Genomic DNA, 107904 nt, shown 5'->3' on the forward strand with positions numbered 1-107904 from the left:
AGGACTTCGTCGGCGCCGGAGACGGGGTCGGGGGTGCCGGCGACCAGGGGGGCTCCGGCGCGCTGGGCGATGTGGCGGGCGGCGACCTTGTCGCCGAGGTCGCGGATCGCGGCGGGCGGGGGGCCGATCCAGGTCAGGCCGGCGTCGAGGACGGCCTGGGCGAACTCGGCGTTCTCGGAGAGGAAGCCGTAGCCGGGGTGGATGGCGTCCGCGCCGGACTCGGCGGCGGCGGCCAGGACCTTGGCCTGGTCGAGATAGCTGGCGGCGGGGGTGTCACCGCCCAGCGCGTACGCTTCGTCGGCCGCGCGCACATGTACCGCGTCCCGGTCCGGATCGGCGTAGACCGCAACACTCGCGATCCCCGCGTCCCGACAGGCACGGGCAACCCGGACCGCGATTTCGCCACGATTGGCGATGAGCACCTTCTGCATGCTCTCTCATCCCTCTGTCAGAAGAACCGTCCGTCAGGGACGGTCGGTGGCTACCCCAGGGCCCGCTTGAGGAAATCCAGTACGACCTTCGCGTATGCCTCGGGATTGGTCTCCAGCCCGAGCAGATGCTCGGCCTTGGGCAGGACATGCGTCTCGGCCTGGGCATAACGCTCGGCGAGCGCGTCCACCGAGGAGGGCGGCACGATGGCGTCCCGCTCTCCCGACATGAACAGCAGCGGTATCTCGGCGAACTTCCCCGTCGCGGGCGGCGGCCACTGCGCCCGCACCAGGGCGGGGGCCAGCGAGCACAGCACCCCCGTCACCACCGACAGGGACGGCTCCCCGCTCAGCAGCCGCGGCACGGGCAGCATCCCGGCCTCCAGGTACTTGCGCAGCAGCGGCGGTACGTCATGGCCGGGGCCGCTGTCGCACACCAGCGCGTCCACGGAGAAGCCCTCGTGCGTCAGCGCCCACATGGACGAGAAGCAGGAGAAGGAGAAGCCGTAGACGGCTATTCGGGCCCGGCCGTAGCCCTGGCCGCCGCGCAGATGGGAGACGACGGCCGTGACATCGCTGGCGAACCGGTCGCCGAGGCCGAGCAGCGCCCGGTCGACGCTGCTGGCCCCGTGGTTGCGGTGGTCGAACAGACAGACGGTGTAGCCCGCGTCGTGCAGGAACTTGGCGTGCCCGAGGCTGCGCGTCTTGCTCATCCCCATGCTGTGCCCGAGGACCACGACCTTCTGCCCGGACCCGGGGCACAGCCAGGCGTGGACGTACTTCCGGCCGGTGAAGGGGATCTTCAGCTCCGTGACGGGCAGGCCATAGTCGCTCGGATGCCCGTGCTGTGCCCGGCGGCGCGGGTGGAAGGCCCGATAGGCGAGCGAGGCCCCGTACAGCGGGGCCAGCGGCAGCGCCGCGGCCGACACGACGCGGGACTTCAGCGCGGGATTCCGTACCGGCGTCTGCCGTGGCTCGGACATCAGCGTCCTCCGTGCGGGGATGGGGGGTCCGTCGGGAGTCAGAGCGGTCTCGTCTCGGTCGTCTCGGTCGGGTCGGGCGGGTCGAACAGGAGTGGAACAGGTCGGGCTGCGGCTCGGGGTCAGCCGCAGCCCCCGGCATGGCCCTGGTCGCCGGAGCGGGCCGCGGCAGGGGGCACCGCCCAGCGGTGGCCGGCGGAGTCCGCGCCGGGCTCGGGCGGGCGGGCGCGGACGGACTCGACGAAGGCGGGCAGCCGGTCCACCCCCCAGAACTTGTCGTAGCCGTGGAGGAAGAACGGCACGCCGAACGCCCCGTCCCGGCCCAGCGCGAGCAGCGCCGCGAGCCCCGGCCCCTCGCGCAGCTGCCGGTCCTCGGCCGCCCGCGCCAGCCGGTCGGCCGGCAGCCCCAGCTCCTCGGCGATGCCCGCGACCGTCGCCGGGTCGCAGATGTCGCGGCCCTCCTGCCAGCGGGCCCGGTAGACGAGCTCGATGTACCGGGGGCCGAGCCCGGCCTCCAGAGCCGGGAAGTACGCGAGGTGCGGCACCTCCCACACCGGGTCCTCGTCCAGCGGCCAGCTGACGTCGAGGCCGCGGGCGCGGGCGAGCCGCCGTACGTCCTGGAGGATGTAGAGGTGCTTCTCCCGGGACATCGGGGTGTACGGGAACGTCTCGCCGTGCTCGTTCATCAGGCGCTCGCCGTCCGCGTCCGGCTCCCACCAAGGGTGCCACTGCACCGCTTGTGCGACATCCGGATAGCGGTCCATCAGATCACGGTAGGCGATCCAGCTGTACGGACTGCGGAAATTGAAATAGAAGCGCGGCGCCTTGCTCTTGCGGCGTTCGCGGACCATCGCCATCCCCCCTCCCTCTCCTTCCGGACGGCTCAGATGACGATGCCGCCGTCGACCTCGAAGACCGCGCCCGTCACGTACTCCGCCCCGATCAGGTACGCCACCATGTCGGCGACCTCCTCCGGGCGGCCGAAGCGGCCGAGCGGGATGCTCCTGCGCGCCTCCTTCTGCGTACTTTCCGACAGCGAGGAGGTCATATCCGTATCGATGAAGCCCGGCGCCACCACATTGGCCCGGATGCCGTAGCGGCCGACCTCTTTGGCGAGCGACTTGGTGAATCCGATGATCCCCGCCTTGGACGCCGCGTAGTTGCTCTGGGTGGCGTTGCCGTGGACCCCGGCCACCGAGGAGATGTTGACGATGCAGCCGGACTTGCGCTTCATCATCTCGAAGACCACCGAGCGGCACACGTGGTACGTGCCGTCCAGGTTGACGCCGAGCACCGCCCGCCACTCCTCGTCCTTCATCAGCAGCAGCGGATTGTCCTGCGTGATGCCCGCCGAGGTCACCGCCACATCGATGGCGCCGAGCCGCTCCTGGGCGAAGGCCACCAGCTCGCGCACCGAGTCGGCGTCGGAGACGTCCGCCTGTTTGCCGATCACCCGCCCGCCGCCCAGCTCCTCGGCCTCCTTCTCCAGCGTGCGGGCCGCGTCCGGGCTGGACCGGTAGCAGAACGCGACGTCGAAGCCGTCCCGGGCCAGCCTCAGCACGGTGGCGCGGCCGATGCCGCGCGAGCCGCCGGAGACCAGCGCGACACGCTTGGTCATGGGCTCGGTCCCGTTCGTGTGGGGCATCCGGTCACTCACCTCCCTTGGGGGCCGCGTCCGTCAGGTCCGCGGCGGGGCGCATCGTCATCACCAGCCGGCCGACCGTCAGGGCGGTCTCGTCCCCGACCCGGCTCTCGCCCTCGAACATGAAGGTCTCGCCGACCTGGCGGGTCAGCCGTACGCGGTGCTCGACGAGATCGCCGGGGACGGCGGGGCGCAGCGGCGTGGCGTCGGTGATGCCGCCGAGCAGCATGACCTGTCCGCTGAGCACATCCGGATTGGGCCTGTCGTGGGCGACCAGCACCCCGGCGACATGGCACCAGGACTCGATCAGGGCCGTCCACGGGTAGTGGTAGTCCGCCTCGGCGGCGTCGGCGGCCTTGTCGGGGATTCCCTCGTACCAGGGCTCGTTGCAGGTCACCGCCTTCAGGCCGGTGGCGCGCTCGCCGGGCACCAGCTCGGTGACCCGGTCGATCAGCAGCATGGGGTAGCGGTGCGGCAGCACCCGCTTGATCTCACCGGCCGTGATCACCGTACGGTGCGGCGCCGGATCCCCGGCTAAGGAGGCGGCGCCGTCGGCCTGCGGGGCCTCCCGCTGCGCGCAGCGCCCGCCATCGCGGGCGTAGCGCAGCCGGACGAGCGCGACGGGCCCCCGCCCGGTGGCCACGGCCACCCGGCAGCGCCAGGCCCCGGCGTCCCGCGCCCCGGTGTCCCGGGACCCGGTGTCCCGTGCCCAGGTGATGTCGCAGCTCAGCCGGTCGCCGGGGAACACCGGGCTGGTGAACCGGGACGACTCGACGGCCAGCAGGGTCCAGCGCTCGCCCGGCTCAGGCAGCGTGGCCAGCGCGCCGCGGTGGGCGTACTCGACGACGCACACCCCGGGGAAGACGGGGAATCCGGGGAAGTGCCCGGCGAACACCCGCTCCGCCGGGTCGATGAGGACCGTGGTCCGGGCCGGGCGGCCGCCCGGGGCCCCGGGGTCGACGACCTCCACCGTGCCGTCGACCGGTCCGCATGTTCTTGTGGTCGGCACCTCACTTCTCCAGCTTCGAGGCGAGCAGGTCATAGACCTTCCGAAGACAGGTGATCTCCTTCATCTCCTGCTCCTTCAGCTTCACCGAGTACTTCTTCTCCAGGACGACCATGACCTCCAGGGCCATGAGCGAGTCGACGCCCAGCTCCTTCACGAAGTCGGCGTCGTCGGTGACGTCTTCCTCCTCCACATCGAGGACGTCGGCGACGAAGGCGCGCAGCTCCTCCAGGTCCAGGGCGGCGGCGGTGTCGGCCATGCGGGTTCTCCTCGCGCTTCTCAAGGGGGGTTGGGTTCAGCCGGGGTCGGGGGTGTGGGTCAGTTTGGCCAGGGCGGCGGACGAGTCGACCGCGACGGTCGCCGCGCCCTTGGCGATGCGGCGGATCATCCCGGTCAGCTGGCGGCCGGGGCCGAGCTCCACGAACCGGGTGCAGCCGAGCTCGCCGGCCAGGGTCCGTACGCTCTGCTCCCAGCGGACGGGGCTGGTGAGCTGGCGCAGCTCCAGGTCGCGCCATGTGTCGCCGCCGGTGTGCGGGCGGGCGTCCACGTTGGCCACGACGGGCATGTGCTCGGCGGCGAACTCCACGGCGGCCAGCGCCGCCTCGAGCTCGGCCGCCGCGGCCGCCATGCGCGGGCTGTGGAAGGCGCCGCCGACCGCGAGCGGGATCACCTTGCCACCGCTCTCGACGGCCGATTCGCCGAGCCGGGCCACTCCGTCGGCGGTGCCCGAGACGACGATGGCGCCGGGCGCGTTGGTGTTGGCGACCCACAGCTCCTCGCCCGCCTCCCGGACCGCCTCGGCCAGCCCCTCCACGGTCTCCGCGTCGAGCCGGACCACCGCGGCCATGGTGCCGGGCGAGCGTTCGGCGCACCCGCGCATGGCCCGGCCACGGGCGGCGACCAGGCGCGCGGTGTCGGCGAGCGGCAGCGCCCCCGCCGCGTACAGCGCGGTGTACTCGCCCAGGCTGTGCCCCGCGCACGCGACCACCTCGCCCAGTACGCCGGCGGCGGCCGCCTCGCGGTGGGCGAGGACCTCGGTGGTGAACACGGCGATCTGGGCCAGGTCGGTGCGGCGCAGCGTCTCGTCGTCGGCCTTCAGCAGCAGGTCCTCGACGTCGACCCCGGTGTGCTCGGAGATCCCGGCCACCAGCGACCAGGACCCGGTCTCCCGCCATGCCTCGCCCATGCCCTGCTTCTGGGCGCCCTGGCCCGGGAAGACCAGGGCGGTGCGCACCTCTGGCGCGTCGTCCGTCATCTCAACCAGCTCCTCGGGGTGGTCGCGCACGCGGTCACGTGGTCGCCTGCGGCCGGGTCCGCAGCAGGGCCGCGCCGACCACGCCGTCCCGGTCGACCGAGGTGATCAGGGCCAGGCTGCCGGGGGCGGTGTCCGGACGCTCGGCGAGCGCGAGCACGGCGGCGATCTGGAAGGCCGCCGAGGCGGCGTAGGTGTCGCCGATGGAGTCGGCGGCCGAGACGCGCAGCGGCTCATGGCCGCCGAGCACGTCCGCGAGGGCGGCGCGCTCCGCCTCCCCCTCCGCGCCCGGGGCCTGCGAGTCGGCGACGGCCCAGATCCGGCCGGGCTCCGCGCCCGTACGGTCGAGCAGCCGCCGCACCACGTCGGCGAGCACCGTGCGGGCCCGCCCGGTGCCGCCCCCGGGGTCCGCGGCGAAGCCGAACTCCAGCCCCGCGACCTCGACCAGACCGCCCCGGCCGTGCTCGCGCGCGGACCCCTCCGGCTCCAGCAGCCACACCGCCGCGCCCTCGCCGAGCACGGCGGCGGTGTCGCCGTCGGCGCGGGAGTGCCACTCCAGCCAGGCGCGGGCGGAGGAGAACTCCTCGACGGCCCCGCACAGCACGGTGGTGGCCCGCCCGGCGCGCTGGAGCCGCAGCGCGTACTGGAGGGTGAGCAGCCCGGTGGCGCGGCCGCCCGCGATGGTGGTGTTGGGGCCCTTGAGCCCGTGCCAGATGGCGGTCTGGCCGGCCGCGCAGTTCATGACGGTGTTGGGGAACCTGGCCGGGTCCACGAAGAAGGGCCGCTCGCCGACCAGGGAGTCACGGGTGAAGTCCATGATGGACTGGGCGCTTCCGGTGCTGGTGCCCAGCGCCACGCCGGTGTTCTCGCCCACGCCGGGCAGGCGCTCGTCGGTGAGCAGCCGGCCGATGGCGGTCACGGCCATTCCGGTGGTCCGGTCCATGGAGCGGGTGCCCTTGCGGCCCAGGATCTGCTTGATGTGGAAGTCGGGCACGAGGCAGGCCTCGTCGAAGGGCACGGACCACTCCTCGGGGTCCAGCGGCTTCCCGGCCCGGCGGCCGGAGCGCAGCCCGGTGGCGAAGTCCGCGCCGTGCAGGCCCAGCGGAGATACGGCGGCCCAGGCGGAGATGACCGGGCCGCCGGTGGCGGTGGCGAAGACCATGGATCCGTGTACTCCTTCGGTAGAGGCTGGGGAGGTGTGCGGGCGGCCGGCGGGCGCGCTCTCGTACGCGGGCGCTGTCTCCCGCGCGGGCGCGCGTCCGTACGCGGGCCCCGTCTCGTACGCGGGCCCGGTCACAGGAACCACACCTGTTCGTACGACGCCCAGCGGGCCGCGAGCCCGCCTCCCTCGACGACGCGCACGCCGGGCAGCAGCCGGTCGGCGGCGGTGCGGCCGAGCGCGGTGAGGTCGGGCTCCTCGACCAGCACGGCCACCCCGGCGGCCACGATGTCCCGCACGGTGGCGCGCGGGTCGGGGAGGGTGTCGAGGGTGCGGCCGCCGATGCGGACCGCCGGTTCGTAGTCGGTGTCGAGGGCGTAGCTGACGGCGAGGCCGCGCAGCGCCAGGTCGGTGCCGCCGCTCTGCCGGTGCAACTCGGTGATCAGGGACAGTACGTCGGCGAACTGCCGCTCGACCGCGCCCCGGTAGGCCCGTTCGATCATCACCAGCCAGCGCGCCGCTGTCGCCTCGGGCATGGTCAGTGCACCCCCAGGGAGAGACATGTGCCGGCCACGGCCACATGCTCGGCGTACTTGAACATGGGGCGCCTGCGCACCTGCGGGATCTGGTCGGAGGTGCCGCGCTCCTCGGCGCAGAAGGCGCAGACGTACCAGTGCAGCCGGTCCGGGTGGTCGGTCAGCAGCTCGCGCACGACGCGGAGGGCGGAGGGGTACTCCCGCTCCCAGTCGCCGTAGTTGCGCGGCTTGGTGTCGCCGAGGCCCGTCCAGGTGAGCCGGGTGGCGTCGCCGCAGGCCCAGATCTGGACCCGGGCGCCCTTGGCGAGCAGCGCGGTCGTCAGCCGCAGGGCGGAGCTGACCAGTTCGGTCTGGTGGGGCGCGCCGAGGAGCTGGAGCAGGACATCGGTGGGCGGCGGCTTCCAGGCCATCAGTGCCACACCGCCCGCAGGCCGGGTGCCAGCAGCCGGTCCGCCACCTCGTCCATGCCGGCGAGGCGGGATCCGGGCAGCAGGTCCTCGGCGGGGAGGGCGCGCTGGGCGGCCGAGAAGCCGTCCACCCACAGCTCGCCGCCGCCGCGCAGAAAGGCCGCGACGCCGTGCGAGGCGCCGGGCAGCGCGGCGGTCACCCCGTTCTCGACGAGGAACAGCACCACGTGGTGGCCGTCCTGGAGCAGCCGTACGGCGTCGCCGACGAACCGTTCGCAGGGGGCCCCGGACTCGGGCCCGCCGCTCTCGACGAGCAGATGGTCAGTCATGGTCACCCACCTCCGCGGCCTTCTCGGACGCGTCGAACGCCTCGGCCAGGAAGCCGAGGACCCGCTTCTCGTACTCCGCCGCGTCGAACCGCACCCCCCTCATGTGCGGGGCCCCGGCCGCCGTCCAGTACTCGGCGCCGGGGTAGTGGCGGGCGGTCCGCTCGACGGCCTCGGGGCGGACGAAGGTGTCCTCCGCGCTGCCGATGAACATCAGCCGGGTGTCGTACGCCGACAGGTCCGGCGGCCAGTCGGCGAGGCCGAGCATGCGCATCGCGAAGAACTCGAAGGCGCGCCCCTGGACGGCGAGCGTGAGCGGCCCGCGCAGCCAGCGCCGCATGGTCCGCCCGCGCAGCGCCGCGAAGTGGCGCAGCCCGGCCGGGACGTCGTACGCCGGGCCGCTGTCCGCGATGACGGCGGCCACCGGCACCCGGGAGCGGGGCACCACCTGGAGGGCGGGCCAGGTCGAGAAGGAGAAGCCGTACAGGGCGATGGCGCCGCCGCGCAGCCGGGGGTCGGCGGCGGTGGCGTAGAGCACGTCCCGCAGATCGCTGATGTAGCGCTCCGCCATGCGGCCGAGCGCCCGGTCGGCGCCGCTGTCCCCGTGGTTGCGCATGTCGTACGCGACGACGTGGTGGCCCGCCCGGTGGAGCAGTGCGATGTGGCCGAGCGTCATGGACTTGGTGCGGCCCATGCCGTGGCACACGACCACGGTGTGCGGCCCCGCGCCCGGCACCACCCACGCCCGCAGCGGGACGCCGTCGTAGGAGGCCACCACGGTCTTGTGGTGCGTGGGCAGCCCCTTGTCCGCCGGGGTGCGCGCGGGCCCGGCGGGGCGCGGGGGGTGGTAGAGCTGATACGCGTGCTTGGCCGCGGCGGCGAGGCCCAGCAGCGGCGCCACGGCGGCGCGCAGGGCGCCGCCCGGCCGCCGCGGCGGGGCGCCGCCGGTCTTCGCACTGGTCATCGTCGGTCCTCGGGCCACGGGATCACATCAGGCCGGTCAGGTCAGGATCTCGCCGCCGTCGACTCCGATCACATTGCCGGTGATCCAGGAGGAGTCGGTGCGGGAGAGCAGGGAGATGGCTTCGGCGACGTCCTCGGGCCGGGTCAGCCTGCGGTGCGGATTGAGCCCGCGGGCGTACTCGGCGAGCCGGCCGCTGTTCGGGATGCGCTCCATGGACGGGGTCGGCGTCACCCCGGCGCGGAGCGCGTTGACGGCGATGCCGGAGGGGGCGAGCTCCAGGGCGAGCTGGCGGACGTGGGACTCCAGGGCCGACTTGGCCGCGGACACGGCGCCGTAGCTGGGCATGACGCGCGCGCCGCCCGCGCTGGTCATCGCGTACACCTTCGCGCCCTCGCGCAGCAGGCCCGCGGTGAACAGGTCCTGCGTCCAGTAGACGAGGGAGTGGGCCATGACGTCGAGCGTCATGTTCATCTGGCGGGAGGTCACACCGGGCTCGCCCTCGGGTGCGACGAAGGGCAGCAGGGTGCCGAAGGCGAGGGAGTGCACCAGGATCCTGATCCCGGATCCGCCGGTCAGCTCGGCGAATCTGGGCAGCAGTTCTTCCCGGGTTCTGGCGGAGGCGGCGTTGGCGTTGAAGAAGTGCGCCTGGACGCCGTGGGCGCGCAACTCCTCCCCCGCGACGGCGGCCTTCTCCTGCCCCTCCGCGGTGTCGAAATGCACGCCCAGGATGTTGACGCCCTCGCGCGCCAGCTCCTGGGCCGTGGCCAGGCCCATACCGCTGGAGGCGCCCAGGATCAGGCACCAGGAACCCTCGAGTGATGTGATCATCAGCCGCTCACCCTCCGCCTTCTTCCGCTTGTGCTTCGGTACGCGTCGTTTCGGCTTGTGTCTCGGCTCGTGTTCGGGTTTGTGCTCCGGTGCTTGTTCCGGCCTGTGTTCCGGCCTGTGTTCCGGGGTCGCCCGGGGTGACCAGGCACACCGCGGCGTTCCCCTGCGCCGCCGCGGTGACGACCACCCGCGCCGGGCCCGTCCCGTCCGCCAGGGCGGCGGCGACCCGCGCCACCGGCTCCAGACAGCCGGCGCCCGCGGGCACGTACTCGGCCCGCTCCCCCAGCGCCGCCGCGACGGCCTCGCCGACCGGGGAGCCGTCGAGCACGGCCGTGACCGGAAGCGGGCCATCCGGCCCCAGGCCCCGGTGGCCGAGGGCCTGGAGCGCGCCGTCGATCAGCGCCCGGGCGCGCTCGGCGCCGCTCCCGGCGGCGGCCAGGGCCGGCGGCAGGAAGAACGAGCGGACCGCCACCCGGCCGTACGCCCGCCCGCCGCGCGCCGCGACGGCGGCCGCCGGCTCCAGCACCAGGGCGACCGCCCCGGCCTCGGAGGTCTCCGCCCCCGGCTCGCCCCCGGCCAGCACCTGCTCGGTGGCCCCGGCCAGCAGCCAGTGGGCCCGGCCGGCGGCCAGCGCGCGCCGGCCGCTCTCGATGGCTTCCAGACCGGCGACCCGGGGGCTGGCGAAGGTGAGGTTGAAGCCCTTCAGCTCGTGCTCGGTGGCCAGGCGGCTGCCGAAGAGGTTAATGGAGAAGTACGGGGCGGTGACCGGGCTCAGATCCTCGGCGCCGGTCTCCATGACCGTACGGTCCATCGCGTCGTGCAGCGCGGCGGCGGCGCTGTTGGTGCCGACCGCGGCGCCGCGGCGCTCGGCTTCCACACCGTCCAGGGCGTCCGGCCCGATCCCGGCCAGGGCCCGCTTGGCGGCGGCGAGGAAGTACTGGGAAGCGGTGGGCAGGTACTTGTAGCCGCGGGGGCCGAGCGCGGTCTTGAAGTCGAACCCCTCGGGGCGCACCGTGCCGACGCCCGACACCACCAGTTCGGTCATGCGCCCGCCTCCCGGAGCACGAGCGAGACGTTGTTGCCGCCGAAGGCATAGGCGTTGACCAGACCGTAGGGGGCGGTCATGGGGGTCGGCTCGGTGGGCAGCGGCACCTCGCACCCGGGGTCCTGCCTGCCCACGGGCACGTTCGGCGGAAGCGTCCTGTGGTGCAGCACCAGCACGGCGGCCAGCGCCGCGAACGCGCCCGCCGCGCCGCCGGTGTGGCCGAGGAGCGCCTTGACGCTGTAGAGCGGGGTCCGCGGGGCGGCCTCGCCGAGCACCCCGGCCAGCGCCCGGGCCTCCACGACGTCGTTGAGCTCGGTGCCGGTGCCGTGCGGGACGACGAAGCCGAGCCCGCCCGCCCCGGGCGCCGCCTCCAGGGCCGGGTCCGTCTCCCGCAGGGCCTCGCGCATGGCGCGCTCGATCTGTTCGCCGCCGGGCTCGGGGGCGGTCGCGTGGTGGGCGTCGCAGCTCCAGCCGGCGCCCGCCAGGCGCGCGTAGACCGTCTTCGCGCCCCGCTCGCGCGCATGCGCCGCCGACTCCAGGACCAGCACGGCGGCGCCCTCGCCGAAGATCGTGCCGCGCCGGTCGGCGGCGAACGGGCGGCAGCGCTCGGGGTCGATCGCGCCCAGCCGGTTGAAGCAGGCCAGCGCGACCCGGGAGTACGCCTCGGTGCCGCCCGCGACGACCACGTCCGCCTCGCCGGAGCGGATCAGGTCGGCGGCGACGGACAGCGCGTAGCCGCTGGCGGCGCAGGCGTTGGTGAGGCTGGTGTTGGGGCCCTGGGCGCCGAGCCATCCGCCGACGGCCGAGGCCACCGGGAACGCGGGCGCCCAGCCGTCGTGGTTCGCGGGCTCGCCGGCCCGCCGCCGCTCGTGCAGATCGGAGTCGCCCATGCCGCTGCTGATCGAGACGGCCACCCGGCGCGGGTCCACCCCGGCCAGGCCGGTGAGCCCCGCGCTGTCGACGGCCTCGCGGGCCGCCGCGATGGCGAATTGGGATCCGCGCCCCAGCGGCAGCCCGTCCTGCTCCTCGGGCCCCGTCGGCAGATCGGCCTCGGGCACCAGATACATGTGCGGGTGGTCCATGTGCGCCAGCGGGTCGGGCACCTTCGTCGGCGCGCTGCGCGCGGTGTGCATGCCCCGCCACAGGGCCTCGGTGCCCGAGCCCAGACAGCTCAGCGCGCCCAGCCCGGTGACCAGTACGTCGGTCGCGCCGCCGGACATCAGCTGCCGCTTCCGGGTTGGCCGGCGAGCGCGCCGAGCACCCGCTGGTCGAAGGGGACCAGATGCCAGTCGCGGCGGTTCTCGATCACCGCGTAGCCGTGCACGATCCGGCCGGTCGCGGTGAGCGTGAGCCTGCCGTCGCGGACGACGTAACAGTCCATGCGGGAGGTGTAGGTGAAGTCCTTGAAGATCTCCTCCACGGTGTAGACCGTGTAGAGGTCCTCCTCCATCAGCGCCTCGTCGACGATCCGGATGGCGGAGCGCGGCACGACCGGGATCCATTTGCGGTCGTCCAGCAGGGTCTTGATGGAGATGCCACGGTCCAGCACGAAGCGGTCCTTGGCCTCTTCCATGAGCCGCAGATAGCCGGACATCTGGAGCCGCTCGGTGAAGTGGCAGTAGGGGTAGGTGATGTTCCACTTCCAGGCGTAGGCGTTGCGGCCCTCGGTGAGGGCGCCCAGCACCGCCGCCTCGTCGCCGCCCGCCGCGAGCACCGCGTCCGCCGTCACGCAGGCCCCGGCCTCCTCCGCCGCCCCCTCGTGGGTGCCGAGCCGCGCGACGGTGAAGCGGGCCAGCTCGGCGGGGGCCTCGGTGGGCAGGTCCAGATAGCTGTCCGTGCGCAGCGAGACCCGCACCTTGGAGGTGACGGCCTTCAGGGTGGAGCCGTCCCGGTCGACGCGGACGGTCACCCGGAAGCCGAGGGTGCCGTCCTCGGCCGAGGTGTCCGGCACCACCTCGGCCTCGGCCTCGTCGTCCATGTGGAACGCGTGCAGGATGCGGGTGTCCAGGCCGACGACGTCCAGGCCGAGGCCGTACTCCTCGTACAGCTGCCGGGCCGGCACCCCGCTCTGCGCGAAGTGGATCAGCACGGCCTCTTCCACCAGGTAATTGACGTGCTTGAACCCGATCCAGGTGCAGATATTGGAGCCCTCGTAGCGGGGTCGCAGCCGCACGGTGGTGGTGTCGGCGAGCAGGGCCTTGGTCAATGTCGGCTCTACCGCAGCTGTCATCAGGTGTACTCCATCGGGGGAAACATCAAGGGGGAAACCGTCAGCGAAACGGTCAACGAAACGGGGTCCGCCCGGCCGGGGGCGCCGGACGGTGATCGTGCGAAGGAAGCCGTTGACCGCTTCCGAGAACTCGGCCACGCGCTCGACCATCGGGAAGTGGCCGACGCCGGTGACGACGCGCACGTCGGCATGGGGCAGCGACCGGCCGAGCGCCTCGGCCTCGGCGGCCGGGGCGGCCCCGTCCCGCTCCCCGCCGACGATCAGGAACGGGGTGCGCAGGCGCTCCACGGGCAGCCGCGGGGTCTCCAGATACATCCCGAAGAAGCGCATCCAGCCGTACGGGCCGACGTGTTCGCGGACCTTGAGCGCCATCTGGTGCCGTACGTCGGCGGCCAGCCGGTGCCCGGCGCTGACCGTCAGGCCCTCTTCGATGATCCGGTCGAAGCTGTTGACGTAGTGCGACAGCGTGGCCCAGTCGAAGTCGTGCCGGCTCGGCCGGTAGAACGGGGAGACGAGGACGGCTCCGGCGGGGCGGGGCGCGCTGCGCGGTCCGGGCCCGGCGAGCCAGGCGAGCAGCGCGTTGGCCCCGAAGGAGTGACCGGCGATCACATCGGGGCCGCCGGGCACCCCGGCCACGGCGCGGTCCACCCAGTCCGTGACGGGGCGGTCCGGCCACCCGGGGCGCGAGAAGCCGCTCCAGGGCAGATCGGCCGCCCACACCTCCCAGGCCGGGTCGGCCAGTTCGGCGAAGCCTTCCCACACGGAGGCACCGCCGGCCAGCCCGTGCAACAGCAGCAGCCGGGCCGGGGCGGGGTCTTCGGTGGCGGCCGGGCGGATCAGCCGCACCATGCGGCTCGGTTCGGCGCCTTGAACCGGCGCGTCCGCGGTGTTCACGCGGCGGCTCCGCCGGGCTGCCGGGGGTCGGCGGAGGGCCGCCCGGGAGGGCCGAGCAGCAGCGCGGCCACGGCGTCCGCGGCGTCGTCGCCGCTGGTGACCAGCGCTTCGGCCCCCGCCCCAGCCCCAGCCCCGGCCCCGGTCCCGGCCTCGCCCAGCCAGCCGACCGCGGCGGCGCACTGGAGCACGCCGAGCGCGCCGGAAGCGCGGCCGAAGGCGGCGGTGAGGTCATGGCGGGGTACGGTTTCAGGGAGGGGGGTGGGGACGCCCCGGCACCCGGCTTCCGCGTCGCGGGGCGTGCCGTAGCCCTCGGGGGTGAACCAGACGCCCGGGGTACGGTCCCCCGGCACCAACGCCTCTACACACGCGGCGAGTTCGGCCCGGCGTTCGTAGCGGCCCAGGACGGCCGCGGGCGCGGCGCCGCGGTCGCGGGCCCAGGCGGCGCCCTCGACGACGAGCGCGGCCGCGCCGTCCAGCAGCGGCTCCTCGGCGGAGCTGTCCGCCAGGCCGTCCGCCAGGCCGTCGGACGAGCCGTGCAGCAGCCCCTCCACCACGGGGTTGCGCGTCTCGACCCCGATCACCAGCGCGCGGCGCACCCGCCCGGCGGTCACCAGCGTCGCGGCCCAGTGGACGGCGTCCAGCCCGGAGGTGGCGCCGTTGCACAGCATCAGGTTGGGGCCGCGCAGCCCGAAGTGGATCGCCGCCCAGGAGGCGATCACATTGCTGGAGGCGTTCGGCAGGCCCATGGGGCTGAGGCCGGCCACCGACTCCTTGGCGATGGCGGCGGCGGTGAGGCACGCCGTGTCCAGGTTGCCCAGGTTGGAGCTGGCGACCACGCCCACCGTCACGCCCGGCACGGTCAGCTCCCTGCCGTCGCCGCCGTCGCCGCGGATCAGGTCGGCGTCGCGCAGCGCGCCGAGCGCGGCGCACAGCGCCAGTTGGGTCGCGCGGTCCTTGTAGCGGTGGCCTCGGCGGCCGATGCGGGCGCCCGTGTCGTACGGCTCGAGCGGCGCGCGGGGCGTGTCGGCGGGGCGCAGCAGCTCCCGGGGCGTGTCGGCGCCGGGCAGGGCCAGCCCTACACCCGTGACGACGACCTCCTGGGAAGTCCGCTGCGTCCGGGGGGTCATCTGCCCGTCCTCCCGCCCGCGCCGGCCGGAGATGCGGGAGATGGTTCCGCCCGCTCCACGATCGCCACCGCGTTGACGCCCCCGAACCCGAAGGCGTCGATCTGCGCGACGTTCAGCTCGGCGCCCTCCACCCGCTCCCGTACGAAGCGGAAGTCCGCCGCCTCGGCCACGGGGTCGGTCAGCCCCAGGGTCGGCGGCACCTGGCCGGTGGACAGCGACTTGAGCGCGACGATCAGGCTCAGCAGCCCCGAACTCCCGGAGGTATGGCCGGTCATGGACTTGATGGCGGTCATCAGGGGCGCCCCGACGTCATGGCCGAAGACCTCGGCGATGGCCGTCGCCTCGGCCTCGTCGTTGAGCAGGGTGCCGGTGCCGTGCAGCAGGACCAGGTCGATCTCGCCGGGCTTGACCCCGGCCCGCCACTGCGCCTCGGTCACGGCCTCGGCGATCCCCCTGGGGTCGGGGGCGGTGACATGGCGGGCGTCGCAGTTCATGCTGACGGCCCGCAGCACCCCCAGCGGCGCGCCGGCGGCCCCTCCCCGCGGCACACCCTCCCGCTGCGGCTCTCCCCGCTGCGGCTCCTCCCGCCGCAGCACCACCGCCGCCGCGCCGTCGCCCATCAGCACCCCGCGCCGCGCGCGGTCGAAGGGCTGGACGCGCTCGGGCGGTTCGGCGTGCACCCGGTCCAGGAGGCCGAACATGGACTCGGTGAGGGTGTCGACCCCGGCCACCACGACGGTGTCCTCCGCGCCGGTGGCCAGCAGGTCGGCGGCCAGGGCGAGCGCGTACAGGGAGGCCGAGCAGGCGCCCGAGAAGGTGTAGCTGCGCTCCGCGCCGAAGCGCTCGCGCAGCGCGGGGCCGAAGTGCAGCCGGTCGGGGTCGAGGGGGGTGCCCTCGCACCACGCCAGCTCGGCCGAGCGCAGCTCCCGCAGTCCGGTGCCGACCAGGACCGGAACCCCGCTCAGGTCGTCGCCGAGGCCGGCCTGGGCGGCGGCCTCGGCGACGGCGCGCAGCAGCCACGCGGTGGCGCGGCCGGGGATGTCGCCGCCCTCGGCGGGGCGGTCGTCGATCTCGTACGCGTGGCGCGCCCGGTACCGGTCCCGGTCGAAGCCGCGCAGTTCGCCACGTCCGCTGGTGCCCGCGCACAGCGCCCGGAAGACCTCGTCGACGCCCTCGCCCACGCTCGCCACGGCGCCCGCGCCGGTCACCAGCTGAGTCATGACCAGTCCGCGTCGCGCTTGCCGAAGATCACGACCGCGTTGTTGCCGCCGAAGGCCAGGCCGTTGTTCTGCACGATCTTCACGTCGGCGTCGATGGCCCGGTTCGGCACGACATCGAGCCCGCACTCGGGGTCGGTCTCGGTGTGGTTGATGGTCGGCGGGATGAAGCCCTCGGTGAGCGCGAGGGAGCAGGCGATGGCGGCCAGCGCGCTCGCGGCCCCCATGGTGTGGCCGACCATCGACTTGACGGACACGGTGCGGGGTGGATCATCTTCGCCGAAAACCTGACGGATGGCGCGCGCCTCGGTCACGTCGTTGGCCTTGGTGCCGGTGCCGTGCGCGGAGATGAAGTCGACTTCCTCCGGCTTGACTTCGGCATTGTCCAGGGCGATCCGCATACAGCGGGCCACGCTGTCCTGGTGGGGTGCGACGGGGTGGTGCGCATCGCAGTTGAGGCCGTATCCGAGGACTTCCGCGTAGATACGGGCGCCGCGGGCGAGCGCCGATTCCAGGCTCTCCATCAGCAATATGCCCGCGCCCTCGCCGGTGAGGATTCCCTTGCGGTCCTTGTCGAAAGGCTGGCAGCGCTCGGGGGCGATGGTGCCCAGCCGGTAGAAACCGGTGAACGTCTTGCGGCACAGGGCGTCGGCGCCGCCGCACAGGGCGAAGTCCACATCTCCGCCGCGTATGGCGTCGAAGCCGTACCCGATCGCGTAGTTGCCCGCCGCGCAGGCGGTGGGCAGGGTGACGGCCTCCACCCGGGTGAGCCCCAGCTCCTGGGCGACCGCGGCGGAGAGCCGGCCCGCCGGGACGCGCCGGGCGATGACGCCGTCCATCTGCTCGGGCCCCTGGTCGACCTCCACCTCCACCAGGTGGTCGAGGTCCCTGGACTCCCCGTCGGTGGTGCCGACCGAGATCAGCGTGGGGACGTCCCGCAGGTCGTCCTCGGTCAGCCCGGCGTCGGCCACCGCCATCCGCGCCGCCGACACAGAGAACTGGCTGGCCCGGCCGAGGGTCCGGACGTCGAGGTGCCGGATCCACTCGCCGGGGTCGAAGTCGGTGATCTCGCACGCCGTGGCGTGGTCGAACCCCTCGGTGTCGAAAGCGGTGATCGGCTTCGCGGCGCTCTTCCCTGACCGCAGTCCGGCGAGGAACTCGGCGGTGCCGACGCCGATGCCGGACACCGTGCCGAGACCCGTAATCACGACCCTGCGGGCCGGCTCACCCTGCATATCGCCCTGCCTTCGCTTGAGTCCGCCACGGGGTCCGTTACCAGCCGGCCGCTTCGGAGACGACCTCGTAGACGCCGTCGAGGTTCACCATGCGGCTGAGCTGCGCCTGCGGGATGACGACGTTGAACTCCTTTTCGAGGGCCGCCAGAATCTCGATGGCCCGCAGCGAATCCGCGTCGTGCTCTTCCTTGAAGAGGCTGGTCTCCGTGACCTCGTCCGGGTCTATCTCCAGGATATCCGTGACGATTTCCTTGATTGTTTCCTGGCGCTCTTCGACGATGGCGGCCATTACCGCGCACCTCCATTTTTGGGCATGGGCAAAGCAAGCGAGGAACGTGCCCATGACGCTAAGCGCCGGTTCAGACCGCGACAACCCCGGAGTCCACTAGCTGTCATGCGCCCGGTCTCAGGTGACCGATTGGTAACCCCGGCTGTCATATACCTGCCGCGCCCGGCGCGGTCACAGGTGTTGCGCCCGGTTAATCGGCAGCAAGCTGCCAGTCGCCGCCAGTTAAGGAGGCGGTTCTAGGGACACCACTAGAGGCGGCCGCAAACCACCGGACGTCATGAAACCCGCGAGATCGAGCCAGCGACCGAACCGCGGGTCCCCATGTCGGCCGCCAGTCGGGCCGTCAATCGGGGTATGACTCCATGAGCCCCGCGCGCGCGGCCCACACACCGGCCTGGAATCGGGATTCGACCCTCAGGTCCCGCATGATGTCGGCCACATAGCGCCGGTAAGTACGCACCGAAAGCCCCAGTTTCCGGGCCGCCGCGTCGTCCTTGTACCCCTCGGCCATCAGGATCAGGACCTCGCGCAGCACCCGTCCCCGCGCCCCGCCCTCGAAGGACAGTGGCCGCGAGGGGCGCTGCGCCGCGTCCCACATGCCGCACAGCAGCCGGTACAGCATGTCGGCCACGGTCGAGTTCTGGATCATCGAGGCCCGGGACCCGCCCGGCTCCCCCGGTGCGGCGTCGGGGGCGATGACCGCCGCGCCGTCCACCACCACCAGTTCCTGGCGCACCGCGCCGGACAGCCGCACGTCCACCCGGGGCCCCAGCTCCCCGATGGTCCGGTGCCAGCGGGCGCCCCTGATCACCGGCTGCGGGCAGAGCAGCCTGACCCTGACGCCCTTGTCCAGGAGCTGGGCGAGCGTCTGGGCGGTCAGGTTGGCGTGCTCGTCGGAGGCGATCTCGGGCAGCGCCCAGATCACGTCCTGTTCGGCCCGCAGCACCAGCCGGCCCACCCACCCGGCCACGGCCTCGCCGTCCACCGGCAGATCGGCCGTCACGGAGACGAGCGTTGCGCGCCGGTGGTGATGCACGGCGGACTCGAGCAGGCGCAACGCCTGCCCAAGAGTGTCTTCGAGGCTGTCGGCCCCCGTCTGCGGCTCCGCCCGAATCGCCCCCCTCACGCCCACTTCCCCCGCAATTCCTTCAATGGGCGTACCGTCGTCTGGTTGAATTCGAAATTGGCTCAAAGGACACCCCCCGGTTCCTTTTTCGGCACAGTAACGAGGGTCCACACCCCACCGCAAGGCATACCCCTGAGGGTATATAGGGCCAATCTTCGGCAGGAAAATGCCAGCGGTCAGGGTTCACTCAGGCCGAGATATGCCTTCCCGTGTGCTCAAGAGGCTGCGGCCCCGGCCCCCCATTGATAACTTCGCTTGAAGCCAGCACGAGTCCCTTGCCGTACGACGGCGGACCCATCTACCCCCGGGTCCCGAAAGGCGCCGCACACATGGCTGCACAGAACACCGCGACGACCGCCGCCGCGCCGGCCGACCCTTCCCGGTCGCCGACCGGCCGCCAATGGCTCGCTCTGTCGGTGCTCGTCCTGTCCCAACTGGCGGTGTGGCTGGACAACACCGTGCTCAACGTCGCGCTCACGACGTTGGCCGACCCGGACGACGGACTCGGCGCCAGCCCCAAACAGCTTCAGTGGAGCATCAGTTCCTACACGCTGATCTTCGCGGTGCTGCTGTTCACCGGCGGGGTGCTCGCCGACCGGTACGGCCACCGCAGGCTGCTGCTGACCGGCATGCTGATCTTCGGCGCCGCCTCCGTGTGGGCCGCCTACGCCCGCTCGGCCGAGGAACTCATCGTCGCCCGCGGCGTGATGGGCCTGGGCAGCGCGCTGATCATGCCCGCGACCCTGGCACTCATCGCCCAGGTCTTCGACGAGCGGCACCGCGCCATGGCCATCGCCATCTGGTCCGGCTCCAGCGGCATCGCCATCGCCACCGGCCCGATGATCAGCGGCGCGATCCTGGACCACTTCTGGTGGGGCGCGATCTTCCTGGTGAACGTGCCGATCGTGGTGCTGTGCGCGGTGGGCTCGTTCGTCTACCTCCCCGGTGCGGTCGCCAAGGTCCGCAAGAAGTTCGACCCGCTCGGCGTGCTGTTCTCCACCGCCGGCCTGTTCGCCGTCGTCTGGGGCGTGATCGAGGGCGGTCACCGCAACGACTGGACCGGCCCGGCCGTCCTCGGCTCGCTGGCCGGCGGGGCGCTCCTGGTCGTCGTCTTCGTCCTGGTCGAACTCCGCGTGTCGAGCCCCGGATTCGACGTCCGGTTGTTCCGCAACCTCCGGTTCACCGGCGCGAGCGTCGCGGTCATGCTGACCTTCTTCGGGGTGAACGGCTCGATGTACTACACGAGCTTCTATCTCCAGGGCGTCCACGGCCAGACCCCCCTGGAGTGCGGCCTCTCCATCGCCCCGGTCGCCCTCGGTGTGCTGTTCGGCGCCCCGCTGTCGGCCCGGCTGGTCCGCCTCCACGGCGCGCGGTCCGTGGTGACCTGCGCCATGCTGATCGCCACGGTGGGCTTCTTCGGCTATGTCTTCCTCGACGAGCACAGCGGCCTCGGGCTGTTCTGGGTCTTCCTCGTCCTCCAGGGCCTGGGCATGGGCGCCGCCGTCGCCCCCACCACCGAGGCCATCATGGCCGTCCTCCCCGCCGACCGGACCGGCGCGGGTTCCGCCGTCAACAACTCGATGCGGCAGATCGGCGGGGTGCTCGGGGTCGCGGTCCTCGGCTCCGTCCTGGCCGGGGTCTACCGGAACGAGATCACCCCGAAGCTGGACGGCCTGTCCCCGGCCGCGGCCGACGCCGCCGCGGAGTCGCCGGAGGCCACCCGGGTGCTCGCCGACCGGCTCTCCATGCCCAGGCTGTCCGACTTCGCGGACGAGGGCTTCGTCCACGCCATGCATGTCGCGGCCATCGTCGGCGCGGCGGCGGCCGTGGTGGGCGCCGCGATCATCTGGTGGACCTTCCGCCGGCCCGCCTAGCTCCCATACACGGCGCCGAGCGCGGCTGACGGTACGCACTCGGGCCGTCGTCACCGAACGCGTCCGTTCTCTTGACGCCCGTCCGGCGCCGCCTCTACCTTCTGGCCGAAGTCACGTACAGCGTTCGTAATTTCGAACAGGCCGCCGCTGGAAGGGACTTGCCGTGCTCCGCACCCGCACCCGCCGCTGGTTGATCCTCGGGGCCGCGCTCCTGGCCCTGCTCGCGCCCTTGGTCACCGTCCAGTCCGCGCAGGCCGCCGCCGCGGCCGACGGCAGGCCGTACACCAACCCGGTCAAGGCGCAGAAGGGCGCCGACCCCTGGCTGGAGTACTACAACGGCAGCTACTACCTGGTGACGACCTCGTTCACCGGTGAGCTCACCATGCGCAAGTCGCCCACGCTGGCCGGCCTTTCCACCGCGCCGAGCGTCCAGGTGTGGTCCGACTCCACCTCGGGCCGCAACTCCAACTTCTGGGCACCCGAGATCCACTTCCTCGACGGCAAGTGGTACCTGTACTACTCCGCAGGCAACCGAGGCTCCGCCTGCTGCGACTCCCAGCGCACCCATGTGCTGGAGAGCGCGGGCTCCGACCCCATGGGCCCGTACACCTACAAGAACAGCCTCACCGGATCCAACCTCACCCCCGGCGGCTGGCTCATCGACGCCAGCGTGCTCCGGCACGGCGGCAAGCTGTACCTGGTGGGCAGCGGCTTCATCAACGGCAGCGCGCAGAGCCTGGTCATCGCGCCGATGAGCAACCCGTACACGCTCGCCGACTCCACCTTCACCATCATCTCCAGCCCCACCCTGAGCTGGGAGACCTCCGGCAGCCCGGTCAACGAGGGCCCCGAGCCGCTCTACCGCGGCGGCCGCACCTTCCTGACCTTCTCCGCCAGCTCCTGCCAGACCCCCGACTACAAGCTGGGCCGGCTGGAGCTCACCGGCGCCGACCCGCTGAACCCCGCCGCCTGGACCAAGAAGCAGACGCCGGTCTTCCAGCGCGATGACGCGGCCGGCGTCTACGGCCCCGGCCACAACGGGTTCTTCACCTCCCCCGACGGCACCGAGAACTGGATCGTCTACCACGGCAACAACACGGCCGGCGGCGGCTGCGGCAACGGCCGCACGCCCCGGGCGCAGAAGTTCACCTGGAACGCGGACGGCACCCCGAACTTCGGCACCCCCGTCGCCCTGGGCACCACCCTGCCCGGCCCGTCCGGCGAGACGGCGACCACCCCGACCGCGTACACCCTGGTCAACCGCAACAGCGGCAAGTGCCTGGACGTATCGGGCGGCAACACCGCCGACGGCACCAACATCTTCCAGTGGACCTGCACCGGCGGCGCCAACCAGAAGTGGCGCGTCGAGGACATGGGCGACGACACCAGCCGCCTGGTGAACGTGGCCACCGGCAAGGTCATGGACACCGCCGACTGCTCCACCGCCGACGGCGCCGACATCCGCCAGTGGTCGTGGCTGAACAACAACTGCCAGAAGTTCCGGCTCGTCTACACCGGCGGTGACCACGTCCGGATCACCAACGCCAACAGCGGCAAGGTCGCCGACGTCGCCGACTGCTCCACGGCGGACGGCGCGGACGTACGCCAGTGGACCTGGCTGAACAACAACTGCCAGCAGTGGCGGCTCGTCCCCACGACCGCCTGAGGCGGGGCCGGTGGGTCAGTCGGCGGACCCTCCGGACGGTACCCGGGACACGACCGTCGTCACCGAGCGGCTCGGAAGCGGGCTGGAGTAGACGACACTCGTGGTGACGGAGCCCAGGGCGGCGATGCGGCCCGTGGTGCGTTCCAGGTCGCGCATCGAGCGGGCGACGACCTTGAGGACAAAGCAGTCCTCGCCCGTCACATGGTGGGCCTCCACGATCTCGGGAGTGGTGTCGAGCAGGTCGTGGAACGGCTTGTAGTTGCCAGTGGGGTAGCGAAGACGGACGAAGGCCAGGATGTCGAGCCCCAGGGCCTCGGAGCTCACGATGGCCGAGTAGCCGGAGATGGCGCCGCTCTCCTCCAGCCGTCGGACGCGTTCCGTGACGGCGCTCGGCGACATGGAGACGCTACGGGCCAGCTCGGCGTAGCTGGCGCGGCCGTTGCGTTGCAGGGCTTCCAGGATGCGTATATCGGTTGTGTCAAGGGAATCAGCGGCCATAGCCGATGGATACCACGAATTGCACGGCGCGGTGCGGGCCGGACCGTTGATCTTGAGTTCTGGGGAATGGGCGGGGAGCCTAGCGTTGAGGACATGTCCAAGACCCTGATCAGCGCGGCCCTGCGGGTGCCGCCGACGGCACCCGCAGAGGCGGCCGCCTTTTTCGCCGCACGCCTTGCCTTCCAGGCCGATGTGTCCGATGTCCGCGCCTCACTGGAGTCCGGTGACCCGGGCTTCGTGCTCATCGACTCACGCGGGGACGAGGCGTGGGCGCAGGGGCATGTCCCCGGTGCGGTACATCTGCCGACCGCCGAGATACCGGCGCGCGCCGCGAACCTGCTGAACCCTGCCGTTCCGGTCATCACCTACTGCTGGGGGCCCGGCTGCGACGGCGCGACCCGTGCCGCGCTCGCCCTCGCCCGGCTCGGCTACCAGGTCAAGGAAATGATCGGCGGCATCGAGTACTGGATCCGTGAGGGTTTCCCGGTCGAGGGCCCGAACGGTGTGGTGCGGCGCGCGGCCGACCCGTTGACGGCGCCGGTCGGATCCGCTCACTGCGCTTGCTGATGCTGCTACCGAATCGTCGCTCAGGAGACGCCCACGCATGAACACGCCACCATCGCCACCTGGCTCGGAGCGGACCGACGGATCAGCCGTCCGGATCGGCGCTCTCGTTCCGCTGACCCGGCCCGGCTGGGTCGAGGCGGGCCGACACCTGCTCGCCGGCCTCGAGCTGTCCGTTCGCGAGGTCAATGACGCCGGCGGGATCGCCGGACGACCACTCGAGCTGGTGGTCCGGGACACCGCGGCCGATCCACAGAGGGCCGCGGCGGCCGTGGACGAACTGGCTCACCTCGGCGTGGCCGCGTTGGCGGGCGAGTATCACAGCGTCGTCGCTCGCGCCGCCGCCGCCAGGGCAGACGCCCTCGGCCTGCCGTTCCTCTGCTCGTCCGCGGTTCTCGACACGCTCACCGAACAGCCCACGGAATGGGTCGCACGCCTCGCCCCGGCGCAATCCCACGGCTGGCAGATCTACGCGGACTTCGTCCTCGGCGCGGGCCACAGCCGAATCGCCGTAGCAGCCGAGCCGAGCGTCTACTGGGCATCCGGGGCCCGCATTCTGCGGGACCACCTCGCTCCACGCGGCGGCACCCTCATCGAACTCGACATGCGCGCGCTCACCCCCGAGGCGGTGTGCGACGAACTCGTCGGCCATCGCGCGACAGCCCTCCTTCTTCTGGTCGGCCACCCGGAACCGGCCGTGCCGATCGTCAAGTCCGTCCGCCGCGACCAGCGCCTTGCCGAGATCTTGATCGGCGCTCCGGCCGGGCAACCGGAGTTCGCCGAATGGGCGCAGCTGCTGGGCGACGACGGAGCCGCGATCCCGTTCCTGCGCTACCTGCCCGAGCACCTCAGCCCACTCGGCGCACGGGTCGAGACGGCCCTCCGCGAGCGGCTGGCCGAAGCGCCCTCCTTCGTCGCCTTCGAGGGCTACGACACGGTCGCCGTCCTCACCGATGTGCTGCGCTCCCACGGCACGGACCGGGCGCGCATCGCGGAATCCTGGCCGCGCGTCGCAGTCGAAGGCACGCGCGGGCAGATCCGGTTCTCCCGCACGCCAGGCATCAACGTCTGGCAATGGGCTTGGGCGCCAGTCCAGGTGGTTGACCGAGATCCGGCGGAACCCGATCGCTTTCGGATCCTCCACATCGGCTGAGTACGTCGGAGGCGATCAGCGCGGCGTATCCCGTTTCAAACGAGCCGGATGCCGGTTCAGCGCCGTGGTCTGAGCGGCTGCACTCACTGATCGACGAACTCGATGCGCTGGAACCGGCGTTCACCACGTACGACCGTCTCCGGTTCGACAGCCTGGTCGCTACGGCGTGAATCGGATGGTTACGTGCGCCCAGCCGTCCGGGCTCACGTACTGCCATGCGCCGACTTCGTCCGCGGACAGCATGGCCTCGGAGTACAGGGCCCCGACCAGGAGTTTCCAGGGCTCGGCTCGCTCGCCGGATTCCTCGTGCGACCGGTCCCGTATCGACTCGTCGGCGGCCTTGAATACGGTCGTGCGGAGGTCCACGTACCGTGGCGTGTGTGCAGTACCTGTGGTGACCCCGATTTCGCTGATGAACGTCCATTCGGCGTGCCAGGGTCCATGTGGCATGGGTTGATCGTCCGCTCTGGCGAGGTGTTCGGTGAGTTCTGTCTGCGCGGGCCCCGAGTTTGCGGTGAGTATCGGACAGCGACACGCCATGGCGTCGGCGTGTCGCTGTCCGATACTCACCGCAAATTCAGCCGCCGAGCCCGCGCCCCTGCCGGGGTGTTTCCGTGGGGGACGGAAACGGTGGTCACCCGGCAGAGGGCGGCGTCCGCGCGGAGGCGATGCCTCGTTGACGCTGGGCGTGCAGCCGGGCGATGGCGCGTAGCTGCCGCCGTTCGTACGTGGTGGCGGGGCGTACGGATGCCTGGGGCGAGCGCCAGGTGAGGCCGGTTGGGCGGGTGAGGCATACGAACGGCCCGACGAAGTCGGTGATGGTCGCGGGCATGTCGTAATGCCGGTCGTAGACCACCATGCCGACCGCGAGGCTGGGCTGAATGCCGGTCCTCTTCGTCACTTCGGCCCCCGCCCCAGATGCTGGGCAATCTGTTCACTCAGGGCGGTGGACTGCTGCCACAGTTCTTCAAGAGTGGGGCGATCGTCGCCGCCCTGCCCCTGCGGTCCGTCGTCCTGCCCCTGCTGCGGTGGGGGCGTTGCCGGAGTGGTCATCTACGCCACCACCCTCACGCCATGGATGACGCGCGGGCCGATGTCGATTCCGTGCACAGCCAGCCATAGCGTCCGCCGCAGCCGACGCGCAGCGCGCTCCTCGCGTTGCGCGTGCGCGAGGACGTACGGCCGGACCATGGCGGGAGCGGGGTCGTCCGGCAGCTCGGAGAGGACGGGCTGTGCGGGTACGTGGGGCACTCGGGCCGGACGCGGCAGCGTCGGCGTGTGCTGGTGCGGCGCGGCGCGGTGACGGCCCGACGGCGGCAGCAGTAGACGTAGCAGCGCTTCGAAGATCCACGCGATAGCCTCTGACACGCTCATCAACCTCCCAGGGGTTGTGGGCCACGCCCCCGGGCCGCGGTGCATGCGGTTGCGGGGGTCTTGCGTGTGGCCGGTGGTGTGGCGACTGACTGCCCCGGATGCGCACCGGGCGTAGTCCATCGGTCACCAAGAGAACACGACGTCCCATAGACTTGGGGGACTTCAGCGCCGGGTCCAAAGTCTGCTGCGCGCGGTACCCCCGGTCGTGACTCCGTAACGGGAGGTCAGAGTGGTGGACGAGACCACCCCGTCCGAAGACTTCAGTCAGCCGCCCAACGCTCTTCAGCGCTTCGGAGCGGATGTGAGGCGCGTACGCCTCGGACGCAAACTCACGCAGAAGCAGTTAGGTAAAGCGACGGGCTACTCGGAGGCCTACGTCAGCACTGTGGAGTCGGGGAAGCAGATGCCCAGCGAGAAGTTCGCGAGAGGCTGCGACCTGGCGTTCGGAACAAACGGGCTGTTCGCTGGGCTGCTGAAGCGGATTGACGAGGGGGACCACCCCTTGTGGTTCGTCCCGTACCTCAACTTGGAGCAGAAGGCCTCGCGGATACTGGACTACTCCGCGAACCTCGTGATGGGCATCCTCCAGACCGAGGACTACGCGCGGGCCATCTTCCGTGCATCCCACCCTCGGGAGAAAGCGGAGGTGATTGAGGGCAGGGTTGCCGCACGACTGCGGCGTCGCGAGGTGTTCGAACGGGAAACTCCGCCGCTCCTGTGGGTCATCCTTCATGAGGCATGCTTGCGAACGGTCGTAGGTGACGCCAAAGTCATGGCGCGGCAGCTTGAGTACTTGCTGACGGCAGTCGCGTCACAGCAGGTAGACCTCCAGGTCATGCCGTTCTCGGCAGGAGCCCCTGCCACGAACGCCATGATGCCGTTCACGTTGCTGATGTTCGCTGACTCACCCACCGTGCTTTACTCGGACGGGCCGCAAGGAGGCAGGCTGTACGACTCGGCCAGGACGGTTGAGGCGGCCTTGGATAACTACGATCGGCTGAGGGCACATGCGTTGTCCCCGGGCGAATCGCTAGCCCTTATCAGGACCCTGTTGAAGGAGCACGGATCATGAGCGCTGACCTCGATTTCACCGTCGCCGAGTGGGTCAAGTCCTCCTACAGCGGGGGCGATGGGGGGCAGTGCGTGGAGTTCTCCCCCACCTTCGCCACGTCCGGTGTGATACCGGTCCGGGACTCCAAGGCCCCGAACGGTCCGGCACTCGTCTTCCCGGCGGACGGCTGGACGGCGTTCGTCACCGCCATACGGTGCGGGGAGTTCCCCGCCACCTGATCCGCCCGACAACTCCCTTCCGACGCACACGGCTTGTGATCTTTTCCTTGCCTCGGTCCCCGGCCCAGGCATAGCCTCCGGGCACAACGACCGTAATTCGGAAGGCAGTTCCCATGCGTACAGCTGTCATCACCGCGCCAGAACAGGTGGAAATCAGAGAGATACCTGTACCGGACGTGGGCGACTCCGAGGTGCTCGTACGCATCGCCGCGTGCGGGGTGTGCACCATGGAGGCCAACCTGTACGCCGGACGCATGACCGTCTACCCCGCCGCCGCCGGCCATGAGATCGCCGGGTGGGTCGAGAAGGTGGGCGACAAGGCCACCGGGCTCGACGACATGCCGGCCGTCGGCGACCTCGTCACCATCGACGGGCTCCCGCGCTGTGGCACCTGCCGCAGCTGCCGGGCCGGCCAGTCCGCCATCTGCGTCGCTCTCCAGGGCCACAAGCGCGAGGACGGCGCGATCGCCATGGGCGCGGGGCTCGCGGACTACATCAAGGTGGACGCCTCGCGGGTGTGGTCCGTGGGCGACACCGACCCGGCCGTCGCCGCCATGGGCGAGCCGCTCGCCTGCGTGGTCCACTCGCTGCGCCGCGGCGCCTTCGGGGCCGGTGACCGGGTCACCGTGATCGGCGCCGGCTACATGGGCCATCTGCACCTCGCCGTGACCAAGGCGCTTCAGGCGCGCAGCGTGGCCGTGGTGGAACGGGACGAGCAGCGCCTGGCCGCCATCGCGGCGGCCGGCGCGGACGCGGCCGTCACCCCCGACGACCTCGGTGAACTGCCCGCCGCCGACGTGGTGTTCGTGACCATCGCCTCCAAGGACGCCATCGCCGCCGCGCTGGCCACGGTCGGCGACGGCGGCCGCATCGTGCTCTTCGGCGGCTCCCCCGGCGGGCCGCCCGCCGAGCTGCCCGGCTACGAGGTGCACCGCCGCCAGCTGACGGTCACCGGCTCCTTCAGCCATGAGCCGGAGGACTGGCGCGCGGCGGCGGAGCTGTTGCGCGGGGGCGCGCTGACGGGGCGGCTGGAGACGCTGGTCACGGCGCGGTATGCGCTGGACGAGGTCGAGAAGGCGCTGAAGCAGGCCGCGGAGACGCCGGTTTACCGGGTCGTCGTGACCCCGTAGCCCTGCGGACGGCTCTGGGGCTCCGCCCCAGACCCCGCTCCTCAATCGCCGGAGGGGCTGGATTTGGGGGCGCGGGGAGCAAAACCCACTTACCGAGAGGAACACCGTGCCGCAGAGAACCCTGCGCGTGGGCGTGCAGCTGCACCCCCAGCACACCGAGCTCGACCAACTCCGCACCGCCTGGCGCGAGGCCGACGCCCTCGGCGTCGACTCGATCTGGACCTGGGACCACTTCCTGCCGCACCACGGCGACCCGGCCGGCAACCACTTCGAGTGCTGGTCGCTGCTGTCCGCGATGGCCGTCGAGACCAGCCGGGCCACCATCGGCCCCCTCGTCAGCTGCACCGCGTTCCGCAATCCGCATGTGCTCGCCGACATGGCCCGCACCGTGGACCAGCTCAGCGGGGGGCGGCTGGTCCTGGGGCTCGGCGCGGGGTGGTTCGAGGCGGAGCACACGGAGTACGGCATCCCGTTCCCGGGGCCGGCCGAGCGCATGGACGCGTTCGCCGCCTCCCTCACGGCCGTCAAAGAGCGGCTGGGGAAGCTCAACCCCGGGCCCGCCGGGCCGCTTCCGCTGCTGATCGGCGGCGCCGGGCGGCGGCGCACGCTGGAGCTGGTGGCGCGCGAGGCCGACTGGTGGAACTGGTACGGCTGGGCCTCCGAGGACCCGGTCGCCGATTTCCGCGAGCTGAACGGCGTGCTGGACCAGTGGTGCGAGCGGGTCGGCCGCGACCCGGGCGAGGTGGCCCGTACGGTCATGGTCAACCCGGACCAGCTGCCGCTCGTGGAGGGCTTCGCCGAGGCCGGAGCGGTCCATGTGGTGCTGTCCCTGGCCGCGCCGTACGACCTGCGCCAGGTGGAGGAGCTGCTCAAGGTGCGCGAGGCGCTGGGCGCCGGGCGGGCTTCTTGACGGCAGACGCCGCGCCGCCCCGCGAGTCCCTGGGGCGGCGCTTTCGCCTGCTCATGGGCTGTCTGCTGCTGTCCACCCTCGGCAACGGCCTCTGCTTCCCGTTCACGGCCATCTACATCAGCGAGCTACTGGGGCTGGGCTCCCGGGCCGCGGGCGGCTACTTCATCGCGATGGCGGCGGCCAGCTTCGCGGCCGCGCTGCTCGGCGGGCCGCTCGCGGACCGGGCGGGGCCGCACCGGGTGGGGGCGCTGGGCGCCGCTGCGCTGGCGGTCGGGTACGGGACGCTGGCGCCGGTCGACTCGGTGGTTCCGGTGCTGATCTCGGGCGCGTGCGTCGGGGTGGGCTTCGGCCTGTTCTACGCCTCGATCGTCGGCGTCGTGGACGCCGCGGTCCCGGAGAGCGGGCGCCGTACCGCCTTCTCCGTCCGGCACATCGTGAACAACGTGGGGATCGGGGCGGGCTCGGTCGTCGCCGGGCTGATGCTGCATGGGGCGCAGGCCCCGGTCGGGACGCTGCGCTGGCTGTATGTGGCCAACGCGGCGGCCGCGGTGCCGCTGATGGTGGCGATCTGGGCGCTGCGGCCGCGGGAGTCCGCCCAGGTACGGGAAGAGAAGAGCGAGCCGGGCGGCGGGCCGACCTACCGCACGCTGCTGCGCGGCCGCCCGATGGCGCTGCTGGTGCTGGCCCAGGCGCTGTTCGCGATCGTCGGCTTCACGCAGATCGAGGCCACGGTGCCGCTGCTGCTGCACGACCACATGGGCGTCACGCTGGGGTGGGTGTCCGCGGTGGTGGCGGCGAACTCGTTCGCGCTGGTGGCGCTCCAGCCGCTGCTGCGACGCCGGCTGGAGCGGCTGCCGGAGACGGTCGCGCTGGCCGCCGGTCCGGTGCTGTGGGCGGCGGCGTTCGGCTGCGGTCTCGGCGCGGTGCTCGCCGGGGACTCGGCCTCGTCCGTGGTGCGGTACGGGCTGCTGCTGGCCTTCGCGGTGGTGTTCGCGGCGGGCGAGCTGATGTATTCCTCGGCGTTCTATCCGCTGTTGCTGCGCTGGTCCGGGGAGGCGGCGGTCGGCCGGGCGAGCGCGCTGGCGTCGCTGGCGTGGAACCTCGGCACGGCCTCCGGGCCGCCGATCGGGCTGTTGGTGATCGCGCACACCTCCGCGACGGGCAGTTGGATCGCGCTCGCGGGCGGCGCGGCGGCGGCGTTCGCGGTGGCGGGCGCACTGCACCACCGGGCGACGGACCACCGGGCGACGGAGCACCGGGCGGCGGGCGGGTGAGCTCCCGCCGCCCGGCCGGGTGTGGCTGACTACGCCTTGGGCAGATAGTCGTTGGAGTACGCCTCTTCAGGGGTGACCGTCTTCTCCAGCAGCCCCTGCTCGTACATGAAGTCCGCCATGCGGCTCCAGCTCTGCGGGTCGTTGGCACCCAGGTCGCCCGCGTCGTTCTGCATCATGGGCGTGGTGGCCTTGAGCACCGCGAGCGCGTTCTTGTGCCGCTTGGAGTCTCCCAGCCCGGGCACGTACTTCTCGCTGAGCTTGACGGTCTCCTCGGGGTTGTCGATGGCGTACCGCAGACCCCGCAGAGATGCCTCGACGAACTTCTTCATGTCGTCGCCGCGCTTGTCCAGCGTCTTTTTCTCGACACCGATTCCCACCCCGACCAGCGGGTCGCCCTCCGCACCCCCGTCGAGCGTCAGGGCGCGGACCTCCTTGCCGGCCTCCTGGAAGGCGATGGCGTCATTGTTGAGGTAACCCATCACACCCTCGACCTTTTTGCCGGTCAGCGCCGCCTGCTGGGTGAAGCCGATGTTCTTCACGTCGGCGTCCTTGACAGAGAGGCCGCCCTCTTTCAGCAGGGCCAGCAGACCGAAATAGGTCTCGCCATAGGGACCGGGGGTGCCGATCGTACGGCCCTTCAGGTCCGTGGGCTTCTTGATGTCGGATTCCTTGGGGACGATCAGACCCACGGGGTATTTCTGATAAAAGGTGGCGATGTCCACGATGGGGAGATTCTTGGAGCGGGCCTGGAGCATCTCGTCCCCGCCCGCGTAGACCACGTCTTCCTTGCCCGACTTCAGGGCTCCGAAAAGATCTTCCGCGGCACCGTGGTGACGCAGGGTGACATTCAGCCCGGCGTCCTTGTAGTACCCCTTCTCGGCCGCCACATAGAACGGGGCGAACTGGATGTTGGGCGTGTAGGTCAGCCCGACCGTGATGCTCTCTCCGACCTTGTCCCCCGCGTCCTTCGGCTTCTCGGCGCACGAGGTCAGGGTGGCCAGCGCCACCACCGACGCGAGAGCCGCCCCCATGACCCGGTGTCTCGGGGTGTGCCTCGTGGACGTCCTAACCAAACGCACGTACTTCTCCTCAATGAGTGGAAGATGTCGGTCAGCGCTGTACGAGCCGCTCGACCAGGCGAATCACGCCATAGAAGACTGCGGCGAGAAGTGCGAGCATGACGAGCGTCGAGAACAGCCCAATGGTGTCGGCCTCCTGCCGCTGGACCGACAGGAGCTGTCCCAGCCCCTCGCCGCCCATGACGAACTCGCCGACCACCGCACCGGTGATGGACAGGGTGAAGCCGTTGCGCACCCCCGTGAGGATGCTGGGCAGCGCGAGCGGCAGCTCGATGTACCACAGCATCCCCCACCAGCCCACGCCGTCCACGCGCGCGGCCCCCATCACATCGGGGTCCAGCGAACGCAGGCCCAGTACGGTGTTCACCAGGATGGGGAAGAAGACCAGCAGCGCGCACAGCATGGCGAAGGGCAGCAGCCCGTAGCCGAACCACAGCGCGAACAGCGGGGCCAGGGCCACCGCGGGCACCGCCTGCGACGCGGCCAGATACGGCTGGAGCGCCGAGGCCGCGAGGTCACTGCGCGCGATGAGGTAGCCGAGCGGCAGGGCCACCCCGAGCCCCATGCCGCAGCCCGCCAGCGCCTCCCGCACCGTCTGCTCGGTGTACTTGGGCAGATCGCCGTGCAGCAACTCGTCGACGAAATGTTTCGCCAGGTCGTACGGCGCCGGGAGGTAGAACGTGTCCACGGCGCCGACGCGGATGGCGAGATCCCACACGATGAGCAGGGCCGCCCCGAATACGAGCGGCGGGAGCACCCCGCGGAACAGGGATCCCGCCGCGTTCCCGCGAACTCGGCGGCCATGCGCCCCTCGGGCGCTTTGACTTCCGCGACCCCTGTGTGATGCCTTTCCGCTGTTCTTCCCGCTGTTCTTGCCGGACTTTCGTACCTGTCCGGGACGGGGTGAATGCGGCGGGGCCGTCCCCGGTCCGCCATCGGCGCCCGCCGTGGCGGTCGCACCCCTTCCGCGCCCTTGCGTCATCCCCAAATCCCCTTGTATTACCGGCTGTTGCCAGATCTCCCGGCACGCCCGCGTGCAACCTATCGCCAGCCCGCTCCGGATCACAATGCGGTTGGGAAAAAGGAAATCGCTCCGTCATGAAAAAGAGCTTGACGGCGATCTTAGCCGGGCTCTTGACGGCGATCTTGACAGGGATGTTCCCGGGACTCTCCCGCAGGTTCTTCCCGCCGGTTGTCACCGGTTGTCCACGCCGGTTCTTCACGCACCGCCGGAGAATCGGTCGAGGATGCCGAGCTCGGAGGCGCGCACACCGGCCTGAAAACGGGAGTTCACCTCGAGCAACTCCAGGATTCCGGTGACGTACCGGCGGTAGGTGCGCACCGAGATCGCCAGCTCGCGGGCCGCGGCCTCGTCCGTGACCCCGTCCCCCAGCCGCCGCAGCACCCGCCGCACCATCTCGGTGCGGGCTCGGTTGCCGAAGTCGAGGGGGCGGACGGCGGGCGCGGCGGTGCGCCAGATGTTGCCGAACATGCCGTGCAGCGCGGCGACGACGGCGGGGTCCTGGACGAGCGAGGCCTGCCGCCCGTCGGCCGAGTCCGTGCACACCAGGGCGGTCCGGCCGTCGGCGATCACGGCCGTGGGCAGCGCGACCGCCGCGATCCGGATCTGCGCGGGGCGCGCCCCGAGGCCGCCGCCCGGCCCGAGCGCGGGGCCGGGCTCGGCCAGGGGCCGGGTGCGCAGCACCCGTACGTCGACCGTGTCGCCGAGGCCCGAGACCAGGGCGTGCAGGGCCGCGTGGTCGGCGGCCAGCCGGGGGCTCGGCTCCGGAAAGGCGGCGTCGACGCTGCGCACGGCCTGGCCGGCGACCTCCTCGGCGGCGGCGAGAAAGGCGGCGTCCGCCACCCCCACCTCGGCGAACTGCGCGCTCCGGGACTGCCGGGCCCGGTGTTCGTGGACGGTGGACTCCAGGAGGGTACGCACCTCCCGCAGGGTGCGGTCGAGGACGTCCTCGCTGATCCGCTCCGTCATCGCTTGGTCATGCCTTCGTCATCCCGCCTCGCGACATGGTCAGGTCTCGAGTGCTCTCAGGGGTGGCCCGGCAGCAGCCCGGCCTCCACGGCCCGCACCCCCGCCTGGAACCGGGAGTGCGCGCCCAGCTCGCGCATGATCTCGGCCACGTACCGGCGGTAGGTACGCAGCGACACCTTGAGGTCGCGCGCCGCCACCTCGTCGGTGAGGCCGGCCCGCAGACACTCCAGGATCAGCAGCGCGGAGTCGGTGCACAGCCGTCCGGCCGGGCGCGGGGGCTCGGTGAGCGCCACGGCGTTCCCCCAGGCCCCGGCGAACATCAGATCCAGGGTCTGCACCGTGGCCGGGTCCTCCACGAGCGAGACCCCCGGCCCCGCCCGCTCCGGCTCCCGCCCCGCCCCGCGGTGCGGCTCGGGCTCCGGCCGTACGTAGCCGATCCGGCCGTCGACGAGCAGGGCCTCGGGTAACCCGCCGTCGGTCGTCCGCGCCTCGCAGCGCGGGTCGGTGCGCGCCAGCGCGCGGATTCGCGGGCCGGCCAGGGCGCGCGGCAGACACAGCAGCCGGACGGCGACGCCCTCACGGCCGGGGACGGGCGGACGGGCGAGCGCCGAGCAGACGGCCTCCTCCTGCTCCGGGTCTCCGGACAGGACGACGGCCACGGTCCGCTCGGCTCCGGCGATGAGCCGGACGGCCGCCTCGGCGACCGAAGGACCGCCGGGCCCGGCCCGCACCCACGACTGGCGGGCCAGATCCTGGCGGTGCCGGGACACCGCGGTCTCGATCAGGTCGTGCGCCGCCAGCAGCGCCCGCTCCACATGGTCGGAGCCCGCGGCGCCGGCCGCCCCGTGCTCGGGTGACGGCTCGGGCATCCTCGCAAGACCAACCATGACTTCCCCTGCTGGGCGAAGGTGACCTATTCATCGAATTTCGGGCCTGGTTCGAGAATTTCTGGTCGTGCAGTTGCTCGTGCCACTCCCGCCTCGCGTTCTTCTTGTTGCGCCACGCAGGCAGGAGCAATTGCCATGCAATTTCGCCGACGACACTAATTCGCACACAGCGACGACGTCAACGCAACAGGTTAGGTAAAGAGTTGGCAAATGACGGCGTGTCAGATCCTAGCGCATCGCATCGCGCGTGGAACGACACGCCGTCTGTCAGGAAGTTGCAGGCATCCCCGGCGCACGGCCGCCGACCCGACACCGAGCGCATCCACGGGACCACACTGGGCGAGCGGCGGCGCGAGCCGCTGTCCGGTTGCTGCCAGCCGCCCGCCGGATGCCTGCTACCCCCGTCCGGGGGGTGAGACGCCGCCGGGCGCCGGGGGCCGACGCGTCGCGCCGCGTCCCGTCGCTACGAGCCGAAGCTGATGGGGCCGTGGAAATCCCGGCCCTGAATAACGGGCCCGGTGATACGGGCATCGCCCGAGACGGAATTGTGGACGGCGCCGGCCTCTCCGGACGGCGTTCCGTACCGGCTCATCCAGGCCGCCAGATCGCGGCTCAACTCCGGGTCCTGACGGGCCCGTTCGACCAGCAGCTCGGCCAGCCGGCGCAGTTGCTCCGGGTCGTCGTACGGAATCGTGACGGGCTCGCCGTCACCCGCCGGGTCCGCGCCCGGGTCGCCCGCGGGATCCGCCCCCGGGTCGGCCGCACCCCGCCGCAGCACCCTGCGGGACAGCGCGCTCAGCCCCTCCAGCGCCCGCCGGCCGGCCTCGCCGCCGGCCCCGGACACCACCGCGATCAGCGCTCCCGCCGTCAGCGGATCCATCGGCCCCTCCCCGGTTCACGCGCCGCCATCGTCATCCACACAGCACGCTACCGAACGGCGGCTCACGGACCGACGGATTCCGCACGAAGCGTGAACCAGACCGTCTTTCCCGTGGTGTTGAGGTCCGTGCCCCATTCGTCGGCCGTCTTGCTCAGCAGGAACATCCCGCGCCCGCTCTCGGACAGGAAGTCAGGCTCCTTGACCACCGGCAGCGAGGACTCGGTGTCGCTGACGGCGGCCCATATTCCGTACGGGCGGCTCTCCAGGGTGAGCACGCAGTCGGGCGAGGCGGCGTGCTTATGGACGTTGGACAGCAACTCGGTGACGCACATGGCCGCCGGGGTGATCAACTCCTCGCGGCCCCACTGGCGCAGCCGCGCGCCCACGACGCGGCGCACGTCCGCGAGCGTCTGCGGATGGACGCGCAGACGTAGCTCGTATCTCTCCCAGCCACCGCTGGGAGGTGCCCCCTGCGGGGTGTTCTCTGCCATGTCGTCCAGGGCCCTCCAGAGCACGGCGCGCTGCCGTGTCGCACAGGCGATCCTGTCCCATGTCCGTGCTACTCGCAATGTTTCGACCCACTCACGCAAGACTGGCATATGCCGCCTGGTCGTCGTAGTTGGCGATACGTCAGACTGGCGGTATGTCCTACCACCCAGTGCCCACCGTGCGGCGCAGGCGGCTGGGGTCCACTCTGCGGAAGCTGCGCACCGAAGCGGGGATGACGTTGGACGCGGCCGCCGAGGCGTTGAACGCGGCCCAGAGGGGGCGCGCGGACGCCCGCCGCTGGAGCGCCCCCAAGCTGTCGCGGATAGAGAACGCGAACGCGACGATCCGCGCCACCGAGGTCGCCACCCTGCTCGAGGCCTACGCGATCAGCGACGCCGAGGTGCGCGCGGCGCTGGAGAGGCTGGCCAAGGACGCCGGGAAGCGCGGCTGGTGGCAGACCTACCGCGGCGTGGTCGCCCCCGCGTACGCCGACTACATCTCGCTGGAGAGCGACGCCGAACGCGTCCGCGACTACGCCCCGCTGGTCGTCCCCGGCCTGCTCCAGACGCCCGACTACGCGCGGGAGACGATCGCCGCCAACGCGGTCGCCCGCACCGAGGCGGAGGTCGCCGCGCTCGCCGAGGTGCGGCTGGCCCGCCAGGCGGTGCTGACGCGCCCGCGCGCTCCGCTGCTGCTGTGGGCCGTGATCCACGAGGCGGCCCTGCACCGGCGGTTCGCCGGCCGCCCGGCCATCATGACCGAGCAGTTGCGGCGGCTGCGGGACGTGGCGGACTGGCCCACGGTCACGCTCCAGGTGATGCCGATCGACGCCGCGCCCAACCCGGGGGACGCGGGCGCCTTCACGCTCGTGGGGTTCCCCGGTCCGATGCCGGACGTGGTCACCCAGGAGAACCTGCGCGGCCCCGTGTACGTCGAAGGAGTCGACGACGTCAATGTCTTCGCCGACGCCTTCGGCCACATCGTCGACAGCGCGCTGTCGCCGGATGAGACGAAGGCCCTCCTCGACGGTCTCGTAGGAAAGAGGGCCCCACACCATGAACATCCCCGAGTTACCCGAGAACCCGCATGACGCGGCCCCGAGCCCGCATCCGCCCGCCGGCGCGGCCCGCCCGCGCTGGCGCAAGTCCTCGCACTCCGTGGGCGAGGGCCAGTGTGTCGAGGTCGCCGCGTGGGACGGCCTGGTCCGGCTGCGCGAGAGCGACGACCCGGGCGCGGTCCTCGGCACCGCCCCGGCCGTCTGGGCCGCGTTCGTACGCGGCGTGAAGGCGGGCCTGTACGACGTGTGAGACGGCGCGGGGCCCGACCCGAAGGCGGACGCTGACGGGCCGGGCCCCGCGGTGTTCAGACCCGTGGGCTCATCAGAACTGCACGTCCGAGCACGCGTAGAAGGCGTTGGAGGTGTCGGCGACGGTCCACACGGCGAGGATCAGGTGCCTGCCGGTCTTCCCGCTCGGGATGGTGCCCGCGTGGGAGAGCGTGGACGGCGGCCGCTGGCCGTTGTACGGGACGGTCAGGAACGGCGCGGAATCCAGGCTCGCGCGGGTGAGCTTCTGGCTGGGGTTCCAGCCGTTCTTGGTGATGTAGTACTTGAAGTCCGTCGTGGCGTGCGAGGCGGTGAAGCGCCAGGTGAAGGTGTAGCTCTGCCCGGCAGTGAGCTTGGTGGTCGGCCACTGGCCGCCACGCGGGTCGTCCAGCTGGGAGAACCTGCTGTTGCCGCCCGCGCAGATCGTGCCGTCGGCCGGACCGCCCGACGGGAAGCCCTTGGGGCCCTCGACGCTCTGCGGCTCGTACTGGATGTCGCCGCAGTTGGTGACGGTGCCGTTGGCACACAGCTTCTGGCGGCTGATGGGCGAGTCGGTGTAGGCGTGGCCGACGGCGCTGCCGCCGGTGGTGAGGACGGAGATCGCCGCGAGCCCGATGCCGATCACAGCGGCGCTGATCTTCTTGCGCATGCTTCGCTCCTGAAGACGTGGGGAGTGCTTCGGCGAGCCGAGTGCATTGCGGTCTAGACCAAGTCGCAGAGTAGCGGCGAATTCTTAGTCATGTCCATACCAAGTCAGGGACATGTCCATACCAATGGAGCGCGCCCGGTCCGGAGCACCCCGCCAGGTCAGGTAGGATTCAATCGTCAGCAGGCGCCGCTAGCTCAGTTGGTTAGAGCAGCTGACTCTTAATCAGCGGGTCCGGGGTTCGAGTCCCTGGCGGCGCACCTTGGCTTAAGCCACTGACCAGGGGCTTCTCGGTTATCCGAGGGGCCCCTGTCGCATGTCCACAGCGGCGGCAGCCGGTGGAGGGCCAGATAGAGCACCGCGGCCACGGCCGCCGCCACGAACATGCTCAGATCGCCCCAGCCCGGGTGCGCCGCCGCGAGCGGGCCGGTGTACAGCCGCGAACTCCAGAACGGCACGGCCGCCAGCACCCCGCCGGCCCAGGCCACGATCCCCCACTCCAGCACCCGGCCGCGGTCGTACAGCTCACCGACCCGACGGCTGTCGGACCCGCCGCCGCGCAGGTAGTGGAGTATCAGGACGGTGACAAAGGGTGCGATGAAGTACGTAGTGAGATTGAGGAACGAGACGAACTTCGCCTCCGTACCGGCCGCGCCCCACAGCACGACCCAATACGTCAGCAGGCTGACGCAGACCACCGCACCGACCCGGGACACCGGTACGCGCAGCGTCTGGAGGGAAAGCGCGCTGCCGTAGATGTTCAGGAAGTTCTGCGCGAAGGCCGACACCGCGATCGCGATCAGCGCGGGGGCGGCGAACGGCCCGGCCAGCCGGTGCAGTGCCACGATCGGGTCCGCGCCGTGGGCCCCGCTGCCCACCAGGACCCCCACCGTGCCGAGCCAGGAGATGGTGACGAAGTTGCCGAGCCCGGTGTACCAGGCCGCCCGCCGGGCGACCTCCGGGGTGTCCGGCAGATAGCGCGAGTAGTCCGAGGCGAACGGCGCCCAGGCCACCAGAAAGGCCAGGAACCAGCCCGCGAAGGTGATCCAGCCTCCGGCGCCGAGGGATCCGCCCGGGTGCCGGGCGGGATGCGCCGCGCCGCCGCCGCGCACCAGGGCCACCACGGTGATCAGCACGAACAGCGGGGTGAGGACATAGGCCAGCACCCGCTGAAGGCTGTTGATCATGTTGTAGCCGTAGACGCAGACCGCCGCCTGAAGCGCCAGGAGCGCCAGCGCGCACAGCCAGAACGGCACTCCGGTCAGCTCGGCGAAGGCCTTGCCCCCCAGGATCGCGGTGACGGCCGCCCAGCCGATCCCGGCGAACACGTTCACATAGGCCACGGGCAGGAAGTTGCCGTAGTAGCCGAGCGGTCCGCGGGCCTGGACCTGCTGGGGCACCCCGAGCCGCACCCCCATCCGGCTCATCATGGCGACCAGCGCAGATCCGACGAGGGCGCCCAGCAGGATGGCGACGATCGCGGCGCCGAGGCTCAGCCCGAAGCCGGTGGCGGCGAAGCCGAGGACCACGATGGGGAAGTTGAGCCCGGCGGCGAACCAGACGAAGAACTGCGACCGGGGCGTGCCGTGCCGCTCGTGGTCGGGGATATGGCCGGTGCCGAAGGGCTCGACCTTGGCGATCGCGTCCCCGTACACCGGCGCGGCCGGTGCGGTCATCCCAGCGCTCCCGTCTCCTGGGCCGCGGATTCCCGGATTCGGGGTTCCTCCCGGGCCCGGGGGCGGGCGGACGGTATGGCCTGTTCCGTCCAGATGGACTTGCCGTGGGCGGTGTAGCGGGTGCCCCAGCGCTGGGAGAGCGCCGCCACGAGCTGGAGCCCTCGCCCGCCCTCGTCGGTGTCGGCGGCCCGGCGGATCCGGGGCACGGTGGCGCTGCCGTCCGAGACCTCGCAGACCAGCGCCCGGCCCCGGAGCAGCCGCAGCTGGACCGGCCCCTTCGCATGCCGGACGACATTCCCCACCAGCTCGCTGGCCAGCAGCTCGGTGGTCATGACCAGCTCGTCGAGGCCCCAGGCCGCCAGCTGCTCCCGGACGTACTCGCGTGCGTGGCCGGCGGCCACCGGGTTCGCTGGCAGCGGCCAGACGGCGACGTCCTCGGCGGGCAGCCGGTGGAGGCGGGCGATGAGCAGGGCGGTGTCGTCGGCGGTCAGCTGCTGGGCGGGCAGCATGGCGCTGATCAGGACGTCGCAGAGGCGGTCGAGACGCTCGCGGTCCGCGATGGGGTCCGGTGGCGGCCCCGCCGGACCCTCGTCCGTGTGCGGGGTATGCGCCGTGTGCGGGCCGTCGGCCGGGAGACCGGCGAGCCTCCGCCCGAGGCCGCAGGTCAGCACCTGGGAGCACTCGGCGATGCCCCGCTCGATGTCGCGGGTGGCGGACTCCACCAGCCCGTCGGTGTACAGCACCATCAGGCTGTCGCCGGGCAGCCGCAACTCGACGGTGGAGAAGGGGGGCTCGGCGGCGCCCAGGGGCGGGTCGGGCGACAGGTCCAGGCTGTCCACCGACCCGTCCGGACGCACGATGAACGGCGGGGGGTGGCCGGCGCGCGCGAGCGAGCACACGCCGGTGACCGGGTCGTACACGGCGTACAGGCAGGTGGCGTAGGAGTCGTCGCCCAGGTCGCTCACGATGTCGTTCAGATGGGCGAGGACCTCCTCGGGGGGCAGTTCGAGGTCGGCGAGCGTGTGCACGGCGGTGCGCAGCCGGCCCATCGTGGCCGCCTCGGTCAGCCCGTGCCCCATCACATCGCCGATGACCAGGGCCACCCGCTCCGCGGACAGCGGGATGACGTCGTACCAGTCGCCGCCCACGTCGGTGCCGCTGCTGGCGGGCAGATAGCGGACGGCGGCGGTGAAGGCAGCGGACGGGGGCAGGGCCCGGGGCAGCAGCCCGCGCTGGAGCGCCTGGGCGCGGGCGTGCTCGGCGTCGTAGAGCCGCGCGCGGGCCAGGGCCTGGGCGACCATGCCGCTGAGCGCGGTGAGCAGGGTGCGCTCGTCCCCGCTGAGGTGGCGGGGCCAGTCGAAGGAGACCGTGCAGCAGCCGATAGGAGTGCCCGAGACGATCAGCGGCAGCATGGCCCATGCGTTCTTGTGCGCGATCGCGGGGTTCCCGGCAAGGTCGGGGAAGAGCTCTGCGTACTCGTCGGCCGAGGAGATGAAGCGTGGAACGCGCGAGCTGATCAGGTCAGTGACCGGACGGTAGCCGTTCAGCACCGGAACCCCGTCGAGGATGTGGAGGAAGTTCTGCGAATAGCCGACCGATCCGACCACCTGGAGCCGGTCGCCCTCGATCGCCTGGATCAACAGGCCCGAGGCGCCGAACGGCGGCAGGATGTGCGCGGCCACGACATCGACGACATCGCGCGTGGTTACCGCCTCGGCGAGGGCGCTCGTCAGCTCGCTGATCCGCGCCGCCTGCTCGGCGGCGGCGCGCTCGGCGGCCTCACGCCGCGCGGCGCGGGTCCGCCGGTCGGTGACGTCGGTGAGATAGGCCGTCAGCCCGTCGGGGACCGGGACCAGCCGGATGTGGTACCAGCGCTCGTCGGTGGGCCACTGGATGTCGAAACCCGCCGGCCTGCCGTCGGCGGCGGCCTGGCGGCAGCGGCCCTCCAGGCCGGGGACGGTGCCCGCGGGGCCGTCCCAGAGCAGCCGGCCGAGTACGTCCCCGGCGGGGCCGACCAGGCGCTCGGCCTCGACATTGAGGAAGGTGATCCGCCACTCCCGGTTCACGGCCAGGAACCCGTCGCTCATGTACTGGAGCGCCCGGCCGACCGACTCCCGCGCGATCCGGCTCTCCGTGGTGTCCCAGACCCTGCCGATCATGCGGATGGGTTCGCCGTTCTCGTCGAGCTCCAGATGGGCGCGGCTGTGGACCCAGCCGGTGGTTCCGTCGGGGCGGCAGACCCGGTACTCGGCCTCGTAGATGCCGCGGGTCCGCAGCGACTCCTCGGTGGCGGCCATCACGCGCGGCACGTCCTCGGGGTGGACCAGGTCGATCCAGCTCTCGATCCGGTGCTCGTAGTCGTCGGGTATCCCGAGGAGGGTGAGCCCCGCCTGGTCCCAGACCATGTCGCCGGTGCGTATGCCCCACTCCCAGGAGCCGATCTTGACCGCTTCCAGGGCCAGCCGGAGGTCGGATCCGCCCGGCTGCTCCCGCCCCTGTTCCTGCCACCAGGGGTAGCGCTCGGTGTCCAGCGGGGAGGAACGGGCGAGGCGCTCCGCCGCCCAGGCGGCCACCGCCGCGAGGAAGCTCCGCTGTGCGGCGGTCGGCTCGCGGGGGCCGGTGAGCACGGACAGCGCCCCCAGCGGTGCCCCGGGGCCGGACAGCGGGACCGAGGCGACCATGGTGTCCGGGGGCAACCGCCCTCGCGAGAGGCGGACTGCGGCCCCGGGCTCGTCTGACGTGGGCGCATCGCAAGCGGCGGCGTCGGGGACGGGGGGCTCGGGGACGGGGGCGCCGGGGGCCGTAGCGGGCATCCAGACGAACCCGCCGTCCCGCACCGCGCGGACCGGGGCGAGCGAGGCGTCGTCCTCGCGGATCTCCTCCCACTCCCGGAAAGCGGGCCGGGGCAGCCCGGTGGCGAGCACCAGGCGCAGCGCACAGCTCCCCGCCGGCCCGCAGGACCAGTGCACCACTCCCGCCAGGCCGCCGAGCTCCGCCACCGCCTGGTCCAGGGCGTGCTGCACCACCTCGCGGTCCGTGAGCCCCGCGTCGACCGCCGAGAGCAGCGCGAGCCGCTCCTCGCTCCAGGTCCGGGGGCGATCCGTCGCCTTCGCCGCGTGCCACTCCTCCATCGAGACCTCACCCGGTGGCGAGGAGACCGGCTCCCGCACCACCCCGACAGCCGACGGGGGCCCGCGGTGACTGCGCCACGCGAGTCCCCTGGGGAGAACGTAAATGCCCTACTTATGCCAGTAGCGGCATGTATGGCCCATTCCAACACGCTCGGGCGACTTACGGAAGCGCCCCCAGATGGGACGGCCCTGCAAGGGCGCTCGCCGCGGTCCACCCGGCCGCGCGCCCCGCTAAGCTGATCGGATCGGAGGTGGCTGTGGCGGCGCACACTCGCGGCATGGCGAGCGACATCCAGGAGCGCATCAAGCGCCTGATCGTCGACCAGCGGTTGCCCTCCGGCGCCTCGCTGCCGACCGAGACCGAGCTGATGGAGCTGCTCGGCGTCAGCCGCAACTCCGTGCGCGAGGCCCTCAAGGGGCTCCAGGCCATGGGCATCGTCGAGATCCGGCACGGCTTCGGCACCTATGTCGGCCCGATGTCGATGGCTCCGATGATCGAGGGGCTTATCTTCCGCACCGTCGCCGGCCACTACCGCGGCGAGGACAGCCTGCTCCAGCTGCTGGAGCTGCGCGAGGCGGTGGAGACCGGGCTGATCGCGCGGCTGGCCGGGCGGATACCCCAGGCCGACCTGGCCGAGCTGGACGCCCTGGTCGAGCGGATGGAGTCGGAGGCCGCCGAGGGCGCGGTGCGCGCCGAGACCGACCGGGCCTTCCACGCCGCCCTTCACCGCGGGCTGGACAACCGGCTGCTCAGCGAGATGCTGGAGGCGTTCTGGGACGCCTTCCACCGGGTGCGCACCGATCTGGTCGACCGCCACGCCGACCCCAAGATCACCTGTCGGCAGCACCGGGAGATCCTGGAGGCCGTGCGCAGCGGCGATGTCGTACGGGCCGAGGCCGCGGTCCGCGATCACTTCGGCGACATCCGGGAGCGACTGGGCTCTCCGCACCACCCATGACCCGTCACCCATGACCCGTCACGGATGACCCGGCTCCCCGCCGGAAAAGTCCGATTCTCACTGTTGCGTATTGCGCGGTAGTCGTTCTATGTCCGCATGGTCGGTTGCCTCCACTAATGTGCCCGTACGGCCGAGAGGGGCCGTTTCGGGGGAGAGGACACGAGAACGGGCTTCAGGCACGCGACCGGCTTTCGCGTGCGGGGGGAATGACCATGACGTCGACGCCGACCGGCGCCCGGCAGCATTCGTACGATCCGTCCACCACCGAACCGTCCGCGGCCGATCCATCCGCAACGATCCCGCTGCGCATCCCACGGCAGCACCGGGGCCGACCCCCATGGCGCCGGCCCCGGCCGCCGCTGCCGACGTACGACTACGAGCACTACAGCCGGCTCGCCGGCCCGCTCACCCGACCGAATGCCGAAGACGCCGCGAATTCAGCCAAACCGTATCGGGTGCGCTACCGCGGTCTGCTGGCGGACGAGCCGCACCGCATCCGCGCCTCGCTGCTGATCGGCGCCGCGCCCCTGCTCTCGTTGGGGCTGCTGCTGTGGCTGATGCGGCCCGCCCACTGGAGCAGCCGGGAGGGCGTCGGCCCGGTCATGGCCGTCATGGACACGGTGATGCTGGTCTCCATCGGGCTGATCGAGCTGTTCCGCACGCTCAATGTGCTCTCCAACGCGCATGCCACCCTGGTCGCCCGCGACCCGGTCCCGGTGGTGCCCGAGGCCGACACCAGGGTCGCCTTCCTCACCTCCTTCGTGCCCGGCAAGGAGCCGCTGGAGATGGTGACCAGGACCCTGGAGGCGGCGGTGCGCGTGCGCCACCGGGGAGCGCTGCACGTCTGGCTCCTCGACGAGGGCGACGACCCGGCGGTGAAGGCGGTCTGCGCGCGCCTGGGCGTACGCCACTTCAGCCGCAAGGGCGTCGAGAGGTGGAACCGGCCCAAGGGCCCGCACCGCGCCCGGACCAAGCACGGCAACTACAACGCCTGGCTGGACGCCCACGGCGCCGCGTACGACTACTTCGCCTCCGTCGACACCGACCACGTACCGCTCCCCAACTACCTGGAGCGGATGCTCGGCTACTTCCGCGACCCCGACGTGGCCTTCGTGGTCGGCCCGCAGGTCTACGGCAACTACGACACGGCCGTCACCAAGGCCGCCGAGAGCCAGCAGTTCCTCTTCCACGCCCTCATCCAGCGCGCGGGGAACGCCTACGGCGGCCCCATGTTCGTCGGCACCAACAACGCCGTGCGGATCAGCGCGCTCAAGGGCATCGGCGGGCTGTACGACTCGATCACCGAGGACATGGCCACCGGCTTCGAGCTGCACCGCCACCGCAACCCTGCCACCGGCCGCAAGTGGCGCTCCGTCTACACCCCCGACGTGCTCGCGGTCGGCGAGGGCCCGGCCGCCTGGACCGACTTCTTCACCCAGCAGCTGCGCTGGTCGCGGGGCACCTACGAGACGCTCCTCAAGCAGTTCTGGAAGGCGCCGTTCACCCTGCCGCCCGGCAGGCTCCTCAACTACACACTGATGGTGATCTTCTATCCGGCGTCGGCGCTCAACTGGATTCTCGCCGCCCTCAGCTGCGCGCTCTTCCTCGGCTTCGGCGCCGCCGGCCTCCAGATCGACCCCGCCATCTGGATGATGCTCTACGGCAACGCCTCGGCCCTCCAGATCGGCCTGTACGTCTGGAACCGGCGGCACAACGTCTCCCCACACGAGCCGGAGGGCTCCGGGGGCGTGGCCGGCATGGTGATGTCCGCGCTCTCCGCGCCGATCTACGCCCGCTCGCTGATGGACGCCGTGCTGCGCCGCAAGAGCCGGTTCGTGGTGACGCCCAAGGGCGACTCGGCGAGCCCCGACACGCTCTTCGGCACCTTCCGGATTCACCTTTTCTTCCTGGCGGTCTTCGGCGGGTCGCTCGCCTCTTCCTCCTACTTCGGCCACAGTCATCCAGCGATGACCGTTTGGGCATCGCTTGCCCTGGCTGTCACGGCCGCGCCGATCGTCGCCTGGCGGTGGACCGTCCGCCAGGGGAAACGGACCGAGAAGCAGACCGCCGATCCATCCCTTGGGGGACGATAAGACGTGAAGTACCGACCGAGTCGCCGCACCCGCCGCTTCGGGATCGGTGCGGCGGCTGTGTTCGTGCTGGCCGGAATGAACGGACCGGCCCTCTACCGGTTCAGCTCGGACAAATACCAGCGATACAAGATCAACCAACCGGAGTACAAGGCCAGGAACGGCCACTGGGCCGTGGTGAACATCCCCGAGGAATACCGGATCAACACGATCCACGCCGCCCTGCTGCACACCGGCAAGGTGCTGCTGGTCGCCGGCTCGGGCAACAACGCCAAGAACTTCGCCGCCAAGTCCTTCCGGAGTGTCCTGTGGGACCCGGAGACCAACACCTTCAAGAACATCCCCACCCCCGAAGACCTCTTCTGCGCCGGACACTCCCAGCTGCCGGACGGAAAGCTGCTGGTGGCGGGCGGCACCCAGCGCTACGAGAAGCTCAAGGGCGATGTCGAGAAGGCCGGCGGCCTGATGTTCGTCCACAACGAGAACCCGGACAAGCCGAAGACCTTCCCGTCGGGCACCCGCTTCACCGGCAAGGAGAACGGCAAGACCTTCGAGTCCAAGGACCCGGTCCTGGTCCCGCGCGCCAAGAAGACCCAGAACGACAAGACCGGCAAGGTCACCGTGACCGCCAGCACCGCCCGGGTCTATGTGGAGGCGCTGCGCAAGGGAGCGCGCTACCAGACCGGCACCGAGGACAACTACCGGATCGCGGGGCTGCGGGGCAAGGACCGGCAGAACTTCTACGGCATCGCGCAGAAGCTGTCCTTCGACAAGAAGGACTTCCAGGGCATCAGGGATGCCTACGAGTTCGACCCCGTCGCCGAGCGGTATGTGCCCGTCGACCCGATGAACGAGGCCCGCTGGTACCCGACCCTGACCACCCTTCAGGACGGCCGGGTGCTCTCGGTCTCCGGCCTGGACGAGATCGGCCAGGTCGTGCCGGGGAAGAACGAGGTCTACGATCCCAAGGCCAAGAAGTGGAAGTACCTGCCCAAGAAGCGGTTCTTCCCCACCTACCCGGCGCTGTTCCTCGCCGAGGGCGGCAAGATCTTCTACACCGGCTCCAACGCCGGCTACGGCCCCGCCGACAAGGGCCGCACCCCCGGCCTCTGGGACCTGAAGACCAACGCGTTCAAGGCCGTGCCCGGCATCAGCGACCCGGACGCCCTGGAGACGTCGATGTCCGTGCTGCTGCCCCCGGCCCAGCGGCAGCGGTACATGGTGCTCGGCGGCGGCGGGGTCGGCGAGGACCCCAAGTCCACCGCGAAGACCCGCATCGTCGATCTGAGCGAGGACCGGCCGCGCTTCCACGACGGGCCGAAGCTCTACTCCGAGGTCCGCTACCCCAGCAGTGTCATCCTCCCGGACGACACCGTCCTGACCACCAACGGCTCGGGCGACTACCGGGGGCGGGACGGCAGCAATGTGCTGCGGGCCGAGATCTACGACGCCAGGAGCAACACCGCGCGCGGCGTGGCCGACCCGCTGGTGGGCCGCAACTACCACTCCGGGGCGCTGCTGCTGCCCGACGGACGGGTGATGACCTTCGGCTCCGACTCGCTGTTCGGCGACGACGCCAACACCAAGCCGGGGACGTTCCAGCAGCAGATCGATCTCTACACCCCTCCCTATCTGTTCCGCGACGCACGGCCCAAGCTGACCGACACCGCGCCCCGGACCCTCAAGCGCGGGGCGAAGGCCACCTACCGCACCCCGCACGCGTCGGCGATCGAGCAGGTGCGGCTGATCCGGCCCGGCTCCTTCACCCATGTGACCAATGTCGAGCAGCGGTCGATCGCGCTGGACTTCGTCAGGAGCAAGGACAGCGTCACGGTGCGGATCCCGAAGGACTCGTCGCTGGTCCCGCCGGGGTGGTACATGCTCACGGCGGCGGACGAGGAGGGGACTCCGTCGAAGGCGGTGTGGGTGAAGGTGCCCGCCTCGAAGGACACCCCCGAACCCTGACCGCCCCGATCCCCCGCCCGACAGCCGCGGCGCGGTGACTACGGGGCCGCCTGCGGCTGGATACTCCCCTTACCCGCCCCTTCCCGTAACCAAGGGCTTCGCCCCTGGACCCCGGGGGCCGGGGCAGTGCCCCCCCACTTGGCGGAGCCGCATATCGATGCCGCGGGAAGGGGCGGGTAAGGGGACAGCGCCGATATGCGGCTCCGCCGTGTGGCCGCGGGGACACGCCCAAGGCGGGCGTGATGACTATTTCGCGTTGCGCGCCAGGTCGAGGGCGTACCGCGGCCACCATCGGCCGGCGTGCGGGCCGCCCTTGCAGGTGCCGTCCGACTCGCCCGGACGCTTGATCCACAGATACGCGGCGACCGCGGCGTCGCCCGTGCGGACCGTGGGCGTCTCGCCCAGCGCCCGCCCCTTGGGGTTGCACCAGGCCTCGGGGTCCTCCTTGCCCGGCACCGGCCCCTTGCCGTTGCGGCTGGTGTCGATCACGAAGGGCTTTCCGCCGACCAGGGCGGAGAGCTTCCTGCCGTACACCTTGTTGTCCGCGGTGGTCTGATAGTTGGCGATGTTGAGCGCGAAGCCGTCGGCCTTCTTCAGCCCGGCGCGCCGCAGCGGCTCGGCCATCCGGCGCGGATCCTTGATCCAGTGCGGATTCCCCGCGTCCAGATAGACCTTGGTGCGGGGCAGCCCCTTGAGCTTGTCCACAGCCCCGGTCAGCAGGTCGTAACGCTCCTCGAGGAACCGCCTGGGCGTGCAGCCGTCCACCGCGTGGGGCAGTGCGTCCGGCTCCAGGATGACCGTGGCGGCCCGGTCGCCGATGCCCCTGACCGCCTTGTCCAGCCAGGCGCGATACGCGTTGCCGTCGGCGGCGCCGCCCTTCGAGTACTGGCCGCAGTCGCGGTGCGGGATGTTGTAGAAGACCAGCAGCGCGTCACGCTCCTCCGACACGGCGGCCTCGGTGAACCCCCGCGCCTGGCCCTCCGGGTCGTCCACCCCCAGCCACTCCGCGACCGGCTGCGCGGCGATCTTCTGTATCAGCTTCGCCTCGCCGGTCTCCCCCTTCCTGCGGTACTCGGCGACCTGCCGGGCCGCGGCGCCGTCCGGGTTCACCCAATACGGCACGACATTCCGGGGCCGCTGTGCGGGCCTCGCCGCCGCGATCGCCTCCTCCTCGCGATCGGAACGCCCGGAACCCGACGAGCCGAAGCAGCCGGAGAGCGTCACGAGCGACAGCAGCGCCCCCACCGCCGCCCCGGCACGGACAGATCCTCGCCGACGGCCGGTGTAACTCCCGTACATCCACTCCCCCTTGGGTGCACGCTCCGGGGGACACCCCTCAGGCCCCCGGCAGGACAAGACCGGTCGAAACCATGCTTACACACCACACCGGCCCTCACGGGGTTATCCACAGCCCTTTGCGTGAATTCGCCCGTACGGCGCGAAGCGGCCCCTCCGGGACCGGTTGACAGGTACCCGTCCGCCTGGGACTCTCCGATGCGACAAGTCAACACAACGAGACGACGGTGTACAGGAACCCGGTGCGAATCCGGGACGGTCCCGCCACTGTGACCAGGAGTCGGCGCGCGCGAACGGCGCCGCACTTCCGGGAGTCAGGAACTGGCCGTCGTTCTCCTTCCTGCTGAGGGGCGTGGAAACCCCACTAGGAGGCAACAGCGGATGTCCCTGCACACGGCACGGCACACCGACCCCGCGGCCGTCTCGGCCGCCACCGCCCACACCCGCGACTGGCTGATCGCGGCCGGCGCGGTCATCCTCGCTCTCATCGCCCTGTACGCGGTCTTCATCGACAACGGCTCGCTGATCTCGGCGACGGGCGACTATCTGCACGAGTTCTCGCACGACGGCCGGCACCTCTTCGGTGCCCCCTGCCACTGACGGGTCCGGCACCCCATGGCAGACGGTCACGTTCCCGTACTCCCCCTGCTCCGGCGTGGCCTGGCGGCGGGCGCCCTCGCGGGCCTCGCCACCGGGCTGTTCTCCCTGCTGCTGGCCGAGCCCCTGATGGACCGCGCCATCCGGCTGGAGGAAAAACGCCAGGAGAGCGAGCATTCGCACGCCGCCGCGGCCGCGGCGGTCACCCACCACGAGGAGCTGTTCTCCCGCTCCACCCAGCACTTCGGCCTCGTCGTCACCGCCGTGGTCGTCGGGCTGGCGCTCGGCGTCTTCTTCGCGGTCGCGCACGCGCTCGTCCACCGCGGATCCGACACCTCCGCACGCCCCTGGCCCCGCGCGCTCACCCTCGCGGCGGCGGGCTTCACCGGCCTCTCGCTCCTGCCAGGCCTGCGCTACCCGGCCAACCCGCCGGGCGTCGGCGACGCGGGCACGGTCGGCGACCGCCAGGCGATGTGGCTCGCCGCGGTGGCGATCGGCGTGCTCGGCATGGTGCTCGCCCGGCTGGTGCACGTCCGGCTGACGGCGGCGGGCCGCGGTCCCGCCGTGGCCCAGACGGCGGTCGCCGCGACCGTCGTCGCGGTGCTCCTCGCCCTGTTCGCCCTCCCCGACAACCCCGACCCGGTCCCCGTCGAGTCCACACTGCTCTGGGACTTCCGGATGCTCTCGTTCGCCTCGCACGCGGTGATGTGGGCGGTCCTCGGCGCCACGTTCGGCGCCCTCGGCCTCCGCGCCCTGCGCGAGCGCGGCACGACGACTCACCGGCCGGACCCGGTCCCGACCGCGGCGTAACCCTCGGGCCCGGTGGGCGGGCTTCCCCGCCTACCGGCTCCCCGTCAGATACGCCGACACCACCACCGTTCCGCCGCGCGCCCCGCCGCCCGCGAGCAGCCGCAGCTCCGCGCGGCCCCCGGCCCGCGCCGCGTACACCCGCCGCGCGTCGAACCGCGTGGCGGTGACCATCGCGACGTCCTCGACCGTGAACTCGGCCACCGTCCCGTCCGCCCGGGACACCCGCACCGCGTCGCCGCGCCTGACCCCGCCGAGGCGGCGGAGGACCCCCGCGTCGGCCGGCCCGACCAGCACCGCCGCCCCCGAGGCGCCCGGCCGCGCCCCCATCCCGTACCAGCCCCCGCTCCCGTCCCGGCCCTGGCCGGCGACCGGCGCCGCGATCCCCGCCGACTCGACGACGACGCGCCGCGCCGCCGCGGCCGGCAGCGGGTGCCACGCTCTGGGCAGCGGATGCGTGGGCGGGCGCCCCACGGCCGCCACATCCCCCGTCAACGGCACCGCTCCGCCCAGGCCCTCCGCCGCGTCATGGCCCCACAGCCACAGTCCGAGCAGCAGCGCCGCCCAGGCCACCCCCGCGATCGCCCTCGCCCGGCCGACGCCGCCGGGGCGCTTCCCGTACACCGCCGTCAGCCCGACGCCGCGGCGACCGGGCGACGGCGGCGCCGCACCGCCATCCCGGCGACGGCCAGCGCCGTGACTCCGGAGAGCACCAGGCCGTACGCCTCGGCCCCGCCGAGGCCGCGGCGCGCCGCGTCGTCGGCCGGGGCGAGGTCCGAGTGGGCGCGGTGGACATGGCCGGGGCGTGCGGGGGCGGCGTCCTCCTGGTCCGCGACGGCGGGGCCGGCGATGGCCAGGACCACCGCCGCCGCACAGACGGCCATACGGAGCGTGAGGGCGAGCGGGCGCATGGTGAAACCTCCTGATACCACCGAGGCTCACGCGCACCGCCGGAAGCCGCATCCGCTGCGGCCCCCGGCTGCTCCGTACGGGTCAGACGCGCTCCGGTACGTTGCGGCGCGTTCCGGCGGGCGTCAGATCCGCTCGACCAGGTCCGCGATGGAGTTCACGACCGTGGACGGCCGGAAGGGGTGCCGGTCGATCTCATCGGGCTGGGTGACCCCCGTGAGCACCAGGAAGGTCTCCATGCCCGCCTCGAGACCGGCCAGCACATCGGTGTCCATCCGGTCGCCGATCATGGCGCTGCTCTCGGAGTGCGCGCCGATCGCGTTCAGCCCGGCCCGCATCATGAGGGGGTTCGGCTTGCCGACGAAGTACGGCTCGGCCCCCGTCGCCTTGGTGATCAGCGCGGCCACGGAACCGGTCGCGGGCAGCGCGCCCTCCGCGGAGGGCCCGGTCTCGTCGGGGTTGGTGGCGATGAAGCGGGCGCCGTTGTCGATCAGGCGGATGGCCTTGGTGAGCGCCTCGAAGCTGTACGTACGGGTCTCGCCGAGCACCACGTAGTCCGGCTCGACGTCGGTGAGGACGTAGCCGATGTCGTGCAGGGCCGTGGTCAGCCCCGCCTCGCCGATCACATACGCCGTGCCGCCGGGCCGCTGGTCGTCCAGGAACTGCGCGGTGGCCAGCGCGGACGTCCAGATGTTGGCGACCGGCACGTCGAGGCCGATCCTGGACAGCCGGGCGTGCAGATCGCGCGGGGTGTAGATGGAGTTGTTGGTGAGCACGAGGAAGGGCTTGCCGGACTCGCGCAGCCGCTTGATGAAGGCATCGGCCCCGGGCACCGGGATGCCCTCGTGCATCAACACCCCGTCCATGTCGGTGAGCCAGGACTCGATCGGCTTGCGCTCTGCCATTGCGGACTCTCCTGCCATGCGCCAGTAACGCGTGAGTGGGGACACCGGCCGCGCCACTGCGAGCGGTGCCGACGAGCCAAGCGTAGTCAGCCGGGCCCGGAGCGGACCGCCCCGGTCCCCTTCTGACCTCGGCAGACCCGCCCGCGGGGGCCGCGGCGGGCGGCCCGGCGCGACAGGGCCGGGCGGGCGGCCGATCCTGTTGGTGAGGGGCCGCGTTCCGACGGGCCTCTTCCGCTCCCCCGCGAAGGAGATTCAGATGGGCATCAAGGACAAGCTCAAGGAAGCGATCAACAAGGGCCAGGAGCGGGCGCGGCACGCCCCGCGCAAGAGCGGCAAGGGCGCCGCCGACCAGCCCCGGAGCAGCGCGGAGAAGCTGGACGAGGAGATGCGCCGCCGGGGCGGGCCGCCCCGCGGGCAGTAGCGGCCGCGCCGCGCCTCACCGCCTCAGCCGCCGGGCCTTGACCAGCAGCGCGGTGCCGGTGAGGACGAGCGCGCCGCTGACGACGGCGAGCCGGAGGAGCACGGGGCCCCGGCCCGTCGCGGCGAGTTCCGGCGGCAGATGGTCGCGACTGCTGCCCTCGCCGCGCGGGCCGGTGCCGCCGGAGGCCTCCTCGCGGGTGCCCACGGTGCGCCCGTCGGCGCCGGTCCTCTGATCGGCGCCGGGCTCGCGGTCGGCAGGGGGCCCGTCGGTGCGGGGCGCGCCGGTACGGGCCCCCTCCGTCTCGCCCGTCTCGCCCGTCTCCTCCGCCCCCGCGCCCCTCGCGTCCCTCGCGCCCTCGACGCTGAAGTCGTAGTCGTCGGACTGGCCGACCCAGTCCCCGTCGTCCGCGCGGCGCTGCATGGTGATGACGTTCGCGGTGACGGGGCCGGCCGGGGCGGCGCCGGTGAAGCGGGACCGCACCGCCACCTTCACGCTCCCGTGCGCGGGGACGGTGAACCCCTGGAAGGGGACGTCGAAGACCCCGATGTTCTCGTCCTCGTCGGTGATCTCGAAGGAGACGGGCCGCCATCTGCCGCCCTCGTCGGGGTCCAGGAACTCCATCCGGATGTGGCGGGGCCGCAGCGCGTGCCCGCGGTCGACGAGGATCGCGATGGGGTGGATGGCGCGGCACTCGGCGCCCGTGGTGTTGCTCAGCTCCAGGTGCCAGGCGCGCCAGCCGCCGCCCCGCGCGTACCGGGCCGGCCCACCGTACAGCCGGGCGTCGATCGGGAAGTCGGCGCTCCCCCGCCGCCCGCAGAAGGGCACGGACGCGGACTCCGGCACGGACGCGGCGGCTTCCGGGGCGGGCCCGCACCACAGGACCGGCGAGGCGAGCGCGAGCACGGCGGCGGACTGGGCGGCTCGGACGGCGAGGGTGGAGGGCGAGCGCATGGGCGACCTCTGCGGCGGTGGTTTCCCGAGTGCCCTGCTGCATTCCACCCCGGGCGAGCGACACGCGGCGGCCCGGGCGGATTACCTCCGTTCGGCGGTCGGCGATTCCCCCGTTCAGCCCATCGCACCGTCCCCCTTTCAGATCATCGGCCGGTCACCCCACCGCGAACAATGGCGCCAGCACCAGCTGTGCCGCGCCCTCCACGACCGCCCCGCCTCCCCGGCCGACCACCTCCACCGGGACCGTACGCCCGCCCGCCCGCGCCGCGTCCGCGGCGAGCGTCTCGGCGACGCCGCGCGCGTACGGCTCGGGCGCGGCCAGCACGACGCGGCCGCCGAGCAGCACCCGGTCGATGTCGAGCAGCCGTACGAGGTTGGCGGCGCCGACGCCGAGCAGGCGCGCCGCCCGGGCCGGGTCGCCGTCCGCGACCGCGGCCAGGCACAGCGCCTCCAGGCAGCCGCGGTTGCCGCAGCCGCAGGGCGGCCCGTCCAGCTGGATCACCTGGTGTCCGAACTCCCCGGCGCCGGTGCGGGCCCCTCGGTGGACGGCCCCGCCGAGGACGAGACCGGCGCCCAGCCCGGTGCCGAGGTGCAGATACGCGAACGACTCGGGCGCCAACGCGCCGGGCGCGAACGACCCGGCGGCGGACCGCTGCCGGGCGCGGCCCACGGTGAGCCCCAGGGCGGCGGCGTTGGTGTCCTTGTCGAGGACGACGGGCAGGCCGAGCCGCGCGGCGAGCGCGTCCCGCAGCGGGAGCCCGTCCCAGTGGGGGAAGCCGGTGACGCGGCGCAGCACCCCGGAGCCGTGGTCGAGCGGTCCGGGCGCGGCGACCCCGACCCCGAGCAGCCCGTCGCGGCCGCCGTCGGCCCCGGCGAGCAGCGCCTCGACCTCGTCGGCGGCCACGGCGACCGCCTCCGCGGCCCCCGCGCCGAAGTCGAAGGGGGCCGTGCGCCGGGCGATCGGCGCGCCCGCGAGGTCGACCAGGACGGCCGTCAGCTCATCGCGGTCCAGATGCAGCCCGACCGCCCGCCGCGCGCCCGGGACCAGCCGCAGGACCGCGGGCGGCTTGCCGCCGGTGGACGCCCGGCGGCCCGCCTCGGCGGCCAGCCCGTCCGCCCGCAGCCGGGCCGTGATCTTGCTGACGGCCTGCGGGGTCAGCCCGGTCTGCGCGGCCAGCTCGAGCCGGCTGACCCCGCCCTCGCCCGCGTCGCGCAGCAGGCCGAGGACGAGGGCCGCGTTGTGCCCGCGCAGAGCGGACAGATTGGCTCCCGGCCCGGGGTTGGCTCCCGGCCCAGAGTTGGCTCCCGGCCCGGGGTTGGCTCCGGGCCCGGGTTCGGCTCCGGGCCCGGCCGCCGAGGACATCGCGCTGTTCACGGCACCATTGTGGCCCGCGCTTGCGCTTCCGCAACACTGTTGTCAAAGTGGTTCCATGGCTGACACCGGCACCGGCACCCCTGGCTCCACCCCCGCGCGCGTCGCCCTCATCGGCTTCGGTCTGGCGGGCTCCGTCTTCCACGCCCCCCTCATCGCCGCCACCGACGGCCTCGTCCTCGACACCGTGGTCACCTCCAGCCCGGAGCGGCAGCGGCAGGCCGCCGACGAGTACCCCGGGGTGCGCCTCGCCGACTCCGCCGACGAGCTGTGGGCGCGCGCCGGCGAGCTGGACCTGGTCGTCATCGCCTCCCCCAACCGCACCCACGTCCCCCTCGCCCGCGCCGCCCTGGAGGCCGGGCTGCCGGTCGTCGTCGACAAGCCGCTCGCCGCCACCACCGCCGAGGCCGAGGACCTGGCCGCGCTCGCCGAGCGCCGCGGCCTGCTGCTGAGCGTCTTCCAGAACCGCCGCTGGGACAACGACTTCCGCACGCTCCGCAAGCTGCTCGCCGAGGGCGCGCTCGGCGAGGTGCAGCGCTTCGAGTCCCGCTTCGAGCGCTGGCGCCCCCAGCTCAAGGGCGGCTGGCGCGAGTCCGGCGACCCGGCCGAAGTCGGCGGGCTGCTGTACGACCTGGGCAGCCACCTCGTCGACCAGGCGCTCACCCTCTTCGGGCCGGTCACCTCCGTCTACGCCGAGGTCGATGTGCGCCGCCCCGGTGCCCGCACCGACGACGACACCTTCATCGCCCTCACCCACGCCGGCGGCGTCCGCTCCCATCTGTGGATGAGCGCGATCACCGCCCAGCTCGGCCCGCGCTTCCGGGTCCTGGGGAGCCAGGCGGGCTATGTGAAGTACGGCCTCGACCCCCAGGAGACCGCCCTGCGCGAGGGCCTGCGCCCCGGCACCGGCACCCCCTGGGGCGCCGAGCCCGAGGCCGCCTGGGGCCGGCTGGGCGCGGGGGAATCACCCCTGACCGGCGGCGGCCTGCCCGTGCCGACCCTCCCGGGCGACTACCCCGCGTACTACCGAGCCGTCGCCACCGCACTCCGCGACGGCACCGCCCCGCCGGTCACCGCCGCCGAGGCCGCGGCCGCCCTCCGCGTCCTGGAGGCGGCCCGCACCTCGGCAGCGGAGGGCCGGGCGGTCCGGATCACGCGTCCTTGAACTCCTGGCGCTGCCGCCCCAGCCCGTCGATCTCCAGCTCGACGACGTCCCCGGCCCGCAGATACGGCTTGGGGTCCGGCTGTCCCAGGGCCACGCCCGCCGGGGTGCCGGTGTTGATGACGTCGCCCGGGTAGAGGGTCATGAACTGGCTGAGGTAGCGGACCACCTGGGCCACCGGGAAGATCTGGTCCGCCGTGGTGCCGTCCTGCTTCAGCTCGCCGTTCACCCACAGCCGCAGGGCCAGAGCCTGGGGGTCGGGGATCTCGTCGGCGGTGACCAGCCAGGGGCCGAGGGGGTTGAAGGTCTCACAGTTCTTGCCCTTGTCCCACTGACCGCCGCGCTCGATCTGGAACGCGCGCTCCGAGACGTCATGGGCGATGGCGTAGCCCGCGACCGAGGCGAGGGCCTCCTCGTCGGACTCGAGGTAGCGGGCCGTGCGCCCGATGACCACGGCCAGCTCCACCTCCCAGTCGGTCTTCTCGCTGCCACGCGGCACCAGGACCGTGTCCTCGGGGCCGACGACCGTGTCCGGGGCCTTCATGAAGAGGATGGGCTCCTCGGGGATCGCGGCACCGGTCTCCGTGGCGTGGTCGTGGTAGTTCAGCCCGATGCACACGATCTTGCCGATCCGGCCCAGCGGCGGGCCGATCCGGGAGTCCCCGGCGTCCAGCGCGGGCAGTTCCCCGGCCGCGACGGCCTCGCGGATCCGGGCGAGCGCCGCCCCGTCGGCGAGCAGAGTCCCGTCGATGTCATTGACCAGGCCCGACAGATCGCGCGGGGTGCCCGTCTCGTCGAGCACCGCCGGGCGTTCGGCCCCAGCGGGTCCGACACGCAGCAGCTTCATCCTGTTGACTCCCGTCAGTCGAGGGGGCGGTCCTGGCCGGTCGATCCTCCAAGAGCGCCGTCCGCTCCGCAAGACTCCGTTCACCTACTGGACCGTCACCAGCGGACCGTCACCTGCGGGACCGCTCCTTCACCGGCTCGCCGCTCCCCCGGACCGTGCGGTGCAGCAGCGCCCGTTCGACCGCCGTCCAGGTCGTGCTGGTGGCCAGGTAAAGACCCGCCGCGAGCGGCACCACGGCGGCGGTGACCAGGGTGCCGAACGACAGCAGGGGCAGCACCTTGGCCGCACCCGCCGCCATCCCGGCGCCCACCGGCCGGGCGTCCGCCGCGGCCTTCCGCGCGCGCAGGTACGTCCAGGTCGCGACCGCCGCGATCAGCGCGAACAGCGCGAGGTAGACCGGCCCGTGCGGCCCGGTCAGGTCCCCGCCCCACCGGCCGCCCAGCGGCGCGCCCGCCAGGGTGTGGTCCAGGAGGTCTCCGGCGCCGCTGCCGGTGGAGAACACGTGGTACATCACGAAGAAGACGGGCAGCTGAAGGAGCATCGGCAGACAGCCCGCGACCGGGGAGACCGACTCCTTCTCGTACAGCTCGGCCATGGCGCGCCGCAGCCGCTCCGGATCGCGCTTGTGGCGGCGGTTCAGCTCGGCCATCTTGGGCGCGAGCGCGGCCCGCGCCTTCTCGCCGCGCGCGGCCGCGCGGGCCAGCGGATGGAGCGCGGCGCGCACGCACAGCGTGAACAGGACGACCGCGGCGGCCGTCGCGGACGCCCCGAAGAACGGTGCGAGACAGTCGGCGAGCCGGGTCAGCAGCGTGCCCAGCGCGGCGAAAACAGACATGGGGAAGCCCTCCACAGGGTCTCGTCAGTCGAATGAGTCGGCGTGACGAGCCGCGTGGGCTCCGGCGATGAAGCTACGGGGAGAAGCTACGGGGAGAGGAGCGCCTGCGCGGCCGTCGGCAGGCGACGGCCGGGCGCTCGCGGCCGCGGCCGGCCGGAGGCGTCGGGATCCCGCTGGGCCAGGAACGCGGTGCGGCGCTCCCGGTCCCGTATCGCGGTGCGTATTCGCCCCGGCGGAAGCGGGGCGAGACAGCGCGCGGCCAGCAGCGCGCAGGTCAGCAGCGCGGCCGCGAGCGCGGCGGTCGCAGCGAGGGCGACGGCGCTGAGCAGGCCGGTGTGGGTGAGGAGCGATCCGGTCAGCAGGAACAGGAGCACGCCGAGGTGCATCCGCGCCACTTCAACGCGATGGACCATCAGCCTCCCCCGCCCTTCGGTTACTTCACTCTCGACGAGTCTAATCGCCGCCACCGACAGTGCGGGGCTCGGCCGCCTTCAGCCGGCCCCAGACCACCAGCCGGTACCGGGAGGTGTACTCCGGGGTGCAGGTCGTCAGCGTGATGTAGTGGCCAGGCTCGGTGTAGCGGTAGCGCGGATGCGTCGAGCTGTACGGCACCGCCGCGACGACCGTGCCGTCGGAGGGCGAGGTGCGCGCCAGGGTCCGCTCGACGACGTACGTATAGCGCGCGCCCGCGACCTCGACGCGGACCGTGTCGCCCGGGCGCACCTCGTCGAGGTGGCGGAACGGCTCGCCATGCGTGTTGCGGTGGCCCGCGAGCGCGAAGTTGCCCGCCTGCCCCGGCTGCGCGGTCTTCGGGTAGTGGCCCACGTACCCCTTGTTGAGCACCCCGGCCCTGCTGATGCCCTCGGCCACGGGGGCGGTCAGCCCGATGCGCGGGATGCGCAGCACGGCGTACGCCTGGTCCGGGCGCGGGGCCCGGTTTCCGGCGGCCGCCGGGGAGGTGCGGGCCGCCCCGCGGCCGGAGTCCGGAGCACCCGCCCCGGGCGAGGCCCCGTCCGGGGAGCCGCCGGAGGGGTCCTCGGCCGAGCCGTCCCCGGCCCCCGCCTCCGCCCCGCTCCGCCACTGCCGCTCCAGCGCGGCCACTTCCCGCTGAGCGCCCTCCCGCGCCTGCCGGTTGGTCCACCACAGCTGGTGGACGACGAAGAGCAGCATGACAAGACCGAGGGTGACGGTGAGTTCCGCCCCGGTCCACAGGACCCGCGCCAGGACGGCCCGCCGCGGGCGCCGCCCCCGCACGACCACCGGTAACCGCTGCCGTCGCACGCCGACCTCCCTCCGGTCGGGGCACGATAGGCCCTGCGGCCCGCACTCTCCATAGCGAGGCGCGCGGAAGCCCGAATCCGCCCCCCTACCCCCCGACCAGCCGCGAGATCGTATAGATCGCCAGCCCGGCCAGCGCGCCGACGACCGTGCCGTTGATCCGGATGAACTGGAGGTCCCGCCCGATGTGCGCCTCGATCTTCCGGGAGGTGTGCTCCGCGTCCCACCCCGCCACCGTCTCGGTGATCAGCGAGGTGATCTCGTCGCGGTAGGTGGTGACCACGTACACCGCCGCGTCCTCCAGCCAGCCGTCGACCTTCGCCCGCAGCCGCTCCTCGGTGGCCAGCCGCGCGCCGAGCGAGAGGATCGCCGCCCGCGCCCGCAGCCGCAGCTCGCTGCGCTCGTCCTCCGCCGCCGCGACGATCATCGCCCGCACGGAGGCCCACGCCGAGGCGATCAGGTCCTGCACCTCGCCCCGCCCCAGCACCTCCGTCTTCAGCCGCTCCACCCGCGCCCGGGTGTCCGTGTCGGACTGGAGGTCGCCCGCGAAGTCGCTCAGGAAGCGGTCCAGCGCTCCGCGCGCCGGATGCGCCGGCATGTCGCGCATCTCGGTGACGAACCGGAGCAGCTCCTTGTAGACCCGCTCGCCGACCTTCCGGTCGACGAACCGCGGCGTCCAGCCCGGCGCGCCGCCCGCCACCGCCTCCATCACCGACTCGTTGTGCTCGACCAGCCAGTCGTGGGCGCGCACACACACCAGGTCCACGGCACGGTGGTGCCCGCCGTCCGCGACGATCCGCTCCAGCATCTTGCCGAGGCCCGGCGCGATCTCCTGCGCGTCGGCGCGCCGGGTGATCGCCTCGCCCACCACGGCCTGGACGTCGGAGTCGCGCAGCACGGTGAGCGCGCCGCGCAGGGCCGTCGCCAGTTCGGCCGTCACCCGGTCGGCGTGGGCGGGCTCGGCCAGCCAGGTGCCCAGCCGGCTGCTGATGCCGACGGACCGCAGCCGCATCCGCACCACGTCCCCGGACAGGAAGTTCTCGCCGACGAACTCGCCGAGGCTCACCCCCAGCTGGTCCTTCTTGGTGGGGATGATCGCGGTGTGCGGGATGGGCAGCCCCATGGGCCGCCGGAACAGGGCGGTCACCGCGAACCAGTCGGCCAGGGCGCCGACCATCCCGGCCTCGGCGGCCGCCGCCACATACCCGGCCCAGCCGCCCGCCCCCGCCGCCCGCGCCCAGGTGGCCAGCGCGTACACGACGGCGACGGCCAGCAGCAGCGCCGTGGCGATCGTCTTCATGCGGCGCACGCCACGGCGCTTCTCCAGGTCCAGGGGGCTGTCCGAGGAGAAGGCGGCCCTCGCGGCCGCGGGCGGCGGCTGGCCCGCCTCACCCGTCGTCATCCGGTCCATTCGCTCCACCCGGTCGAGCCGTCCCCTCGGTCATTGTCTCTTTCTGCCCCGATCCCGATCACAGTCGCCCGATCGCAGCCGCCCGATCACGGTCGCCCGATTTCAGCCGCCCGATTTCAGCCGCCTGATTTCAGCCGCCTGATTTCAGTCGCCTATGAGTGGAACGTACGGGGGGTTCCCATCGTCTGAGTGGGCGAGCGACCCCGTACGCCAGGGGCAGGCCGACGGGCGAACGCGTCCCGCGCCATGGGATCATGGTGGACCGACCGGACCGCGTCGGCGTCGCTGTTCTCTCGCAGTTCCCGTCCACTTTCGGAGCCCAAGCTCCGTCTGCCCGAGGAGACACCCGTCCATGAGTGCGCCCCCCATGCCCAGACACACGGCCTACGCCGTGCTCGCTGGGCTGGCGGCTGTGGTGGTCCTCGTCTCGACCGCGATATTCGTCGGGGTCGGCAACAGCGACGGAAACATCGACGCCGCCACCCGCAACCCCCGCAGCTCCGCCGCCCCGGCCTCGGCCGGCTCCTGGGTGGGCACCTGGTCCACGTCCCCCGCGGCGGCCGAGCCGAACACGCTGCGGGGCTACGCCGGCATGTCGATACGGAACGTCGTCCACACCAGTGTCGGCGGCAGCCAGGCGCGCATCCAGCTGTCCAACCTCTACAGCGCCCGCCCGCTGACGATCACGCACGCCTCGCTGGCCCTGGCGGCCGCCCCCAGCAACCCCACCGCCACCGCGGGCACCATGCGCCGCCTCACCTTCGGCGAGCAGTCCTGGGTGACCATCCCGGCCGGCCAGGCCGTCACCAGCGACCCGGTGCGGCTGGACATCCCGGCCGACGCCGACCTGCTGGTGACCACCTACGCCCCGCGCGCGTCCGGCTCGGTGACCTACCACCCGCACGCCCGCCAGACCTCCTACCTGGCCCGCGGCGACCGTACGGAGGACACCGTCGGCGTGGCCTACACCGAGCAGAGCCCCTACTGGCGCTATCTGACGGCCGTGGACGTGTGGAGCACGGAGGCGCAGGGCGCCGTCGCCGTCCTCGGCGACTCCATCACCGACGGCATCACCTCCACCGCCGGCGCCAACCACCGCTGGACCGACTTCCTCGCCGAGCGGCTGCGCACCGAGTCCGGGGCGCCCCGCTACAGCGTGCTCAACTCGGGGATCAGCGGCAACCGCGTGCTGACCGACGGCACGCAGGTCCCGCCGAACAACCCCAGCGGCCTGTCCCGCTTCCGGCGCGACGTGCTCTCCCGTACGGGCGTCAGGGCCGTCGTGATCGAGCTGGGCGTCAACGACGTACTGCGCACCCCGCACGAGACGGACCCGGACGCGATCGTCGCCGGGCTGCGGCGGCTGACCGAGCAGGCGCACGCCCGCGGGCTGCGCGTCATCGGCGCCACCCTCGCGCCCTTCTACGGCCATCGCGGCTACACCCCGCAGCTGGACGCCGTGCGCCAGCAGGTCAACGCGCAGATCCGGTCCGGCCGGGTCTTCGACGACGTGGTCGACTTCGACAAGGCGCTGCGCGACCCGATCTTCCCGCTGCGGCTGCGCCCGTCGTACGACTCGGGCGACCACCTCCACCCCAGCGACGACGGCTACCGGGCGATGGCGCGGGCGCTGGACCCGCAGGACCTGAAGGGCGGCGTGGCGGCCGCCCTCTAGACCGTGTCGGTCATGCCCCGCCGCTCAGTCCTCGCCGCCCTCGAGCCGGAGCCGCTTGCGCTCCTCCTTGAGGCGCTTGCGCTCCTCCTTGCGCAGCTTGCGCTCGACGGCCACGCCCCCGAACAGCGCGAGTCCGGTGACGGTCACACGCGGCGAGTCCGGTGCGCCGTCACCGGCCCCGCTGTGGTCGAAGGCGCCCATGATGCCGACGCCGCTGACATGCACATCCAGGTCCGGCGGGGCCGTGACCTGGAGCCCGCCCATGATCGCGAAGCAGCGGATCACCGTGTCGCGATCCTCGAAGCGGGCCTCGCGCAGATCGATCTCCCCGCCGCCCCAGAAGACGAAGGAAGTGAAGCGGCGTGCCACGGTCCAGGCGCCCTTGCGCTGGAAGCCGCTCATGATGGCGATCCCGGTCCGGGAGGTCGGCGGCGAGCCGATCCGCTCCGCCCAGCCGCCTTCGGCCGCGGGCGCGAGATCGGCGGCAGGGCGGCCGGGCACCGGGAGGTCCCGTACGAGCGGTTCGAGCTCCCCGTGGGTCCGGGCCCGGTACGCCGCGTCCAGCCGCTCGTCGAACTCCTCCATGGTGAGGCGTCCTTCGGCGACGGCTTCCCGGAGCACGTCGGCGATCCGCTCGCGCTCGGCGTCCGAGGCCCGCATCTCCAGCCCGGCCTGAGGTTGGGGTGTCATGTCCCCCGAGGATGCACCGCTCGTCATACCGACAGACTAACGGCGCGGGGCCAACAGGCCACGTCCAACGGACCGGGTCCTTCAGACCGGGTCGGCCGTCCGCCGCGCCGACTCCCCCTCCGTATCGCCCGCCGATTCGCCCGCCGTCCCGCCCTCCCCCACCCCCGGCCCGCGCCCCGCCGGATACAGCATCTTGGCGATCACGTCCTCGATGTCCGGCTCCCGCACCGACAGGTCGACCAGCGGATATCCCTCCGCCACCGCCGCCACGATCGGCGCCGCGCTGCTCCCGGCCGGGAACGCCAGCCACTGCCGGGGCCCCTCCACCTTCACCGTCCGCGAACCGGGCACCTCGATCGGCGGCAGCTCCCGCTCCAGGTCGACCACCAGCGTCCGCTCGCTCTCGCCCACCGCGTGCAGCCCGTCGAGCCCGCCGTCGTACACCAGCCGCCCGTGGTCGATGACCATCACCCGCCGGCACAACTGCTCGATATCGGTGAGGTCATGGGTGGTCAGCAGCACGGTGGTGCCCTGCTCCGCGTTCACCTCGCGCAGAAACTCCCGCACCTTCGCCTTGCTGACCACATCCAGCCCGATCGTCGGCTCGTCGAGGTAGAGCACCTCGGGGTCGTGCAGCAGGGCGGCCGCGATGTCGCCGCGCATCCGCTGGCCGAGGGAGAGCTGACGGACCGGCACGTCCAGGAGCTCGCCGAGTTCGAGGAGTTCGACGCACCGGTCGAGGTTCTCGCGGTACCGGGCGTCCGGGATCCGGTACATCCGCCGCACCAGCGCGTACGAGTCGCGCAGCGGCAGGTCCCACCACAGCGTCGTACGCTGCCCGAAGACCACCCCGATACGGCGCGCCAGCCGGGTCCGCTCGCGCGAGGGGTCGATCCCGGCCACCCGCAGCCGGCCGCCGCTGGGCACCAGGATCCCGGTGAGCATCTTGATCGTGGTGGACTTCCCGGCGCCGTTGGGCCCGATGTAGCCGACCATCTCCCCGCGCGCCACCCGGAAGCTGAGGCCGTCGACGGCGCGGACCTCGCGCCGCTCGCGGCGCAGCAGCCCGGCCCGGCGCCGCACCTGGAAGACCTTCTCGACCCCGTCGAGCTCGATGAAGTCGTCGGTGAAATCGTCGGTGGAATCGTTCGTCCCGGCCATCCCGGCTCCTCTCACTCTCCTCTCCCTCTTCTCATCCCTCACCCGTCAGCTGCCCGTGCTCCGATACGACCGCAGCCCCGCCCTCCAGGCCAGCCCGGCCAGCGCGCAGCAGCCCAGCGCGACCAGCGGGGCGCCGAAGCCGATCCAGCCGGGCAGGCCCAGCGGGTTCTCCCGGCGCAGGATGTGGAGCGCGGGCAGCCAGTTGACGAAGGCCAGCGGGATGACGAAGGTGACGCCGCGCAGCAGGTCCTTCGCGAACACCGTCGGCGGGTACTGGAGCAGCGTGTTGCCGCCGTAGGTGAAGGAGTTCTGCACCTCGGAGGCGTCGTTGGCCCAGAACTGGAAGGCCCCGCCGGCCACGAACACCGCCCCGAAGATCGCACCCCCGCTCAGCAGCATCACCGGCACCAGCAGCACCCGGTCGGCCGTCCAGTCGATGTCCAGCCGGACCAGCGACCAGATGAGCAGCAGCAGCCCCTGGGTGATCCGGCCCAGCCTGCGCAGCGCGAAACGGTCGGCGGCGGCCTGCGCGAGGATCGGCACCGGCCGCACCAGCAGGGTGTCCATCGTCCCGTCGCGGACCCGGCGGCCGATCCGGTCCATGCTGCCCAGGGTCAGATCCGTGAGGCCGAAGGCGGTGCTGGTGGTGCCGTAGAGGAAGGCCACCTCGGGCAGGGTGAAGCCGCCCAGCGTGCCGACGTGCGAGAACATCAGCACGATGACGACGAAGTCGAGCCCGGTCGCCAGGAAGTTCCCGAGCGTCATGATCAGGAACGAGGTGCGGTACGCCATCGTGGAGCGCACCCACATCCCGATGATCAGCAGGTAGGCGCGCAGCCCGTAGTAAGCGCGGGAACGAAGGGTCTCGCGGGACTCGCGGGAACGAAGGGTCTCCGGGGAGCGAAGGGGCTCCGGGGAACCAAGCGACTCAGCCACCCTGGACCACCACCTTCCGGGTGGCGACCGACTGAAGCGCCCGCCCCGCCGCGAACAGCACCACCGCCCACCCCGCCTGGAAGGCGAACGCCCGCACGAGCCCGGCCCCGCGGTGCTCCTCCAGAAAGACATCCGCGGGCACCTGGAGCATCGCCGCCCACGGCAGCGCCCGGGCCGCCTCGCCCAGCTGCCCGGGGAAGACGTTCAGCGGAAGGATCATCCCGGAGAAGAACAGACACAGCAGTCCGCTCATCATCGAGATCCCCGTGCTGTCGAGCAGCCAGAAGGCGGTGAGCGCGACCAGATAGTGCATCGCGAAGCCGACGCAGACCGCGAGGGCGACCGACAGCAGGAACCAGACCCAGGTCAGCGCCGAGCCGGGCAGGGTCAGCTCGAAGAACAGCGAGCCGAACACCATGGGCAGAATCCCGCGCCCCAGCAGCTGGAACGCGGCCCGGCCGAGATCCCCCGCCAGCCACCACAGCTGGAGATCCACCGGCCGGTAGAGATCGACGGCGATGTCGCCGGAGCGGATCCGCTCCTGGAGCTCGTCCTGGAAGCCCCCGCCCATCAGCGCCACGGTCGCCAGCAGCGCCTGGCCCAGCCAGACGAACGTCAGCGCCTGGGAGAGGTCATAGCCGCCCAGGTGCGGCCGCTGGTCCCACAGGGCCGTATAGGTGTAGGCGACGATGAAACCGAAGACCGTATTGGTGAAAACCCCGGCCGCGGTGGCGACCCGATAGGTCGCATAGCGCCGGAAGCCGGTCACCGCGACGGCCGCGTACAGCCGCATAGGGCCGCTCTCCCCTTCCCGCCCATTCCCGCTTGACACCAAAGCTCAGGAGCCTAGCCGCGCGGCCGGGGAGAGAGCCAGGCATTATTCACCCGGTCGGAGCACGGAACACCACCCGGATGGCGGGCGCAACATCATCCATTCCGCCGGTCACAGAGCCGTCACAGGTGTTAGCCACGGCCCCGGTCCGGAACGGATGATGCGACAGTGTTTTACGGGGCGTACCAGGCCAATCGCCCGACCGTGCACGATTCCGCCGCGGCGCAACCCTCGACGGCGGCCGAGGAGTCTCAAAGGACATGAGCGACGAGCCCCAACTGATCGACGGCGGCATGGGCGGCCCGGACGTCACCAGCCCCCATGGCGTGGGCGACCCCAGGTCCGCGCGGACCAAGGGCAGAAAGGGCCGTCCCAAGCGCACCGGCTGGCGCCGGGCGCTCCCCACCTGGCGGATGGTGGTCAGCGGCCTCCTGGTGATCGTGTTCCTCGTCGCGGGCGGGCTCGTCACCGGCTATCTGCTCGTCGACATCCCCGCGGCCAAGGACATCGCCATCGCCCAGAGCAATGTCTTCCTCTACTCCGACGGCACCCCGCTCGCCCGCGAGGGCAAGATCAACCGGGAGAACGTACCGCTCAGCCAGGTGCCCAAGGCCACCCAGCACGCGGTGCTCGCCGCCGAGGACCGGGACTTCTACGCCGAGTCGGCGATCAACCCCGAGGCGATGCTCCGGGCCGCCTGGAACACCGCCACCGGCAAGGGCAAGCAGTCCGGCTCCACCATCACCCAGCAGTACGTGAAGAACTACTACCTGGACCAGGAGCAGACCGTCTCCCGCAAGGTGAAGGAGTTCTTCATCTCGATCAAGCTGGACCGGGAGGTGAGCAAGGACGACATCCTCGAGGGCTATCTCAACACCAGCTACTTCGGGCGCAACGCCTACGGCATCCAGGCCGCCGCCCAGGCCTACTACGGCAAGGACGCCAAGGACCTGGACCTCGGCCAGGGCGCGTACCTCGCGACCCTGCTCAACGCCCCCAACGCCTACGACGTGGTCACCCACCCGCAGAACAAGGACCGGGCGCTGGCCCGCTGGAACTACGTCCTGGACGGCATGGTCAAGAAGGACTGGCTGACCAAGGCCGCCCGCGACAGGATGACCTTCCCGGCCCCCGGCAAGGTCACCGCCCAGTCGGGCATGTCGGGGCAGCGCGGATATCTGGTCGAGGCCGTCGAGGCCTACCTCACCGAGAACGGCGTCATCGACGAGCAGACCCTGGCCCGCGGCGGCTACCGGATCACCACCACCATCGACCGGAAGAAGCAGAACGCGTTCGTCAAGGCGGCGCGCGAGAAGCTGATGAGCAAGCTCGGCGACTCCCGGAAGGTCGACTCGTACGTCCGCGCGGGCGGCGCCTCGATCGCCCCGAAGACCGGCCAGGTGGTCGCCCTCTACGGCGGCATCGACTACACCAAGCAGTTCGTCAACAACGCGACGCGCACCGACTACCAGGTCGGATCCACGTTCAAGCCGCTCGTGCTCGCCTCCGCGCTCCAGAACGGCTCCACCACGCAGGCCGGGGAGCAGATCACCCCCTACACGATCTACGACGGCACCAACAAGCGCGAGGTCGTCGGGCCCGACGGGCCCACCGGCTACAGCCCGGCCAACGAGGACGACGTCGACTACGGCGACATCGACGTCACCACGGCCACCGACAACTCGGTGAACTCCGTCTACGCCCAGATGGCGCAGGACGTCGGCCCGGCCAAGGTCAAGCAGACCGCCATCGCCCTCGGCGTCCCCAAGGACACCCCCGATCTGACCGCCTCCCCCTCCATCGCGCTCGGCCCGGCCACGGCCAGCGTGCTGGACATGACCGAGGCGTACGCGACCCTCGCCAACCACGGCGTCCACACCCCGTACAGCCTGGTCTCGAAGATCACCAAGGATGGCCAGCAGCTCGAACTCCCGTCGCACAAGACCGACAAGGCCATCACGCGCGCCGCCGCCGACTCCACCACCACGGTCCTCCAGAGCGTGGTGGACGGCGGCACCGCCACCGCGGCCCAGGCCGCCGGGCACCCCGCCGCGGGCAAGACCGGCACCGCGGAGGACGACAAGGCGGCCTGGTTCGCGGGATACACCCCGGACCTGGCGACGGTCGTGGCCGTGATGGGCCAGGACTCCGCCACCGGCACACAGAAGTCGCTGTACGGGGCGACCGGCCTGGCCCGCATCAACGGCGGCGGCTACCCCACGGAGATCTGGGCCGCGTACACCGCCGCCGCGCTCCAGGGGCGCACCCCGGCCGAGTTCGACCTGCGCCCCGAGGGCGGCACCGACGCCGACACCCTGCCGCTCCCCCCGGCCACCACCGATCCGGCCGTCACCACCCCGCCGGTCACCAGCGCCCCGCCGTCCACACTCCCGGCCGACCCGACCGCGGACCCGTCCCTGCCGACCCTCACCCCGCCGGCGAACCCGACCACCCAGCCGACGTACACCCCGCCGACGGGCCTCCCGGGGACGGCGGACCCGCCGACGACCGATCCGGTCGACCCCGGGCTCCCGGAGGCGGGCGGCTGAGGCGGAAACACGGAGGGTGGTGACCGAGGTCACCACCCTCCGCGCATGTCTCGCAGCTTTTCAGAGATACAGCCCCGTGGAGTCCTCGGACCCCTCCAGCCGCTCGGCCGCGACCGCGTGCAGATCGCGCTCCCGCATCAGGACGTACGCGACGCCGCGGACCTCGACCTCGGCCCGGTCCTCCGGGTCGTAGAGCACCCGGTCGCCCGGCTCCACGGTCCGTACGCTCTGCCCGACCGCGACCACCTCGGCCCAGGCCAGCCGCCTGCCGACCGCCGCGGTCGCCGGAATGACGATGCCGCCGGTCGAGCGCCGCTCGCCCTCCGGGATGTCGGTTCGGACCAGCACCCGGTCGTGCAGCATCCGGATGGGCAGCTTGTCATGGGACGTGTTCGTACTCACGCCCCTGACCGTACCTGGCCCGGCGGCACACCGGAGGCACAGGACGGGCAAAGCCTCGCCGACCGCCCCCGGGCCGCCCCTCGGCCGCCCGCTGCGCTACGAACGGCGACGTCGCGATGACATCGCGTACAGCCCGGCGAGCCCCACCACCACGAGCGCCACCGGAATGATCCGCTCCAGCCGCGGCGCCCCCTCCTCGGAGACGAACTGCGCGCGCACGCCGCTGACCGCGCGGTTCACGGAGACATACGCCCGCCCCGCCGTCCGGTCCACGGCCGACATCGCCTTCGCCTTCGCGTCCCCGACGATGGTCTTGGGGTGCACCCGCTCCCCGATCTCGTCGAGCGTCGCGGCGAGCTGCTGCCGCCTGTGGGCGATGTCCGCCTCGATCTGCGCAGGGGTCCTGGCCTCCGACACCGCGCTGCCTCCGTCAATCTCGATGATCCGGTGATGGACAGTCTGTCAGCTCTCCCTGGCCCGCGCCCCACAGCACCCCCGATCGGCGAGCTGGCTAATGTCGGGTGGGTACACACCCGCGCCCCGCGCACGTGCCACGAGGAGACCCCACCATGAGCGAGCGCCTTCAGCCCGGCGACACCGCCCCCGCCTTCACCCTGCCCGACGCGGACGGCAACCCTGTCTCGCTCGCCGACTACGCCGGCCGCAAGGTCATCGTCTACTTCTACCCGGCCGCCCTCACCCCCGGCTGCACCAAGCAGGCCTGCGACTTCACCGACAACCTCGACCTCCTCGCCCAGCACGGCTACGACGTCGTCGGCGTCTCCCCGGACAAGCCCGAGAAGCTGGCGAAGTTCCGCGACAAGGAGAACCTCAAGGTCACCCTCGTCGGCGACCCCGACAAGGAGATCCTCCAGGCGTACGGCGCCTTCGGCGAGAAGAAGATGTACGGCAAGACCGTCACCGGCGTGATCCGCTCCACGGTCGTCGTCGACGAGCAGGGCAAGGTCGAGCGGGCCCTGTACAACGTCCGCGCCACGGGCCACGTCGCCAAGATCATCAAGGACCTGGGCCTCTGACCCGCCCCCGTCCCGGCGCCGCGGGGTCACCACCCCGTGGCGCCGTCGATCCGCTCCATCTCGTAGCCCCACGCGGCGCGGGTAACTCCTGGGCGGCCCATTCGTTACTCAGTGCGATGGCACTACGTATGGCCGTACAGGGAGGGTAGCCATGCGGATCGAACAGGCGATGCCTGACCCCTACGAACGGGAGCGGTTAACGGCCGCGGTCGCCGAGTCCAGGGGGTGGGCGGAGCTGATGCGCCGCCTCGGCGTCAAGGTGAGCGGCGGCCGACGACGTGCCCTTCAGCGCAGGGCGGCCGAGTACGGGCTCGATACCAGTCATTTCCAACAACAGAGCCCACGACGCAAGTTCCCCGACGAGGTAATAGCCGACGCGGTCGCGTCGTCGACCACCCTTCGCGAGGTCGCGGTCAAGCTCGGCGCTCCTCCAGCGACTGGCACGCTGTCGCACATCAGGCGCCGTATCGCGGCTGCGGGAATCGACATCGCCCACTTCCCTGGCCTTAACCGCCGACAGGCGGATTTGCCGTTCACCGCCGAAGAGCTTGGCACGGTCGCCTCGTCGGCCCGGAGCATCCGCGGTGTGGCCCGCGCACTCGGCGTACCGGACGACGGCCGATCACGGGCGGCGTTGGGGCGCATGCTCAAGGAGTCAGGCATCGACACGAGCCACTTCCGTAACTCGCGCCTCGCGATCCCGGAAGAGTCCCTTCGGGAGGCAGTTCTCAGGGCGAGAAGTTTCGCCGAGGTGATGCGGCTGCTCGGGCTTCCTGCGGACTACACAAATCACCGACGGGTGCGGCAGCAAGCAGTTCAATTAGGGCTCGACACTTCCCACTTCACGCGGAGGACCTGGAGCACAGTCCCGGCCGGAAAGCCGAAATCCGTAGCCGATGACGTGCTACGGCTGTTCCCGGAAGGGACGCCGCGCATGAACCGCCGCCGTCTGCATCAGGCACTCCAAGAGGTCGGCGTACCGTACTCCTGCATGTCCTGCGGCAACACCGGCGAGTGGCTGGGCAGGCCGATGACTCTGCAGATCGACCACGTCAACGGCGACTGGCTCGACAATCGGGCGGAGAATTTGCGCTACCTCTGCCCAAACTGCCATGCCCTTACCGACACCTGGTGTCGGCGTGGGAAGAAGAGCACCACCACCTAGCGCTCACCCCGATACCGTCACAGTCACCAGGCCGGTAGCATGGTCTGCGACTGGCGGCCGTGGCGTAATCAGGCAGCCGCGCGGCGCTTAGGCCGCCGTGGGAGAAATCCCGTGTGGGTTCGAGTCCCACCGGCCGCACCGCCGAAGGGGTGGCTCGCTGAACCGGCGAGCCACCCCTTCGACGTCGCTCACCCCATCAGATCCCGCACCAGCGGCGCGAGCGCCCGGAACGCCTTGCCCCGGTGGCTGATCGCGTTCTTCTCCTCGGGGGTCAGCTCGGCGCAGGTGCGGGTTTCGCCGTCGGGCTGGAGGATCGGGTCGTAGCCGAAGCCTCCGCCGCCGGTGGGTTCGCGGCGGAGGGTGCCGGGGAGGCGGCCGGTGACGACGCGTTCGGTGCCGTCGGGGAGGGCGAGGGCGGCGGCGCATTCGAAGTGGGCGGCGCGGTGTTCGTCGGGGACGTCGCCGAGCTGGGCGAGCAGCAGGTCGAGGTTGGCCCGGTCGTCGCCGTGGCGGCCCGACCAGCGGGCCGAGAAGATGCCGGGGGCGCCGCCGAGGACGTCCACGCACAGCCCGGAGTCGTCGGCGACGGCGGGGTGGCCGGTGGCCCGGGCCAGGGCGTGGGCCTTGAGGAGGGCGTTCTCGGCGAAGGTCACCCCCGTCTCCTTGACGTCGGGGACCTCCGGATAGGCGTCGGCGCCCACGAGTTCGACGTCGAGTCCGGCGTCGTCCAGGATGGCGCGCAGCTCGATGATCTTGTATGTGTTGCGGGTGGCGAGGATCAGGCGCTTCATGGCTGTCGATTATCGACGCTGTCGCGGCTGACGGTCTCGTCAGGGGGTACAGACCTTGGTCAGCTCGTCGGCCGCGTCCTTGACGGGGCTGAGGTCGGGGTCCTCGCCCTTGTCGATGGCGGTCTGGACGTTGTCCACGGCCTTCTGGAGGTGGTCGACGGCCTTGCCGACATCCGCGTCGCCGGTCTTGTCCTTGGCGTCGTCGATGTCCTTCTTGAGGGCGTCGAGGACGTTGTCGGCGTTCTGCGGGTCGGTCACCGCGTCCTGGAGGTTGTCCACGCCGGTCGTTATGTCGACGGCGAGCTGCGCGCAGTCGATGGCCCTGTCGACCGCGCTGCACCCGACGGTGATCGGCACGGCGAGGGCGACGGCGGCGAGAGCGGTGAACGCGGTCGTACGGCGGTAACGGCGGTAGCGGTCGAAGCGGCCGAGGTGGTGGTGGCGCGGCGTCATGGACGGGTCCCCTCCCCTGGTGGCGGTGCGGGCGCACGCCGTCGCGTACGCCCGCATCCGCGTATTCGAGTATCCGTACCTGACTACACGCCACCGGCCGTCAGCAGGTTGCTTTTTGATGTTCTGCCGGCACCGGAATGGCGGGATTCACAGCTCGCCGGCGAGCGCCGCGCGCTGGATCCCGGCCAGTTCGCCGCAGCCCGCGACGGCCAGGTCCAGCAGCGCGTTCAGCTCCTCGCGCGCGAAGGGCTCGCCCTCGGCGGTGCCCTGGACCTCGACGAAGCGCCCGTCGCCCGTGCAGACGACGTTCATGTCGGTCTCGGCGCGCACGTCCTCCTCGTAGCACAGGTCGAGCAGCGGGATGGCGCCGACGATGCCGACGCTGACGGCCGAAACGGTGCCGGTCAGCGGCTGGCGGCCGGCCTTGATGAGCTTCTTGCCCTGGCCCCAGGCGATGGCGTCGGCGAGGGCCACATACGCGCCGGTGATGGCCGCGGTGCGGGTGCCGCCGTCGGCCTGGAGCACATCGCAGTCCAGGACGACGGTGTTCTCGCCGAGGGCCTTGAAGTCGATGACGGCGCGCAGCGAGCGGCCGATGAGGCGGGAGATCTCGTGCGTACGGCCGCCGATCTTGCCGCGGACGGACTCGCGGTCGCCGCGGGTGTTGGTGGCGCGCGGCAGCATGGCGTACTCGGCGGTGACCCAGCCCTCGCCGCCGCCCTTGCGCCAGCGCGGCACGCCCTCGGTGAAGCTGGCCGTGCACAGCACGCGGGTGCCGCCGAAGGAGACGAGGACGGAGCCCTCGGCGTGCTTGCTCCATCCGCGCTCGATGGTCACCGGGCGGAGCTGGTCGGGCGTGCGGCCGTCGATACGAGACATGGGGCGAGCCTATCGGCAACGCCGGGGGCGGTTCGGCTCGGTTCTGCCGGGTTCAGGCCGATCGAGCCACTCACATGAGGTCTTCGATGTCGGCGGCGACGGGGTCCGCGTCGGTGCCGATGACGACCTGGATGGCGGTGCCCATCTTCACCACGCCGTGCGCGCCCGCGGCCTTGAGCAGGGCTTCGTCGACGAGGTCGGCGTCCTTGACCTCGGTGCGGAGGCGGGTGATGCAGCCCTCGACCTCGATGATGTTGTCGATACCGCCGAGCCCGGCGACGATCTTCTCAGCCTTGCTGGCCATGTCCACTCCTGTTGTCTCGGCTTGATCTTGGCTTGTCTCGGCCCTGGGGCGATACCGACGAGCGGGTTGTCATACGTTAACCATGTTTAGTCCCGGTTCGCTCGGCCATGTCCGGTAAAGCACCCCGAGACGGCGCAGTGGTCTACACCATTATCGCGATCACTTCCGGCCTCACCACCTCACCCTCCAGTGGTTCAGACCACACCGGAACGATAGATTCCGTTATCCCGCCCTTACGTGCTAGAACAGGTCTACACCACTGTGGTGTAGACCATATGCGGGCCGTTCGGGGAGACCTCCCAGCGGTAGCTGGGGCCCGCCTCACCAGGAGGAATCCGATGAGTTCGGCCACCGCTACGGCCGCGCCCGCGAAAAAGCGGGGCGCCGGTCTGTTCCAGGGACTTCAGAAGGTCGGCCGCAGCCTCCAGCTGCCCATCGCGGTCCTGCCCGCCGCCGGCATCATGGTGCGGCTCGGCCAGCCCGATGTCTTCGGCGCCGACGGCCTCGGCTGGAACAAGGTCGCCGCCGTGTTCAACAACGCGGGCGGCGCGCTCACCGGCGCCCTGCCGCTGCTGTTCTGCGTGGGCGTGGCCATCGGGTTCGCCAGGAAGTCGGACGGCTCCACCGCGCTGGCCGCCGTGGTCGGCTTCCTGGTCTACAGCAAGGTCCTGGAGGCGTTCCCGGTCGCCGACGCGGTCATCCAGAAGGGCCAGGACATCCCGGCCAAGTTCAACGACCCCGGCGTGCTCGGCGGCATCGTGATGGGGCTGCTGACCGCGGTGCTGTGGCAGCGCTTCCACCGCACCCGGCTGGTGGACTGGCTCGGCTTCTTCAACGGCCGCCGCCTGGTGCCGATCATCATGGCTTTCGTGGGGATCGCGGTGGGGGTCTTCTTCGGCCTGGTCTGGGAGCCGATCGGCGAGGGCATCGGCAACTTCGGCGAGTGGATGACGGGCCTGGGGTCCGCGGGCTCGGCGCTGTTCGGCGCGGTCAACCGCGCGCTGATCCCCATCGGCATGCACCAGTTCGTGAACACCGTGGCCTGGTTCCAGCTCGGCGACTTCACCAACGCGGCCGGCCAGGTCGTGCACGGCGACTACAACCGCTTCCTGGCGGGCGACCCGACCGCCGGAATGTTCATGTCCGGCTTCTTCCCGATCATGATGTTCGGTCTGCCGGCCGCCGCCCTGGCCATGGCCCACACCGCGCGCCCCGAGCGCCGCAAGGCCGTGCTGGGCATGATGGTCTCGCTGGCGCTGACCTCGTTCGTCACCGGGGTGACCGAGCCGATCGAGTTCTCGTTCATGTTCATCGCGCCGTTGCTGTACGTGATCCACGCGCTGCTGACCGCCGCGTCCATGGCGATCACCTGGGCCCTGGGCGTGCACGCGGGCTTCAACTTCTCCGCGGGCTTCATCGACTACGCGCTCAACTGGACCCAGGCCACCAAGCCATGGCTGATCATCCCGATCGGGCTGGCCTTCGCGGCGGTCTACTACGTGATCTTCCGCTTCGCGATCGTCAAGTTCGACCTCCCCACCCCGGGCCGGGAGCCCGAGGAGGAGGTCGAGGACCTCACCAAGGCGTAGCCCGCGCCCCGTACGTGGCCGAGGCCCCCGGAACCGACCGCGGTTCCGGGGGCCTCATGCGCGTACGGGGCCGCCGCCCGGGGTGGCCGCCGCCTCAAAGCTCGTAGACCGCGCCGGCCTTCGCCAGCTCGACCGGTCCGCCGAAGACCGCCTGCGCGTCCCGCTGGTTGATCTGGGGGTCCGTCCACGGCGGGATGTGCGTCAGCACCAGGGTGCCGACCCCGGCGCGCCGCGCGTGCTCCCCCGCCTGCCGCCCGTTGAGATGCAGCTCGGGGATGTCTTCCTTGCCGTGGGTGAACGCGGCCTCGCACAGGAACAGGTCGGCGCCCCGGGCGAGCTCCACCAGCGCCTCGCAGGGGCCGGTGTCGCCGGAGTAGACCAGTGACCGTCCACCGTGCTCGATGCGGAAGCCGAACGCCTCCACGGGGTGGCAGACCCGGGCGGTGCGGATGGTGAAGGGGCCGAGGGTGAAGGTGCCCGGGGTCAGCGTGCGGAAGTCGAAGACCTCCTGCATGGACTTCTCGTCGGGCACGTCCTCATAGGCCCGGACGAGCCGGCGCTCGGTGCCCTCGGGTCCGTAGACCGGGATCGCCTCGGCGCGTCCGCCGTCGTGCCGGTAGTAGCGGGCGACGAAGTACGCGCACATGTCGATGCAGTGATCGGGGTGCAGATGGGAGAGGAATACGGAGTCGAGGTCGTAGAGACCGCAGTGGCGCTGGAGCTCGCCGAGGGCGCCATTGCCCATGTCGAGCAGCAGCCGGTAGCCGTCGGCCTCTACGAGGTAGCTCGAGCAGGCCGATTCCGCGGACGGGAACGACCCTGAGCATCCGACGACGGTGAGCTTCATGAAGCAGGAACCTCCTCGGGGGGTCCCCATGCCGAAGGTCATGGGCGGGTGCAGGGGTCATGCGGTGCCCACGAGCGTAAGGCGCTAAAGCCCTGGTCGCTCCTCCACAGGCCCACGTTGTGGGCGGAATCACCAGGACGGCCGGGAACTGGCTTCCCGGCGGTCCCGGTCCGATCCACCCGCCCCCACAGCCCCAGCCCCCCGATTGCGGCCGCGGGCTACGCCCAGAGCTGGCCGTGCAGCGTCTCGATGGCCTCCTCGGTCGTGGCGGCGGTGTAGACGCCCGTCGACAGATACTTCCAGCCGCCGTCGGCGACGACGAAGACCACATCGGCGCTCTCGCCCGCCTGCACCGCCTTGCGGGCGACGCCGAGCGCGGCGTGCAGCGCGGCTCCCGTCGAGACGCCCGCGAAGATGCCCTCCTCGGCGAGGAGTTGCCGGGTGCGCGCCACCGCGTCCTCGGAGCCGACCGAGAAGCGGGTGGTCAGCACGGACTCGTCGTAGAGCTCGGGTACGAAGCCCTCGTCGAGGTTGCGCAGGCCGTAGACGACGTCGTCATAGCGGGGCTCGGCGGCCACGATCTGGATTCCGGGGATGTGCTCGCGCAGATAGCGGCCGACGCCCATCAGGGTCCCGGTGGTGCCGAGCCCGGCGACGAAGTGGGTGACCGACGGCAGGTCGGCCAGGATCTCCGGGCCGGTGGTGGCGTAGTGGGCGCCCGCGTTGTCGGCGTTGCCGTACTGGTAGAGCATCACCCAGTCCGGGTGCTCGGCGCTGAGCTCCTTGGCGACCCGCACGGCCGTGTTGGAACCCCCGGCGGCGGGCGAGGAGATGATCTCCGCGCCCCACATGGCGAGCAGCTGGCGCCGCTCCTCGCTGGTGTTCTCCGGCATGACGCACACGATGCGGTAGCCCTTGAGCTTGGCCGCCATGGCCAGCGAGATGCCGGTGTTGCCGGAGGTCGGTTCCAGGATGGTGCAGCCCGGTGCCAGCCGGCCGTCCTTCTCAGCCTGTTCGATCATGTGGAGCGCGGGGCGGTCCTTGATCGAGCCGGTCGGGTTGCGGTCCTCCAGCTTCGCCCAGATGTGGACGTCGGCGGAGGGCGAGAGCCTCGGCAGCCTGACGAGCGGCGTATTGCCGACCGCTGCCAGAGGGCTGTCGTACCGCATCAGACCCCGCCGCCCGCGACCGCCGGGAGGATCGTCACGCTGTCGCCGTCGGAGAGCTTGGTGGTGATGCCGTCGAGGAAGCGCACGTCCTCGTCGTTCAGGTAGACGTTGACGAAGCGGCGCAGCTCACCGTTCTGGAGCAGGCGCTCCTGGATGCCGGTGTGCCGGGTCTCGAGGTCGGCGAAGAGCTCGGCGATCGTGTTCCCGCTGCCCTCGACCGCCTTCTGGCCGTCGGTGTAGGTGCGGAGGATGGTCGGGATGCGGACCTCGATGGCCATGTGTGTGGGCTCCTGTCGGAGGGCGGGATTCAGGCCCTCCCGGACGGCGTCCGGGGGGAGGGTCGGTGCGCGCGGCGGGCGCGCGGGCGGGGGCGTGACTCCGCGGCGGTCAGGCGGCGGCCGGGCGCGGACACATCGCGCTGGCGAGCCGGCACAGGTCGACGTGGAGGCGCGCCACGAGCAGCATGCCCGGCGTCTTCTCGCTCACATCATCGACAACCATGGGGTCATCGTATCGATTCCCCCTCCCGCTTCCCGAGAGCCGTCCCGCGATGCGGGCGGCCACCGACCACGATGCGAGATATGGGGCCGCCTCAGTAGGCCTCGACGACCTTGACCTCCTCCTCGGTCACCTCTCCGTCCACGATCCGGAAGGACCGGAACTGGACCGGGCCCTCGTCGTTGCCGCACTCGGCGGTGGAGACCAGGACGTAGTGCGCGCCGGGCTCGTTGGCGTACGAGAGGTCGGTGCGGGAGGGGTAGGCCTCGGTGGCGGTGTGCGAGTGATAGATGACCACGGGTTCCTCGTCCCGGTCGTCCATCTCGCGGTAGAGCTTGAGTAGGTCGGTCGAGTCGAACTCGTAGAAGGTGGGCGAGCGGGCCGCGTTGAGCATCGGGATGAACCGCTCGGGGCGGCCGCTGCCGGCCGGACCGGCGATCACGCCGCAGGCCTCGTCGGGGTGGTCGGCGCGGGCGTGCGCGACGATCTGGTCATGGAGGGCCTGCGTGATGGTCAGCATGGCCAAAGAATAAGACGGGCTCCGGACCGTGAGATCCGGAGCCCGTCTGCCGAGACGAGGCCCGCCGCTACGTCGCGAGGCCCGTTCGCTACTGCGCCAGGCGCTCCGGCTCCGGGGCCGCGTCGGCCGCCCGCGGGCCGCGGTTCTTCAGGACCGCCCAGCCGACGGCCAGGCACACGGCCCAGACGGCGCCGACGTACAGCGAGATCCGGGCGTCCTTGTCGTAGGCGACGAGGCAGGTGACGAAGAGCAGGAAGATCAGCGCGACCCAGCTGAAGACCGCGCCGCCGGGGGCCGGGAAGGACGAGGCCCTCAGCCGTCCGGCGCGCACCGCGCCGCGGTAGCGGATGTGGCTGACCAGGATCATCGCCCAGGACCAGATGCCCGCGGCGGTGGCGACCGAGGTGACGTACCCGAAGGCCTTCTCCGGGACCAGGTAGTTCAGGACCACGCCGACGCCCATGAGGGCGACGGACAGGGTGATGCCGATGGCCGGGGTCTTGCGGGCGTTGAGCTTGCCGAACGCCTTCGGGGCCTCGCCGTTGGAGGCCAGGTCGCGCAGCATCCGGCCGGTCGAGTACATGCCGGAGTTGCAGGACGACAGGGCCGCGGTGAGCACGACGAAGTTGACGATGCCCGCGGCGAAGGGGATGCCGATCACCGAGAAGGCGTGGACGAAGGGGCTCTCGTCCGCCGAGAACTCGGTCCACTTGACCACGGCGAGCAGGACCAGCAGGGCACCCACATAGAAGATGAGGATGCGCCAGGGCAGGGTGTTGATCGCCTTGGGCAGGGTCTTCTCGGGGTTCTCGGACTCGCCCGCGGTGACGCCGACCAGTTCGACGGCGATGTAGGCGAACATGACGCCCTGGAGGGTCATGAGGCTGTCGCCGATGCCGTTCGGGAAGATGCCGCCGTGCGACCAGAGGTTGGAGACGGAGGCGGTGTCACCGGCGTCGGAGAAGCCGAGGGTGAGTACGCCAAGACCGATGACGATCATGCCGATGATGGCGGTGACCTTGACCATCGAGAACCAGAACTCGACCTCGCCGAAGATCTTCACCGAGATCAGGTTGACCCCGAACAGCACCACCAGGAAGACCAGCGCGCTGACCCACTGCGGGATCGACGGGAACCAGAAGTGGATGTAGATGGCGGCCGCGGTGAGCTCGGCCATGCCGGTGACCACCCACATCAGCCAGTACGTCCAGCCGGTGACAAAGCCGAAGAACGGGCCGAGGAACTCCCGGGCGTACTCCGAGAAGGATCCGGTGACCGGCCGGTAGAGGAGCAGCTCGCCGAGCGCCCGCATGATGAAGAAGATGACCACGCCGGCGAGCGCGTACATGAGGATGATGCTGGGCCCGGCCTTGGCGATGTTCGCCCCGGCCTTCATGAAGAGCCCGACGCCGATGGCACCGCCGATGGCGATCATCTGGACCTGGCGGCTGCCCAGGCCCCGCTCGTAACCCTCTTCGGAAGTGGTACCCGCGGCCCCATCGCCGACAGCGTCGTCTCCAGGCCGATCGACCCGCACTGAGGTCATGGTTTGTACGCCTTTCTTCCTGTAGGGGGCTGGCGATCGTGAAGATTTATCACGGCGGCAACACTGATCGACACGGGTAGATGTGCGGTACACCACAGGAAGAAGCGGGCAAATAGGACCTCAGATGGCAAAGGCCCCCGTCATGGTGACGCGATCGTTATCCGGACTTGAGCATCCTCTAAACGAACACTCAGTGATCAGGGCATCAGCGTTTCGACGAGGGTCTCCTGGAGGCCGCCGAGCCAGAAGTACGCCATCACCATGGGTTTACGCGGATCGGAGTCCGGAAGCCGGAGCATTTCACCGCCGTCGTCCTCATCGGTGACCTCCAGCCGGGTGCCGATGGCCAGCCGCAGGTCGTTCAGGGCGCCGAGCCACTGCCGGGACTGCTCGGGCGAGAGCTCCAGCACGCCGGCCTCCGCCTCACCCCCCTCGGCCTCCGCCCCCGCCCCGGAGCCCTCGAGGGCGTCCAGGCCGCGCACCACCGCCAGGGCGTCCTCGCGCTTGCGGGCCCGCAGGTCGTTCTCGGTGTAGCGGCGGAACTCGGCCGAGGCGTCCAGCGCCGCGGCCTCCTCGTCGGCCCCCCGCTTCTGCCCGGGACCGCCGTACGCGTCCGGGAACAGCCGGGCGAGCGCCGGGTCCGCGGGCGGCTTGGTGGGCCCGTCGGCGAACAGCGCGTCCAGCGGGTCGCGCCCCTCCACCGGCTCCGTGCCGGGCCCGATCAGCTCCAGCAGCTGAACGGCCAGGCTGCGCAGGATGGAGATCTCCACCTCGTCCAGGGCCACCGTGGCCCCGCCGCCGGGCAGCGGCTCGAAGTGCCCCGCCATCAGCGGTCCTGCTGGAGAGTCGCCCACAGGCCGTACCCGTGCATCGCCTGCACGTCGCGCTCCATCTCCTCGCGGGTGCCGCTCGAGACGATCGCGCGGCCCTTGTGGTGGACGTCCAGCATCAGTCGGTGCGCCTTGTCCTTCGAATAGCCGAAGTACGTCTGAAAGACATACGTGACATAGCTCATGAGGTTGACCGGATCGTTGTGCACCACCGTGACCCACGGAACGTCAGGTTCGGGTACCGCCGAAGGCGCCTCGCTGGACTGGGGCCGTTCGATCTCCACCGGTGTCGCACTCACACCCCCCATGCTGCCACCCGGCATGGCCCGTCGCATAAACCGGCACCCCATCCGAACCGGCACCTCGTCCGGCACCAGAAATCGTCACTCTGACGAGTATCGGAGGTAGCATCATCCTCCATGAACACCGCTCACCTCGGGCTGCCGGTGGACGTGCCATCGACAGCGCTGTTCACCGACCGGTACGAACTGACCATGCTCCAGGCCGCACTGCGCGCCGGCACCGCCGACCGCCGCTCGGTCTTCGAGGTCTTCACCCGCCGCCTCCCCGAGGGACGGCGGTACGGCGTGGTCGGCGGCACCGGCCGGGTGCTGGACGCCGTGGAGAACTTCCGCTTCGACAGCGACGTCCTGGACTTCCTCGCCGACCAGCGGATCGTGGACGAACCGACGCTGGAATGGCTGGCCGGCTACCGCTTCCGCGGCGACATCTGGGGCTACCCGGAGGGCGAGGTCTACTTCCCCGGCTCGCCGATCATGCGCGTCGAGGGCAGCTTCGGCGAGGCCGTCCTGCTGGAGACAGTGATCCTCTCCATCCTCAACCACGACTCCGCGGTCGCCGCCGCGGCCTCCCGGATGTCCGTGGCCGCGGGCGGCCGGCCGCTGATCGAGATGGGCGCGCGCCGCACCCACGAGCTGTCCGCCGTCGCCTCGGCCCGCGCCGCGTACGTCGGAGGCTTCGCCTCCACCTCCGATCTGGCCGCCGGGTTCCGCTACAAGATCCCGACCGTGGGCACCAGCGCGCACGCCTTCACCCTGCTGCACGACTCCGAGCGGGACGCCTTCACCGCACAGGTCGCCTCCCTCGGCAGCGCCACCACCCTCCTGGTCGACACCTTCGACGTCGCCGAGGCGGTGCGCACCGCCGTCGAGGTCGCGGGCACCGAGCTGGGCGCGGTCCGGATCGACTCCGGCGACCTGCTGCTCCTCGCCCACCGGGTGCGCCATCAGCTCGACGAGCTCGGCGCCAAGAACACCAAGATCGTGGTCACCAGCGACCTCGACGAGTACGCCATCGCCTCGCTCGCGGCCGCGCCCGTGGACGCGTACGGGGTCGGCACCCAGCTGGTCACCGGCAGCGGGCACCCGACCTGCTCGATGGTCTACAAGCTGGTCGCCCGGGCCGAATCCGACGCCCCGGGGGCGCCGCTGCGCCCCGTGGCGAAGAAGTCCATGGGCTCCAAGACCTCGGTCGGCGGCCGCAAGTGGGCCGCCCGGCGGCTGGACGCGGACGGCATGGCCGAGGCCGAGGTGGTCGGCAGCGGCCCGGTCCCGCCGGGGCTAGCGGACCGGCAGCTGCTGGCCGAGCTGGTGCGCGAGGGCGAGGTCGTGGCCCGCGAGCCGCTGGACGCGGCGCGGGACCGGCACGTGGCGGCGCGGGCGGGGCTGCCGATGTCGGCGACCCAGCTGTCGCGCGGCGAGCCGGTCATCCCGACGGAGTACGCGATGGGGTGACCCCGGGGACCCCCGCCGGGGAACCGGGGCGGCGCGGCCGGAGACGGCCCTGCGCGGGGCCCTGATGCCGCGCCCGGGCAGGGCGCATGGCAGGGCGCAACGCGGCGCGCGGAGACGGCGTGCACACCGGCCGATGCGGCGCGTGCGCCTGGCCTCGCGCCCGGCCGCCGTATCGTGCCGGAGCACGATCCCACCGGCCCGGTGGCCGCCCCCCGCCCACTCCCGCAAACCAGGCCGAGTCTCTACCCTCGGTTACATCCACAGCAGCCGGCAGACCACTAGCACACCAAACCGCTTCGGGCCGAGTCGCTTACCGGTCCTCATCTGATCCCAGCCGGAAGGCGCACGCCATGCACCGGGCACTGATCGTCGTCGACGTCCAGAACGACTTCTGCGAGGGGGGCAGCCTCGCGGTCCAGGGCGGCGCGGATGTCGCCGCCGCCATTACGGATCTCATCGGGGAGGCGACGCCCGGTTACCGCCATGTCGTCGCCACCCGGGACCACCACATCGACCCCGGGGACCATTTCTCCGACAATCCCGATTACGTGCGCAGCTGGCCGCCGCACTGCGTGGCGGGCACCGAGGGCAGCGGCTTCCACCCGAACTTCGCGCCCGCCGTGGCCTCCGGGGCCATCGACGCGGTCTTCGACAAGGGCGCGTACGAGGCGGCGTACAGCGGCTTCGAGGGCGCCGACGAGAACGGCATGCCGCTGGCGCGGTGGCTGCACGAGCGCGGGGTGACCGAGGTGGACGTGGTCGGCATCGCCACGGACCACTGTGTGCGGGCCACGGCCCTGGACGCGCGCCGTGAGGGGTTCACGACGCACGTCCTGCTGGATCTGACCGCCGGGGTCGCCCAGCCGACCACGGAGCGGGCCCTGGAGGAGCTCCGGGAGGCGGGCGTGGAGCTCTCGGGCAAGCCGGTGGTCTGACCCCGACTGCCCCGTCCGGGCTATGCCGTCGCGGGCGGCCGCAGCAGCGCCGCGATGGGGTGCCACAGCTCCCCCACCCCGTACGGCGCCGTACGCCACACCAGGCCGTCCGGATGGTGCAGCACCGCCGTCACCTCGTCCGGTGTCGGCGGCGCGCTGTTCCCCCGCAGGTACACCGCCCGCAGTCCGAGATTGCGCAGCCTGGTCAGGGCGCGCTGGCGGTTCGCGGCGTGTACGAGCACCCGTACGCCGCCCTCGCCCAGCGGTCGCGGCAGGGTCAGTGCCACGACCACGCTGCCTCCCGGCAGCTTGGTGAATCCTCCGTCGGCCATGTGTCCATGTCCCCCGTGAGACGTCGTGTCAGCAAGAAAGGTCTAGGGGCATCTAAACGCGAACGGCCGCCGCCCGCTAGGGGGCGACGGCCGATGCCGCTCTGACCTGCGACGATGGCAGATCTATTGATCTATCTGGTGGACGGGGAGACCTGGACGGTCAGCGTGGAGGCGCCCGGGAGCTCCTTCAGGATGCTGATCTTGGTGTTGGTGTCAGCAACGCGCACCCCACCCGTCGGATTCGACTCGTACCAGTACGTACCCTTACGGTCATCGAAGACCGGTGTGCCCCGCTTCGCCGGAACCTTCGTCGCGACGCCGTTCTTGTGGAGCGTGAAGCCGTCCGTCGGGTACCGGCTGAAGGGCGAGTCGTACGCCTGGATCCGGTTGCGCATCAGCGTGCCGTCCGCCCAGGTGTGCGGGGTGGCGTGCGCGTCGACCGGCAGGATCCGGCCGGAACCGGCGTGCACGCCGACGTTGTTGTCCGGCTGCGAGGTGTCCCACTGCCAGATCAGCAGGCCGTTCTGGTAGGGGAAGTGCTCGACCCAGTCGGGCCGGCTGTTGAGCCAGCCGAAGTTGTACGGGCCGACCTTGAGCGTCTTGTCGTACGACACGTACTGGCGGTTCTCCGCGATGTAGTACTGCGGGTAGTCCTTGGAGAAGGACGCCCCGATGCGCGAGAAGCCGTTCGCGGTCCAGCCGTTGTCGTCGCCCTCGGCGCCGTCGGTGAGCACCGGCGCGCCGTCCGCCGTCAGGGTGATCGCGTCGGCCGCGAAGCCCGTCCCGGCCACGCCGCCGTCCGTCTGGTAGCGGAAGCGCAGATCGATCTTCTTGCCCGCGTAGGCGTCGAGCGGGAAGGAGAGCTTCTTGTACGCGCCCGAGGTCCCGGTCAGCGCGGGCTTGTCGCCGGCGTCGCGCGGGATGGACTTGCCGTCCGCCGTGCCGTCCACCGGCGTCCAGTTGGCGCCGCCGTCCGTGGACACCTCGGTGTAGAGGTAGTCGTAGTTGTCCTCGATCTCCCACCAACCCTGAAGGTCCAGGCTCGCCTTGGACTTGCCGGTCAGGTCGACCGACCGGGTCAGGGTGTTCTTGAGGTCGTCGCCCATGCCGCTCCACCACTGCTTGGAGCCCTCGGCGGGCTGCACGACCTCGGTGGTGACAGCCTTGTCGGGCAGCTGGACCACCAGCGCCTGCGGGTTCTTGGTGTTGTACTCGGCCACCCCGAGGGTGTGCCGGGACTTCGTCGCGGCCTTGGCCGTGTCGTAGTCCAGCCAGCCGAGCTGGAGCTTGTCCCAGGCGCTCATGTCGCCCGGCAGATCGCCGATGGCGTCCTCGCCGGTGCCCAGCCAGGAGCCGGAGGACATCAGCGACCAGAAGGCGACCGACGACTCGCCCCTGCCGGTGGTGTCGTACTCGTCCGGCAGGCCCAGGTCGTGGCCGTACTCATGGGCGAAGACGCCCAGCCCGCCGTTCTCCGGCTGCATGGTGTAGTCGCCGACCCAGATGCCGGTGTCGCCGATCTGCGCGCCGCCGGCCTTGTTCTCCCCGGGGCCGGTCCGCCCCGCGTCGGTGCCGTACGCGTACCAGCGGTGGGCCCAGATCGCGTCCGTGCCCTGGGCGCCGCCGCCCGCCGACTCGTCCTCACCGGCGTGGACGATCTGGAAGTGGTCGATGTAGCCGTCGGGCTCGTTGAAGTTGCCGTCGTTGTCGTAGTCGTAGCGGTCCCACTGGTCGTACTTCGCCAGGTCCGCCTTGATCTCGTCGTCGCTGCGGCCGGCGGCCTTCTGGTCCTTGGCCCACTGGTTCACGCCGTCGCGGATCAGGTCCCAGGCGTTGGCGCAGTTGGTGTCGCCGCAGTAGTTGGAGCCGTACCGGGCCTCGTTCCAGTCGACCTTGACCCAGTCGGAGACCTCGCCGTCCACCGAGTAGCGGCCCGAGGACTGCTTCTCGTAGTACTTCTTCAGCGACTCCTTCCCCTTTTCGTCGGAGAAGTAGAGGTCCTGGAAGTGCTCGCGGTTGTAGTCCTTCTGCCAGGCCGTGCTGTTGTCGTTGGCACGGTCCGGCTCGGCGATCGTGTTGTGCGCCGGGCCCGGCTCGCCGCCGTACTTCTTCACCGGCGGCTCGGGGCCGTCCGGGCCGTCCGGGTCGTACATGGTGGTGTCGTCGACCTTGTCGCCGAACTCGACCAGGATGGTGAAGATCTTGTCGGTCTTCTCCCGGGCCAGCTCGACGTACTTCCCCTTGCCGAGCTTCACCACCTGGGACGCGCCGCGCCGGTCCGCCTTCGCGTCCCCGGATATCACCTGTTGCAGCGCCTCTTGCCGCTGCGCCTCCTGCTGCTTGCTGTAAGGCCCGGCCAGGTCGTGCTCGACGTCGGTCTTCGCGGGCGCGGGGTCGTGGCGTTCCACGCGCGTAGACGAACCGTCGTTCGCCTGGGCCGCTCCGGTCGACAGGGCCGCCGCGCCGAGCGCGGCAACGACGGTGGCGATGGCGGCCGATCTCACGGCCCTCCGTTGGCTGCTCACTCTTCTCCAGTCCTCCCCAGTGAAACCAGTGCGGGACATTTGACCGGAGAGGCAGGAGAAAAGACAGCCCTTGACTTGGGCAGACGAGACAAGTACGTTTCCGGGCCCACCCTTACCGCATTTCGGACGCCAACCGGCTTGGCCGTCTCACCAGTTGAAACGTCGTAGGGCCCCGTGCGCCCGTGCGCCCCCCATGCAACGGCGTCGTGGGTCAGGTCACGCTTACTCGCGTTCCCCCTCGGGCATTCAGCACCGTAGAGTCATTTTGCCGGTGCACACCCGTATGACTCATGCCCCCCGCATAGTCGTTGCCTCGAGGACGGATCCAGCCATGCCGCGTCCGACTCCTGCCCAGTTCGCCTACGGTTCGGCCACCGTCGTCTTGTCGACTTTCGCCATGCTGCTGCTGTCCCAGTCGCGTTCGGGTCTCGGGGTCACGGTGATCGCCGTGGCCGGGCTGGCGCTGGGGCTCCTCGTCGCCCTCACGGTGCCGATGCCCGGCACCCCGCGCGCCGGCCGCGCGGCGACAGCGCGGACGAACCGCACGGTGCCGGTACCCGCGCCGCGGACCCCCGCACACGCCCACGCCGAGCCCGTGGAGCCGCGGGTCAGCGAGCACTCGCTGCACGGCTGACGTCGCGCGGCGACGGCCGGTATCGCTAGGCCGCCACCACCACGGTTTTGGCCGCCTTGTCGTGCAGACACTGGCGCAGCGGCTGATCCCAGGTGCACCACAGAACGTTGAGCAGCCAGAACAGCGTGCCCACCAGCAGCGGGATCAACATCCCCGGCAGTACGTACACCACGGCCCGCACCCAGCCCTGGCGGCCCGGGACATCCCCGTCCGCCAGCATCGCCACCCGGATGCGCAGCGCCTTCTTGCCCAGCGTCTGACCGCTGCGGGCCAGCATCACGCCTTCGTATACGAAGTAGACCGCCATGGTGATCACCAGCGCGAGGGTCACCTTGCCGATGTCCTGCTCGCCGGGGTTGTCCATGGAGTACTTGAGCGCGCCGGTCGCGGCGAGCGCCACGGTCCAGATGGCGCCGAGGATCAGGGTGTCGACCAGCCGGGCGACGAAGCGCTGGCCGGGGGTCGCCGGCGGCGGCATTCCTACGGGGCGGTTGTACTGCGGATACGACAGCTGGTCGGGGCTCATGCCCCGATTACACCAGCAGGCCACGGACGGCGGATAGCTCGGGGCGATGGATCGCGGGGACGGTGGCTCAGGAGGGCACGGAGACGACGACCGTCTTGGCGACCTTGTCGTGCAGACACTGGTGGTACGGCCGGTCCCAGGTGCACCACAACACATTGATCAGCCAGAAGATGAAGCCGCAGCACGGCACGATCTCCGGCAGGGAGTACGTACCGGCGCGCAGCCAACCCGGCTGGCCGGCCGGGATCTCCCCGTTCTCCAGCATCGCGACGCGGATCTTCATGACCTTCTTGCCCACCGTCTGGCCGTACTTGGTCAGCATCAGCCCCTCATAGACGAAGTAGACGAGGGCGTAGACGATCGTCATGACGGTCGCCTCGTCGTTGTTGTTCACCGGGTCGTAATCGCCCACCAGCACGGCCAGGACCAGCCCGACCGGGATGCCCACGATCAGCGCGTCGATGATCCGGGCGACGAGGCGACGGCCGCGGTTCGCGAGCGGGGGCATGCCCGCGAGCGGGTCGGCGCTGCCGTGAGGACCGCCGTACGCGTCGCCGTAGGGCGAGCCGTACGAGGGCGGCGGCTGCTGCTTGGCGAACGACTCGCCCTCCGGCTGCTCGCCCGCCCCAGCCTGGCCCGGCCCCGGCTCGCCCGGCCCCGGCTCGCCCAGACCCTGTTCGCTCGGGCCCGGCTGATCCGGCCGTGCCTGCTCCGGCCCCTGCTGACCTGGCCCCGGCTGACTTGGCCCCGGCTCGCTCGGCCGGGGCTCATTGGGCCGGGGCTCGTCGGGCTCCGGCGTCGGCTGGTCGGTGCTCATGGCCCGAGTCGACCCCGGAGCCGGGACCGCCGCATCCGGCGCGCTCCGTTCGGGCGAGCGGGATGGACCGTACGAGTCAGCGCCCCGTGACCTCGGTAACCGACCCGGGCCCGTACACCGACGCGGGGCCGCTCAGCCGCGCCCCGCCACGAAGGTGCGCGCCGCCTTGTCGTGCCAGCACTGCCGCCATGGGCGGTCGAACAGGCACCACAGCACGTTGAAGACCCCGATCACCAGCAGCCAGAGCACCCCGTACACCAGCCAGCGGCGCAGCGCGGCGCCGAACGAGGGGCTGTCGTGCCCCTCGATGTCCAGGACCCGCACCCCGCACAGCTTCTTGCCCAGCGTGGCACCCCACTTGGCGGTCGGCAGCGCCTCGTAGATCAGCCCGACCACGAGCAGCAGGCCGAGCACCACCCCGAGGTAGACGCCCGTCGTGCCGTCCAGCCAGTAGACGGTGACGGTCTCGCCGGTCAGCTTGGCGCGCTCCACCTTCTCGTCGAAGTGGTCGCTCGCCTTGGTCCACAGCGGATACGCGGCCGCGCCGACGACACCGAGGAGTACGGCGGAGTCGATGATCCGGGCCAGGAGGCGACGGCCGAGGGCGGCGGGCCGCCCCTGGGCCTGGGCGGCCCGCTGGAAGGGGTTGTCGACGGGGGGCTTCCACGGAATGACGCCCTCCGGCGCACCGCCCTGCGCCCCGGGGGGCGGGGCGGCGCCAGGCGCGGGCTGCTGCGCGAGCTGCCGCACCTGCTGCTGCCACCCTGGCTGGGGCTGCGGCTGCGGCTGCGGGTGGGCCTGCGGCTGCGGCTGGGGCTGGGGCTGGGGCTGGGGCTGAGGGTGGGCCTGCGGCTGCGGCTGGTGCCGGGCCGCGGGCGCGCCGCCCTGAACGGGGACGCCGCCGCCGGGGACCCCGCCCGGGCCCTGCGCGGGAGCGCCACCGGGGAGCACGACGCCACCTTGTGGGGGCAGCGCACCCGGGCCCTGCGCGGGAGCGGCGGGAGCGGCCCCACCGGGCTGCCCACCGGGCTGCGCGGGGTTCGCCGCACCACCGCCCTGCTTCGGGGCACCGCGCCCGAGAGCGCGGATCGTCATGGTGCCGTCGTCGCGCGTGGGCGCGCCGCCGCCCGCACCCGGTCCGGCCTGGCCGGGCCGGACCGCGCGGATGGAGATCGTGCCGTCCCCGCCGGTCGTACGCCCACCACCGGGCGTGTCCTCCGGGCCCGGCGGCTCCGCCGGGGGCAGCTCCGGGGCCCGCCGGGCGGGCGGCAGGGCCTGCGCGGACGCGGGCGGTTCGGCACCGCCGGCACCGCCGGGGCCACTGTCACCACCCGGACCGCTGACGGCCCGGCGCGGATCGGGCACCCCCGGCCTGGCGGGCCCGCCGGGCCCCGAGCCCCGGGGTCCCGCCCCGGCCTCGGCCGGGTCCGAGCCCCAGGAGACGCGGCGGTCCTGTTCGCCGCCGAAGCCGGACTGCCGGGACGCGTCCGCCTGCCAGGCCGACGCGGGCTCCGGCCGGGTGCCGTGCAGCCGCTGCGGGTCGTTCCAGTCCATGGCGGCCGGAGTCGCGCCGCCCACGCCCGGGGACGGCGGCACCTGCTCGGGCCCCTGCCCGCTCCGCGCGTCGGGCCGCACCTCCGGCCGCCCGTCCCCTCGTACGTCCATCTCGCCGCGCGGACGCAGCTCGGGCAGCGCCGCCCGGCCGCTGTCCCCGGCGGGCGGAGGCTCCTCGTCCAGATACATGGGGCCGGTCTCGTCCGGCAGGGGCGCGGTGACGTGCGTGTAGGTCACCCCGGGCGGCGGGGCGGGCATGGCCTCGCCCACACCCGGCGCGGGCCGGCTGGTGCCGGGCACCCAGGCGGCGCCGTTCCAGTAACGGATGTAGTTGGGGATGGACGGATCCGGATAAAAGCCAGGAATGGAGGTGCCGTCCGCGGATCCTGAGGTAGGGGCGCTCATGATCTCCGATGTCCCGTATCTGCTCGGCCGTGCTGTGCTGCGCCGCGCCTGTGAGGTGCGTCGCGGTGGGGGGCGACAAGCAGTCTGCCGTACAAGAGCCGCAGTGCAACACGGAGCGCGCTGTCAAGGTCTATCAGACCGGCCCGGGGGCCGTAGCCCTCACCGGCGGGCACCACTCTCCCGTGCGAGCGCGCCACCACCGCACAAGCGGACGTCTCCGCGCCGTACGAGCGGACCCACGCCGCACGAGCCGCCCCCGCCGTACGCCCGCGAGGCCGCGCCGTACCCCCGCGGGGCCCCGGCGGGGCCCGGACCGGCCGGGGGCCGGCCGACTGGTTCCGGCCTGCCTAGGTCCGGCGCCCCTAGGTCCAGCAGACCTACGTTGGCACGGCCGCACGCCTCTCGGGCCGCGAATACTTGAAACATGGACCGCAACACCGAGCTCAGTGAATTCCTGCGCACCCGCAGGGCTCGGCTGCGCCCTGAGGACGCGGGCGTGAGCCTGACCACCTCCGGCCCCCGCCGGGTGCCGGGGCTGCGCCGCGAGGAGCTGGCGCAGCTGGCCGGGGTGAGCACGGACTACTACACGCGGCTGGAACAGGGCCGCCATCTGAATGTCTCGGAGGCGGTACTGGACGCCGTCGCCCGGGCCCTGCGCCTGAACGACACCGAGCGTGCGTACCTCTTCGAGCTGGCCAAGCCACGGCCCCGCCGCGCCCAGCGCCGCCGGCCGCCCCGCCCCCAGCGGGTGCGGCCCGGGGTGTACCGCCTGCTCCAGACGCTGGACGCGGCGGTCTCGCCCGCGTTCGTGCTCGGGCGCAGGAGCGATGTGCTGGCCTCCAACCGGCTGGCCCGTGCGCTGATCGTCGACTTCGACGCGCTGCCGTACCGCGAGCGGAACATGATCCGCTTCATGTTCCTCGACCCGGCGGCCCGCGAGCTCTACGGCGAGTGGGAGAACTACGCGTCGGAGATGGTGGCCGGTCTGCGGCTCCAGGCGGGCCGCAACGCCGATGACCCGGTCCTCACCGAGCTGGTCGGCGAGCTGACGATCAAGAGCCCGGAGTTCCGTACGTGGTGGGCCGACCACAACGTGCGGGAGAAGACCCACGGCGTCAAGATCTACCACCACCCGCTGGTCGGGGAGATGACGCTGTCCTACGAGAACGTGGCCTTCCCCGGCGATGCCGACCAGGCGCTGTGCATATACACGGTCGAGCCCGGATCCCCCTCGGAGGAGGCTCTGCGGCTGCTCGCCAACTGGACCGCACCCTCGCCCGACCGCCCCGCGGCCCCTTCATCCCCTTCCCTTTCCCCGTCCCCTCCCCCCACCCCTTCCGTATATCGGAACCCCACATCCGAGAACCCCACTCAGGGAGATCACTGATATGACCACCAGCGTCACCGCCTACGCGGCCCCGGCCCCCAAGGCCCCGCTGGAGCGCACCACCATCGAGCGCCGCCCGGTCGGCGAGCACGACATCCTGATCGAGATCGCGTACGCCGGCATCTGTCACTCCGACATCCACCAGGCCCGTGAGGAGTGGGGCACCGCCCTGTTCCCGATGGTGCCGGGCCATGAGATAGCGGGCGTCGTCACCGAGGTCGGCTCCGGCGTCACCAAGTACGCCGTCGGCGACCGGGTCGGCGTGGGCTGCTTCGTCGACTCCTGCCGCGAGTGCGAGAACTGCCTGGCGGGCGAGGAGCAGTTCTGCCTCAAGGGCGAGGTGGCGACGTACAACGGCAAGGAGTACGACGGCTCCCCCACCTACGGCGGCTACAGCACGCACATCGTGGTCGACGAGAACTACGCGGTGCGCATCCCCGACGGCCTCTCCCTCGATGTCGCCGCCCCGCTGCTGTGCGCCGGCATCACCCTCTACTCGCCCCTGGACCACTGGAACGCCGGTCCCGGCAAGAAGGTCGCCATCGTGGGCCTCGGCGGCCTCGGCCACATGGGCGTGAAGATCGCCCACGCCATGGGCGCGGAGGTCACCGTCCTGTCCCAGTCCCTCCGCAAGAAGGACGACGGCCTGCGCCTGGGCGCCGACCACTTCTACGCGACGAGCGACGAGTCGACTTTCGCCGAGCTGGCCGGCTCCTTCGACCTCATCATCAACACGGTCTCGGCGAACATCCCGCTGGACGCGTACCTCTCGCTGCTGAAGCGGGACGGCACGATGGTGCACGTGGGCGGCCCGGAGTTCCCGAGCTCCTTCCACCAGTTCTCGCTGATCATGGGCCGTAAGTCGATGGCGGGCTCGAAGATCGGCGGCATCCGGCAGACGCAGGAGATGCTGGACTTCTGCGCCGGGCACGGCTTCGGTGCGGAGATCGAGGTGATCACCGCTGACCAGATCAACGAGGCCTACGAGCGGGTCGTGAGCAGCGATGTGCGGTACCGGTTCGTGATCGACATCGCGTCGCTGAAGGGCTAGCCGACTGCGCTTTGGTCTGTGCGTCTGCGACTTAAGTCGCAGACGCACAGACCTTTGGCCGACGACAGGGCGGGCCGCCGCTCCCGAAACTGGTGATGGGTCGCAGACAGCAGGCCCGGACACCAGGGGGAGACACAGTGCGGAGCAAGGGAATCAGCCGGGCGAGTTTTCTGGCGGGGGCGGGATCCGTGGGGGCCGTAGCGGCGTCGGGTGCGGCGGGGGCGCTGCTGACACCGGGCCGGGCCGAGGCGCGCAGTCGCCGCAGCCCGGCCGGCCTGACCTACCGGGGCGTGTCGTACGAGGTCATCGACGGCGACACACCGGCGACCAGCTGGAGCGCCGCGAGGATGCGCAAGGACATCCGGACCATCGGAGACGAGCTGCACGCCAGTTCCGTCTCGGTCTTCGGCACCGGTATCGACCGGCTCAAGGCCACCTCTTCGGAGGCGGCGGAGCGCGGGCTGCATATCTGGCTCCAGCCGCGCCTGGCGGACGTCTCCCATCAGGACATCCTCGACCACTTGGCGGAGACCGGCAGGCACGCCGAGCACCTGCGGCGCCAGGGCGCGCGGGTCCATCTCAGCGTGGGCGCCGAGTTCGTGCTGTTCGTCCCGGGCATCGTGCCGGGTGACAACGCGCTTGAGCGCGTCAAGAACATGCTCAGCGGAAACTTCGACCCCGAGAAGATGGTGCGCCGGCTGCGCGAGTTCACCGCGCGGGCCGCGAAGGTCGGCAGGTCCGTCTTCAAGGGCCGGATGACGTACGGCGCGGCGCAGGACGAAGAGGTCGACTGGGACCTGTTCGACATCGTCAGCGTCAACTACTACTCATACTTCCCGGACCGGGCCGACTACGTCCGTGAGCTCACGCCGTTCCTGCGCCGGCGCAAACCGGTCGTCATCTCCGAGTTCGGCACCTGCACCTTCAAGGGCGCCCCGGAGCAGGGCGGCATGGGCTGGTACGTGGTCGACTACGACAAGGATCCCCCGGAGATCATCGGCGATCCGGTGCGCAGCGAGCGGACGCAGGCCACGTATCTCACCGACCTGCTCGATGTCTTCGAGTCCATGAACCTCTACGCGGCCTTGGTGTACCAATTCGTCGCCCCCGACAACCCGCACCGGGCCAGCCCGCGCTACGACCTCGACCTGGCGAGCTACGGCATCGTCAAGCCGATCTGGAAGACCTTCGAGGACGCGACGCCTCGCTGGCACTGGGAACCGAAGGAAGCGTTCCACGCAGTGGCCCGGCACTATGCCCGCCACTGAAGCGAAGGGCCGGTGTGCCCGTCCCCGCTCACCCAGCGGGACGCGTCAGCAGGGTCCGTACGCCACCGCCCGTGAGGGTCACCTCTTCCGGCGCGCCCGCGTCGATGGTCAGCGAGAGCTCGTCGGAGGGCCAGCCCTGGGCCAGGGCGCCCAGCGGCACCCGGTGGTAGCGGTGGATCTGCGGCAGGGCCTGGTGCATGCGGTCCGGGGTGGTGAAGACCGGCACGAGCTGGGCGCCGTCTTCCTGTTCGAGCACGGGCAGGGTCACGGCCCCTGGGTCCGTGTCCTCTGTGGCATCGGCGGCAGGGAGCAGCACTTCGCTGTTGGCAAGGGTGTCCAGCGCCGAATCGTCCGCGCGGGCGGCCGCCAGTTCGCCGAGGGCGTGTTGGGTGGCGGAAACGGTGTTGTCATCGGGGAGGTCGGTCATGATTCCGTCCAGCGGTCGGGGTGACATATGTCCGGGTTCTGGAGGCGAGTACCCGACCCCGTGGCGCTGACACATCCCGCGTCGGTGCGCTGCGCGCAGACCGGGCACTCGACTATACGTTCGAATACTGGCGATCCACAGCGTCGGCGCCCGCACGGCGCTAGCGTTGGGGCCCATGATCGTATGGCTCAATGGCACCCACGGCGCAGGCAAGACGACGACCAGTGCGCTCGTGCAGCAGCTGATCCCGGATTCACGGGTGTTCGACGCCGAGAAGGTCGGCGAGACACTCATGAACATCACGCCGGGGCTGCCCGTGACGGACAACTTCCAGAACTGGCCGCCGTGGCGGCCGCTCGTCGTCGAGACCGCCCGCCGCGTGCTCGACTACACCGGCGGCACCCTGGTGATGCCCATGACCGTCCTGGTCGAGGAGTACTGGCGCGAGATCAGCGCGGGCCTCGCCCAACACGCCATCCCGATCAGGCACTTCGTCCTCCACGCCGACCAGGACACCCTCCGCGGGCGCATCGCGGGCGACACCGTCGTCGGCCCCAACTCCCCGTTCCGTCTCCAATACCTCGAGCCCTACGCCGAGGCGGCCCGCACATGGCTCCACGACGAGGCCGAGGTCGTCGACACCACGCACCTCACACCCGCCCAGGCCGCCCTACAGATCGCAGAGGCCGTCAAGGGCTGAGGCCCGGCGCCATGTGCCGGGCCGATCAGGAGAACTTCTGCCGAGCCTTCCCGACCCTGACCTACGACGGGCGTCTGGGAACCGCTGCACGCCCTCGGTGTGGGGCCGGGGACCCGCGTCGCCGTGGCGGGACTGGGCGGTCTGGGCCATCTCGCGGTCAAGATCGCCGTGGCGCTCGGCGCCGACACCTCGGTTATCAGCCGCTCAGCGGACAAGGGCGACGACGCTCGCCGGCTCGGCGCCCACGGTCTCATCGTCTCCACGGACCCGGAGCAGATGGCTGACGCCCGCGACCGGTTCGACGTTGTCATCGACACCATCTCCGCCCCGCACGACCTCGGCCCTTACCTGGGCCTGGTCGCCATGGACGGAACACTCAGCCACCTGGGACACCTCGGACCCGTCACCGTGGAGACCACCGACCTGCTCGTGGGGCGCAAGAAACTCAGCTCCGCGGGCAGCGGCGGCAGGCTCGCGACCGCCGCCATGCTCGACTTCTGCGCCGCACACGGCATCACCGCCGACATCGAGGTGCTCCCCTCATCGCAGGTGAACGAGGCCCTCGACCGTCTCCGGCGCAACGATGTGCGCTACCGCTTCGTACTCGACATGTCCGATCTGGGGTGAACGGCAGCGCGGGCTCCGGGCTGCCGCACCGCTCATCGGCCGAGGTCGCGGAAGAACGCGCGGATGTCCGCGACCAGCAGGTCCGGCTGTTCCATCGCCGGGAAATGCCCGCCCCGGTCGTACTCCGTCCACCGCACGATGTTGTTCGTCCGCTCCGCGATATGCCGCAGCGGAATGAAGTTCTCGCGGGGGAAGACAGCGAGGGCGGTCGGGGTGGTGGAGGGCTCCGGGGGCGCGCCCCAGTAGGGGGAGTGGGCGCGCTCGTAGTAGATGCGGCTGGAGGACCCGGCGGTGCCGGTGAGCCAGTAGAGCATGACGTCCGTGAGGAGCTGGTCGCGGTCGACGGCGTCTTCGGGGCTGTCGCGGGAGTCGGTCCACTCCTTGAACTTCTCGGCGATCCAGGCGAGCTGACCGACCGGTGAGTCGGTGAGCCCGTAGGCCAGGGTCTGGGGGCGGGTGGACTGGATGTCGGCGTAGCCCTGGCGGTCGCGGGCCCACCGCTGGTGCAGTTCCCAGGAGGCGAGGGTGCGGGCGCGTTCGGCCGGGGCGAGGGTGGCCAGGTGGGCGGGGTCGGGTTCCTCGCCGGCGGAGGAGCCGGGAATGAGGTTGAGGTGGACGCCGATGACGCGGTCGGGGTGGAGGCGGCCGATTTCGCGGGAGATCGCGGAACCCCAGTCGCCGCCCTGTGTGCCGTATCGCCGGTAGCCGAGGCGCTCCATGAGTTCGGCGAACGCGGCGGCCACCCGGTGGTACTCCCAGCCGGTGTCGTGTGTCGGTCCTGAGAAGGTGAAGCCCGGGATGCTCGGCAACACCAGATGGAACGCCTCGGAGGGGTCGGCGCCGTGGGCTCTCGGGTCGGTGAGCGGGCCTGCGACCTGGGTGAATTCGGCGAAGGAGCCCGGCCAGCCATGCGTCATGATCAGCGGGGTGGCGTCCGGTTCGGGTGAGCGGATGTGGGCGAAGTGGATGTTCGCCCCGTCGATCGTGGTGGTGAACTGCGGCCACTCGTTCAGTCGGGCCTCGGCGGCGCCCCAGTCGTAGGTGTGGCGCCAGTACCGTACGAGCTCCCGCAGATAGTCGCGCGGGATGCCGTACGCCCAGCCCACTCCCGGGAGTTCATCGGGCCAACGCGTGCGATCGAGTCGCTCGTGCAGATCGTCCAGGTCGGCTTGGGGGATATCGATATGGAAGGGGCGAATGTTCTCGGTCAGGCTCGTCATCGCGACGCATGCTAGATCCGCCCGGCTTCCGAAGCGAAGGATATTCGCGCGCGTGGGCGCGGGCGCGGCCCCGCCCGCGCCGCGACAGCGCTGACCTCACACGAACAGCTTGCCCGGATTCAGCAGGCCCAGCGGGTCGAAGACCTGCTTGATGCCGCGCTGCAACTCCACCCCCACCGGGCCCAGTTCCCGCGCCAGCCACTCGCGCTTGAGCACCCCCACCCCGTGCTCCCCCGTGATCGTGCCGCCCAGTTCGAGCCCCAGCGCCATGATCTCGTCGAAGGACTCCCGCGCGCGCCGCGACTCGTCCGGGTCGGTGGCGTCGAAGCAGACGGTCGGGTGGGTGTTGCCGTCACCGGCGTGGGCGACGACGCCGATGGTCAGGGCGTACTTCTCGGCGATGGCGGCGGTCCCGTCGATCATGGCGGCGAGCCGGGAGCGCGGCACACAGACGTCGTCGATCATCGTGACGCCCTTGACCGCCTCCAGGGCCGGGAGGGTCAGCCGACGGGCCTGGAGCAGCAGGTCGGACTCGGCCGCGTCCTCGGCGGGGACGACCTCGGTGGCGCCCGCGGCGGTGCACAGCTCGCCGACGGCGGCGAGGTCGGCGGCGGGGTCCGGGGTGTCGAAGGCGGCCAGGAGCAGGGCCTCGGTGGAGTCCGGCAGGCCCATGTTGGCCATGGCGTTGACCGCGCGGACGCTGGTGCGGTCCATGAGTTCGAGCAGCGAGGGGGTGTGCCCGCGCTCCATGATCTGGCAGATGGCGTCGCTGGCGGCCGCGGTGGAGGGGAACTCCGCGGCGAGGACGAGCTGCTCGGGCGGGGCGGGCTTGAGGGCGAGCACGGCGCGGACGACGATGCCGAGGCTGCCCTCGGAGCCGACGAACAGCCGGGTCATGTCGTAACCGGCGACGCCCTTGGCGGTGCGGCGGCCCGTCTTCAGCAGCCGGCCGTCGGCGAGCACGACGTCCAGGCCCAGCACATATTCGGCGGTGACGCCGTACTTCACACAGCACAGGCCGCCGGAGGCGGTGCCGATGTTGCCGCCGATGGTGCACTGTTCCCAACTGGACGGGTCCGGCGGGTAGTAGAGGCCGCGCTCCATGACGGCGCGCGACAGGACAGCGTTGACCACGCCCGGCTCGACGACCGCGATCCGGTCCACCGGGTTGATCTCCAGGATCCGGTCCATCTTGATCAGGGAGAGGACGATGCAGCCGTCGGAGGCGTTGGCGGCCCCCGACAGACCCGTACGCGCCCCCTGGGGGACGACCGGGACGCGCAGGAGGGCCGCGGTGCGCATCACATGCTGCACCTGCTCGACGCTGCGCGGGAGGACGACGACGGCCGGGGTGCCCGCCTCGCAGAAGCTCGCCATGTCGTTGGCGTACGAGCTCGTCACGTCGGGGTCGGTCACGACGGCCTCGGAGGGGAGGCCCTCCCGCAGCATCTCGATCAGATCAGCCATGGCTCCAGACTCGCACCCGGCCGTCCGGGAGGGAAGATCGGCGCGGCGGGTGGGTCCGGGAGCGGGCGTTTCGGCGGATGCCCGGGCGACGGGCCCTAGGGCTGTTCCTGAGCCGTCAGGGCGGGCAGGTCCCGCGTGCCGCCCTCGACGGCACCCATCTGGCCCTCCACCGCGTCGGCCGCGTCGGGCACCGGGACAGCAAGCACTCCCAGCGCGCCCGACGCGGCCGCCTTCCCTCCACCCAGGGCGAACTTATTCCTGGTCAGCCGCCCTTTGGCGTACATGTCCTGCACGTCTTGCGCCATTCGAACCTCGACAACTCCCCATACACCACGCGGCGTTGTAATGGATAGCAACGCGCCGAGTGTAGACGGTCCGAAGTTCGTAACAGCTTTAGTTAGTACTTTCGCGCAGTCAGAGATTGCCGCGCCTGGCCTGTTCCCGCTCGATCGCCTCGAAAAGTGCCTTGAAGTTGCCCTTCCCGAAGCCCATCGAGCCGTGCCGCTCGATCAGTTCGAAGAAGACGGTCGGCCGGTCCTGCACCGGCTTGGTGAAGATCTGGAGCAGGTAGCCGTCCTCGTCGCGGTCGGCGAGGATCTTCAGCTCGCGCAGCGTCTCCAGGGGCACCCGGGTCTCGCCGACCCACTCGCCGAGTGTGTCGTAGTACGAGTCGGGGGTGTCCAGGAACCGGACACCGGCCGCGCGCATGGCGCGTACGGTCGCCACGATGTCGTTGGTGGCGAGCGCGATGTGCTGCACACCGGGGCCGCCGTAGAACTCCAGATACTCGTCGATCTGGGACTTCTTCTTGCCGGCGGCCGGCTCGTTGAGCGGGAACTTCACCTTGCGGGTGCCGTCCGCGACGACCTTCGACATCAGCGCGGAGTACTCGGTGGCGATGTCGTCGCCCACGAACTCCTTCATGTTGGTGAAGCCCATGACGCCGTTGTAGAAGGCCACCCACTCGTCCATCCGGCCCAGCTCGACATTGCCGACGCAGTGGTCGATGGCCTGGAAGTTACGGTGACGGGGCGGCTCGACCAGCGGGTCGGCGGGGGCGAAGCCGGGGAGGTAGGGGCCGGTGTAGCCGGAGCGTTCGACGAGGGTGTGGCGGGTGTCGCCGTAGGTGGCGATGGAGGCGAGCACCACGGTGCCGTACTCGTCCTCGACCTCGTGCGGCTCCTCGATGCCGGTGGCGCCGTGGGCGGTGGCGTAGGCGTACGCGGCGCGCGCGTCCGGCACCTCGATGGCCAGGTCGACCACGCCGTCCCCGTGGGCCGCGACATGCTCGGCGAGGAAGGTGCCCCAGGCGGTGGCGGGCTTGATGACGGAGGTGAACACGAAGCGGGCGCCGCCGGAGACCAGGACATAGCTCGCGCTCTCCCGGCTGCCGTTCTCGGGCCCCGCGTAGGCGACGAGCTTCATGCCGAACGCGGTGGAGTAGTAGTGCGCGGCCTGCTTGGCATTGCCGACGGCGAAGACGACCGCGTCCATCCCCTTCACCGGGAAGGGGTCCGCCCGACGCGCGCCTTCTCCCGTGGCGGCCAGGGTGTGATCCAGCGTCTCAGTCATGTGTTCACCGTGACTCCATGACTCAGGGTGCGCAACAGTTTGCTGATCTACTGGACAATCCGTGTAACGGATTCCGCGATTGGCCGGGCATTCTGTACACAGTGACCATCCTCACACTCCCGACAGGCCAGGAGGACCATCTTGGGAATCGACCGGCTCGACGCCCGGCTGATCGCGCTGCTCGCCGAGGAGCCCCGGATCGGGGTGCTGGAGGCGTCCCGCCGGCTCGGCGTCGCGCGCGGCACGGCCCAGGCACGGCTCGACCGGCTGCTGGCCCAGGGCGTGATCCGGGGCTTCGGGCCGGAGGTGGACCCGGCGGCGATCGGCTATCCGGTCACCGCCTTCGCGACGCTGGAGATCAAGCAGGGCCAGGGCCCGGACGTACGCAGCCATCTGGCGACCGTCCCCGAGGTGCTCGAACTGCACACCACCACCGGCCATGGCGACATGCTCTGCCGCCTGGTCGCCCGCTCCAACGCCGATCTCCAGCGGGTGATCGACCGGGTGGTGGGATTCGAGGGCATCGTGCGGGCCTCGACGACGATCGTGATGGAGAACCCGGTGCCGCTGCGGATCATCCCTCTGGTCCGGCAGGCAGCGGAGGACTGACCGGCTCTTCCGGCCGGCCCTCCAAAGATTCCGTTGCAAATAAATCCTTGCAACGGAATCTTTGCATGCTTACGCTGCCACCATGGCCGAGAACGAGAAGCCGGTGCCCGACGACGTACGGGTGCTCGACGCCCGCTCCCTGCGCGGACTCGCACATCCCCTGCGGATGCGCCTGCTCGACGCGCTGCGCGAGTACGGACCGGCCACCGCCTCCCAACTCGCCAACCGGCTCGACGAGTCCAGCGGCGCCACCAGCTACCACCTGCGGCAGCTGGCCACCTACGGCTTCGTCGTGGAAGACCCGGAGCGCGGCAAGGGGCGCGAGCGGTGGTGGAAGAGCGCACAGCGCGGCATCCGCATGGGTACCGACGAGCTGCTGCGCGACGCCGACCCGTCCCTGCGCGGCGCGATGAGCACCATGCTGTACGAGCTCGCCACCACCCACGGCCAAGAGCTGTCCACCTGGCTCGGCACCTGGCGCGACTGGCCCGAGGAATGGCGCCGCGCCTGGGACATCAGTGACTTCACCATCCGGCTCACCCCTGAGCTCGCCGCCGAGATGCGCGACAAGGTGCACGAGGTGATCGAGAGCTATCGCGAGAAGGAAGTGGGCCGGGACACCGAGGACTCGGCCCGCGTCCGCGTCCATCTGCACGCCTTCCCGCGCGACGAGGACTGACCGACCCCTGGGGGGAACAACCATGTACGGCGACGACATCCATCTGCGGCTGCACCGCATCCGGGCCGAGCGGCTGCGCCGCGAGGCCCTGCGCGCCCGCTCATCGCACCGGCCGCGCCCGCTCCACCGCCCCCGTCGGCTGCGGAGCCGTCTCGGCTGGACGCTGGTCGAGGTGGGCCTGCGCCTCGCGACGCCCCGCCCCTGGCCGGTCAGGTACCCGTCCCCGGCCCCACCTTCCTGAGCCGCGACAGGATCTTGTGCCGGGTGCGGATCCCCGAGGCCGCCGCCTGAACGAACCCGACGATTCCGCGGAGCAGCAGCGGGTGGCCCACCTCCGGCAGCAGCGACTGGACGGCGGTGGTCAGGGCCGCCTGCGAGGTGGCCGCGGCCGCGAGCAGCCGGCGCGCCGTGTCCTCGGAGATCTCCCTCAGGGCCCGTGACCCGCGGGGTCCCACGCCCCACGGGCCCTTCGAGCCGGGCGGCAGATCGATCACCCGTCGACGCCGTCAGCGCCGTCGATGCGCTGGTAGCGGAACCGCCCGGTGCTACGGTCCCGGGAGACCCGCAGGCCCACATGCGTGCCGTCGGTGCCCAGGGGTGACGTGGTGACGCGCGTCCGGCAGCAGAGCGGGGGCGGCACGGTCACCGGCCCCACGGGAGGAGCGTGCGGGGAGCCGTCCTTGTCCGTCAGGCGCGTACGCCCCTCCTCGCTCACCTCCGTCAACACGCCGGCCCGCCCGTCCACGATCACCACCAGATGCCGCAGGCAGGACCGCCAGCCCGGGTCCGGCCACACACGGGCCAAGAGGGCGGCGGGTATCGGCACGCCGACCAGCAGCCATGACTCCACAGCAGCCGCTCAGCAGCTCAGCGCCTCAGCACCTCGGCACCCTGTGGCCCGACTGAAGCGCCACCAGCGAGTTCACCGCGCCCTTGAGCGTGGTGACGGGGATCAGCCGCAGCCCCTGGGGGAGCTCGGCCTTGGCGTCCGCGCACTCCGCCCTCGGGACCAGGAAGACCGTCGCCCCGTCCCGCTTGGCCGCCTGGGTCTTGAGCGCGACCCCGCCCACCGCGCCGACCTTGCCGTCCGCCGTGATCGTGCCGGTGCCCGCGATCGTACGGCCGCCGGTCAGGTCGCCGCCGCGGCCGTCGCCGTCGAGCTTGTCGACGATGCCGAGGGAGAAGAGCAGCCCGGCGCTCGGGCCGCCCACGTCCGCGAGGCGCAGCCGCACCTTGACGTCCTTGGAGGAGAGATGGAGATAGCCGAGGGCCGCGCTGGTGGCCGTGTCCTGGGACTTCTCCATCTCCGCGGCGTTGTGCGCCTCGATCTCCTTGGTCGTCTTGCCGACGGGGTAGACGGAGTCGCGCGGCATCACGGCACGGTCGGTCTCGAACCAGCCGCTGATGACGTCCTTGAGCCGGACCGTGGCGTCCGGCCCGGTCGCCGCGATCGTCGTCATCCTCAGCTGGCCGGTGGTCTTGCGGGGCATCGCCTTGGAGATCTTGATGACCGGCCCGCCGTGGTCGGAGCCGAGGACGTTCACGGTCGTGCCGGGCTCCGCCACCGAGAAGGGCAGCGGCGCGAAGGCGGCGACCGCGAGAAGGGCGAGGACGGGCGCGGAGCAGATCGCGAGGATCCGGGCGCGCGGGGAGACGGCAGGCATGGGTGTGAATCTAGTTGACCGGCGGGGTGCGGGGCGCGCCACCCCGGCTCAGCGCAGGGCGCCGCCCGGTGTCGGGACAGGCCGCCGCCCGGTCTCAGGACAGGGCGCCGCCCGGTGTCAGCGCAGGGCGTCCGCGACCTCGCGCGCCGCGTCCACCACCCGCGGCCCCACCCGCTCCGGCACCGCGTCGCAGAGCATCACCACCCCGACGCTGCCCTCGATCCCGGTCACCCCGACCAACGGAGCGGCCGCGCCGCTCGCGCCCGCCTCCAGCTCGCCGTGGGTGAGCACATAGCCGGGGTCGCCGTCACGGCCCGAGCGGGCGGCCAGGATCGCCCGCCCCGCGGCGCCGCGGTCCAGGGGGTGCCGGAAGCCGGCCCGGTAGGCGACGTGGTAGTCGGTCCAGGTCGGCTCGACGACCGCGACGGCCAGCGCCTCCGTGCTGTCGACCAGGGTGAGGTGCGCGGTGGCGCCGATGTCGTCGGCGAGGGCGCGCAGCGCGGGCAGCGCCGCCTCCCGCAGCAGCGGATGGACCTGGCGGCCGAGCTGGAGCACGCCGAGCCCGACCCGCGCGCGGCCGCCGATGTCGCGGCGTACGAGGGAGTGCTGCTCGAGCGTGGCCAGCAGGCGGTACACCACGGTGCGGTTGACGCCGAGCTTGTTGGACAGCTCGGTCACGGTCAGCCCGTGGTCGGTGTCGGCGAGCAGTTTGAGGACGCGTAGTCCCCGGTCGAGCGTCTGTGAGGTCTCCGCGGTCACGACGCCCCCTCCTCCGTATGAGTGGCGGCTCTTCGCGGTGGGGCGCCGCCGGTCCCGACGACGGCGCGCCAGAGGCCGCCGGTCGTGGTCGCACACCGGCTGCGCTCCGCGGCGGCACTGCCACGGGGCGTGTGCGTTGGCCGGAACGGTAGCGAGCCGGTCCGCTGAGCGGAAGAGTTTGTCCAGAATCCGAGCGAGGCTGCCGGGCGGAGCGCCTCGCATACGCCGGGACGGTGGGCGTTTGCCCTGGTTTGACGGGCGGAAAAAGGCCAGGCCCGACGCGGCCCACGGCAAGGCGGAAGGGCTTACGGAGAAACCCTTCCGCCCTGCCGCAGGCATACGCCGTCACCTCATCCGCGTGGCCCACTCCCGGACCTTCTTGATCCGCTCCCGGAGCTGCCCGGCCGTCGCCTCCGCGCTCGGCGGCCCGCCGCACACCCGGCGCAGCTCGGTGTGGATCACCCCGTGCGGCTTGCCGCTCTGGTGGACGTACGCCCCGACCAAGGAGTTGAGCTCCTTGCGCAGTTCGAGCAGCTCCTTGTGCGTGACCACCGGCCGCCGCTCCGCCGGGAGTTCGAGCAGATCAGCCTCGGCGTCCGGCTTCTTGCGGCTGTGCGCGATCTGCCGCGCCTGCCGCCGCTGGAGCAGCAGCTGCACCTGGTCGGGCTCCAGGAGCCCGGGGATGCCCAGGTAGTCCTGCTCCTCCGCGCTCCCCGGGTGCGCCTGCATGCCGAACTCGGCGCCGTCGTAGAGCACCCGGTCGAAGACCGCGTCCGACTCCAGCGCCTCGAAGGGCAGCATGTCCTGCTCGCCCGTGTCCTCGTCCTGCTGCTTCTCGGCCTCCTGAAGGAGCTTCTCCTCCTCGGCGTACGGGTCCTCCTCCTCGCCCTCCTTCTTGGGCTTGTCGAGGACGTGGTCGCGCTCGACCTCCATCTCGTTCGCGAAGCCGAGCAGCATGGGGATGGTGGGCAGGAAGACGGAGGCGGTCTCGCCGCGCCGCCGGGACCGCACGAAGCGGCCGACGGCCTGCGCGAAGAACAGCGGGGTGGAGATGGTGGTGGCGTAGACGCCGACGGCCAGGCGCGGCACGTCCACGCCCTCCGACACCATGCGGACCGCGACCATCCAGCGGTCTTCCGAGTGGCTGAAGTCCTCGATGCGCTGTGAGGCGCCCGAGTCGTCGGACAGCACGATCGTGGCCTTGGTGCCCGTGATCTCGCGGATCAGCTTGGCGTAGGCGCGCGCCGAGTCCTGGTCGGTCGCGATGACGAGCGCGCCCGCGTCCGGGATGGACTTGCGGACCTCGGTGAGCCGCTGGTCGGCGGCGCGCAGCACGTTCGGCATCCAGTCGCCGCGCGGGTCGAGCGCGGTGCGCCAGGCCTGCGAGACGGCGTCCTTGGTCATCGGCTCGCCCAGCCGGGCCTCGAGTTCGTCGCCCGCCTTGGTCCGCCAGCGCATGTTGCCGCTGTAGGAGAGGAAGATGACCGGCCGGACGACGCCGTCGTTCAGGGCGCCGCCGTATCCGTACGTGTAGTCGGCGGCCGACCGCCGGATGCCGTCGTTCCCCTCCTCGTAGGCGACGAAGGGGATGGGGTTGGTGTCGGACCGGAAGGGGGTGCCGGTCAGCGCGAGCCGGCGGGTCGCCGGCTCGAACGCCTCCAGGCACGCCTCGCCCCAGGACTTGGAGTCGCCCGCGTGGTGGATCTCATCGAGGATGACCAGCGTCTTGCGCTGCTCGCAGCGGTTGCGGTGCAGCATCGGCCGCACGCCGACACCCGCGTAGGTGACGGCGACGCCGTGGTACTCCCGCCCGAGGGGCCCGGCGCTGTACTCCGGGTCCAGCTTGATCCCTATCCGGGCCGCGGCCTCCGCCCACTGCTTCTTCAGATGCTCGGTGGGCGCGACGACGGTCAGCTGCTGCACGACGTGGTGGTGCAGCAGCCAGGAGGCGAGCGTCAGCGCGAAGGTGGTCTTGCCGGCGCCGGGCGTGGCGACCGCGAGGAAGTCGCGGGGCTGCTCCTGTACGTACTTCTCCATCGCGCCCTGCTGCCAGGCGCGCAGCTTGCTCGCGGTGCCCCAGGGGGCGCGGCCGGGGAAGGCGGGCGAGAGGTGATGGCTGGTGGTGGAGGAGGCGGTAGTAGTCACGGTCTCCGTCGGGCTGATCGGCGAGGGGTTCGAGGACCGCGTCAGCCTACCGGTGCCGTCCTTCACACTTGGGGGCTACGCCCCGGGTCCACCCGGAGGTGGGATTCAGCTCACATCGCCGCGTGCAGCGCGCGCAGTCCGGCCGCGATGTCGTCGACGTCCTCGATCGCACCCGAGGCCACGCCGACGACAAGCTTGTACGCCTCGTCCTGGTCGACGTCGAGCATCTCCGTGCCGTTGATGTCAAGGAAGACGACCGTGGACATCCACGCCATCCGCTTGTTGCCGTCCACCAACGGGTGGTTGACAGCGAGCGACTGAAGCAGCGCGGCCGCCTTCTCGAACAGGTCGGTGTACGCCTCTATGCCGAACATCTGCGACTGCGGGCGGTGCACCGCCGAGCTCAGCAACCCCAGGTCACGCACGGCGACCTGCTGCCCCCCACAGGCGATTTCCGCCAGGTCCAGCACTTCCTGGACCGTCAGGTACTTCACTTACTCCCCCAGCCTCCGCAGCAGGTCCGCATGGCGTGCCGCGTACTTCGCCCCCAGGCGCCGGACGGATTCCCGGTCAGCCTCTTGCTCCAGATACCGGTCAATCGCCTGAAGCACTATGGCGTGCATGCTGCGGCCCTCCTCTTCGGCCCGCTGCTTGAGCGCCTCTTGCTGGTCGTCGCGCAGACGGAGATTCATTGCCATACCAGAACGGTACCACTTCTGGGGCCAAAGTGGTACCAGGCTATTGCGCGGCGGGCCGCAGCCGCGTCGTCACCACCGCTCCCAGCAGGGCCACCGCCGCCATTGCGACGAACACCGCCGCGAACGCCCCCGCGTGCCCCGTCCCCGTCGTGGCGGACGCGGCGGCCGTGTGGTCCGCGGCGGCCACCGAGCCGCCGCCGAAACCCACGAACAGGACCCCGCTCAGCCCCACCAGCGTGATGTTGCCGAGCGCGTCGGAGACCTGGAGGGAGGCGGAGTTGCTGCCCGCCTCCTTGGGGCCGGAGAGCTTGAGGAGCAGCACGCTGCCGCTGGAGATGACCAGCCCCATCCCGTAGCCGCCGAGCACCCACGCCACCGCGACCAGCCACGCCGGGACGGAGTCGGCGAGCACCAGCGGGACCAGGGCGATGGATGTGGCGATCAGCACCATGCCACCCGCCATCAGCCGCTCGCGGTAGGGCTCCAGGCGCGGGCGGCTCTGGGTGTACGAGCCGAGGGCCCAGGTCAGGCCGCCGCCGGTGAGCGAGAGTCCGGCCGCGGTGGCGGACAGGCCGCGCTCGGTGACCAGCATCAGCGGAATGAAGCTCTCCGCACCGAGGAAGGCGCCCGCCGCGATGCCGCGCAGCAGCACCACGGACGGCAGCCCGCGGGCGGCCCGGAAGGTGCCCCGGGGCAGCAGCCGCAGGATGCACGGGACGAGCAGCGCCAGGCCCGCCGCGGCGGGGATCAGGGAGACCCAGGCCAGGTCCTGGCCCGCGTACTGGAGCAGCCCCGCGCCGGACGCGACCGCGAGGGCGAGGAGGATGCGGCGGCGGTTCATGGCCGGGGAGCGGTCGCCCCGCTCCACCTTGCGCAGGGCGGGGAGCATCACGGCGAGCGGCAGCAGTATCAGCACCGGGATGGACAGGAAGACCCAGCGCCACCCGACCCGCTCGGTGACCGTCCCGGCGATCAGCGGGCCGATGATCACCGGCAGCACCCAGGCGGCGGAGAAGGACGCCAGCACGGCGGGCTGGAGCCGCTGTGGATAGGCTCGGCCGACCAGGACGTACAGCGAGACGATCACCAGTCCGCCGCCGATCCCCTGCACCCCGCGCCCGCCCACGAACATCCACATCTCGCTCGCCGACCCGGACACCACAAGACCGGCCCCGAAGGCCGCGATCCCGGCGAACAGCGGGACGAGCGGCCCCCGGCGGTCGCACCACTCCCCCGACAGCGCCATCGCGAACAGGCTCGCGGTGAAGTACGCGGAGAAGGCGTACGCGTACAGCTCGACCCCGTCGAGGGCGCGGGCCGCGACCGGCATCGCCGTGTTGACCGCGCTCGCCTCGAAGGCGATCAGGGAGACGACGGACACAATGCCGAGGGTGAGGGCGCGGTAGCGCTTGCCGAGCACGGAGCCCCCGCCGTCGGCTTCGGCTTGGGCTTGGGCACTGGTTCCGGCTGGTACGGAGGGGCTGTCCGCGACGTCGGTGTCGCGGTCGCACGGGTCGATAGCGGTCATTACGCCAGCGTAAGAGGCGTTTCCAAGGGACACACCTGGCGCGGGACGGAGATGCGGTCGGCCCTCGGTCCTAGGCTCGGCAACCCGCCGCGATCATCGTCACAGATTGGAAACCGGACACCCAGGATTCGGTAAGCCCCATCGGCCCGCCATGCCCACGCTCATAGACTTTCGGCCAGATCGTCACACCGCCTTTTTCGCGACGCCCGACCTCAGCCTCACTCCATGCCTGGTCGCGGACGTCCAGGCCCGCACCACGGGGGAATTGTGTCTTCTATCCGCCCAGTTTTCGCCACTGCCATGCTTGTCGCCGCGGCACTCACCCTCACCGCCTGCAACGGCGGCAGCAGCGGCAGCTCGCACTCCTCGAGGAGCCACTCCGCGAAGAAATCCGGCAAGACGAAGAACGGGAAGCAC

114 protein-coding genes, 2 tRNA genes, 3 pseudogenes and 1 riboswitch (1 of these 120 only partly in view) are annotated in these 107904 nt (G+C 71.5%); of the genes and pseudogenes, 37 read left to right on the forward strand and 82 right to left on the reverse strand.

Annotated features, from left to right (window positions below):
* The 22 genes and pseudogenes from ACZ4WQ_RS43120 to ACZ4WQ_RS43225 all read right to left on the reverse strand — a co-directional run.
* The coding region (locus ACZ4WQ_RS43120) for a biotin carboxylase N-terminal domain-containing protein (RefSeq protein ID WP_468022838.1) at nucleotides 1-431 on the reverse strand (431 nt) is incomplete at its 3' end.
* Nucleotides 432-481: 50 nt separating this feature from the next.
* On the reverse strand, nucleotides 482-1411 hold the full coding sequence (locus tag ACZ4WQ_RS43125) for an alpha/beta hydrolase (protein WP_361194111.1): 930 nt from the start codon (nucleotides 1409-1411) through the stop codon (nucleotides 482-484).
* A gap of 119 nt (nucleotides 1412-1530) precedes the next feature.
* Nucleotides 1531-2265 carry a 2-hydroxychromene-2-carboxylate isomerase gene (locus ACZ4WQ_RS43130; protein WP_361194108.1) on the reverse strand — a complete coding sequence of 245 codons (735 nt, stop codon included), beginning with the start codon at nucleotides 2263-2265 and terminating at the stop codon, nucleotides 1531-1533.
* A 26-nt stretch (nucleotides 2266-2291) separates the two neighbouring features.
* Entirely contained in the window at nucleotides 2292-3026 is a 735-nt protein-coding gene (fabG, locus tag ACZ4WQ_RS43135; RefSeq protein WP_468022839.1) for a 3-oxoacyl-[acyl-carrier-protein] reductase, read from the reverse strand.
* A gap of 31 nt (nucleotides 3027-3057) precedes the next feature.
* A complete protein-coding gene (locus ACZ4WQ_RS43140) occupies nucleotides 3058-4059 on the reverse strand; it encodes a 3-hydroxyacyl-ACP dehydratase FabZ family protein (RefSeq protein ID WP_352134311.1) in 1002 nt (333 codons plus the stop codon).
* 1 nt (nucleotide 4060) lies between these two features.
* Complete coding sequence (locus ACZ4WQ_RS43145; RefSeq protein WP_311727235.1) at nucleotides 4061-4315, reverse strand: acyl carrier protein; 255 nt, start codon at nucleotides 4313-4315, stop codon at nucleotides 4061-4063.
* A 36-nt stretch (nucleotides 4316-4351) separates the two neighbouring features.
* A complete protein-coding gene (locus ACZ4WQ_RS43150) occupies nucleotides 4352-5311 on the reverse strand; it encodes an ACP S-malonyltransferase (protein WP_468022840.1) in 960 nt (319 codons plus the stop codon).
* 34 nt (nucleotides 5312-5345) lie between these two features.
* A complete protein-coding gene (locus tag ACZ4WQ_RS43155) occupies nucleotides 5346-6470 on the reverse strand; it encodes a beta-ketoacyl synthase N-terminal-like domain-containing protein (protein ID WP_468022841.1) in 1125 nt (374 codons plus the stop codon).
* A 131-nt stretch (nucleotides 6471-6601) separates the two neighbouring features.
* Nucleotides 6602-7003 carry a hypothetical protein gene (locus ACZ4WQ_RS43160; protein ID WP_352134308.1) on the reverse strand — a complete coding sequence of 134 codons (402 nt, stop codon included), beginning with the start codon at nucleotides 7001-7003 and terminating at the stop codon, nucleotides 6602-6604.
* A 2-nt stretch (nucleotides 7004-7005) separates the two neighbouring features.
* Entirely contained in the window at nucleotides 7006-7413 is a 408-nt protein-coding gene (locus tag ACZ4WQ_RS43165) for a hypothetical protein (protein WP_352134307.1), read from the reverse strand.
* Nucleotides 7413-7739 (reverse strand): hypothetical protein, encoded by a 327-nt coding sequence (locus tag ACZ4WQ_RS43170; protein WP_352134306.1) that lies wholly within the window; start codon nucleotides 7737-7739, stop codon nucleotides 7413-7415. The genes ACZ4WQ_RS43165 and ACZ4WQ_RS43170 overlap by 1 nt, the downstream gene beginning before the upstream one ends.
* Nucleotides 7732-8700 carry an alpha/beta hydrolase gene (locus tag ACZ4WQ_RS43175; RefSeq protein ID WP_468022842.1) on the reverse strand — a complete coding sequence of 323 codons (969 nt, stop codon included), beginning with the start codon at nucleotides 8698-8700 and terminating at the stop codon, nucleotides 7732-7734. Before ACZ4WQ_RS43175 ends, ACZ4WQ_RS43170 begins: the two co-directional genes overlap by 8 nt.
* A gap of 36 nt (nucleotides 8701-8736) precedes the next feature.
* Entirely contained in the window at nucleotides 8737-9528 is a 792-nt protein-coding gene (locus ACZ4WQ_RS43180; RefSeq protein WP_311727243.1) for an SDR family oxidoreductase, read from the reverse strand.
* Between the two features lie 7 nt (nucleotides 9529-9535).
* Complete coding sequence (locus tag ACZ4WQ_RS43185; RefSeq protein WP_468022843.1) at nucleotides 9536-10573, reverse strand: beta-ketoacyl synthase N-terminal-like domain-containing protein; 1038 nt, start codon at nucleotides 10571-10573, stop codon at nucleotides 9536-9538.
* Complete coding sequence (locus tag ACZ4WQ_RS43190) at nucleotides 10570-11793, reverse strand: beta-ketoacyl-[acyl-carrier-protein] synthase family protein (RefSeq protein WP_385340414.1); 1224 nt, start codon at nucleotides 11791-11793, stop codon at nucleotides 10570-10572. The genes ACZ4WQ_RS43185 and ACZ4WQ_RS43190 overlap by 4 nt, the downstream gene beginning before the upstream one ends.
* Entirely contained in the window at nucleotides 11793-12803 is a 1011-nt protein-coding gene (locus ACZ4WQ_RS43195; RefSeq protein WP_468022886.1) for a hypothetical protein, read from the reverse strand. Before ACZ4WQ_RS43195 ends, ACZ4WQ_RS43190 begins: the two co-directional genes overlap by 1 nt.
* 183 nt (nucleotides 12804-12986) lie before the next feature.
* A pseudogene (locus tag ACZ4WQ_RS43200) lies at nucleotides 12987-13652 on the reverse strand (alpha/beta fold hydrolase); the annotation flags it as partial.
* Nucleotides 13653-13693: 41 nt separating this feature from the next.
* Nucleotides 13694-14824: a beta-ketoacyl synthase N-terminal-like domain-containing protein gene (locus ACZ4WQ_RS43205; RefSeq protein ID WP_468022844.1), complete on the reverse strand. Its 1131-nt coding sequence runs from the start codon at nucleotides 14822-14824 to the stop codon at nucleotides 13694-13696.
* Nucleotides 14821-16044 carry a beta-ketoacyl synthase N-terminal-like domain-containing protein gene (locus tag ACZ4WQ_RS43210; RefSeq protein ID WP_468022845.1) on the reverse strand — a complete coding sequence of 408 codons (1224 nt, stop codon included), beginning with the start codon at nucleotides 16042-16044 and terminating at the stop codon, nucleotides 14821-14823. Before ACZ4WQ_RS43210 ends, ACZ4WQ_RS43205 begins: the two co-directional genes overlap by 4 nt.
* A complete protein-coding gene (locus tag ACZ4WQ_RS43215) occupies nucleotides 16041-17276 on the reverse strand; it encodes a beta-ketoacyl-[acyl-carrier-protein] synthase family protein (RefSeq protein WP_352134299.1) in 1236 nt (411 codons plus the stop codon). The genes ACZ4WQ_RS43210 and ACZ4WQ_RS43215 overlap by 4 nt, the downstream gene beginning before the upstream one ends.
* Before the next feature lie 37 nt (nucleotides 17277-17313).
* Complete coding sequence (locus ACZ4WQ_RS43220) at nucleotides 17314-17565, reverse strand: acyl carrier protein (RefSeq protein ID WP_311727250.1); 252 nt, start codon at nucleotides 17563-17565, stop codon at nucleotides 17314-17316.
* A gap of 343 nt (nucleotides 17566-17908) precedes the next feature.
* Nucleotides 17909-18568: a helix-turn-helix transcriptional regulator gene (locus ACZ4WQ_RS43225; RefSeq protein ID WP_361188012.1), complete on the reverse strand. Its 660-nt coding sequence runs from the start codon at nucleotides 18566-18568 to the stop codon at nucleotides 17909-17911.
* 452 nt (nucleotides 18569-19020) lie between these two features.
* Here ACZ4WQ_RS43225 and ACZ4WQ_RS43230 point away from each other — a divergent pair, with 452 nt between their 5' ends.
* Together ACZ4WQ_RS43230 and ACZ4WQ_RS43235 are read left to right on the forward strand one after the other, a co-directional pair.
* Nucleotides 19021-20565, forward strand: coding sequence for an MFS transporter (locus ACZ4WQ_RS43230; RefSeq protein WP_361188010.1), 1545 nt, complete (start codon nucleotides 19021-19023; stop codon nucleotides 20563-20565).
* Between the two features lie 163 nt (nucleotides 20566-20728).
* Nucleotides 20729-22231, forward strand: coding sequence for a family 43 glycosylhydrolase (locus ACZ4WQ_RS43235; protein WP_468022846.1), 1503 nt, complete (start codon nucleotides 20729-20731; stop codon nucleotides 22229-22231).
* 15 nt (nucleotides 22232-22246) lie between these two features.
* On the opposite strand, the gene ACZ4WQ_RS43240 is transcribed toward ACZ4WQ_RS43235, so the two are convergent.
* A complete protein-coding gene (locus ACZ4WQ_RS43240) occupies nucleotides 22247-22729 on the reverse strand; it encodes an Lrp/AsnC family transcriptional regulator (protein WP_385340405.1) in 483 nt (160 codons plus the stop codon).
* Between the two features lie 93 nt (nucleotides 22730-22822).
* Here ACZ4WQ_RS43240 and ACZ4WQ_RS43245 point away from each other — a divergent pair, with 93 nt between their 5' ends.
* Nucleotides 22823-23296: a rhodanese-like domain-containing protein gene (locus ACZ4WQ_RS43245; protein ID WP_358844638.1), complete on the forward strand. Its 474-nt coding sequence runs from the start codon at nucleotides 22823-22825 to the stop codon at nucleotides 23294-23296.
* 37 nt (nucleotides 23297-23333) lie between these two features.
* A complete protein-coding gene (locus ACZ4WQ_RS43250; RefSeq protein WP_398369007.1) occupies nucleotides 23334-24446 on the forward strand; it encodes an ABC transporter substrate-binding protein in 1113 nt (370 codons plus the stop codon).
* 159 nt (nucleotides 24447-24605) lie between these two features.
* On the opposite strand, the gene ACZ4WQ_RS43255 is transcribed toward ACZ4WQ_RS43250, so the two are convergent.
* The 3 genes from ACZ4WQ_RS43255 to ACZ4WQ_RS43265 all read right to left on the reverse strand — a co-directional run bounded on the left by ACZ4WQ_RS43255 (nucleotide 24606) and on the right by ACZ4WQ_RS43265 (nucleotide 25820).
* Complete coding sequence (locus ACZ4WQ_RS43255) at nucleotides 24606-24896, reverse strand: hypothetical protein (protein ID WP_398369005.1); 291 nt, start codon at nucleotides 24894-24896, stop codon at nucleotides 24606-24608.
* Between the two features lie 184 nt (nucleotides 24897-25080).
* Nucleotides 25081-25347 (reverse strand): hypothetical protein, encoded by a 267-nt coding sequence (locus tag ACZ4WQ_RS43260; protein WP_385340399.1) that lies wholly within the window; start codon nucleotides 25345-25347, stop codon nucleotides 25081-25083.
* Nucleotides 25348-25499: 152 nt separating this feature from the next.
* A complete protein-coding gene (locus ACZ4WQ_RS43265) occupies nucleotides 25500-25820 on the reverse strand; it encodes a hypothetical protein (protein WP_385340394.1) in 321 nt (106 codons plus the stop codon).
* Between the two features lie 232 nt (nucleotides 25821-26052).
* On the opposite strand from ACZ4WQ_RS43265, the gene ACZ4WQ_RS43270 reads away from it, so the two are divergent.
* From ACZ4WQ_RS43270 to ACZ4WQ_RS43290, 5 genes are all read left to right on the forward strand, one after another.
* Nucleotides 26053-26892 carry a helix-turn-helix domain-containing protein gene (locus tag ACZ4WQ_RS43270; RefSeq protein ID WP_385340392.1) on the forward strand — a complete coding sequence of 280 codons (840 nt, stop codon included), beginning with the start codon at nucleotides 26053-26055 and terminating at the stop codon, nucleotides 26890-26892.
* Nucleotides 26889-27110: a DUF397 domain-containing protein gene (locus ACZ4WQ_RS43275; protein ID WP_385340390.1), complete on the forward strand. Its 222-nt coding sequence runs from the start codon at nucleotides 26889-26891 to the stop codon at nucleotides 27108-27110. The genes ACZ4WQ_RS43270 and ACZ4WQ_RS43275 overlap by 4 nt, the downstream gene beginning before the upstream one ends.
* Before the next feature lie 113 nt (nucleotides 27111-27223).
* On the forward strand, nucleotides 27224-28240 hold the full coding sequence (locus ACZ4WQ_RS43280) for a zinc-dependent alcohol dehydrogenase (protein WP_468022847.1): 1017 nt from the start codon (nucleotides 27224-27226) through the stop codon (nucleotides 28238-28240).
* Between the two features lie 106 nt (nucleotides 28241-28346).
* Nucleotides 28347-29150, forward strand: coding sequence for an LLM class F420-dependent oxidoreductase (locus ACZ4WQ_RS43285; RefSeq protein ID WP_358844624.1), 804 nt, complete (start codon nucleotides 28347-28349; stop codon nucleotides 29148-29150).
* Nucleotides 29147-30424 carry an MFS transporter gene (locus tag ACZ4WQ_RS43290; protein WP_468022848.1) on the forward strand — a complete coding sequence of 426 codons (1278 nt, stop codon included), beginning with the start codon at nucleotides 29147-29149 and terminating at the stop codon, nucleotides 30422-30424. The genes ACZ4WQ_RS43285 and ACZ4WQ_RS43290 overlap by 4 nt, the downstream gene beginning before the upstream one ends.
* 29 nt (nucleotides 30425-30453) lie before the next feature.
* On the opposite strand, the gene ACZ4WQ_RS43295 is transcribed toward ACZ4WQ_RS43290, so the two are convergent.
* From ACZ4WQ_RS43295 to ACZ4WQ_RS43320, 6 genes are all read right to left on the reverse strand, one after another.
* The gene (locus ACZ4WQ_RS43295; RefSeq protein ID WP_311727266.1) at nucleotides 30454-31455 is read right to left on the reverse strand and encodes an ABC transporter substrate-binding protein; all 1002 of its coding nucleotides are present in this window, start codon (nucleotides 31453-31455) and stop codon (nucleotides 30454-30456) included.
* A 79-nt stretch (nucleotides 31456-31534) separates the two neighbouring features.
* Complete coding sequence (locus ACZ4WQ_RS43300) at nucleotides 31535-32095, reverse strand: ABC transporter permease (protein ID WP_311727467.1); 561 nt, start codon at nucleotides 32093-32095, stop codon at nucleotides 31535-31537.
* 627 nt (nucleotides 32096-32722) lie between these two features.
* Entirely contained in the window at nucleotides 32723-33493 is a 771-nt protein-coding gene (locus tag ACZ4WQ_RS43305; RefSeq protein ID WP_311727267.1) for a helix-turn-helix transcriptional regulator, read from the reverse strand.
* A gap of 56 nt (nucleotides 33494-33549) precedes the next feature.
* Nucleotides 33550-34362 carry a helix-turn-helix transcriptional regulator gene (locus ACZ4WQ_RS43310; protein WP_311727268.1) on the reverse strand — a complete coding sequence of 271 codons (813 nt, stop codon included), beginning with the start codon at nucleotides 34360-34362 and terminating at the stop codon, nucleotides 33550-33552.
* Between the two features lie 481 nt (nucleotides 34363-34843).
* Entirely contained in the window at nucleotides 34844-35260 is a 417-nt protein-coding gene (locus tag ACZ4WQ_RS43315; RefSeq protein ID WP_385340381.1) for a hypothetical protein, read from the reverse strand.
* 62 nt (nucleotides 35261-35322) lie between these two features.
* Nucleotides 35323-35751 (reverse strand): ATP-binding protein, encoded by a 429-nt coding sequence (locus ACZ4WQ_RS43320; protein WP_385340379.1) that lies wholly within the window; start codon nucleotides 35749-35751, stop codon nucleotides 35323-35325.
* Between the two features lie 152 nt (nucleotides 35752-35903).
* Here ACZ4WQ_RS43320 and ACZ4WQ_RS43325 point away from each other — a divergent pair, with 152 nt between their 5' ends.
* Nucleotides 35904-36839 (forward strand): helix-turn-helix domain-containing protein, encoded by a 936-nt coding sequence (locus ACZ4WQ_RS43325; protein WP_311727271.1) that lies wholly within the window; start codon nucleotides 35904-35906, stop codon nucleotides 36837-36839.
* Nucleotides 36805-37056 (forward strand): DUF397 domain-containing protein, encoded by a 252-nt coding sequence (locus ACZ4WQ_RS43330; protein WP_398897146.1) that lies wholly within the window; start codon nucleotides 36805-36807, stop codon nucleotides 37054-37056. The genes ACZ4WQ_RS43325 and ACZ4WQ_RS43330 overlap by 35 nt, the downstream gene beginning before the upstream one ends.
* A 72-nt stretch (nucleotides 37057-37128) precedes the next feature.
* Here the strand turns inward: ACZ4WQ_RS43330 and ACZ4WQ_RS43335 are convergent, their stop codons facing one another.
* A complete protein-coding gene (locus ACZ4WQ_RS43335) occupies nucleotides 37129-37722 on the reverse strand; it encodes a lytic polysaccharide monooxygenase auxiliary activity family 9 protein (protein WP_311727273.1) in 594 nt (197 codons plus the stop codon).
* A 183-nt stretch (nucleotides 37723-37905) separates the two neighbouring features.
* Between ACZ4WQ_RS43335 and ACZ4WQ_RS43340 the strand changes: the two genes are divergently transcribed.
* A tRNA-Lys gene (locus ACZ4WQ_RS43340) sits at nucleotides 37906-37979 on the forward strand.
* Here the strand turns inward: ACZ4WQ_RS43340 and ACZ4WQ_RS43345 are convergent.
* Together ACZ4WQ_RS43345 and ACZ4WQ_RS43350 are read right to left on the reverse strand one after the other, a co-directional pair.
* Entirely contained in the window at nucleotides 37941-39395 is a 1455-nt protein-coding gene (locus tag ACZ4WQ_RS43345; RefSeq protein ID WP_468022887.1) for a purine-cytosine permease family protein, read from the reverse strand. The two genes, ACZ4WQ_RS43340 and ACZ4WQ_RS43345, sit on opposite strands and share 39 nt — an antisense overlap.
* A complete protein-coding gene (locus ACZ4WQ_RS43350; RefSeq protein WP_468022849.1) occupies nucleotides 39392-42568 on the reverse strand; it encodes an ATP-binding SpoIIE family protein phosphatase in 3177 nt (1058 codons plus the stop codon). The genes ACZ4WQ_RS43345 and ACZ4WQ_RS43350 overlap by 4 nt, the downstream gene beginning before the upstream one ends.
* A gap of 236 nt (nucleotides 42569-42804) precedes the next feature.
* Here ACZ4WQ_RS43350 and ACZ4WQ_RS43355 point away from each other — a divergent pair, with 236 nt between their 5' ends.
* From ACZ4WQ_RS43355 to glxA, 3 genes are all read left to right on the forward strand, one after another.
* Nucleotides 42805-43485 (forward strand): FadR/GntR family transcriptional regulator, encoded by a 681-nt coding sequence (locus tag ACZ4WQ_RS43355; RefSeq protein ID WP_358844614.1) that lies wholly within the window; start codon nucleotides 42805-42807, stop codon nucleotides 43483-43485.
* 212 nt (nucleotides 43486-43697) lie between these two features.
* The gene (locus tag ACZ4WQ_RS43360) at nucleotides 43698-45578 is read left to right on the forward strand and encodes a glycosyltransferase family 2 protein (RefSeq protein WP_398897142.1); all 1881 of its coding nucleotides are present in this window, start codon (nucleotides 43698-43700) and stop codon (nucleotides 45576-45578) included.
* A gap of 3 nt (nucleotides 45579-45581) precedes the next feature.
* Nucleotides 45582-47540, forward strand: coding sequence for a radical copper oxidase GlxA (gene glxA / locus ACZ4WQ_RS43365; RefSeq protein ID WP_398897140.1), 1959 nt, complete (start codon nucleotides 45582-45584; stop codon nucleotides 47538-47540).
* A gap of 246 nt (nucleotides 47541-47786) precedes the next feature.
* On the opposite strand, the gene ACZ4WQ_RS43370 is transcribed toward glxA, so the two are convergent.
* A complete protein-coding gene (locus ACZ4WQ_RS43370; RefSeq protein ID WP_385340369.1) occupies nucleotides 47787-48839 on the reverse strand; it encodes a glycoside hydrolase family 6 protein in 1053 nt (350 codons plus the stop codon).
* A 205-nt stretch (nucleotides 48840-49044) separates the two neighbouring features.
* A riboswitch (cobalamin riboswitch) is annotated at nucleotides 49045-49180 on the forward strand.
* 37 nt (nucleotides 49181-49217) lie between these two features.
* Here ACZ4WQ_RS43370 and ACZ4WQ_RS43375 point away from each other — a divergent pair.
* Complete coding sequence (locus ACZ4WQ_RS43375; protein WP_361187947.1) at nucleotides 49218-49436, forward strand: CbtB domain-containing protein; 219 nt, start codon at nucleotides 49218-49220, stop codon at nucleotides 49434-49436.
* 15 nt (nucleotides 49437-49451) lie between these two features.
* The gene (locus ACZ4WQ_RS43380; RefSeq protein WP_311727281.1) at nucleotides 49452-50243 is read left to right on the forward strand and encodes a CbtA family protein; all 792 of its coding nucleotides are present in this window, start codon (nucleotides 49452-49454) and stop codon (nucleotides 50241-50243) included.
* Nucleotides 50244-50273: 30 nt separating this feature from the next.
* Here ACZ4WQ_RS43380 and ACZ4WQ_RS43385 read toward each other — a convergent pair whose 3' ends face one another.
* The 3 genes from ACZ4WQ_RS43385 to ACZ4WQ_RS43395 all read right to left on the reverse strand — a co-directional run bounded on the left by ACZ4WQ_RS43385 (nucleotide 50274) and on the right by ACZ4WQ_RS43395 (nucleotide 52054).
* Nucleotides 50274-50864, reverse strand: a complete 591-nt coding sequence (locus ACZ4WQ_RS43385) for a sortase domain-containing protein (protein WP_361187941.1) — start codon at nucleotides 50862-50864, stop codon at nucleotides 50274-50276.
* A 5-nt stretch (nucleotides 50865-50869) separates the two neighbouring features.
* Nucleotides 50870-51151, reverse strand: a complete 282-nt coding sequence (locus ACZ4WQ_RS43390; RefSeq protein ID WP_398368981.1) for a hypothetical protein — start codon at nucleotides 51149-51151, stop codon at nucleotides 50870-50872.
* A 123-nt stretch (nucleotides 51152-51274) separates the two neighbouring features.
* A complete protein-coding gene (locus ACZ4WQ_RS43395; RefSeq protein WP_311727285.1) occupies nucleotides 51275-52054 on the reverse strand; it encodes an HAD-IIA family hydrolase in 780 nt (259 codons plus the stop codon).
* Between the two features lie 256 nt (nucleotides 52055-52310).
* On the opposite strand from ACZ4WQ_RS43395, the gene ACZ4WQ_RS43400 reads away from it, so the two are divergent.
* Nucleotides 52311-52475: an antitoxin gene (locus ACZ4WQ_RS43400; protein WP_311727286.1), complete on the forward strand. Its 165-nt coding sequence runs from the start codon at nucleotides 52311-52313 to the stop codon at nucleotides 52473-52475.
* A 15-nt stretch (nucleotides 52476-52490) separates the two neighbouring features.
* Here the strand turns inward: ACZ4WQ_RS43400 and ACZ4WQ_RS43405 are convergent, their stop codons facing one another.
* A complete protein-coding gene (locus ACZ4WQ_RS43405; protein WP_468022850.1) occupies nucleotides 52491-53426 on the reverse strand; it encodes a hypothetical protein in 936 nt (311 codons plus the stop codon).
* Between the two features lie 154 nt (nucleotides 53427-53580).
* Nucleotides 53581-54789: an ROK family transcriptional regulator gene (locus ACZ4WQ_RS43410; RefSeq protein WP_468022888.1), complete on the reverse strand. Its 1209-nt coding sequence runs from the start codon at nucleotides 54787-54789 to the stop codon at nucleotides 53581-53583.
* Between the two features lie 67 nt (nucleotides 54790-54856).
* Between ACZ4WQ_RS43410 and ACZ4WQ_RS43415 the strand changes: the two genes are divergently transcribed.
* On the forward strand, nucleotides 54857-55963 hold the full coding sequence (locus tag ACZ4WQ_RS43415) for a Gfo/Idh/MocA family protein (protein ID WP_468022851.1): 1107 nt from the start codon (nucleotides 54857-54859) through the stop codon (nucleotides 55961-55963).
* Here ACZ4WQ_RS43415 and ACZ4WQ_RS43420 read toward each other — a convergent pair.
* From ACZ4WQ_RS43420 to ACZ4WQ_RS43440, 5 genes are all read right to left on the reverse strand, one after another.
* Complete coding sequence (locus tag ACZ4WQ_RS43420; RefSeq protein WP_358844603.1) at nucleotides 55950-56807, reverse strand: fumarylacetoacetate hydrolase family protein; 858 nt, start codon at nucleotides 56805-56807, stop codon at nucleotides 55950-55952. The two genes, ACZ4WQ_RS43415 and ACZ4WQ_RS43420, sit on opposite strands and share 14 nt — an antisense overlap.
* Nucleotides 56808-56916: 109 nt before the next feature.
* Nucleotides 56917-57642, reverse strand: a complete 726-nt coding sequence (locus ACZ4WQ_RS43425) for a YidC/Oxa1 family membrane protein insertase (protein ID WP_385340361.1) — start codon at nucleotides 57640-57642, stop codon at nucleotides 56917-56919.
* Between the two features lie 86 nt (nucleotides 57643-57728).
* Nucleotides 57729-58055 (reverse strand): DUF6412 domain-containing protein, encoded by a 327-nt coding sequence (locus ACZ4WQ_RS43430; protein WP_311727293.1) that lies wholly within the window; start codon nucleotides 58053-58055, stop codon nucleotides 57729-57731.
* A 40-nt stretch (nucleotides 58056-58095) separates the two neighbouring features.
* Nucleotides 58096-58923 carry a class E sortase gene (locus ACZ4WQ_RS43435; protein WP_385340357.1) on the reverse strand — a complete coding sequence of 276 codons (828 nt, stop codon included), beginning with the start codon at nucleotides 58921-58923 and terminating at the stop codon, nucleotides 58096-58098.
* Nucleotides 58924-59008: 85 nt separating this feature from the next.
* The gene (locus tag ACZ4WQ_RS43440; RefSeq protein ID WP_311727295.1) at nucleotides 59009-60322 is read right to left on the reverse strand and encodes a DUF445 domain-containing protein; all 1314 of its coding nucleotides are present in this window, start codon (nucleotides 60320-60322) and stop codon (nucleotides 59009-59011) included.
* Between the two features lie 376 nt (nucleotides 60323-60698).
* Here ACZ4WQ_RS43440 and ACZ4WQ_RS43445 point away from each other — a divergent pair, with 376 nt between their 5' ends.
* Nucleotides 60699-62006 carry an SGNH/GDSL hydrolase family protein gene (locus ACZ4WQ_RS43445; RefSeq protein ID WP_468022852.1) on the forward strand — a complete coding sequence of 436 codons (1308 nt, stop codon included), beginning with the start codon at nucleotides 60699-60701 and terminating at the stop codon, nucleotides 62004-62006.
* A gap of 24 nt (nucleotides 62007-62030) precedes the next feature.
* Here the strand turns inward: ACZ4WQ_RS43445 and ACZ4WQ_RS43450 are convergent, their stop codons facing one another.
* The 4 genes from ACZ4WQ_RS43450 to ACZ4WQ_RS43465 all read right to left on the reverse strand — a co-directional run bounded on the left by ACZ4WQ_RS43450 (nucleotide 62031) and on the right by ACZ4WQ_RS43465 (nucleotide 65586).
* Entirely contained in the window at nucleotides 62031-62696 is a 666-nt protein-coding gene (locus ACZ4WQ_RS43450) for a DUF1707 SHOCT-like domain-containing protein (RefSeq protein WP_358844599.1), read from the reverse strand.
* Between the two features lie 81 nt (nucleotides 62697-62777).
* Nucleotides 62778-63857: an ABC transporter ATP-binding protein gene (locus tag ACZ4WQ_RS43455; RefSeq protein WP_468022853.1), complete on the reverse strand. Its 1080-nt coding sequence runs from the start codon at nucleotides 63855-63857 to the stop codon at nucleotides 62778-62780.
* 45 nt (nucleotides 63858-63902) lie between these two features.
* Entirely contained in the window at nucleotides 63903-64667 is a 765-nt protein-coding gene (locus tag ACZ4WQ_RS43460; RefSeq protein ID WP_311727469.1) for an ABC transporter permease, read from the reverse strand.
* Between the two features lie 118 nt (nucleotides 64668-64785).
* Nucleotides 64786-65586 (reverse strand): ABC transporter permease, encoded by an 801-nt coding sequence (locus ACZ4WQ_RS43465; protein ID WP_311727300.1) that lies wholly within the window; start codon nucleotides 65584-65586, stop codon nucleotides 64786-64788.
* Between the two features lie 299 nt (nucleotides 65587-65885).
* On the opposite strand from ACZ4WQ_RS43465, the gene ACZ4WQ_RS43470 reads away from it, so the two are divergent.
* Nucleotides 65886-68174, forward strand: a complete 2289-nt coding sequence (locus tag ACZ4WQ_RS43470) for a transglycosylase domain-containing protein (RefSeq protein ID WP_468022854.1) — start codon at nucleotides 65886-65888, stop codon at nucleotides 68172-68174.
* A gap of 60 nt (nucleotides 68175-68234) precedes the next feature.
* Here ACZ4WQ_RS43470 and ACZ4WQ_RS43475 read toward each other — a convergent pair whose 3' ends face one another.
* Together ACZ4WQ_RS43475 and ACZ4WQ_RS43480 are read right to left on the reverse strand one after the other, a co-directional pair.
* Complete coding sequence (locus tag ACZ4WQ_RS43475; protein WP_048831771.1) at nucleotides 68235-68537, reverse strand: GroES family chaperonin; 303 nt, start codon at nucleotides 68535-68537, stop codon at nucleotides 68235-68237.
* A gap of 135 nt (nucleotides 68538-68672) precedes the next feature.
* Nucleotides 68673-68993 carry a DUF3618 domain-containing protein gene (locus ACZ4WQ_RS43480; protein ID WP_311727302.1) on the reverse strand — a complete coding sequence of 107 codons (321 nt, stop codon included), beginning with the start codon at nucleotides 68991-68993 and terminating at the stop codon, nucleotides 68673-68675.
* A 152-nt stretch (nucleotides 68994-69145) separates the two neighbouring features.
* Here ACZ4WQ_RS43480 and bcp point away from each other — a divergent pair, with 152 nt between their 5' ends.
* The 3 genes from bcp to ACZ4WQ_RS43495 all read left to right on the forward strand — a co-directional run bounded on the left by bcp (nucleotide 69146) and on the right by ACZ4WQ_RS43495 (nucleotide 70916).
* Nucleotides 69146-69613, forward strand: a complete 468-nt coding sequence (bcp, locus tag ACZ4WQ_RS43485; protein WP_311727303.1) for a thioredoxin-dependent thiol peroxidase — start codon at nucleotides 69146-69148, stop codon at nucleotides 69611-69613.
* A gap of 151 nt (nucleotides 69614-69764) precedes the next feature.
* Nucleotides 69765-70778, forward strand: coding sequence for an HNH endonuclease signature motif containing protein (locus ACZ4WQ_RS43490; protein WP_398368967.1), 1014 nt, complete (start codon nucleotides 69765-69767; stop codon nucleotides 70776-70778).
* A gap of 53 nt (nucleotides 70779-70831) precedes the next feature.
* Nucleotides 70832-70916 (forward strand) — tRNA-Leu (locus tag ACZ4WQ_RS43495).
* Nucleotides 70917-70966: 50 nt separating this feature from the next.
* Here the strand turns inward: ACZ4WQ_RS43495 and rdgB are convergent.
* The 4 genes and pseudogenes from rdgB to ACZ4WQ_RS43515 all read right to left on the reverse strand — a co-directional run.
* Entirely contained in the window at nucleotides 70967-71569 is a 603-nt protein-coding gene (gene rdgB, locus ACZ4WQ_RS43500) for an RdgB/HAM1 family non-canonical purine NTP pyrophosphatase (protein WP_311727307.1), read from the reverse strand.
* 39 nt (nucleotides 71570-71608) lie between these two features.
* Entirely contained in the window at nucleotides 71609-72079 is a 471-nt protein-coding gene (locus tag ACZ4WQ_RS43505; protein ID WP_468022855.1) for a hypothetical protein, read from the reverse strand.
* A gap of 90 nt (nucleotides 72080-72169) precedes the next feature.
* Nucleotides 72170-72901, reverse strand: coding sequence for a ribonuclease PH (gene rph, locus ACZ4WQ_RS43510; RefSeq protein WP_311727308.1), 732 nt, complete (start codon nucleotides 72899-72901; stop codon nucleotides 72170-72172).
* A 70-nt stretch (nucleotides 72902-72971) separates the two neighbouring features.
* Nucleotides 72972-73229, reverse strand: a pseudogene (locus ACZ4WQ_RS43515) (PTS sugar transporter subunit IIB); the annotation flags it as partial.
* Between the two features lie 314 nt (nucleotides 73230-73543).
* Here ACZ4WQ_RS43515 and ACZ4WQ_RS43520 point away from each other — a divergent pair.
* Nucleotides 73544-74794: a PTS transporter subunit EIIC gene (locus tag ACZ4WQ_RS43520; protein ID WP_398368960.1), complete on the forward strand. Its 1251-nt coding sequence runs from the start codon at nucleotides 73544-73546 to the stop codon at nucleotides 74792-74794.
* A 94-nt stretch (nucleotides 74795-74888) separates the two neighbouring features.
* Here ACZ4WQ_RS43520 and ACZ4WQ_RS43525 read toward each other — a convergent pair whose 3' ends face one another.
* The 8 genes from ACZ4WQ_RS43525 to clpS form a co-directional block, all read right to left on the reverse strand.
* Complete coding sequence (locus tag ACZ4WQ_RS43525) at nucleotides 74889-75641, reverse strand: MBL fold metallo-hydrolase (protein ID WP_311727311.1); 753 nt, start codon at nucleotides 75639-75641, stop codon at nucleotides 74889-74891.
* Nucleotides 75642-75859: 218 nt separating this feature from the next.
* Nucleotides 75860-76810, reverse strand: coding sequence for a PLP-dependent cysteine synthase family protein (locus tag ACZ4WQ_RS43530; protein WP_468022856.1), 951 nt, complete (start codon nucleotides 76808-76810; stop codon nucleotides 75860-75862).
* Complete coding sequence (locus tag ACZ4WQ_RS43535; RefSeq protein ID WP_311727313.1) at nucleotides 76810-77088, reverse strand: MoaD/ThiS family protein; 279 nt, start codon at nucleotides 77086-77088, stop codon at nucleotides 76810-76812. Before ACZ4WQ_RS43535 ends, ACZ4WQ_RS43530 begins: the two co-directional genes overlap by 1 nt.
* 109 nt (nucleotides 77089-77197) lie before the next feature.
* Entirely contained in the window at nucleotides 77198-77311 is a 114-nt protein-coding gene (locus ACZ4WQ_RS43540; RefSeq protein ID WP_311727314.1) for a putative leader peptide, read from the reverse strand.
* 91 nt (nucleotides 77312-77402) lie between these two features.
* A complete protein-coding gene (locus ACZ4WQ_RS43545) occupies nucleotides 77403-77828 on the reverse strand; it encodes a M67 family metallopeptidase (protein ID WP_311727315.1) in 426 nt (141 codons plus the stop codon).
* Nucleotides 77829-77916: 88 nt separating this feature from the next.
* Complete coding sequence (locus tag ACZ4WQ_RS43550) at nucleotides 77917-79374, reverse strand: amino acid permease (RefSeq protein WP_468022857.1); 1458 nt, start codon at nucleotides 79372-79374, stop codon at nucleotides 77917-77919.
* A gap of 197 nt (nucleotides 79375-79571) precedes the next feature.
* A complete protein-coding gene (locus tag ACZ4WQ_RS43555) occupies nucleotides 79572-80201 on the reverse strand; it encodes a DUF2017 domain-containing protein (protein WP_311727318.1) in 630 nt (209 codons plus the stop codon).
* The gene (gene clpS, locus ACZ4WQ_RS43560) at nucleotides 80201-80512 is read right to left on the reverse strand and encodes an ATP-dependent Clp protease adapter ClpS (protein WP_311727319.1); all 312 of its coding nucleotides are present in this window, start codon (nucleotides 80510-80512) and stop codon (nucleotides 80201-80203) included. The genes ACZ4WQ_RS43555 and clpS overlap by 1 nt, the downstream gene beginning before the upstream one ends.
* A gap of 111 nt (nucleotides 80513-80623) precedes the next feature.
* Here clpS and ACZ4WQ_RS43565 point away from each other — a divergent pair, with 111 nt between their 5' ends.
* Entirely contained in the window at nucleotides 80624-81958 is a 1335-nt protein-coding gene (locus ACZ4WQ_RS43565) for a nicotinate phosphoribosyltransferase (RefSeq protein ID WP_311727320.1), read from the forward strand.
* A 350-nt stretch (nucleotides 81959-82308) separates the two neighbouring features.
* Nucleotides 82309-82893: a nicotinamidase gene (locus tag ACZ4WQ_RS43570; RefSeq protein WP_311727321.1), complete on the forward strand. Its 585-nt coding sequence runs from the start codon at nucleotides 82309-82311 to the stop codon at nucleotides 82891-82893.
* Nucleotides 82894-82913: 20 nt separating this feature from the next.
* Here the strand turns inward: ACZ4WQ_RS43570 and ACZ4WQ_RS43575 are convergent, their stop codons facing one another.
* Together ACZ4WQ_RS43575 and ACZ4WQ_RS43580 are read right to left on the reverse strand one after the other, a co-directional pair.
* Nucleotides 82914-83225 carry a hypothetical protein gene (locus tag ACZ4WQ_RS43575; protein WP_089512381.1) on the reverse strand — a complete coding sequence of 104 codons (312 nt, stop codon included), beginning with the start codon at nucleotides 83223-83225 and terminating at the stop codon, nucleotides 82914-82916.
* A gap of 131 nt (nucleotides 83226-83356) precedes the next feature.
* On the reverse strand, nucleotides 83357-85750 hold the full coding sequence (locus ACZ4WQ_RS43580) for an immune inhibitor A domain-containing protein (protein ID WP_385340337.1): 2394 nt from the start codon (nucleotides 85748-85750) through the stop codon (nucleotides 83357-83359).
* Nucleotides 85751-86081: 331 nt separating this feature from the next.
* Here ACZ4WQ_RS43580 and ACZ4WQ_RS43585 point away from each other — a divergent pair, with 331 nt between their 5' ends.
* Entirely contained in the window at nucleotides 86082-86384 is a 303-nt protein-coding gene (locus ACZ4WQ_RS43585) for a hypothetical protein (RefSeq protein ID WP_311727323.1), read from the forward strand.
* A 25-nt stretch (nucleotides 86385-86409) separates the two neighbouring features.
* Here the strand turns inward: ACZ4WQ_RS43585 and ACZ4WQ_RS43590 are convergent, their stop codons facing one another.
* The 3 genes from ACZ4WQ_RS43590 to ACZ4WQ_RS43600 all read right to left on the reverse strand — a co-directional run bounded on the left by ACZ4WQ_RS43590 (nucleotide 86410) and on the right by ACZ4WQ_RS43600 (nucleotide 89686).
* Complete coding sequence (locus tag ACZ4WQ_RS43590; protein ID WP_311727325.1) at nucleotides 86410-86910, reverse strand: RDD family protein; 501 nt, start codon at nucleotides 86908-86910, stop codon at nucleotides 86410-86412.
* 67 nt (nucleotides 86911-86977) lie between these two features.
* Entirely contained in the window at nucleotides 86978-87727 is a 750-nt protein-coding gene (locus tag ACZ4WQ_RS43595; protein WP_468022858.1) for an RDD family protein, read from the reverse strand.
* Between the two features lie 132 nt (nucleotides 87728-87859).
* The gene (locus tag ACZ4WQ_RS43600; protein ID WP_468022859.1) at nucleotides 87860-89686 is read right to left on the reverse strand and encodes an RDD family protein; all 1827 of its coding nucleotides are present in this window, start codon (nucleotides 89684-89686) and stop codon (nucleotides 87860-87862) included.
* A 424-nt stretch (nucleotides 89687-90110) separates the two neighbouring features.
* On the opposite strand from ACZ4WQ_RS43600, the gene ACZ4WQ_RS43605 reads away from it, so the two are divergent.
* The 3 genes from ACZ4WQ_RS43605 (at nucleotide 90111) to ACZ4WQ_RS43615 (ending at nucleotide 93392) form a co-directional block, all read left to right on the forward strand.
* On the forward strand, nucleotides 90111-91073 hold the full coding sequence (locus tag ACZ4WQ_RS43605) for a helix-turn-helix transcriptional regulator (protein ID WP_385340330.1): 963 nt from the start codon (nucleotides 90111-90113) through the stop codon (nucleotides 91071-91073).
* 1 nt (nucleotide 91074) lies between these two features.
* Entirely contained in the window at nucleotides 91075-92124 is a 1050-nt protein-coding gene (locus ACZ4WQ_RS43610; RefSeq protein ID WP_398368945.1) for an NAD(P)-dependent alcohol dehydrogenase, read from the forward strand.
* Between the two features lie 95 nt (nucleotides 92125-92219).
* Nucleotides 92220-93392, forward strand: coding sequence for an abortive phage infection protein (locus ACZ4WQ_RS43615; protein WP_468022860.1), 1173 nt, complete (start codon nucleotides 92220-92222; stop codon nucleotides 93390-93392).
* 28 nt (nucleotides 93393-93420) lie between these two features.
* On the opposite strand, the gene ACZ4WQ_RS43620 is transcribed toward ACZ4WQ_RS43615, so the two are convergent.
* Nucleotides 93421-93819 carry an SseB family protein gene (locus ACZ4WQ_RS43620; RefSeq protein WP_311727331.1) on the reverse strand — a complete coding sequence of 133 codons (399 nt, stop codon included), beginning with the start codon at nucleotides 93817-93819 and terminating at the stop codon, nucleotides 93421-93423.
* Nucleotides 93820-93994: 175 nt separating this feature from the next.
* Here ACZ4WQ_RS43620 and ACZ4WQ_RS43625 point away from each other — a divergent pair, with 175 nt between their 5' ends.
* Both ACZ4WQ_RS43625 and ACZ4WQ_RS43630 read left to right on the forward strand, forming a co-directional pair.
* Nucleotides 93995-94519, forward strand: a complete 525-nt coding sequence (locus ACZ4WQ_RS43625) for an AAA family ATPase (RefSeq protein WP_311727332.1) — start codon at nucleotides 93995-93997, stop codon at nucleotides 94517-94519.
* Between the two features lie 8 nt (nucleotides 94520-94527).
* A pseudogene (locus ACZ4WQ_RS43630) lies at nucleotides 94528-95146 on the forward strand (zinc-binding dehydrogenase); the annotation flags it as partial.
* 32 nt (nucleotides 95147-95178) lie between these two features.
* Here ACZ4WQ_RS43630 and ACZ4WQ_RS43635 read toward each other — a convergent pair.
* The 4 genes from ACZ4WQ_RS43635 to hppD form a co-directional block, all read right to left on the reverse strand.
* Nucleotides 95179-96366, reverse strand: coding sequence for an epoxide hydrolase family protein (locus tag ACZ4WQ_RS43635; protein WP_398368942.1), 1188 nt, complete (start codon nucleotides 96364-96366; stop codon nucleotides 95179-95181).
* A 96-nt stretch (nucleotides 96367-96462) separates the two neighbouring features.
* Nucleotides 96463-97833 (reverse strand): FAD-binding oxidoreductase, encoded by a 1371-nt coding sequence (locus ACZ4WQ_RS43640; protein ID WP_398368940.1) that lies wholly within the window; start codon nucleotides 97831-97833, stop codon nucleotides 96463-96465.
* A 95-nt stretch (nucleotides 97834-97928) separates the two neighbouring features.
* Entirely contained in the window at nucleotides 97929-98138 is a 210-nt protein-coding gene (locus ACZ4WQ_RS43645) for a hypothetical protein (protein WP_398368938.1), read from the reverse strand.
* A 109-nt stretch (nucleotides 98139-98247) separates the two neighbouring features.
* Nucleotides 98248-99405, reverse strand: coding sequence for a 4-hydroxyphenylpyruvate dioxygenase (gene hppD, locus ACZ4WQ_RS43650; protein WP_385340319.1), 1158 nt, complete (start codon nucleotides 99403-99405; stop codon nucleotides 98248-98250).
* 141 nt (nucleotides 99406-99546) lie between these two features.
* Here hppD and ACZ4WQ_RS43655 point away from each other — a divergent pair, with 141 nt between their 5' ends.
* The 3 genes from ACZ4WQ_RS43655 to ACZ4WQ_RS43665 all read left to right on the forward strand — a co-directional run bounded on the left by ACZ4WQ_RS43655 (nucleotide 99547) and on the right by ACZ4WQ_RS43665 (nucleotide 100934).
* On the forward strand, nucleotides 99547-100014 hold the full coding sequence (locus tag ACZ4WQ_RS43655) for an Lrp/AsnC family transcriptional regulator (protein ID WP_311727337.1): 468 nt from the start codon (nucleotides 99547-99549) through the stop codon (nucleotides 100012-100014).
* Between the two features lie 82 nt (nucleotides 100015-100096).
* The gene (locus tag ACZ4WQ_RS43660) at nucleotides 100097-100693 is read left to right on the forward strand and encodes a helix-turn-helix domain-containing protein (RefSeq protein ID WP_398368935.1); all 597 of its coding nucleotides are present in this window, start codon (nucleotides 100097-100099) and stop codon (nucleotides 100691-100693) included.
* A gap of 22 nt (nucleotides 100694-100715) precedes the next feature.
* On the forward strand, nucleotides 100716-100934 hold the full coding sequence (locus ACZ4WQ_RS43665; RefSeq protein WP_385340315.1) for a hypothetical protein: 219 nt from the start codon (nucleotides 100716-100718) through the stop codon (nucleotides 100932-100934).
* Here the strand turns inward: ACZ4WQ_RS43665 and ACZ4WQ_RS43670 are convergent.
* From ACZ4WQ_RS43670 to ACZ4WQ_RS43705, 8 genes are all read right to left on the reverse strand, one after another.
* On the reverse strand, nucleotides 100903-101148 hold the full coding sequence (locus ACZ4WQ_RS43670; protein ID WP_398368933.1) for a hypothetical protein: 246 nt from the start codon (nucleotides 101146-101148) through the stop codon (nucleotides 100903-100905). The genes ACZ4WQ_RS43665 and ACZ4WQ_RS43670 overlap by 32 nt on opposite strands.
* A gap of 35 nt (nucleotides 101149-101183) precedes the next feature.
* Nucleotides 101184-101543, reverse strand: coding sequence for a hypothetical protein (locus ACZ4WQ_RS43675; protein WP_398368931.1), 360 nt, complete (start codon nucleotides 101541-101543; stop codon nucleotides 101184-101186).
* Between the two features lie 25 nt (nucleotides 101544-101568).
* Nucleotides 101569-102357, reverse strand: a complete 789-nt coding sequence (locus tag ACZ4WQ_RS43680; protein ID WP_311727341.1) for a S16 family serine protease — start codon at nucleotides 102355-102357, stop codon at nucleotides 101569-101571.
* Between the two features lie 117 nt (nucleotides 102358-102474).
* Complete coding sequence (locus tag ACZ4WQ_RS43685; RefSeq protein WP_311727342.1) at nucleotides 102475-103116, reverse strand: IclR family transcriptional regulator; 642 nt, start codon at nucleotides 103114-103116, stop codon at nucleotides 102475-102477.
* 345 nt (nucleotides 103117-103461) lie between these two features.
* Nucleotides 103462-105261, reverse strand: a complete 1800-nt coding sequence (locus ACZ4WQ_RS43690) for a DEAD/DEAH box helicase (protein ID WP_311727343.1) — start codon at nucleotides 105259-105261, stop codon at nucleotides 103462-103464.
* Between the two features lie 110 nt (nucleotides 105262-105371).
* Nucleotides 105372-105755 carry a type II toxin-antitoxin system death-on-curing family toxin gene (locus ACZ4WQ_RS43695; RefSeq protein WP_311727344.1) on the reverse strand — a complete coding sequence of 128 codons (384 nt, stop codon included), beginning with the start codon at nucleotides 105753-105755 and terminating at the stop codon, nucleotides 105372-105374.
* On the reverse strand, nucleotides 105756-105953 hold the full coding sequence (locus ACZ4WQ_RS43700) for an Arc family DNA-binding protein (RefSeq protein ID WP_311039883.1): 198 nt from the start codon (nucleotides 105951-105953) through the stop codon (nucleotides 105756-105758).
* 46 nt (nucleotides 105954-105999) lie between these two features.
* On the reverse strand, nucleotides 106000-107487 hold the full coding sequence (locus tag ACZ4WQ_RS43705) for an MFS transporter (RefSeq protein ID WP_398368927.1): 1488 nt from the start codon (nucleotides 107485-107487) through the stop codon (nucleotides 106000-106002).
* Nucleotides 107488-107787: 300 nt separating this feature from the next.
* Between ACZ4WQ_RS43705 and ACZ4WQ_RS43710 the strand changes: the two genes are divergently transcribed.
* On the forward strand, nucleotides 107788-107904 hold the 5' end (the start) of the coding sequence (locus tag ACZ4WQ_RS43710; protein WP_398368925.1) for a hypothetical protein. It continues 435 nt past the right edge of the window; 117 of the gene's 552 nt are visible here — the first part of the coding sequence; its start codon is at nucleotides 107788-107790; the stop codon falls past the right edge of the window.

Source organism: Streptomyces sp. NPDC028305 (genome assembly GCF_055569495.1).

Coding starts and splice junctions, on each gene's coding strand:
- ACZ4WQ_RS43190 (WP_385340414.1), bottom strand. CDS start 11,793: ATGTCCGGCGGCGCGACCGACGTACTGGTCACCGGGCTGGGCGCGCTG.
- ACZ4WQ_RS43255 (WP_398369005.1), bottom strand. CDS start 24,896: ATGCCACATGGACCCTGGCACGCCGAATGGACGTTCATCAGCGAAATC.
- ACZ4WQ_RS43490 (WP_398368967.1), top strand. CDS start 69,765: ATGCGGATCGAACAGGCGATGCCTGACCCCTACGAACGGGAGCGGTTA.
- rph (WP_311727308.1), bottom strand. CDS start 72,901: ATGTCTCGTATCGACGGCCGCACGCCCGACCAGCTCCGCCCGGTGACC.
- ACZ4WQ_RS43280 (WP_468022847.1), top strand. CDS start 27,224: ATGCGTACAGCTGTCATCACCGCGCCAGAACAGGTGGAAATCAGAGAG.
- ACZ4WQ_RS43320 (WP_385340379.1), bottom strand. CDS start 35,751: ATGGCAGAGAACACCCCGCAGGGGGCACCTCCCAGCGGTGGCTGGGAG.
- ACZ4WQ_RS43395 (WP_311727285.1), bottom strand. CDS start 52,054: ATGGCAGAGCGCAAGCCGATCGAGTCCTGGCTCACCGACATGGACGGG.
- ACZ4WQ_RS43400 (WP_311727286.1), top strand. CDS start 52,311: ATGGGCATCAAGGACAAGCTCAAGGAAGCGATCAACAAGGGCCAGGAG.
- ACZ4WQ_RS43370 (WP_385340369.1), bottom strand. CDS start 48,839: ATGTACGGGAGTTACACCGGCCGTCGGCGAGGATCTGTCCGTGCCGGG.
- ACZ4WQ_RS43425 (WP_385340361.1), bottom strand. CDS start 57,642: ATGTCTGTTTTCGCCGCGCTGGGCACGCTGCTGACCCGGCTCGCCGAC.
- ACZ4WQ_RS43600 (WP_468022859.1), bottom strand. CDS start 89,686: ATGAGCGCCCCTACCTCAGGATCCGCGGACGGCACCTCCATTCCTGGC.
- ACZ4WQ_RS43155 (WP_468022841.1), bottom strand. CDS start 6,470: ATGGTCTTCGCCACCGCCACCGGCGGCCCGGTCATCTCCGCCTGGGCC.
- ACZ4WQ_RS43575 (WP_089512381.1), bottom strand. CDS start 83,225: ATGGCCGACGGAGGATTCACCAAGCTGCCGGGAGGCAGCGTGGTCGTG.
- bcp (WP_311727303.1), top strand. CDS start 69,146: ATGAGCGAGCGCCTTCAGCCCGGCGACACCGCCCCCGCCTTCACCCTG.
- ACZ4WQ_RS43680 (WP_311727341.1), bottom strand. CDS start 102,357: ATGCCTGCCGTCTCCCCGCGCGCCCGGATCCTCGCGATCTGCTCCGCG.
- ACZ4WQ_RS43445 (WP_468022852.1), top strand. CDS start 60,699: ATGCCCAGACACACGGCCTACGCCGTGCTCGCTGGGCTGGCGGCTGTG.
- ACZ4WQ_RS43265 (WP_385340394.1), bottom strand. CDS start 25,820: ATGAGCGTGTCAGAGGCTATCGCGTGGATCTTCGAAGCGCTGCTACGT.
- ACZ4WQ_RS43245 (WP_358844638.1), top strand. CDS start 22,823: ATGTCCAAGACCCTGATCAGCGCGGCCCTGCGGGTGCCGCCGACGGCA.
- ACZ4WQ_RS43570 (WP_311727321.1), top strand. CDS start 82,309: ATGCACCGGGCACTGATCGTCGTCGACGTCCAGAACGACTTCTGCGAG.
- ACZ4WQ_RS43275 (WP_385340390.1), top strand. CDS start 26,889: ATGAGCGCTGACCTCGATTTCACCGTCGCCGAGTGGGTCAAGTCCTCC.
- ACZ4WQ_RS43430 (WP_311727293.1), bottom strand. CDS start 58,055: ATGGTCCATCGCGTTGAAGTGGCGCGGATGCACCTCGGCGTGCTCCTG.
- ACZ4WQ_RS43170 (WP_352134306.1), bottom strand. CDS start 7,739: ATGACTGACCATCTGCTCGTCGAGAGCGGCGGGCCCGAGTCCGGGGCC.
- ACZ4WQ_RS43620 (WP_311727331.1), bottom strand. CDS start 93,819: ATGACCGACCTCCCCGATGACAACACCGTTTCCGCCACCCAACACGCC.
- ACZ4WQ_RS43645 (WP_398368938.1), bottom strand. CDS start 98,138: ATGGCGCAAGACGTGCAGGACATGTACGCCAAAGGGCGGCTGACCAGG.
- ACZ4WQ_RS43705 (WP_398368927.1), bottom strand. CDS start 107,487: ATGACCGCTATCGACCCGTGCGACCGCGACACCGACGTCGCGGACAGC.
- ACZ4WQ_RS43415 (WP_468022851.1), top strand. CDS start 54,857: ATGGCTGACACCGGCACCGGCACCCCTGGCTCCACCCCCGCGCGCGTC.
- ACZ4WQ_RS43305 (WP_311727267.1), bottom strand. CDS start 33,493: ATGACGGAGCGGATCAGCGAGGACGTCCTCGACCGCACCCTGCGGGAG.
- ACZ4WQ_RS43230 (WP_361188010.1), top strand. CDS start 19,021: ATGGCTGCACAGAACACCGCGACGACCGCCGCCGCGCCGGCCGACCCT.
- ACZ4WQ_RS43540 (WP_311727314.1), bottom strand. CDS start 77,311: ATGGTTGTCGATGATGTGAGCGAGAAGACGCCGGGCATGCTGCTCGTG.
- ACZ4WQ_RS43325 (WP_311727271.1), top strand. CDS start 35,904: ATGTCCTACCACCCAGTGCCCACCGTGCGGCGCAGGCGGCTGGGGTCC.
- ACZ4WQ_RS43175 (WP_468022842.1), bottom strand. CDS start 8,700: ATGACCAGTGCGAAGACCGGCGGCGCCCCGCCGCGGCGGCCGGGCGGC.
- ACZ4WQ_RS43545 (WP_311727315.1), bottom strand. CDS start 77,828: ATGCTGACCATCACGCAGGCCCTCCATGACCAGATCGTCGCGCACGCC.
- ACZ4WQ_RS43165 (WP_352134307.1), bottom strand. CDS start 7,413: ATGGCCTGGAAGCCGCCGCCCACCGATGTCCTGCTCCAGCTCCTCGGC.
- ACZ4WQ_RS43565 (WP_311727320.1), top strand. CDS start 80,624: ATGAACACCGCTCACCTCGGGCTGCCGGTGGACGTGCCATCGACAGCG.
- ACZ4WQ_RS43640 (WP_398368940.1), bottom strand. CDS start 97,833: ATGGCTGATCTGATCGAGATGCTGCGGGAGGGCCTCCCCTCCGAGGCC.
- ACZ4WQ_RS43180 (WP_311727243.1), bottom strand. CDS start 9,528: ATGATCACATCACTCGAGGGTTCCTGGTGCCTGATCCTGGGCGCCTCC.
- fabG (WP_468022839.1), bottom strand. CDS start 3,026: ATGACCAAGCGTGTCGCGCTGGTCTCCGGCGGCTCGCGCGGCATCGGC.
- rdgB (WP_311727307.1), bottom strand. CDS start 71,569: ATGAAGCGCCTGATCCTCGCCACCCGCAACACATACAAGATCATCGAG.
- ACZ4WQ_RS43145 (WP_311727235.1), bottom strand. CDS start 4,315: ATGGCCGACACCGCCGCCGCCCTGGACCTGGAGGAGCTGCGCGCCTTC.
- ACZ4WQ_RS43535 (WP_311727313.1), bottom strand. CDS start 77,088: ATGGCCATCGAGGTCCGCATCCCGACCATCCTCCGCACCTACACCGAC.
- ACZ4WQ_RS43525 (WP_311727311.1), bottom strand. CDS start 75,641: ATGAAGCTCACCGTCGTCGGATGCTCAGGGTCGTTCCCGTCCGCGGAA.
- ACZ4WQ_RS43240 (WP_385340405.1), bottom strand. CDS start 22,729: ATGGCCGCTGATTCCCTTGACACAACCGATATACGCATCCTGGAAGCC.
- ACZ4WQ_RS43185 (WP_468022843.1), bottom strand. CDS start 10,573: ATGACCGAACTGGTGGTGTCGGGCGTCGGCACGGTGCGCCCCGAGGGG.
- ACZ4WQ_RS43380 (WP_311727281.1), top strand. CDS start 49,452: ATGGCAGACGGTCACGTTCCCGTACTCCCCCTGCTCCGGCGTGGCCTG.
- ACZ4WQ_RS43215 (WP_352134299.1), bottom strand. CDS start 17,276: ATGCAGGGTGAGCCGGCCCGCAGGGTCGTGATTACGGGTCTCGGCACG.
- ACZ4WQ_RS43375 (WP_361187947.1), top strand. CDS start 49,218: ATGTCCCTGCACACGGCACGGCACACCGACCCCGCGGCCGTCTCGGCC.
- ACZ4WQ_RS43475 (WP_048831771.1), bottom strand. CDS start 68,537: ATGCTGCACGACCGGGTGCTGGTCCGAACCGACATCCCGGAGGGCGAG.
- ACZ4WQ_RS43150 (WP_468022840.1), bottom strand. CDS start 5,311: ATGACGGACGACGCGCCAGAGGTGCGCACCGCCCTGGTCTTCCCGGGC.
- ACZ4WQ_RS43450 (WP_358844599.1), bottom strand. CDS start 62,696: ATGACACCCCAACCTCAGGCCGGGCTGGAGATGCGGGCCTCGGACGCC.
- ACZ4WQ_RS43295 (WP_311727266.1), bottom strand. CDS start 31,455: ATGGGGGCGGCTCTCGCGTCGGTGGTGGCGCTGGCCACCCTGACCTCG.
- hppD (WP_385340319.1), bottom strand. CDS start 99,405: ATGACTGAGACGCTGGATCACACCCTGGCCGCCACGGGAGAAGGCGCG.
- ACZ4WQ_RS43405 (WP_468022850.1), bottom strand. CDS start 53,426: ATGCGCTCGCCCTCCACCCTCGCCGTCCGAGCCGCCCAGTCCGCCGCC.
- ACZ4WQ_RS43550 (WP_468022857.1), bottom strand. CDS start 79,374: ATGACCTCAGTGCGGGTCGATCGGCCTGGAGACGACGCTGTCGGCGAT.
- ACZ4WQ_RS43520 (WP_398368960.1), top strand. CDS start 73,544: ATGAGTTCGGCCACCGCTACGGCCGCGCCCGCGAAAAAGCGGGGCGCC.
- ACZ4WQ_RS43595 (WP_468022858.1), bottom strand. CDS start 87,727: ATGAGCACCGACCAGCCGACGCCGGAGCCCGACGAGCCCCGGCCCAAT.
- ACZ4WQ_RS43130 (WP_361194108.1), bottom strand. CDS start 2,265: ATGGCGATGGTCCGCGAACGCCGCAAGAGCAAGGCGCCGCGCTTCTAT.
- ACZ4WQ_RS43530 (WP_468022856.1), bottom strand. CDS start 76,810: ATGCGGTACGACAGCCCTCTGGCAGCGGTCGGCAATACGCCGCTCGTC.
- ACZ4WQ_RS43635 (WP_398368942.1), bottom strand. CDS start 96,366: ATGACGAGCCTGACCGAGAACATTCGCCCCTTCCATATCGATATCCCC.
- ACZ4WQ_RS43345 (WP_468022887.1), bottom strand. CDS start 39,395: ATGACCGCACCGGCCGCGCCGGTGTACGGGGACGCGATCGCCAAGGTC.
- ACZ4WQ_RS43615 (WP_468022860.1), top strand. CDS start 92,220: ATGGGTCGCAGACAGCAGGCCCGGACACCAGGGGGAGACACAGTGCGG.
- ACZ4WQ_RS43195 (WP_468022886.1), bottom strand. CDS start 12,803: ATGACAGCTGCGGTAGAGCCGACATTGACCAAGGCCCTGCTCGCCGAC.
- ACZ4WQ_RS43250 (WP_398369007.1), top strand. CDS start 23,334: ATGAACACGCCACCATCGCCACCTGGCTCGGAGCGGACCGACGGATCA.
- ACZ4WQ_RS43205 (WP_468022844.1), bottom strand. CDS start 14,824: ATGACCCCCCGGACGCAGCGGACTTCCCAGGAGGTCGTCGTCACGGGT.
- ACZ4WQ_RS43330 (WP_398897146.1), top strand. CDS start 36,805: ATGAACATCCCCGAGTTACCCGAGAACCCGCATGACGCGGCCCCGAGC.
- ACZ4WQ_RS43700 (WP_311039883.1), bottom strand. CDS start 105,953: ATGAATCTCCGTCTGCGCGACGACCAGCAAGAGGCGCTCAAGCAGCGG.
- ACZ4WQ_RS43160 (WP_352134308.1), bottom strand. CDS start 7,003: ATGCCCGAGGCGACAGCGGCGCGCTGGCTGGTGATGATCGAACGGGCC.
- ACZ4WQ_RS43360 (WP_398897142.1), top strand. CDS start 43,698: ATGACGTCGACGCCGACCGGCGCCCGGCAGCATTCGTACGATCCGTCC.
- ACZ4WQ_RS43410 (WP_468022888.1), bottom strand. CDS start 54,789: ATGTCCTCGGCGGCCGGGCCCGGAGCCGAACCCGGGCCCGGAGCCAAC.
- ACZ4WQ_RS43420 (WP_358844603.1), bottom strand. CDS start 56,807: ATGAAGCTGCTGCGTGTCGGACCCGCTGGGGCCGAACGCCCGGCGGTG.
- ACZ4WQ_RS43315 (WP_385340381.1), bottom strand. CDS start 35,260: ATGGATCCGCTGACGGCGGGAGCGCTGATCGCGGTGGTGTCCGGGGCC.
- ACZ4WQ_RS43390 (WP_398368981.1), bottom strand. CDS start 51,151: ATGCGCCCGCTCGCCCTCACGCTCCGTATGGCCGTCTGTGCGGCGGCG.
- ACZ4WQ_RS43460 (WP_311727469.1), bottom strand. CDS start 64,667: ATGTGGGTGCGCTCCACGATGGCGTACCGCACCTCGTTCCTGATCATG.
- ACZ4WQ_RS43470 (WP_468022854.1), top strand. CDS start 65,886: ATGAGCGACGAGCCCCAACTGATCGACGGCGGCATGGGCGGCCCGGAC.
- ACZ4WQ_RS43585 (WP_311727323.1), top strand. CDS start 86,082: ATGCCGCGTCCGACTCCTGCCCAGTTCGCCTACGGTTCGGCCACCGTC.
- ACZ4WQ_RS43505 (WP_468022855.1), bottom strand. CDS start 72,079: ATGCGGGCGTACGCGACGGCGTGCGCCCGCACCGCCACCAGGGGAGGG.
- ACZ4WQ_RS43590 (WP_311727325.1), bottom strand. CDS start 86,910: ATGAGCCCCGACCAGCTGTCGTATCCGCAGTACAACCGCCCCGTAGGA.
- ACZ4WQ_RS43660 (WP_398368935.1), top strand. CDS start 100,097: ATGGCCGAGAACGAGAAGCCGGTGCCCGACGACGTACGGGTGCTCGAC.
- ACZ4WQ_RS43605 (WP_385340330.1), top strand. CDS start 90,111: ATGGACCGCAACACCGAGCTCAGTGAATTCCTGCGCACCCGCAGGGCT.
- ACZ4WQ_RS43440 (WP_311727295.1), bottom strand. CDS start 60,322: ATGACGACGGGTGAGGCGGGCCAGCCGCCGCCCGCGGCCGCGAGGGCC.
- ACZ4WQ_RS43210 (WP_468022845.1), bottom strand. CDS start 16,044: ATGACTCAGCTGGTGACCGGCGCGGGCGCCGTGGCGAGCGTGGGCGAG.
- ACZ4WQ_RS43610 (WP_398368945.1), top strand. CDS start 91,075: ATGACCACCAGCGTCACCGCCTACGCGGCCCCGGCCCCCAAGGCCCCG.
- ACZ4WQ_RS43665 (WP_385340315.1), top strand. CDS start 100,716: ATGTACGGCGACGACATCCATCTGCGGCTGCACCGCATCCGGGCCGAG.
- clpS (WP_311727319.1), bottom strand. CDS start 80,512: ATGGGGGGTGTGAGTGCGACACCGGTGGAGATCGAACGGCCCCAGTCC.
- ACZ4WQ_RS43125 (WP_361194111.1), bottom strand. CDS start 1,411: ATGTCCGAGCCACGGCAGACGCCGGTACGGAATCCCGCGCTGAAGTCC.
- ACZ4WQ_RS43625 (WP_311727332.1), top strand. CDS start 93,995: ATGATCGTATGGCTCAATGGCACCCACGGCGCAGGCAAGACGACGACC.
- ACZ4WQ_RS43455 (WP_468022853.1), bottom strand. CDS start 63,857: ATGGCCGGGACGAACGATTCCACCGACGATTTCACCGACGACTTCATC.
- ACZ4WQ_RS43310 (WP_311727268.1), bottom strand. CDS start 34,362: ATGCCCGAGCCGTCACCCGAGCACGGGGCGGCCGGCGCCGCGGGCTCC.
- ACZ4WQ_RS43220 (WP_311727250.1), bottom strand. CDS start 17,565: ATGGCCGCCATCGTCGAAGAGCGCCAGGAAACAATCAAGGAAATCGTC.
- ACZ4WQ_RS43555 (WP_311727318.1), bottom strand. CDS start 80,201: ATGGCGGGGCACTTCGAGCCGCTGCCCGGCGGCGGGGCCACGGTGGCC.
- ACZ4WQ_RS43335 (WP_311727273.1), bottom strand. CDS start 37,722: ATGCGCAAGAAGATCAGCGCCGCTGTGATCGGCATCGGGCTCGCGGCG.
- ACZ4WQ_RS43465 (WP_311727300.1), bottom strand. CDS start 65,586: ATGCGGCTGTACGCGGCCGTCGCGGTGACCGGCTTCCGGCGCTATGCG.
- ACZ4WQ_RS43355 (WP_358844614.1), top strand. CDS start 42,805: ATGGCGAGCGACATCCAGGAGCGCATCAAGCGCCTGATCGTCGACCAG.